The 113,737-nt window shown below is 59.0% G+C and carries 106 protein-coding genes, 2 tRNA genes, 2 pseudogenes and 1 riboswitch (1 of these 111 cut by a window edge); of the genes and pseudogenes, 51 read left to right on the top strand and 59 right to left on the bottom strand.

Going from position 1 to position 113,737, the window contains the following annotated elements; genetic code table 11:
* The 6 genes from ASC74_RS08775 to rplM all read right to left on the bottom strand — a co-directional run.
* On the bottom strand, positions 1–164 hold the start of the coding sequence (locus tag ASC74_RS08775) for a glutathione S-transferase N-terminal domain-containing protein (RefSeq protein WP_008155978.1). Its footprint begins 454 nt before the window's first position; the window shows 164 of its 618 coding nt (coding positions 1–164); the start codon lies at positions 162–164; its stop codon lies off the left edge, out of view.
* Between the two features lie 148 nt (positions 165–312).
* Positions 313–1,095, bottom strand: a complete 783-nt coding sequence (locus ASC74_RS08770) for a cytochrome c1 (protein WP_056740900.1) — start codon at positions 1,093–1,095, stop codon at positions 313–315.
* Entirely contained in the window at positions 1,095–2,306 is a 1,212-nt protein-coding gene (locus tag ASC74_RS08765) for a cytochrome b (RefSeq protein WP_046048261.1), read from the bottom strand. Before ASC74_RS08765 ends, ASC74_RS08770 begins: the two co-directional genes overlap by 1 nt.
* A complete protein-coding gene (petA, locus tag ASC74_RS08760; RefSeq protein ID WP_033061319.1) occupies positions 2,306–2,899 on the bottom strand; it encodes a ubiquinol-cytochrome c reductase iron-sulfur subunit in 594 nt (197 codons plus the stop codon). The genes ASC74_RS08765 and petA overlap by 1 nt, the downstream gene beginning before the upstream one ends.
* A 267-nt stretch (positions 2,900–3,166) precedes the next feature.
* Positions 3,167–3,559 (bottom strand): 30S ribosomal protein S9, encoded by a 393-nt coding sequence (gene rpsI, locus ASC74_RS08755; RefSeq protein ID WP_003216038.1) that lies wholly within the window; start codon positions 3,557–3,559, stop codon positions 3,167–3,169.
* A 14-nt stretch (positions 3,560–3,573) separates the two neighbouring features.
* Positions 3,574–4,002, bottom strand: coding sequence for a 50S ribosomal protein L13 (gene rplM / locus ASC74_RS08750; RefSeq protein ID WP_046048262.1), 429 nt, complete (start codon positions 4,000–4,002; stop codon positions 3,574–3,576).
* Positions 4,003–4,247: 245 nt separating this feature from the next.
* Between rplM and ASC74_RS08745 the strand changes: the two genes are divergently transcribed.
* Positions 4,248–5,288 (top strand): NADP(H)-dependent aldo-keto reductase, encoded by a 1,041-nt coding sequence (locus tag ASC74_RS08745; protein WP_056740897.1) that lies wholly within the window; start codon positions 4,248–4,250, stop codon positions 5,286–5,288.
* A gap of 137 nt (positions 5,289–5,425) precedes the next feature.
* Here ASC74_RS08745 and ASC74_RS08740 read toward each other — a convergent pair whose 3' ends face one another.
* Positions 5,426–6,562 (bottom strand): acyl-CoA dehydrogenase family protein, encoded by a 1,137-nt coding sequence (locus ASC74_RS08740; protein ID WP_056740894.1) that lies wholly within the window; start codon positions 6,560–6,562, stop codon positions 5,426–5,428.
* Between the two features lie 244 nt (positions 6,563–6,806).
* Here ASC74_RS08740 and ASC74_RS08735 point away from each other — a divergent pair, with 244 nt between their 5' ends.
* The 4 genes from ASC74_RS08735 to ASC74_RS08720 all read left to right on the top strand — a co-directional run bounded on the left by ASC74_RS08735 (position 6,807) and on the right by ASC74_RS08720 (position 12,215).
* The gene (locus tag ASC74_RS08735; protein WP_177338842.1) at positions 6,807–7,703 is read left to right on the top strand and encodes a GlxA family transcriptional regulator; all 897 of its coding nucleotides are present in this window, start codon (positions 6,807–6,809) and stop codon (positions 7,701–7,703) included.
* 224 nt (positions 7,704–7,927) lie between these two features.
* On the top strand, positions 7,928–9,865 hold the full coding sequence (locus ASC74_RS08730) for a flavin monoamine oxidase family protein (protein WP_056740890.1): 1,938 nt from the start codon (positions 7,928–7,930) through the stop codon (positions 9,863–9,865).
* Between the two features lie 238 nt (positions 9,866–10,103).
* Entirely contained in the window at positions 10,104–10,991 is an 888-nt protein-coding gene (locus ASC74_RS08725; RefSeq protein WP_056740888.1) for a nitrilase family protein, read from the top strand.
* Between the two features lie 15 nt (positions 10,992–11,006).
* On the top strand, positions 11,007–12,215 hold the full coding sequence (locus tag ASC74_RS08720) for a hypothetical protein (protein ID WP_056740886.1): 1,209 nt from the start codon (positions 11,007–11,009) through the stop codon (positions 12,213–12,215).
* A gap of 66 nt (positions 12,216–12,281) precedes the next feature.
* Here ASC74_RS08720 and zapE read toward each other — a convergent pair whose 3' ends face one another.
* The 3 genes from zapE to ASC74_RS08705 form a co-directional block, all read right to left on the bottom strand.
* Entirely contained in the window at positions 12,282–13,376 is a 1,095-nt protein-coding gene (gene zapE / locus ASC74_RS08715) for a cell division protein ZapE (RefSeq protein ID WP_046048269.1), read from the bottom strand.
* Between the two features lie 91 nt (positions 13,377–13,467).
* Positions 13,468–14,823 (bottom strand): tryptophan--tRNA ligase, encoded by a 1,356-nt coding sequence (locus ASC74_RS08710; RefSeq protein WP_056740883.1) that lies wholly within the window; start codon positions 14,821–14,823, stop codon positions 13,468–13,470.
* 24 nt (positions 14,824–14,847) lie between these two features.
* The gene (locus ASC74_RS08705) at positions 14,848–15,477 is read right to left on the bottom strand and encodes an alpha/beta hydrolase (RefSeq protein WP_056740881.1); all 630 of its coding nucleotides are present in this window, start codon (positions 15,475–15,477) and stop codon (positions 14,848–14,850) included.
* 144 nt (positions 15,478–15,621) lie between these two features.
* Here ASC74_RS08705 and ASC74_RS08700 point away from each other — a divergent pair, with 144 nt between their 5' ends.
* Positions 15,622–16,056, top strand: coding sequence for a YhcB family protein (locus ASC74_RS08700; RefSeq protein ID WP_046053408.1), 435 nt, complete (start codon positions 15,622–15,624; stop codon positions 16,054–16,056).
* Positions 16,057–16,282: 226 nt separating this feature from the next.
* Here ASC74_RS08700 and ASC74_RS08695 read toward each other — a convergent pair whose 3' ends face one another.
* The 8 genes from ASC74_RS08695 to ehuR form a co-directional block, all read right to left on the bottom strand.
* Positions 16,283–17,668 (bottom strand): aspartate aminotransferase family protein, encoded by a 1,386-nt coding sequence (locus ASC74_RS08695; RefSeq protein WP_056740879.1) that lies wholly within the window; start codon positions 17,666–17,668, stop codon positions 16,283–16,285.
* 11 nt (positions 17,669–17,679) lie between these two features.
* Positions 17,680–19,152, bottom strand: coding sequence for an NAD-dependent succinate-semialdehyde dehydrogenase (locus tag ASC74_RS08690; protein WP_056740877.1), 1,473 nt, complete (start codon positions 19,150–19,152; stop codon positions 17,680–17,682).
* A 145-nt stretch (positions 19,153–19,297) separates the two neighbouring features.
* Entirely contained in the window at positions 19,298–19,777 is a 480-nt protein-coding gene (locus tag ASC74_RS08685; protein ID WP_056740875.1) for an Lrp/AsnC family transcriptional regulator, read from the bottom strand.
* 149 nt (positions 19,778–19,926) lie between these two features.
* On the bottom strand, positions 19,927–20,928 hold the full coding sequence (doeB, locus tag ASC74_RS08680) for a N(2)-acetyl-L-2,4-diaminobutanoate deacetylase DoeB (protein ID WP_056740874.1): 1,002 nt from the start codon (positions 20,926–20,928) through the stop codon (positions 19,927–19,929).
* 3 nt (positions 20,929–20,931) lie between these two features.
* Positions 20,932–22,122 carry an ectoine hydrolase DoeA gene (gene doeA, locus ASC74_RS08675; protein WP_056740872.1) on the bottom strand — a complete coding sequence of 397 codons (1,191 nt, stop codon included), beginning with the start codon at positions 22,120–22,122 and terminating at the stop codon, positions 20,932–20,934.
* Between the two features lie 42 nt (positions 22,123–22,164).
* Complete coding sequence (gene eutC / locus ASC74_RS08670) at positions 22,165–23,157, bottom strand: ectoine utilization protein EutC (protein WP_056740870.1); 993 nt, start codon at positions 23,155–23,157, stop codon at positions 22,165–22,167.
* A gap of 37 nt (positions 23,158–23,194) precedes the next feature.
* Positions 23,195–24,166, bottom strand: a complete 972-nt coding sequence (gene eutB, locus ASC74_RS08665; protein ID WP_056740868.1) for a hydroxyectoine utilization dehydratase EutB — start codon at positions 24,164–24,166, stop codon at positions 23,195–23,197.
* Positions 24,167–24,273: 107 nt separating this feature from the next.
* Positions 24,274–25,668, bottom strand: coding sequence for a MocR-like ectoine utilization transcription factor EhuR (gene ehuR / locus ASC74_RS08660; protein ID WP_056740867.1), 1,395 nt, complete (start codon positions 25,666–25,668; stop codon positions 24,274–24,276).
* A 281-nt stretch (positions 25,669–25,949) separates the two neighbouring features.
* Between ehuR and ehuB the strand changes: the two genes are divergently transcribed.
* The 4 genes from ehuB (at position 25,950) to ehuA (ending at position 29,064) form a co-directional block, all read left to right on the top strand.
* Complete coding sequence (gene ehuB, locus ASC74_RS08655) at positions 25,950–26,807, top strand: ectoine/hydroxyectoine ABC transporter substrate-binding protein EhuB (RefSeq protein ID WP_056740865.1); 858 nt, start codon at positions 25,950–25,952, stop codon at positions 26,805–26,807.
* A 69-nt stretch (positions 26,808–26,876) separates the two neighbouring features.
* Positions 26,877–27,536, top strand: coding sequence for an ectoine/hydroxyectoine ABC transporter permease subunit EhuC (gene ehuC / locus ASC74_RS08650; protein WP_056740863.1), 660 nt, complete (start codon positions 26,877–26,879; stop codon positions 27,534–27,536).
* Complete coding sequence (gene ehuD / locus ASC74_RS08645) at positions 27,533–28,189, top strand: ectoine/hydroxyectoine ABC transporter permease subunit EhuD (protein WP_056740862.1); 657 nt, start codon at positions 27,533–27,535, stop codon at positions 28,187–28,189. The genes ehuC and ehuD overlap by 4 nt, the downstream gene beginning before the upstream one ends.
* Positions 28,189–29,064 (top strand): ectoine/hydroxyectoine ABC transporter ATP-binding protein EhuA, encoded by an 876-nt coding sequence (gene ehuA / locus ASC74_RS08640; protein ID WP_442965769.1) that lies wholly within the window; start codon positions 28,189–28,191, stop codon positions 29,062–29,064. The genes ehuD and ehuA overlap by 1 nt, the downstream gene beginning before the upstream one ends.
* Before the next feature lie 73 nt (positions 29,065–29,137).
* Here ehuA and ASC74_RS08635 read toward each other — a convergent pair whose 3' ends face one another.
* Positions 29,138–29,857, bottom strand: coding sequence for an OmpA family protein (locus tag ASC74_RS08635; RefSeq protein WP_056740861.1), 720 nt, complete (start codon positions 29,855–29,857; stop codon positions 29,138–29,140).
* 116 nt (positions 29,858–29,973) lie between these two features.
* Positions 29,974–30,618: an MBL fold metallo-hydrolase gene (locus ASC74_RS08630; RefSeq protein WP_056740859.1), complete on the bottom strand. Its 645-nt coding sequence runs from the start codon at positions 30,616–30,618 to the stop codon at positions 29,974–29,976.
* A gap of 232 nt (positions 30,619–30,850) precedes the next feature.
* Between ASC74_RS08630 and ASC74_RS08625 the strand changes: the two genes are divergently transcribed.
* Positions 30,851–31,669, top strand: a complete 819-nt coding sequence (locus ASC74_RS08625; RefSeq protein WP_056740857.1) for a PP2C family serine/threonine-protein phosphatase — start codon at positions 30,851–30,853, stop codon at positions 31,667–31,669.
* 54 nt (positions 31,670–31,723) lie between these two features.
* On the opposite strand, the gene ASC74_RS08620 is transcribed toward ASC74_RS08625, so the two are convergent.
* The 4 genes from ASC74_RS08620 to ASC74_RS08605 form a co-directional block, all read right to left on the bottom strand.
* On the bottom strand, positions 31,724–34,462 hold the full coding sequence (locus ASC74_RS08620) for a LuxR C-terminal-related transcriptional regulator (RefSeq protein WP_056740855.1): 2,739 nt from the start codon (positions 34,460–34,462) through the stop codon (positions 31,724–31,726).
* Positions 34,463–34,694: 232 nt separating this feature from the next.
* On the bottom strand, positions 34,695–36,059 hold the full coding sequence (locus ASC74_RS08615) for a DUF1329 domain-containing protein (RefSeq protein WP_056740853.1): 1,365 nt from the start codon (positions 36,057–36,059) through the stop codon (positions 34,695–34,697).
* 28 nt (positions 36,060–36,087) lie between these two features.
* Positions 36,088–38,025 carry a DUF1302 domain-containing protein gene (locus tag ASC74_RS08610; protein WP_056740851.1) on the bottom strand — a complete coding sequence of 646 codons (1,938 nt, stop codon included), beginning with the start codon at positions 38,023–38,025 and terminating at the stop codon, positions 36,088–36,090.
* A 336-nt stretch (positions 38,026–38,361) separates the two neighbouring features.
* Positions 38,362–40,044 (bottom strand): fatty acid--CoA ligase, encoded by a 1,683-nt coding sequence (locus ASC74_RS08605; protein WP_056740849.1) that lies wholly within the window; start codon positions 40,042–40,044, stop codon positions 38,362–38,364.
* Positions 40,045–40,388: 344 nt separating this feature from the next.
* On the opposite strand from ASC74_RS08605, the gene ASC74_RS08600 reads away from it, so the two are divergent.
* Positions 40,389–41,282 carry a glycosyltransferase family 2 protein gene (locus ASC74_RS08600; protein ID WP_056740847.1) on the top strand — a complete coding sequence of 298 codons (894 nt, stop codon included), beginning with the start codon at positions 40,389–40,391 and terminating at the stop codon, positions 41,280–41,282.
* A gap of 15 nt (positions 41,283–41,297) precedes the next feature.
* Here ASC74_RS08600 and ASC74_RS08595 read toward each other — a convergent pair whose 3' ends face one another.
* Positions 41,298–41,927 (bottom strand): LysE family translocator, encoded by a 630-nt coding sequence (locus tag ASC74_RS08595; protein ID WP_056740845.1) that lies wholly within the window; start codon positions 41,925–41,927, stop codon positions 41,298–41,300.
* Between the two features lie 91 nt (positions 41,928–42,018).
* On the opposite strand from ASC74_RS08595, the gene ASC74_RS08590 reads away from it, so the two are divergent.
* The 3 genes from ASC74_RS08590 to ASC74_RS08580 all read left to right on the top strand — a co-directional run bounded on the left by ASC74_RS08590 (position 42,019) and on the right by ASC74_RS08580 (position 44,853).
* Positions 42,019–42,984 carry a 2-hydroxyacid dehydrogenase gene (locus tag ASC74_RS08590; RefSeq protein WP_056740844.1) on the top strand — a complete coding sequence of 322 codons (966 nt, stop codon included), beginning with the start codon at positions 42,019–42,021 and terminating at the stop codon, positions 42,982–42,984.
* 32 nt (positions 42,985–43,016) lie between these two features.
* Positions 43,017–44,015 (top strand): class I SAM-dependent methyltransferase, encoded by a 999-nt coding sequence (locus ASC74_RS08585; RefSeq protein ID WP_056740842.1) that lies wholly within the window; start codon positions 43,017–43,019, stop codon positions 44,013–44,015.
* Between the two features lie 40 nt (positions 44,016–44,055).
* Positions 44,056–44,180, top strand: a riboswitch (yybP-ykoY riboswitch).
* 88 nt (positions 44,181–44,268) lie between these two features.
* The gene (locus ASC74_RS08580; RefSeq protein WP_008155932.1) at positions 44,269–44,853 is read left to right on the top strand and encodes a TMEM165/GDT1 family protein; all 585 of its coding nucleotides are present in this window, start codon (positions 44,269–44,271) and stop codon (positions 44,851–44,853) included.
* 122 nt (positions 44,854–44,975) lie between these two features.
* Here ASC74_RS08580 and ASC74_RS08575 read toward each other — a convergent pair whose 3' ends face one another.
* A complete protein-coding gene (locus ASC74_RS08575; protein ID WP_056740840.1) occupies positions 44,976–45,794 on the bottom strand; it encodes a M48 family metallopeptidase in 819 nt (272 codons plus the stop codon).
* 273 nt (positions 45,795–46,067) lie between these two features.
* On the opposite strand from ASC74_RS08575, the gene ASC74_RS08570 reads away from it, so the two are divergent.
* Positions 46,068–48,209 carry a methyl-accepting chemotaxis protein gene (locus ASC74_RS08570; protein WP_056740837.1) on the top strand — a complete coding sequence of 714 codons (2,142 nt, stop codon included), beginning with the start codon at positions 46,068–46,070 and terminating at the stop codon, positions 48,207–48,209.
* A 106-nt stretch (positions 48,210–48,315) separates the two neighbouring features.
* Here ASC74_RS08570 and ASC74_RS08565 read toward each other — a convergent pair whose 3' ends face one another.
* From ASC74_RS08565 to ASC74_RS08555, 3 genes are read right to left on the bottom strand one after another with little or no spacing between them, the layout of a single operon-like run.
* The gene (locus ASC74_RS08565) at positions 48,316–48,939 is read right to left on the bottom strand and encodes an SOS response-associated peptidase (RefSeq protein WP_056740835.1); all 624 of its coding nucleotides are present in this window, start codon (positions 48,937–48,939) and stop codon (positions 48,316–48,318) included.
* A 35-nt stretch (positions 48,940–48,974) separates the two neighbouring features.
* Entirely contained in the window at positions 48,975–49,235 is a 261-nt protein-coding gene (locus ASC74_RS08560; protein ID WP_033061286.1) for a putative signal transducing protein, read from the bottom strand.
* Between the two features lie 12 nt (positions 49,236–49,247).
* Positions 49,248–49,430, bottom strand: coding sequence for a CPXCG motif-containing cysteine-rich protein (locus ASC74_RS08555; RefSeq protein ID WP_008153387.1), 183 nt, complete (start codon positions 49,428–49,430; stop codon positions 49,248–49,250).
* 142 nt (positions 49,431–49,572) lie between these two features.
* Here ASC74_RS08555 and ASC74_RS08550 point away from each other — a divergent pair, with 142 nt between their 5' ends.
* A complete protein-coding gene (locus ASC74_RS08550) occupies positions 49,573–50,736 on the top strand; it encodes a 1-acyl-sn-glycerol-3-phosphate acyltransferase (RefSeq protein ID WP_177338841.1) in 1,164 nt (387 codons plus the stop codon).
* A gap of 64 nt (positions 50,737–50,800) precedes the next feature.
* On the opposite strand, the gene ASC74_RS08545 is transcribed toward ASC74_RS08550, so the two are convergent.
* Together ASC74_RS08545 and ASC74_RS08540 are read right to left on the bottom strand one after the other, a co-directional pair.
* On the bottom strand, positions 50,801–51,085 hold the full coding sequence (locus ASC74_RS08545; RefSeq protein ID WP_056740831.1) for a hypothetical protein: 285 nt from the start codon (positions 51,083–51,085) through the stop codon (positions 50,801–50,803).
* Between the two features lie 266 nt (positions 51,086–51,351).
* Positions 51,352–51,936, bottom strand: a complete 585-nt coding sequence (locus ASC74_RS08540) for a YajG family lipoprotein (RefSeq protein WP_056740829.1) — start codon at positions 51,934–51,936, stop codon at positions 51,352–51,354.
* A 205-nt stretch (positions 51,937–52,141) separates the two neighbouring features.
* Between ASC74_RS08540 and ASC74_RS08535 the strand changes: the two genes are divergently transcribed.
* Both ASC74_RS08535 and mqo read left to right on the top strand, forming a co-directional pair.
* Positions 52,142–52,375, top strand: coding sequence for a hypothetical protein (locus tag ASC74_RS08535; RefSeq protein WP_056740827.1), 234 nt, complete (start codon positions 52,142–52,144; stop codon positions 52,373–52,375).
* A gap of 739 nt (positions 52,376–53,114) precedes the next feature.
* Positions 53,115–54,623 carry a malate dehydrogenase (quinone) gene (gene mqo, locus ASC74_RS08530; RefSeq protein WP_056740825.1) on the top strand — a complete coding sequence of 503 codons (1,509 nt, stop codon included), beginning with the start codon at positions 53,115–53,117 and terminating at the stop codon, positions 54,621–54,623.
* A 157-nt stretch (positions 54,624–54,780) separates the two neighbouring features.
* Here the strand turns inward: mqo and ASC74_RS08525 are convergent, their stop codons facing one another.
* The 3 genes from ASC74_RS08525 to ASC74_RS08515 form a co-directional block, all read right to left on the bottom strand.
* Positions 54,781–55,068: a PA4642 family protein gene (locus tag ASC74_RS08525; protein ID WP_056740824.1), complete on the bottom strand. Its 288-nt coding sequence runs from the start codon at positions 55,066–55,068 to the stop codon at positions 54,781–54,783.
* Between the two features lie 63 nt (positions 55,069–55,131).
* Positions 55,132–55,617, bottom strand: coding sequence for a hypothetical protein (locus tag ASC74_RS08520; RefSeq protein ID WP_056740822.1), 486 nt, complete (start codon positions 55,615–55,617; stop codon positions 55,132–55,134).
* 187 nt (positions 55,618–55,804) lie between these two features.
* Complete coding sequence (locus ASC74_RS08515) at positions 55,805–56,362, bottom strand: hypoxanthine-guanine phosphoribosyltransferase (RefSeq protein ID WP_046048293.1); 558 nt, start codon at positions 56,360–56,362, stop codon at positions 55,805–55,807.
* A gap of 163 nt (positions 56,363–56,525) precedes the next feature.
* Here ASC74_RS08515 and upp point away from each other — a divergent pair, with 163 nt between their 5' ends.
* The gene (gene upp, locus ASC74_RS08510) at positions 56,526–57,164 is read left to right on the top strand and encodes a uracil phosphoribosyltransferase (RefSeq protein ID WP_008025893.1); all 639 of its coding nucleotides are present in this window, start codon (positions 56,526–56,528) and stop codon (positions 57,162–57,164) included.
* A 2-nt stretch (positions 57,165–57,166) separates the two neighbouring features.
* Positions 57,167–58,441 (top strand): uracil-xanthine permease family protein, encoded by a 1,275-nt coding sequence (locus ASC74_RS08505; protein ID WP_056740820.1) that lies wholly within the window; start codon positions 57,167–57,169, stop codon positions 58,439–58,441.
* 132 nt (positions 58,442–58,573) lie between these two features.
* Here the strand turns inward: ASC74_RS08505 and hemH are convergent, their stop codons facing one another.
* The gene (gene hemH, locus ASC74_RS08500; RefSeq protein ID WP_056740818.1) at positions 58,574–59,596 is read right to left on the bottom strand and encodes a ferrochelatase; all 1,023 of its coding nucleotides are present in this window, start codon (positions 59,594–59,596) and stop codon (positions 58,574–58,576) included.
* A gap of 13 nt (positions 59,597–59,609) precedes the next feature.
* Entirely contained in the window at positions 59,610–60,512 is a 903-nt protein-coding gene (locus ASC74_RS08495) for a TIGR01777 family oxidoreductase (protein WP_056740816.1), read from the bottom strand.
* A 196-nt stretch (positions 60,513–60,708) separates the two neighbouring features.
* Here ASC74_RS08495 and ASC74_RS08490 point away from each other — a divergent pair, with 196 nt between their 5' ends.
* The 6 genes from ASC74_RS08490 to ASC74_RS08465 all read left to right on the top strand — a co-directional run bounded on the left by ASC74_RS08490 (position 60,709) and on the right by ASC74_RS08465 (position 66,453).
* The gene (locus tag ASC74_RS08490) at positions 60,709–61,695 is read left to right on the top strand and encodes an NAD(P)/FAD-dependent oxidoreductase (RefSeq protein ID WP_056740814.1); all 987 of its coding nucleotides are present in this window, start codon (positions 60,709–60,711) and stop codon (positions 61,693–61,695) included.
* 133 nt (positions 61,696–61,828) lie between these two features.
* On the top strand, positions 61,829–62,788 hold the full coding sequence (locus ASC74_RS08485) for a YbgA family protein (RefSeq protein WP_056740812.1): 960 nt from the start codon (positions 61,829–61,831) through the stop codon (positions 62,786–62,788).
* Between the two features lie 10 nt (positions 62,789–62,798).
* The gene (locus ASC74_RS08480) at positions 62,799–63,740 is read left to right on the top strand and encodes a MerR family transcriptional regulator (RefSeq protein WP_056740810.1); all 942 of its coding nucleotides are present in this window, start codon (positions 62,799–62,801) and stop codon (positions 63,738–63,740) included.
* A gap of 34 nt (positions 63,741–63,774) precedes the next feature.
* Positions 63,775–65,220, top strand: a complete 1,446-nt coding sequence (phrB, locus tag ASC74_RS08475) for a deoxyribodipyrimidine photo-lyase (protein ID WP_156400806.1) — start codon at positions 63,775–63,777, stop codon at positions 65,218–65,220.
* Positions 65,221–65,233: 13 nt separating this feature from the next.
* Positions 65,234–66,013 (top strand): SDR family NAD(P)-dependent oxidoreductase, encoded by a 780-nt coding sequence (locus tag ASC74_RS08470; RefSeq protein WP_056740807.1) that lies wholly within the window; start codon positions 65,234–65,236, stop codon positions 66,011–66,013.
* Positions 66,014–66,147: 134 nt separating this feature from the next.
* Positions 66,148–66,453: a YkgJ family cysteine cluster protein gene (locus tag ASC74_RS08465; RefSeq protein WP_008153413.1), complete on the top strand. Its 306-nt coding sequence runs from the start codon at positions 66,148–66,150 to the stop codon at positions 66,451–66,453.
* A gap of 129 nt (positions 66,454–66,582) precedes the next feature.
* On the opposite strand, the gene ASC74_RS08460 is transcribed toward ASC74_RS08465, so the two are convergent.
* From ASC74_RS08460 to hemA, 6 genes are all read right to left on the bottom strand, one after another.
* Positions 66,583–67,101, bottom strand: coding sequence for an acyloxyacyl hydrolase (locus ASC74_RS08460; RefSeq protein ID WP_056740805.1), 519 nt, complete (start codon positions 67,099–67,101; stop codon positions 66,583–66,585).
* Positions 67,102–67,213: 112 nt separating this feature from the next.
* A complete protein-coding gene (murI, locus tag ASC74_RS08455; RefSeq protein ID WP_056740803.1) occupies positions 67,214–68,005 on the bottom strand; it encodes a glutamate racemase in 792 nt (263 codons plus the stop codon).
* On the bottom strand, positions 67,998–68,753 hold the full coding sequence (locus ASC74_RS08450; protein WP_056740801.1) for a molybdopterin-synthase adenylyltransferase MoeB: 756 nt from the start codon (positions 68,751–68,753) through the stop codon (positions 67,998–68,000). The genes murI and ASC74_RS08450 overlap by 8 nt, the downstream gene beginning before the upstream one ends.
* Positions 68,747–69,577, bottom strand: a complete 831-nt coding sequence (gene prmC, locus ASC74_RS08445; RefSeq protein WP_056740799.1) for a peptide chain release factor N(5)-glutamine methyltransferase — start codon at positions 69,575–69,577, stop codon at positions 68,747–68,749. Before prmC ends, ASC74_RS08450 begins: the two co-directional genes overlap by 7 nt.
* Entirely contained in the window at positions 69,578–70,660 is a 1,083-nt protein-coding gene (gene prfA / locus ASC74_RS08440) for a peptide chain release factor 1 (RefSeq protein WP_056740797.1), read from the bottom strand.
* A complete protein-coding gene (gene hemA, locus ASC74_RS08435; protein ID WP_046048307.1) occupies positions 70,657–71,946 on the bottom strand; it encodes a glutamyl-tRNA reductase in 1,290 nt (429 codons plus the stop codon). Before hemA ends, prfA begins: the two co-directional genes overlap by 4 nt.
* A 182-nt stretch (positions 71,947–72,128) precedes the next feature.
* On the opposite strand from hemA, the gene ASC74_RS08430 reads away from it, so the two are divergent.
* From ASC74_RS08430 to ychF, 8 genes are all read left to right on the top strand, one after another.
* Positions 72,129–73,853 (top strand): tetratricopeptide repeat protein, encoded by a 1,725-nt coding sequence (locus ASC74_RS08430; protein ID WP_056740795.1) that lies wholly within the window; start codon positions 72,129–72,131, stop codon positions 73,851–73,853.
* A gap of 4 nt (positions 73,854–73,857) precedes the next feature.
* The gene (lolB, locus tag ASC74_RS08425) at positions 73,858–74,475 is read left to right on the top strand and encodes a lipoprotein insertase outer membrane protein LolB (protein ID WP_056740793.1); all 618 of its coding nucleotides are present in this window, start codon (positions 73,858–73,860) and stop codon (positions 74,473–74,475) included.
* Between the two features lie 2 nt (positions 74,476–74,477).
* Positions 74,478–75,329 (top strand): 4-(cytidine 5'-diphospho)-2-C-methyl-D-erythritol kinase, encoded by an 852-nt coding sequence (ispE, locus tag ASC74_RS08420; RefSeq protein ID WP_056740791.1) that lies wholly within the window; start codon positions 74,478–74,480, stop codon positions 75,327–75,329.
* A gap of 37 nt (positions 75,330–75,366) precedes the next feature.
* Positions 75,367–75,441: transfer RNA gene (locus ASC74_RS08415), tRNA-Gln, on the top strand.
* A gap of 45 nt (positions 75,442–75,486) precedes the next feature.
* Entirely contained in the window at positions 75,487–76,428 is a 942-nt protein-coding gene (locus tag ASC74_RS08410; RefSeq protein WP_003208392.1) for a ribose-phosphate pyrophosphokinase, read from the top strand.
* 141 nt (positions 76,429–76,569) lie between these two features.
* Positions 76,570–77,175, top strand: coding sequence for a 50S ribosomal protein L25/general stress protein Ctc (locus ASC74_RS08405; protein ID WP_056740789.1), 606 nt, complete (start codon positions 76,570–76,572; stop codon positions 77,173–77,175).
* A 169-nt stretch (positions 77,176–77,344) separates the two neighbouring features.
* Positions 77,345–77,929, top strand: coding sequence for an aminoacyl-tRNA hydrolase (pth, locus tag ASC74_RS08400; protein ID WP_056740787.1), 585 nt, complete (start codon positions 77,345–77,347; stop codon positions 77,927–77,929).
* Between the two features lie 22 nt (positions 77,930–77,951).
* Positions 77,952–79,052, top strand: a complete 1,101-nt coding sequence (ychF, locus tag ASC74_RS08395) for a redox-regulated ATPase YchF (protein WP_008153431.1) — start codon at positions 77,952–77,954, stop codon at positions 79,050–79,052.
* A 96-nt stretch (positions 79,053–79,148) separates the two neighbouring features.
* Here ychF and ASC74_RS08390 read toward each other — a convergent pair whose 3' ends face one another.
* Both ASC74_RS08390 and ASC74_RS08385 read right to left on the bottom strand, forming a co-directional pair.
* Entirely contained in the window at positions 79,149–80,054 is a 906-nt protein-coding gene (locus tag ASC74_RS08390) for a DMT family transporter (protein ID WP_056740786.1), read from the bottom strand.
* A gap of 117 nt (positions 80,055–80,171) precedes the next feature.
* Positions 80,172–80,795, bottom strand: coding sequence for a glutathione S-transferase family protein (locus ASC74_RS08385; RefSeq protein WP_056740784.1), 624 nt, complete (start codon positions 80,793–80,795; stop codon positions 80,172–80,174).
* Between the two features lie 83 nt (positions 80,796–80,878).
* Between ASC74_RS08385 and ASC74_RS08380 the strand changes: the two genes are divergently transcribed.
* Positions 80,879–81,724: a helix-turn-helix domain-containing protein gene (locus ASC74_RS08380; protein ID WP_056740782.1), complete on the top strand. Its 846-nt coding sequence runs from the start codon at positions 80,879–80,881 to the stop codon at positions 81,722–81,724.
* A gap of 49 nt (positions 81,725–81,773) precedes the next feature.
* Here ASC74_RS08380 and ASC74_RS08375 read toward each other — a convergent pair whose 3' ends face one another.
* Positions 81,774–82,991, bottom strand: coding sequence for an MFS transporter (locus tag ASC74_RS08375; RefSeq protein ID WP_056740780.1), 1,218 nt, complete (start codon positions 82,989–82,991; stop codon positions 81,774–81,776).
* 332 nt (positions 82,992–83,323) lie between these two features.
* Between ASC74_RS08375 and ASC74_RS08370 the strand changes: the two genes are divergently transcribed.
* From ASC74_RS08370 to ASC74_RS08360, 3 genes are all read left to right on the top strand, one after another.
* Complete coding sequence (locus ASC74_RS08370; protein WP_056740778.1) at positions 83,324–85,381, top strand: methyl-accepting chemotaxis protein; 2,058 nt, start codon at positions 83,324–83,326, stop codon at positions 85,379–85,381.
* Between the two features lie 116 nt (positions 85,382–85,497).
* Positions 85,498–85,574, top strand: a tRNA-Met gene (locus ASC74_RS08365).
* A 144-nt stretch (positions 85,575–85,718) separates the two neighbouring features.
* On the top strand, positions 85,719–86,627 hold the full coding sequence (locus ASC74_RS08360) for a bestrophin-like domain (protein WP_056740776.1): 909 nt from the start codon (positions 85,719–85,721) through the stop codon (positions 86,625–86,627).
* Here ASC74_RS08360 and ASC74_RS08355 read toward each other — a convergent pair.
* Positions 86,531–87,640, bottom strand: a complete 1,110-nt coding sequence (locus tag ASC74_RS08355) for a DUF2817 domain-containing protein (protein ID WP_056740774.1) — start codon at positions 87,638–87,640, stop codon at positions 86,531–86,533. The genes ASC74_RS08360 and ASC74_RS08355 overlap by 97 nt on opposite strands.
* A gap of 165 nt (positions 87,641–87,805) precedes the next feature.
* Here ASC74_RS08355 and ggt point away from each other — a divergent pair, with 165 nt between their 5' ends.
* Both ggt and ASC74_RS08345 read left to right on the top strand, forming a co-directional pair.
* Positions 87,806–89,638 carry a gamma-glutamyltransferase gene (gene ggt, locus ASC74_RS08350; RefSeq protein ID WP_056740772.1) on the top strand — a complete coding sequence of 611 codons (1,833 nt, stop codon included), beginning with the start codon at positions 87,806–87,808 and terminating at the stop codon, positions 89,636–89,638.
* Between the two features lie 261 nt (positions 89,639–89,899).
* Positions 89,900–91,054 (top strand): Fic family protein, encoded by a 1,155-nt coding sequence (locus ASC74_RS08345; protein WP_056740770.1) that lies wholly within the window; start codon positions 89,900–89,902, stop codon positions 91,052–91,054.
* Between the two features lie 7 nt (positions 91,055–91,061).
* Here the strand turns inward: ASC74_RS08345 and ASC74_RS08340 are convergent, their stop codons facing one another.
* Together ASC74_RS08340 and ddlA are read right to left on the bottom strand one after the other, a co-directional pair.
* Entirely contained in the window at positions 91,062–91,490 is a 429-nt protein-coding gene (locus ASC74_RS08340) for a TOBE domain-containing protein (RefSeq protein WP_056740768.1), read from the bottom strand.
* Between the two features lie 36 nt (positions 91,491–91,526).
* Positions 91,527–92,621, bottom strand: coding sequence for a D-alanine--D-alanine ligase (gene ddlA / locus ASC74_RS08335; RefSeq protein WP_056740767.1), 1,095 nt, complete (start codon positions 92,619–92,621; stop codon positions 91,527–91,529).
* A 256-nt stretch (positions 92,622–92,877) separates the two neighbouring features.
* Between ddlA and ASC74_RS08330 the strand changes: the two genes are divergently transcribed.
* Entirely contained in the window at positions 92,878–93,687 is an 810-nt protein-coding gene (locus ASC74_RS08330; protein WP_056740766.1) for an AraC family transcriptional regulator, read from the top strand.
* Positions 93,688–93,763: 76 nt separating this feature from the next.
* Positions 93,764–94,132 carry a cupin domain-containing protein gene (locus ASC74_RS08325; RefSeq protein ID WP_046048322.1) on the top strand — a complete coding sequence of 123 codons (369 nt, stop codon included), beginning with the start codon at positions 93,764–93,766 and terminating at the stop codon, positions 94,130–94,132.
* A 12-nt stretch (positions 94,133–94,144) separates the two neighbouring features.
* Here ASC74_RS08325 and ASC74_RS08320 read toward each other — a convergent pair whose 3' ends face one another.
* From ASC74_RS08320 to ASC74_RS08305, 5 genes and pseudogenes are all read right to left on the bottom strand, one after another.
* The gene (locus ASC74_RS08320) at positions 94,145–94,744 is read right to left on the bottom strand and encodes a flavin reductase family protein (protein ID WP_056740765.1); all 600 of its coding nucleotides are present in this window, start codon (positions 94,742–94,744) and stop codon (positions 94,145–94,147) included.
* A 57-nt stretch (positions 94,745–94,801) separates the two neighbouring features.
* Positions 94,802–95,239, bottom strand: a pseudogene (locus ASC74_RS32585) (methyl-accepting chemotaxis protein); the annotation flags it as partial.
* Positions 95,240–95,389: 150 nt separating this feature from the next.
* Positions 95,390–96,028 (bottom strand): annotated as a pseudogene (locus ASC74_RS32580) (PAS domain-containing protein); the annotation flags it as partial.
* A gap of 211 nt (positions 96,029–96,239) precedes the next feature.
* On the bottom strand, positions 96,240–96,794 hold the full coding sequence (pseH, locus tag ASC74_RS08310; RefSeq protein ID WP_056740761.1) for a UDP-4-amino-4,6-dideoxy-N-acetyl-beta-L-altrosamine N-acetyltransferase: 555 nt from the start codon (positions 96,792–96,794) through the stop codon (positions 96,240–96,242).
* Positions 96,795–96,834: 40 nt separating this feature from the next.
* Complete coding sequence (locus ASC74_RS08305; RefSeq protein WP_056740759.1) at positions 96,835–98,148, bottom strand: MFS transporter; 1,314 nt, start codon at positions 98,146–98,148, stop codon at positions 96,835–96,837.
* A gap of 201 nt (positions 98,149–98,349) precedes the next feature.
* Between ASC74_RS08305 and ASC74_RS08300 the strand changes: the two genes are divergently transcribed.
* The 4 genes from ASC74_RS08300 (at position 98,350) to ASC74_RS08285 (ending at position 102,316) form a co-directional block, all read left to right on the top strand.
* On the top strand, positions 98,350–99,768 hold the full coding sequence (locus ASC74_RS08300; RefSeq protein WP_033061219.1) for a short-chain fatty acid transporter: 1,419 nt from the start codon (positions 98,350–98,352) through the stop codon (positions 99,766–99,768).
* A 214-nt stretch (positions 99,769–99,982) separates the two neighbouring features.
* On the top strand, positions 99,983–100,303 hold the full coding sequence (locus ASC74_RS08295) for a hypothetical protein (RefSeq protein ID WP_008153466.1): 321 nt from the start codon (positions 99,983–99,985) through the stop codon (positions 100,301–100,303).
* Positions 100,304–100,488: 185 nt separating this feature from the next.
* A complete protein-coding gene (locus ASC74_RS08290) occupies positions 100,489–101,661 on the top strand; it encodes a hypothetical protein (RefSeq protein WP_056740757.1) in 1,173 nt (390 codons plus the stop codon).
* Positions 101,662–101,791: 130 nt separating this feature from the next.
* Positions 101,792–102,316, top strand: coding sequence for an SET domain-containing protein-lysine N-methyltransferase (locus ASC74_RS08285; RefSeq protein WP_056740755.1), 525 nt, complete (start codon positions 101,792–101,794; stop codon positions 102,314–102,316).
* 6 nt (positions 102,317–102,322) lie between these two features.
* On the opposite strand, the gene can is transcribed toward ASC74_RS08285, so the two are convergent.
* The gene (gene can / locus ASC74_RS08280; RefSeq protein ID WP_046048329.1) at positions 102,323–102,967 is read right to left on the bottom strand and encodes a carbonate dehydratase; all 645 of its coding nucleotides are present in this window, start codon (positions 102,965–102,967) and stop codon (positions 102,323–102,325) included.
* Between the two features lie 152 nt (positions 102,968–103,119).
* On the opposite strand from can, the gene ASC74_RS08275 reads away from it, so the two are divergent.
* A complete protein-coding gene (locus ASC74_RS08275) occupies positions 103,120–103,524 on the top strand; it encodes a hypothetical protein (RefSeq protein ID WP_056740753.1) in 405 nt (134 codons plus the stop codon).
* A gap of 159 nt (positions 103,525–103,683) precedes the next feature.
* Here ASC74_RS08275 and rimI read toward each other — a convergent pair whose 3' ends face one another.
* Entirely contained in the window at positions 103,684–104,136 is a 453-nt protein-coding gene (gene rimI / locus ASC74_RS08270) for a ribosomal protein S18-alanine N-acetyltransferase (RefSeq protein WP_008145534.1), read from the bottom strand.
* Positions 104,129–104,878: a hypothetical protein gene (locus ASC74_RS08265; RefSeq protein WP_056740751.1), complete on the bottom strand. Its 750-nt coding sequence runs from the start codon at positions 104,876–104,878 to the stop codon at positions 104,129–104,131. The genes rimI and ASC74_RS08265 overlap by 8 nt, the downstream gene beginning before the upstream one ends.
* 206 nt (positions 104,879–105,084) lie before the next feature.
* On the opposite strand from ASC74_RS08265, the gene mksB reads away from it, so the two are divergent.
* Genes mksB through mksF form a run of 3 tightly spaced genes read left to right on the top strand, consistent with a single transcriptional unit; the run spans position 105,085 to position 109,890 of the window.
* Positions 105,085–106,362, top strand: a complete 1,278-nt coding sequence (mksB, locus tag ASC74_RS08260) for an Mks condensin complex protein MksB (protein ID WP_056740925.1) — start codon at positions 105,085–105,087, stop codon at positions 106,360–106,362.
* Entirely contained in the window at positions 106,352–107,053 is a 702-nt protein-coding gene (gene mksE / locus ASC74_RS08255; protein WP_008145537.1) for an Mks condensin complex protein MksE, read from the top strand. The genes mksB and mksE overlap by 11 nt, the downstream gene beginning before the upstream one ends.
* Positions 107,050–109,890 (top strand): Mks condensin complex protein MksF, encoded by a 2,841-nt coding sequence (gene mksF / locus ASC74_RS08250; RefSeq protein WP_056740749.1) that lies wholly within the window; start codon positions 107,050–107,052, stop codon positions 109,888–109,890. Before mksE ends, mksF begins: the two co-directional genes overlap by 4 nt.
* 75 nt (positions 109,891–109,965) lie before the next feature.
* On the opposite strand, the gene ASC74_RS08245 is transcribed toward mksF, so the two are convergent.
* Genes ASC74_RS08245 through ASC74_RS08235 form a run of 3 tightly spaced genes read right to left on the bottom strand, consistent with a single transcriptional unit; the run spans position 109,966 to position 113,531 of the window.
* Positions 109,966–112,269: a PqiB family protein gene (locus ASC74_RS08245; RefSeq protein WP_056740747.1), complete on the bottom strand. Its 2,304-nt coding sequence runs from the start codon at positions 112,267–112,269 to the stop codon at positions 109,966–109,968.
* Positions 112,262–112,885, bottom strand: a complete 624-nt coding sequence (locus tag ASC74_RS08240) for a paraquat-inducible protein A (RefSeq protein ID WP_008145542.1) — start codon at positions 112,883–112,885, stop codon at positions 112,262–112,264. The genes ASC74_RS08245 and ASC74_RS08240 overlap by 8 nt, the downstream gene beginning before the upstream one ends.
* Positions 112,872–113,531 carry a paraquat-inducible protein A gene (locus tag ASC74_RS08235; protein WP_056740745.1) on the bottom strand — a complete coding sequence of 220 codons (660 nt, stop codon included), beginning with the start codon at positions 113,529–113,531 and terminating at the stop codon, positions 112,872–112,874. The genes ASC74_RS08240 and ASC74_RS08235 overlap by 14 nt, the downstream gene beginning before the upstream one ends.
* Positions 113,532–113,737 lie beyond the last annotated feature (206 nt).

Here is a 113,737-nt window from a genome sequence, read left to right as displayed (position 1 = left end):
AAGCTGCCGTAAGGGTTCACTTCAATCAGTTTAGGCGGCTGGCGACCAGCTTCCACGTAAATGATCTCGGCGCTGACACCCTTCTCTGCAAGTACGATACGCACTCGGTGGGAATAGTGGTCGGCGGGGTCGGAGTAACAGGCCAACCGATTGGTCACGCCCATGGCGGTCCTCCTCGCTTGTTGAAATTATCGGAAACGGAAAAACGCACGCGCCCAGAGGGCGCCTCCCGTAACGCCTGGATCACCAGGCTCGTTACACCTTCAGAGACGCCCTTGGGCGCGCGCGATTGACAGCAATTTTACAGCAATATCAATGGACGTCTTTCCAGTATTCACGCTTGAGCAAGTATGCGAATACGAAGAAGAACGCCAGGTACAGCAACACATAGGTACCGATGCGCTGATGCTGCAGCTTCACCGGGTTGGCCGAGTAGGCCAGGAAGGTCACCAGATTCTTGACCTTCTCGTCGAACTGCTCTTCGTTCAGCGTGCCGGTTTTCGGCAATACGGTCAGTTGATCGCAGGCTTCATGCGTCAAAGCGGTGCCGGTCAGTGGATCGTATTGCTTCTTGCCGTCTTCGACGATTTGAACTTGTTTACAGCCTACCACCTGACGACCCTGCAGGCCGACCAGAACGTTAGGCATCCCGACGTTCGGGAACACCTTGTTGTTCACGCCCCAAGGACGCGATGGGTCTTCGTAGAAAGATTTCAGGTAACCGTAGAGCCAGTCAGTGCCACGAACGCGGGCGACCAGGGTCAGGTCGGGCGGCGCCGCACCGAACCAGGTCTTGGCGTCAGCCGGCTGCATGCCGATGCTCATGTGGTCGCCGATCTTGGCGCCGGTGAACACCACCTTCGAGAGCATCAGGTCGTGCGGAATGCCCAAGTCATCGGCGACACGCTCGTAACGCTGGAACTTGGCGCTGTGACAGCCCATGCAGTAGTTGGCGAATGTACGCGCGCCATCCTGCATGGCAGCCTTGTCGGAAACGTCGATGTCGACCTTTTCGAGCTCAGGACCACCGTGTTCGGCCGCGAAGGACAGCACGGGCAAAGCAGCAAGAATCAGTACAGCAAATAGCTTTTTCATCAGCCAGTCACCCTTTCCGGAACCGGTTTGGTCTTCTCGAGCCTGGTGTAGAACGGCATCAGAATGAAGTAGGCGAAGTACAGGAAAGTACAGACCTGCGACAGCAACGTACGCTCAGGGGTAGGCGCCATGACACCCAGCCAACCAAGAATCACGAACGAGATGCAGAACACCCAGAGCCAGATTTTGCTCAGCCAGCCCTTGTAGCGCATCGACTTGACCGGACTCCGATCAAGCCACGGCAGGACAAACAGCAACGCAATCGAGGCACCCATGGCAACAACGCCCAGGAGCTTGTCCGGAATCGCCCGCAAAATCGCGTAGAACGGGGTGAAATACCAGACCGGAGCGATGTGCTCTGGCGTCTTGAAGGCGTTCGCCACTTCAAAGTTCGGCTTCTCGAGGAAGTAGCCGCCCATTTCCGGGAAGAAGAACACGATCGAGCAGAAGATGAACAGGAACACCACCACGCCGACGATATCTTTCACGGTGTAGTACGGGTGGAAGGCAATGCCGTCCAGCGGTACGCCGTTTTCGTCTTTGAATTTCTTGATGTCCACGCCGTCCGGGTTGTTCGACCCGACTTCGTGCAGCGCCAGAACGTGCAGCACCACCAGACCGAGGATCACGATCGGCAACGCCACAACGTGCAGGGCGAAGAAGCGGTTCAGGGTGATACCGGAAATCAGGTAGTCACCACGGATCCACTGAGTCAGATCGTTGCCGATGACCGGGATCGCACCGAACAGCGAGATGATCACCTGGGCACCCCAGTAGGACATCTGACCCCACGGCAGCAGGTAACCCATGAAGGCTTCAGCCATCAGCGCCAGATAGATCAGCATGCCAAAGACCCACACCAGCTCACGCGGCTTCTGGTACGAACCGTAGAGCAAGCCACGGAACATGTGCAGATAGACCACGATGAAGAACGCCGAGGCGCCGGTGGAGTGCAGCAGACGCAGGATCGAGCCGTACTCGACGTCGCGCATGATGTATTCGACGGAAGCAAACGCCTCTTCCGCCGACGGGGTGTAGCTCATGGTCAGCCAGACACCGGTAACGATCTGGTTGACCAGAACGAGCAGTGCGAGGGAGCCAAAGAAATAGAAGAAGTTGAAGTTCTTCGGGGCGTAGTACTTGCTGAGATGGTCTTCCCACATTTTGGTCGCGGGAAAGCGCGCATCAACCCAATCCATGAACTTGCTCATCACGCTTTCTCCGTATCGACGCCAATGACAATGATGTCATCGGTCTCATAGGAATGCGGGGGAACTGGCAGGTTCAAAGGCGCAGGTTGCGACTTGTAGACGCGGCCAGCCAGATCGTAGTGGGAACCGTGGCAAGGGCAGAAATAACCACCTACCCAGTCCTTGCCCAGATCCGCAGGTGCCACTTCTGGACGGAAGGTCGGCGAGCAACCCAGGTGCGTGCAGATACCGATCAGCAGCAGAACCTCTGGCTTGATCGAACGCGTTTCGGGGTCGACGTAGGTCGGTTGTGTCGAGTTCTTGGAGGTCGGGTCAGACAGCTGGCCCTCGATCTTTTTCAGATTCCCCAGGATTTCCGCGGTTCGGCGGACAATGAACACCGGCTGACCGCGCCACTCAGCAATCATCTGCTGGCCTGGCTCGATTTTGCTGACATTCACCTTCACCGGTGCACCTGCGGCTTTCGCCTTGGCACTGGGAAACCATGACCCCACGAACGGGACCGCAGCCCCCACCGCTCCTGCAGCACCCACCACGGATGTGGCTGCTACCAAGAAGCGACGCCGGCCTGCATTCACGCCGTCATTGCTCATTCAGTCCTCTCCCATCAGCTTTGTGGCCTGTTAAATCAGGCGTCTACTAAGTAAAAATCTGAACTTATAAAAATTTTGCCGAATGGTAATGAAAAGCCCCAATTCTGACAAGGTAATTACCGAGGGGCTCCACTGCCAAGCCTTGCAGTATAGGGCCTCTACGGCTGTGGCAAGTTGTCACAGAGCAATTCTTTGATAAATCGCGCCCATAAAAAAACGCCCAGCTTCGCGAGGAAACTGGGCGTTCTTCTTGAACGTAAAAGCGAATTAACGCTTCGAGTACTGCGGACGCTTACGCGCTTTACGCAGACCAACTTTCTTACGTTCAACTTCACGTGCATCGCGAGTAACGAAGCCAGCTTTGCGCAGAGCGCCACGCAGGGTTTCGTCGTACTGCATCAGTGCACGAGTGATACCGTGGCGGATTGCGCCAGCTTGACCACTTACACCACCACCGATCACGGTGACGTAGATGTCGAATTTCTCGACAGTCTCAGTCAGTTCCAGCGGCTGACGAACTACCATGCGGGCAGTTTCGCGGCCGAAGAAATTTTCCAGGGTGCGGTTGTTGATGGAGATGTTACCAGTACCCGGACGCAGGAAAACGCGTGCGGTTGCGGTCTTGCGACGGCCAGTGCCGTAATTTTGAGTCGCCGACATAATGAACTATTCCGTTAAAACTTCAGTTCTTGGGGCTGCTGAGCAGTATGAGGGTGTACAGCGCCCGCATAGACTTTCAGCTTACGATACATGTCGCGACCCAGCGGGTTCTTAGGCAGCATGCCTTTGACCGCGGTCTCGATCACGCGCTCAGGGGCTTTAGCGATCAGCTTTTCGAAGTTGATCGACTTGATGCCGCCCGGGAAACCGGAGTGGGAGTAGTAGATTTTATCGGTGGTTTTAGCACCGGTTACACGAATCTGCTCGGCATTGATAACGACGATGTAATCGCCGGTGTCAACGTGAGGAGTGTACTCAGCTTTATGCTTGCCACGCAGACGGCTCGCGATTTCGGTGGCCAGACGACCCAGGGTCTGACCTGCAGCGTCGACGACAAACCAGTCGTGCTGTACTGTTTCCGGTTTAGCAGTAAAAGTTTTCATTCTTTATAGCCTCAGGGGCCGCCCTGTAAATTAGACGGCGGATCTTACTGAATAGTGCGTACTTTGACAAGTCAAAGGCAGCCGGATACAGACGCTTTCGGGGGCTCGGGTCGGCGCGTCCGTTCAACGGCAAGATTCTTCGGCGGCGGCGCATCACTTCCACTGCAGAAAGAGGTGCGCAATTATGCAGATTGCGAAAAATAATTCAACCTGCTTTTATGATTGTTTTGCCCAAGGAGCACCCGATGGACTATCGACAGCTAGGCCGAACCAATCTGAACGTGAGCGCCATCTGCCTCGGAACCATGACCTGGGGCGAGCAAAACAGCGAGGCTGAAGCTTTCGCCCAGATTGAACGGGCCAAGAGTGCCGGGATCAATTTCATCGATACTGCCGAGATGTACCCGGTGCCACCCAAGGCCGAAACCTACGCCACCACCGAGCGCTACATCGGCAATTACTTCAAAAGCCGCGGTGATCGCACCGACTGGATCCTGGCCAGCAAGATCGCCGGCCCCGGCAACACCATCGACTACATCCGCGACAAAAACCTGCGACACAACCGCCAGCACATCACCGAAGCCGTGGATGCCAGCCTCAAGCGCTTGCAGACCGACTACATCGACCTCTACCAGCTGCATTGGCCGGAGCGCAGCACCAATTTCTTCGGTCAGCTCGGTTACAAACACCAGACCGAAGCCAACCTCACGCCGCTGGAGGACACCCTCGAAGCGCTGGACGAACAGGTCAAGGCCGGCAAGATCCGCCACATCGGCCTGTCCAACGAAACGCCATGGGGCACCATGCGTTTCCTCGCCCTGGCGGAAGCCCGTGGCTGGCCGCGTGCGGTGTCGATCCAGAACCCGTACAACCTGCTCAACCGCAGCTTCGAAGTCGGTCTGGCAGAAATCGCCATCCGCGAACAATGCGGCCTGCTCGCCTATTCGCCGCTGGCGTTCGGTTTCCTGTCGGGCAAGTACGAAGGTGGCGCGCGCCCGCCCAAAGGCCGCCTGAGCCTCTACAGCCGCTTCAGCCGCTATTTCAACCCGCAGTCGGAAGCCGCGTGCAGTCGTTATGTGGCACTGGCGCGTGAACACGGCCTGGACCCGGCGCAAATGGCGTTGGCGTTTGTCACTCAGCAGCCGTTTGTGACCAGCAACATCATTGGCGCGACGACGATGGAGCAGCTTGAAAGCAATTTAGCGAGCTTCGAACTGAAACTATCCGATGAAGTGTTGGAGGGGATCGAGGCGATTCACAAGGATCACCCGAATCCCGCTCCTTGATCGATAACTAAAAAGCCTTCGCGAGCAAGCCCGCTCCCACAGTTAACCGAGTTTTCCCAGAGGAATGCGGTCGAATGTGGGAGCGGCGGTGCGACGATTCGACTTGCTCGCGAAGGCGTCAGTCCAGCCACTGCAAATCAAAGCGACCGCGCGATAATCTCCTTCATGATTTCATTGGTCCCCGCATAAATCCGCTGCACCCGCGCATCCGCCCACGCCCGGGCGATCGGGTATTCCCACATGAAACCGTAGCCGCCGTGCAACTGCACGCACTCGTCGAGCACCTTGCATTGCAGGTCGGTACCCCAGTACTTGGCCATCGCCGCAGTCGGCACGTCGAGCTTGCCTTGCAGGTGCAGTTCCAGACAGCGATCGACGAAGACCCGACCGATCTGAATCTCGGTCGCCATCTCCGCCAGTTTGAAACGGGTGTTCTGGAAGTCGGCGATCGCCTTGCCGAATGCCTTGCGCTCGCGGGTGTAATCCAGCGTCCATTGCAACGCAGCTTCAGCCGAAGCCAGCCCGCCGATGGCAACGGTAAGACGCTCTTGAGGCAATTCTTGCATCAGGTACGCGAAGCCCATCCCGGCCTGCCCCAACAGGTTTTCCTTGGGTACCCGAACGTCCTGGAAGAACAGTTCCGAGGTGTCCTGAGCCTTCATGCCGACTTTTTCCAGACGCTTGCCCTTGGCGAAGCCTAGGGTGTTGGCCTCCACCAGAAACAGGCTGGTACCTTTCGCGCCAGCCTTCGGATCGGTCTTGGCCACGACAATCACCAGGTCAGCGAGAAAGCCGTTGGTGATGAACGTCTTCGAACCGTTGATCACATACTCGTCGCCATCGAGCACCGCGGTGGTTTTCACCCCTTGCAGGTCGGAACCGGCACCCGGCTCAGTCATGGCAATCGCCGTGACCATCTCGCCAGACACCAGTTTCGGCAGGTATTTGTGTTTCAGCGCTTCACTGCCGTAATGCAGGATGTACGGCGCGACGATGTCCGAATGCAGGGAAAAACCGATACCGGTCAGGCCGAGACGACCGATCTCTTCGATCACCACTGTGCTGTAGAGAAAGTCCGCCCCCAGGCCGCCGTACTCTTCCGGCAGATGCGAACACAGCATCCCCGCCTCCCCTGCCTTGTTCCAGAGTTTGCGATCGATATAGCCTTGTTTTTCCCATTGCCCATGGAACGGCACGGCCTCTTTTTCGAGGAACGTTCGCACACTGTCGCGAAAAAGTTCGTGCTCGGAACTGAACAAGGTTCTGGGGATCATGCGGCACCTGTCGTTATTGTTAGCCGGAATTGACCTCCAAAGACTATGCCCCGCATCCGATACAGGACACTGGACACATCAGACAAAAAATAAGACGATCCAGCCGTCTGGTGACCACTTTCCCCTATAAGAATAAAGTTGAATTATGTCTAACCAAGTCTCCACGCCCTTGCGGCGCGTCAGCATCCTGGCTATCGACCGGGTTTTCGCTTCCACCCTCATGCAAGCCAAGGATTTCTTCCACCTGGCCAGCCTGCGTTACGGCAAACAACTGGGCCAAGGCCTGACTCCGGCGTTCGAAACCCGCCTGGTCAGCCCCGACGGCAAACCGGTGAACAGCTTCAGCGATGTGGTCATGCCGGTGGACGGCGGCCTGGAAAACGCCGACATCATTGTCCTTCCAGCCTTCTGGGACGATTTCGACACCCTTTGCCAACGTTATCCACAGGTCCTGCCCTGGCTGCGTCAGCAGCATGCTCGCGGCGCAGTACTCTGCGGCGAAGCCACCGGGGTGTTCTGGCTGGCCGAGGCCGGGCTGCTCGACGGCAAGGAAGCGACCACTTACTGGCGCTTCTTCAATGCGTTTGCCGAACGCTTCCCGCGGGTTCAGCTCAATCAGGACAAGCACCTGACCGATGCCGATAACCTGTATTGCGCGGGCGGCACCACCTCGGCCTGCGACCTTTACATTTACCTGATCGAACGCTTCTGCGGCGCCAACGTGTCCCAGGCCGTCGCGCGGGACATTCTTTATGAAGTGCAGCGCAGCTACTCGCCAGGACGAATCGGTTTCGGCGGTCAGAAGCTGCACCAGGATGTGATCATCCTGCAGATCCAGCACTGGCTCGAAGAACACTTCGCCGACAAATTCCGCTTCGAAGACGTGGCTCGCGAACACGGCATGAGCATCCGTAATTTCATGCGGCGCTTCCAGACCGCCACCGGCGACAAGCCGCTGCATTACCTGCAACGCCTGCGCATCGAAACCGCCAAGGGCCTGCTCTCCGGCAGCCGCAAGAGCATCAAGACCATCAGCTATGAAGTCGGTTACGACGACGCGAGCTTCTTCGCTCGGCTGTTCCGCCAGCACACCGAGCTGTCGCCGAACCAGTATCGGCAGCAGTTTCAACAGGCTGCATAACTGTTGATACAGGCGCCGCCACGGAATTGCCAAGCGGCGCCTGTTTCAGAATTAAACTGCAAACACCAACAGTGTTTAAAGATAACGTTCGCGTGATTATTTCCCTTACATGAAAAACGGAATGCAGAGCACCGAACAAGTCCTTTGTACGCTTGCGAGCCGCTTACTGAGAACCCCAATATAGTCTTCCCGCCAGCTGAACTGCACTTCAGGGAAGATCAACAATGACCACAGAAACAAGCTCCCAGCTTCTCTCATTTAACGACAAGACCGAAAATCTCCAGGCTAAAAATAAATGGTCAGGTCGATTCCCAAATCCGCCGGACTTATGCTTTGACTACCGAGCGTTAATTGAGCAGGAACACGGCGTAGCAAAGGCAACTGATCCCACCCATAAAATATGCATCATTGGCGCAGGCGTTACCGGACTCACTGCCGCCCGAGAACTTTATCGTTGCGGTTTTACCGACGTGACACTGATAGAACAATCGACACGCATTGGCGGCAGGCACCTGACCGTCCATGGCAGCCATCCAATAAAAGAAAGTCATACACCTTTCGAGATGGGCGCCATGCGTCTTCCATTTTTCAATAGAGAAAACGAGCCACCCAAAGAGGGCCGATCGCTGATGGCTTACTACGCCAAGGCATTTGACCTGGCGCTATCTGACTTCCCCAATCCGGGAAGTCAGTGGGTGAGTTCGACAGGCATTTATCTTCAGGAAGGCAGCCTGGGTGGTCGCGCGGATCCGCACATGTTGATCTGGACGAATGAAGACGGCTTGACGCCTCCACCCGACGAGGCGCTGCAAACGGTTTATGCCAAGTGGAAGGCCTTTGCCGCCAGGATGACTCGCCAGATTGCGCTGATCTACGCCACGCAGGAGTGGGAAGCCGTCTGGGCGGCCATCGTCGACAGGTACGAGCGTGTTTCGTTTCGCGACCTGGTCTGCATGCCGGTGCTGGAAACCTGGAACAAGGACAAACCAGGAGATTTCGGCGGAGTCGGAATGACCTCGCACGAATCTACCCTGTTCTATTCGATTGGCATCGGCGATGGTAGCTGGGGCGCTTTTTATGACGTGTGCGCGCTCTACCCACTGCGTACCGCCATTTTCGGATTCAGCAGTCGCCTGCAACTGGTTCACGGTCGGGTCGATTCGTGCGGCGAACCGCTTCCCGCGCCTTACTTGCACAGCGACGCTGTTCTCGATGCGAAGGGCCTGCCTTTCGACAGCCCGCGCTACATTGGCCTCGCTGCGCTGGACGAATGCCTGCTGTTCATGAACACCGACAGCGCGCGCACGTCGTTCTACGAACACTGCCTTGAAAGAGGCGACGGATTTTTCACCGATTCATCCGTCAACAAACTGAAGAAGCTGGACGATCAAAAAGTACGCGTCTACTACACATGGAAATTCAGCCAGCCCTGTCAATCGCAGGAACTGTTCGATGACTTTGACGCCGTCATCATGACCTTGCCTTCATGGTTGATCGAAACAGGTATCCGGCTCGAAAACTTCAATCAGCAGATGCTGCCATTCGCGATGATCAACGCTTACAAAACGGCACACTGGGAAACAAGTTGCAAAGTGTACGCCCCCTTAAGTAAATCATTCCTTTCAAGCCAAACCCGAATCCCCCACGCCATTGTGACCGACAGTTTCATTCACGACGTATACAGCTATCGCTATAACGAGAATTATCCATACGACTGCATATTACTAAGTTACACGTGGGAGGATGACGCCACCAAACTGGCGTTATTTAACGACCAGGAACTGGTGGCGAAGTGCGTAGAGGAACTCGACCGGATACTGATGAACTCCGCCAATATCCAGCAGAAGATTTCTCCCTACATTAAAACTGAACATGCCGTGGTCCAACGCTGGATGACGGACAGAAACGCTTTGGGCTGCGCAAAGTTATACCGGCCCGGCACTTATTACGACGCGGTGAGCCTGATGAAGTACAACCGGGATTTCTCGCATGTGTCCGGCCTGTATTTTTCCGGCGAATCGTTTTCAGTCGATGCCGGCTGGACAGAGCCGTGCTTTCGCGGCGCCGTGGATGCCGTGATTCATATCTGCAATAAAACCGCAGCGGTATTCAACGGCGGATTCTGCATGAGCGACTACCCGCACTACCGCATCCGCAATTGACATCCGGCTCCATCGCCCAGAACCAATGCGCCCTGCGCGTTGGTTCTGTCTCTGCGTAACCGCTCTATTACGCCACCTTGCGCCCCGGCAGAAGAATTCGGGCGCTCTGCCCTGCGCGATCTTCGGACACGGACTACAGCTCAAACGGAAGCCGCTGACTTACGCAAAAATGCCATTTCAACTCTTATAAACACGCAGCTAAACAGCGTGAATAACAATAAAAAAGAGGTCATCGAGAATGAGCGAGCCAACAAGTCCTGTTCGTGTAGCAGTCGTGCAATTCGACCCACAAGTCGGCAAAGAGAAACGTGCAGGCAATCTGCGTCATGGTCTGGAGCTGGCCCTGGAAGCGGTAAATGGCGGTGCCAATCTCATCGTGCTGCCCGAGCTTTGCAGCACAGGTTATTTCTTCAGCAATCGGCAAGACGCGTTCGACCATTCGGAGGTGATTCCCGACGGGCCGAGTGTGCAAATCTGGGTGGACTTCGCCCGCCAGTACAAGGTTTACCTGGTGGCAGGCTTGACCGAGCGCGATGGCATGCGGCTGTTCAACACCGGCGTTCTGGTCGGGCCTGACGGTTTTATCGGCAAGTATCGCAAAGCCCATTTGTGGAACCTGGAGAAGCTGTGGTTCACACCGGGAGATCAGGGCTTTCCAGTTTTCGATACGCCTATTGGCCGTATCGGATTGTTGATCTGCTGGGATATCTGGTTCCCGGAAGTGCCGCGAATCCTCAGTCAGCAAGGTGCGGACATCATTTGCAGCCTGAACAACTGGGTGTGGACACCTCCGCCGCTGTTCGATGACGCCGGCAAGTGCATGGCGTCGTACCTGACAATGACGGCGGCTCACGTCAACAATGTGTTTATTGCGGCGGCGAGCCGGATCGGCGAAGAGCGAGGTGCACGTTACCTGGGCTGCTCGCTGATCGCGGGCACAAACGGCTGGCCGATTGGCGCGGTGGCGTCAGCGGACAAGGAAGAAATTCTGTTTGCCGACATCGACCTGACCAGCTCCCGCAGCGCGCCCATCTGGAACAACCTGAACGATCTGCATCGCGATCGTCGCACCGATCTCTACGATCAAATGCTCGGTTACACCCAACACCCTTGTCTGCCGCGCTGATAAGGGGAATGACTGATGGAAACCACAAACGAAAAACCGCAAAACCGGCTTGCCGCCAGGTCGCGGCTGGATAGGGCGATCATCTGGCTGATGCTCGGCACGACGCTGTTGATCATCTGGCTCTCATTCACCTACCGGACATCCTGGTCAGCCCATTGGCCAGACTACAGTCACATGGTGTCGAGCCTCCCGGAGCCCAGTGCCTGGCTGCGCTGGGTCTTGGGAGACATCAGCGAGGTGGCATTCTACAAACATGAGTTCGCTTCGATCGGGTTGCTTGCAGGCGCCTACCTGGCCTACTGGGCGAATAGAACGGGAAAAGCCTGGCAAGGTTTTACCATTTGCTACGGCAGCGGATTATGGCCGTGGCTCGTCACCAGCTCGTTGCTGGGCCTGTTGTTGAGCAACCTTCTGTGGGGCTGGACGGTCACGGCCTCCAGTTGGCAACCGACGTTTGCCGCCTTTGTTTCGTTGCCGGCGGCGATGGTGCTGATGTTTGGCGGCGGCTGGAAGGTCACAATCAATGGCGCAATCATGGGCGCCGTGTTCGTCACTCCGATGTGCTTGTTGATCGTCAATTACGTCTGCAACCCCCTTGGATTGCCGGCGGTGATCGGCAATGTCACGGGCATGGCGGTCGCCAGCGTCGGCGCTTTTCTGCTCTGTCGTTACCTGCCGAGCCTGGTGAAGTCCGACCCACCCAAGAAACCGTCCCCCCCTGTGCCCGCACCCGCCATCACCAAAACGCCCGATTATGGTGTCGTGTGGAGCCTGCGCCGGGTGTTGGCCGACTTTTCGGAAGCGCCGTTCTTTGGCAATGAATGGGCCAGTCTCGGTTTGATCGCCGGCGCCTTGATGGCTTACACCTTGAACCCCACAAGCCCGGTGTATGGCACGGGCTTGCTGCCCCAACTGATCGCCGCGCAAGCGTTGACCTCGGCGTTAGGCGTAGTGATCTGGCGTCAGCAATGGATATTGCGCGGCTGGTATCCCACCTACGTTCCGTTGGTGTCAGTCGTACCGGCGGCCGTTCTGACGTACGGCGGCAGCTGGCAGGTCATCGCCTCAAGCGCACTGCTGGGGGCATTGATTGCGCCACCCCTGGCCTGCGCGATTGCCAAGCGGTTGCCGGCCGACATGCACGGTTTCATCGGCAATGTACTGGCCATGGCCATCAGCACGTTGCTGATCATTCCGTTTATTGGACTGCTGGTAGCCAGCTGACGAACGTCGCGACTGGGCGCACAAAAAAGGCCTGCAATGCAGGCCTTTCTCATTTACCGAAATGTCCTACGGCTTGTGCGCCCGGGACAGGAATTCGTGAGACTGCATTTCCAGCAGACGACTCAGGGTGCGCTGGAACTCAAAGTTCAGGCGACCGCCGGTGTAGAGGTCTTTGAGCTCGACTTCAGCGGAAATGATCAGCTTCACGTTACGGTCGTAGAACTCGTCGACCATGTTGATAAAGCGTCGGGCGATGTCGTCGGTGGTGACGCTCATCTGCTCGACACCGCTGAGCAACACGGCATGGAAGATCTTGCCCAGCTCGATGTAATCGTTCTGGCTGCGCGGGCCGTCGCAGAGTTCGCGGAAGTCGAACCAGGCCACGTCATCGCACGTGCGCACGGCACGGATTTCGCGGTTCTCGATCATCAACACATCGTTCTCGATGGCTGCCGTGCATTCCGGCGTCAGAGCGCGGAAGCTCTTGCGCAGGCTTTCGTGGGACGCATCATCCAGCGGGAAGTGGAACAGCTCCGCTTGCTCAAGGTGACGCAGACGATAATCGACGCCGCTGTCGACGTTGACGATCTCGGTGTTCTGTTTGATCAGCGCAATGGCTGGCAGGAAGCGCGCACGTTGCAGACCGTCCTTGTACAGACCGTCCGGCACGATGTTCGACGTCGCGACCAGGGTCACGCCGTTCTTGAACAGCTCTTCCATCAGCGTGCCGAGGATCATCGCGTCAGTGATATCGGACACGAAGAACTCATCGAAACAAATCACCCGGGCTTCGTCAGAGAAACGCTTGGCGATGATGGTCAGCGGGTTTTTCTCGCCGCCGAGGGTCTTCATCTCTTCGTGCACGCGCTTCATGAAGCGGTGGAAGTGAGTGCGGACCTTTTCCTTGAACGGCAGCGCTTCGAAGAAGGTGTCGACCAGATAGGTCTTGCCACGGCCGACGCCGCCCCAGAAGTACAGACCCTTGACCGGTGCCGCGTCTTTCTTGCCAAACAGTTTGCCGAACAGACCCGGTTTGCTGTGCGAGGCCGCGACCAGATCGTCGTACAGGCGCTGCAAATGGCGCACCGCAGTTTCCTGCGCGGCGTCATGAAAGAATTCCGGGCGTTTCAGATCAGCTTGATATCGTTCTAGGGGCGTCATAATTCGTTAGCAAGGCAACAAAAACGGGCCGTCACTGTAGCGACGGCCCGTGGGAATGGCAATCGGCCCTTGGTCGGGCCGAGCCGCTGATTTATTCCTGAACCGGCGTCAGAGCAACCCGCAGGGTCTCGATGGCAGCATCGCGAGCGGTGCTGTCAGCAAAGGCCGGGCTGTCGGCAACGCACTCGCCTTCCAGCCAGACGCTGAAGCTCAGGTCTTCGTTGCGCACGTCCAATGGCTGACCCGATTGCAGCTGCTTGGTCACCTGGCCTGCGGTTTTACCGTCGGCAAAGTTACGCGACAGCAGCAGTTGCTCGCCATCGGCCGCCAGCAGACGGAAGCGGAAACTGCCGTCGTCTTCACGGAAGCTGACGAAACGCGCGGCTTTCGCGGCTTTCTTCTTGGTGGTGGTCGCGACTTGGGTCTGAGCGACGAAAGAACGCAGACCAACCGCTTCACGCAGTTCGTGGAGGAACGGTGTCGCTACCGAGCGGGCCTTTTTGGCGCCGATCTGCAGGATGTCTTCCAGATCTGCCGGGCGTTCGATCAACTGGTGATAACGCTCGCGGGACTCGCCCAGCTCGCTGTCGAGCAGCTGGAACAGACGATTCTTCGCCTCGCCCCAACCCAGGCCCTGCAACAGTTCACTGCGGAACTCGTCGGACTGCGCCGGGGTGGCGAAGGCCTGGAACAAGGTGAACAGGTGCGAGTTGTCCGGATCTTTCGCTTCGCCCGGTGCACGGGAGTCGGTAACGATCCGCGAAATGGCGTCCTTCATTTCCTTGGCGCTGCTGAACAACGGAATGGTGTTGTCGTAGCTCTTCGACATCTTGCGACCGTCGAGGCCTGGCAGCGTGGCAACGCTTTCTTCGATCAGCGCTTCAGGCATGGTGAAGAATTCTTTGCCCTGACCAAACAGATGGTTGAAGCGTTGACCGATGTCACGGGCCATTTCCACGTGCTGGATCTGGTCACGACCGACCGGCACCTTGTGGGCGTTGAACATCAGAATATCCGCGGCCATCAGCACCGGGTAGCTGTACAAGCCCATGGTGATGCCAGCGTCCGGGTCTTCGCCAGTTTCGACGTTCTTGTCCACCGAAGCCTTGTAGGCGTGGGCACGGTTGAGCAGGCCCTTGGCGGCGACGCAGGTCAGCAGCCAGGTCAGCTCGGGAATTTCCGGGATGTCGGACTGGCGATAGAAGGTTACGCGGTCCACATCCAGGCCACCGGCCAGCCAGGTCGCGGCGATTTCCAGGCGCGAGCGCTGGATGCGCAGCGGGTCATCGCATTTGATCAGGGCGTGGTAGTCGGCCAGGAAGTAGAACGAATCGGCATTGCTGTCACGGCTGGCGATGATCGCCGGGCGGATGGCGCCGGCGTAGTTGCCCAGGTGCGGCGTGCCGGTGGTGGTGATGCCGGTGAGGATACGGGTACGAGTCGTCATGGGTAATCGCTTGTCAGACTGCAATCAATTCGAAAGACGCGGCAGGATCAGATCCTTGAGATCGGTCAGCTTGCCATGAAAAAAGTGTCCGCATTCTGCCACTTTCAGCAGCTCATGGGGACGCTCGAGTTTCGAGGACCAGTCGTAGACGGCTTGCGGGTCGATGACTTCGTCGGTTTCCGGCTGGATCAGGGTCAGTTCGCCTTGCTGCGGCAGTTGATCCTGATCGCCGAGACGCATGACAGCGGGCGCGACCATGAACAAATGTTTCAGCTGTTCGCCCTTCGCTTCCAGGCGTCCGCCGAGGCTGGCGGCAACAAAACCGCCGAAGGAGAAACCGAACAGCGTCAGCGGCAATTCCGGGTGCTTGGCCCGCAGCCATTCGGCGGCCGCTTGAGCATCGTCGACTTCGCCAGTGCCCATGTCGTGGCTGCCTTCGCTGGCGCCGACGCCGCGATAATTGAAACGCAAAGTAATCAAACCGGCATCGCGCGCGGTGCGCTGCAAGGTCGAGACGACTTTGTTGAGCATGGTGCCGCCCTGCACCGGGTTCGGGTGGCAGATCAGCGCCAGGCCGCGGGGCTGGTCGTTGTCCAGGTAAAGTGCTTCCAGTTGGCCGACCGGGCCATCAATCACTACAGGGGTTTCGCGCATAAGCAAGGAAGGAACTCCGTGACCTCGAATCGGGTCGACTCGTCTAGCAAATTGTCTGTGCCAATCTATTGCGAGTGAATCGCGGTATACAGCGCAGGTTCGAGCCGTTAACGTAAAGCAAAGCCGTTTATAGAGGAAGGACTCGTGGAACACTCGCTCTTAGTTTGGTTGTTGCCGACTCTTGCCCTGGTTGTGGGTGTCGCCATTGGTTTCCTGATCGCTCGCCTGGTGCCGAATGCCGCGCCTAGCAGCACACAACGTCAGCTGGATGACATTCAGGAACGTTTCGACAGTTATCAGAACGAGGTGGTCACCCACTTCAACAGCACTGCAACCCTGGTCAAGAAACTGACTGCGAGCTATCAGGAAGTGCAGGATCACCTCGCCGAGGGCGCCAACCGCCTGGCCCTGGACGAGCAAACCCGCCAACGCCTGCTGGCCTCGCTGCACGCCGATGCGGCAGCCGCCCCACGGGAACGCCTGACGCCGCCGCGCAATCAGGAGCCGCCTCGCGACTACGCTCCCAAAGCCCCGAACGCGCCGGGCATGCTCGATGAGCATTACGGCCTGAAGAAGTAATCAGGTTTCGCGCGACACAAAAAGCCCTCGGACAAGTGATTGTCCGAGGGCTTTTTATTTCTGATCCAATATCTGCGGTGCCCGATCGGGCCTCATCGCGGGCAAGCCCGCTCCCACAGTGTTCCCAGCCGATCACAAAATAGTGATCAAACAAAAATCCTGTGGGAGCGGGCTTGCCCGCGATGAGGCCCGAACAGACAACACAAAAAGCTCAGGCCGGGAACGCTTAGCCCAACACCTCGCTGGCCACATGATCAACCGCACTCTTAGTGATGTCGACGATCAGGTCGGCCTCTTCCTCGGTCAGGATCAACGGCGGTGCAAAGCCGAGAATGTCGCCATGGGGCATCGCCCGAGCGATCATGCCGCGCTCGAGACAGGCTGCCGATACTTTCGGGCCGACCTTCAACGCTGCATCAAACGGTGTGCGCTGCTCACGATCAGCCATGAACTCGACCGCGGCAAGCATGCCATCACCGCGCACTTCACCCACCAGCGGATGGCCTTCCAGGGTTTCGCGCAACCGACGGTTCAGGTAGCTGCCGACCTTCTCGGCATTGGCCGTCAGGTTTTCCCGTTCCAGAATATCGAGGTTGGCCAAGGCCGCCGCCGCACAAATCGGATGCCCGGAGTAAGTCCAGCCGTGCCCCATGGCCCCTTGGGATTCGGAAGCCTTTTCGATCACATCCCAGACCTTTTCGCCGACGATCACTGCCGACAACGGCGCATAGGCGCTGGTCAGACCTTTGGCGGTGGTAATCAGGTCCGGGCGCATGCCGTAACGCTGACTGCCCATCTTCGAACCCAGTCGACCGAAGGCGCAGACCACTTCATCGGCGATCAGCAACACGTCGTATTTATTCAGTACCGCTTGAATGGCAGCCCAGTAGCCGGCCGGCGGAACGATGATGCCGCCGGTGCCCATCAGCGGTTCGCCGATGAACGCGGCCACGGTGTCCGGCCCTTCGGCCAGGATCATTTTTTCCAGTTCGTCGGCGCAATAGCGCACGAACGCCACTTCATCCATGCCGGCCGGTGCCTTGCGGTACCAGTGCGGGCAAACCGTATGTTTGACGCCTTGTTCGGGCAAGTCGAAATGCTGGTGGAAGGTCGGCAGGCCCGTGAGGCTGCCGGTCATAATGCCCGAGCCGTGATAACCGCGATCACGGGAGATGATTTTCTTCTTCTCTGGGCGACCCAATACGTTGTTGTAGTAACGCACCAGTTTGATTTGGGTTTCGTTGGCGTCGGAACCGGACAGCCCGTAATAAACCTTTTTCATGCCCTCGGGCGCCCAGTCGATGATGCGGCTGGACAGCTCGATGATCGCCTCGGTCGAGTGGCCCATATAGGTATGGTAATAGGCCAATTCCTTGGCCTGCTTGTAGATCGCGTCGGCCACTTCGGTACGGCCGTAGCCGATGTTCACGCAGTACAGTCCGGCAAAGGCGTCGATGAAATCGCGCCCCTCGTGGTCGCGGATACGAATACCCGACGCACTCTTGATGATGCGCCCCTTGAGCGCGCCACTGGCGTGGTCATGGGCGTGGGTCGACGGGTGCATGAAATGCGCGCGGTCTTGTTCGAACAGCGTATCGAGTTCTTGGTTCATGGCATGTCTCCTTAGAACTGGCCTTGATGGTGCAGGCAAAAGTATTTGGTTTCGACAAAGGCTTCGAAGCCTTCGGTGCCGCCTTCGCGGCCCAGGCCCGAGGCTTTCATGCCACCGAACGGGATCGGGTGGCCGGTGAACTTGACGCCGTTGACCGCGACCATCGCATGGTCGAGACGGCGAATCAGTGGGTAGATCAGGTCCAGACGATTGGAACAAATGTAGGCGGCCAAACCGTATTCGGTGTCATTGGCCATTTCGATGACTTGCTCGAGGGTGTCGAAAGGCATCACCCCGGCAATCGGCGCGAAATTTTCTTCGCGGTAGATGCGCATCTGCGGCGTGACATCGGCCAGCACCGTCGGCTGGTAGAACAACCCGCCAAGGGCATGGGCCTCGCCGCCGACCAGCCGCTGCGCACCACGTTGTAGAGCGTCTTCGACTCGCTCGGCCGTGACATCGAACGCGGCTTGATGCATCAACGGACCAATGTCGACGCTTTGCTCTTGATTACCCACCAGCGCCGGGCCAACCCGCAGCTCGCGCACGGCGGCGGCAAAGCGGCTGAGGAATGCCGGGTAGATCGAGCGCTGCACCATGATCCGGTTAGCCGCGCAGCAATCCTGGCCGGAGGTCTGGAATTTGGCCTCCACCGCGACTTTCACCGCCAGTTCCAGATCGGCATCGGCGCAGACAATGAACGGCGCGTTGCCGCCCAGTTCCAGCGACACCTTCTTCACATCCCGGGCCGCCGCTTGCAGGACCAACTTACCGACGCGGGTCGAGCCGGTGAAGCTGACCGAACGCACGCGAGTGTCCTGCACCAGGGTTTGCATGGTCATTTGCGGTTCGCCCAGCACCACGTTGAACACGCCGGCCGGGAAGCCCGCCTCTTCCGCCAGTTGCGCCAGGGCCAATGCCGAATACGGCGTTTCGTGGGCCGGTTTGATCACCACGGTGCAACCGGCGGCCAATGCGGCGGCGGCTTTGCGGGTGATCATCGCCGAAGGAAAATTCCACGGCGTCAGCAGTGCACAGACGCCAACCGGTTCCTTGATCGTGCCCAGATGCGCGCCGGGGATATGGCTGGGGATGTTCTGCCCGTAAAGGCGCCGCGCCTCTTCGGCAAACCACGGAATGAAACTGGCGGCGTAGGCGATTTCGCCACGGGACTCGGCCAGAGGTTTGCCTTGTTCCTGGCTGAGAATCCGCGCCAGGTCTTCCTGGTGCTCAAGGATCAACGCCGCCCAGCGCCGCAGAATCGTCCCGCGGGCATCGAGGCTTTGTTCACGCCAGGCCGCAAACGCCCGGTGTGCGGCATCAACCGCGGCGACGATCTGAGGCTGATCGAGCATCGGCACATGACCGATCAACGTCTGATCGGCAGGGTTGTGCACGGCGACGCTGTGGCCGCTGTCACTGTGGACCCAATGCCCGTCGATGTAGCAGAGCGCTTTGAACAACAGCGGATGTTTGTATGTCATGGCGTTCACTCCAAACCGTGTGCGTGAATCCATGCTAGGGCAGCGCGGCCCGGGTGATTTGGCGTTTGACGGGGCGAAACTGGCGGTTTTTTCTGATTGAACACCGGCAAACAGCAGCTTTTTGCGGTGAGGTTTTTGCGTCGGCTTATGGCTCCTGCGCCAACTCGGCCGGCAACGCTCCGGCGGTCTTGATGGTCTTGGTCACGATGTAGGTGAAGTAGCGTTCGATACCCAGGTCATCGAGCAGCAACTGGTCGATAAAGCGCTGGTAATGGTCGATGTCCGGTGCCTGGATCATCGCCATGTAATCGACACCGCCACCCGTGGCATAACAGAACGCCACTTCGGCAGCCTCGCTCATGCGTTGCTCGAAACGCCGCATGTCCTGGGCGGTGTGCCGGGCCAGGGTGATTTCCACCAGCACCTGCTGACTTTTGAACACCGCGGTCCAGTCGATCTGCGCCCGGTAGCCCTTGATCAAGCCCAGGGCTTCGAGTTTGCGCACGCGCTCCCATGCCGGGGTTACCGAAAGATTGATCGCCTCGGCCAGGCTCGATTTGGTGATCCGTCCGTCTTCGGCGAGGATCCGCAGGATGTTCAGGTCATAGCGATCGAGCTTGTGCATGGGCCGATAATCTCCGGTTGATAAGAAGCGTTGGTGCTGAACACTGACCTGTGGGAGCGAGCTTGCTCGCGATAGCGGACTGACATTCAACATTTACGTTGACTGGCACACCGTCATCGCGAGCAAGCTCGCTCCCACAGGGTTTGGGGTTAGGTCAACACATCGGCGATGACTGCCACGGTATCGCCGCACTGCACCAATCCAGGAAAATGCCGCGCCGCCAGCAAACCACTGCGGGCAGCGCGATACTCCACCGGGGCGACGCCGCTGCGAGTGGCGTCGTAAACGCGGGCGATCACTTCGCCTTTGTCCACGTTGTCGCCCAGATCGCGGCACATTTCCAGCAGGCCGTCGTGTTCGCTGGCGATGAAACAGTCCGCGTCAGGCATGTCGAGCATGATCGACTCAGCAGTCTGGACCTCGCCTTCGAGAATCCCCGCGTGCACCAGCAAATTGCGCACTCCGCGCTCGGCAATCGCCACACTGCGCGCACTGGACGAACCTCCGCCACCCAGTTCGGTGGTGACAAAGACCTTGCCCTGACGCTCCGCGGCGGTGTCGTACATCGCCCCGGCATCCAGCTCCAGCATGCGCATGCTGTAGGGCGCATTAAATGCGCGCATGCCGGCTTCACATTGGGCCTGCTGCTGTTTATCGGGCAGCACATGGCAAGCGGCGAACGGCAGGAAATCCAGGGTGCGCCCGCCCGAATGAATGTCCAGCACGATATCGGCCAAGGGCAACAAGGTCCGGTTGAAGTAATCGGCGATTTTCTCGGTCACCGTGCCGTCCGGCTTGCCGGGGAAACTGCGATTCAGATTGCCCTTGTCGATGGGTGAAGTCCGCCGCCCGGCATGGAACGCCGGGGTGTTCATGAACGGGACGATAATCACCCGCCCGGTCACGTCGGCAGCTGTCAGGCCCTGCGCCAGTTTGCTCAGCGCCACCGGCCCCTCGTATTCGTCACCGTGGTTACCGCCGGTAAGCAACGCAGTCGGCCCCTGACCGCGCTGGATCACCGAAACCGGAATCATCACCGCGCCCCAGGCCGAATCGTCCCGGGAATACGGCAATTTGAGAAATCCGTGCTGCACGCCTTCGCGGGCAAAGTCCACCGTGGCACTGATCGGGTTGTCAGGCAGCTCGCTCATGGCTCAATCCTTCACGAACAGTTGGCGTGGCACATTGCACAGCGTCTCGACGCCGGTCTCAGTGATCAAAATGCTTTCGGTGATTTCCAGCCCCCAATCGTCCATCCACAGGCCCGGCATGAAGTGGAACGTCATGCCCGGTTGCAACACACTGGTGTCGCCGGGACGCAGGCTCATGGTGCGCTCGCCCCAGTCTGGCGGATAACTGATTCCAATCGGGTAGCCGCAACGGCTGTCCTTGTGGATGCCGAACTTCTCCAGCACTTTGAAAAACGCTACGGCAATGTCGCCGGTGGTGTTGCCCGGTTTGGCCGCGTCGAGCCCGGCTGCAATGCCTTCGACCACGGCTTTTTCGCCGTCGAGGAAGTGCTGCGGTGGTTTGCCCAAATAGATCGTGCGCGACAGCGGGCAGTGATAGCGCTTGTAGCAACCGGCAATTTCAAAGAACGTTCCGGCGCCTTTTTCGAACGGCGAATCATCCCAGGTCAGGTGCGGTGCGCTGGCGTCGGCGCCGGTCGGCAATAGCGGCACGATGGCCGGGTAATCGCCACCGTGGCCGTCGGCGCCGAGGATGCCGCTGCTGTAGATCTCGGCCACCAGTTCGTTTTTGCGCATGCCCGGCTCGATCCGTTCGAGGATCCGCCCGTGCATGTTTTCGACGATGCGCGCAGCGATGCGCATGTAGGCGATTTCCTGGGGTGACTTGATCGCCCGCTGCCAGTTCACCAGCCCGACCGCATCAATCAGCGTGGCCTTCGGCAGGTGTTTCTTCAGCGACAAATAGGCGGCGGCGCTGAAGTAATAGTTGTCCATCTCCACGCCGATGGTCAGCGCGTCCCACCCCCGGGCACTGATGACTTCCCGCGACAGGTAATCCATCGGATGGCGTTCCCGGGACTGCACGTAGATGTCCGGGTAACCGACGATGTTCTCGTGTTGCATGAACACGGTGCGTTTGGCGCCGTTGGAATCTTGCCCGCGACCGAACCAGACAGGCTCGCCGTCGAGCGCCAGCAACACGCATTGGTGGACGTAAAACGACCAACCGTCATAGCCGGTCAGCCAGGCCATGTTCGACGGATCGGTGACCAGCAACAGCTCGATGCCCTGAACCTGCATGGCCGCTCGAACCTTGGCCAGACGCTGGGCGTATTCCTCCCGTTCGAACGGAAGATTGACGACTATCTGAGACATGCACCTGCCCTCTGATAAATGACGCACGGATGAAAAAACGGATTAGCTGCCGAACTGAAAACCCTTGCCGGCCGAGCGCGCGCGCTCGAAGGCCAGATTGGCCATGGCGGTGTCCTGGGCGCCGGTGCCGGTGAGGTCGCACAAGGTGACTTGCGTATCGCTGGTCCGACCAGGGCGCTGGCCCGCGAGCACTTGCCCCAATTCGGCCAGGCCCGATTCGTCGGCAATAACACCGGCCGCCAGCGCGTGATGCAGCTCGCCGAGGATTCGCGTCTGGCTCAAGCGATCCGCCACGTAGCGGTCGACCTGTGCCAGCGTCTGAGGAGAGATTTCGTTTTTGTGTTCGGCGTCCGAGCCCATGGCCGTGATATGCAAGCCGGAGTGCAGATGACGCACTTCGATCAAGGGTTCGCGGCTCGGGGTGCAGGTGATCGCAATGTCCACGCCAGTCATGGCCTCGTCGATGCTCGCGCAAGACGTGACCGCCAGACCGCTGTCGCGCGCCAGCTCGGCGCTGAAGTCTTTGGCCTTGGCGCTGTCACGTGCCCAAACGCGAACGGATTCAATCGGCCGCACCAGACGCAACGCCTGAAGCTGCAACGCGGCCTGCTCACCAGCACCGATCAGCGCGACGCTGCGACTGTCGACCCGCGACAGGGCGCGCGCAGCGACTGCACCGGCCGCCGCTGTGCGTACGGCGGTCAGGTAACCGTTATCCAACAGCAAGGCATCGAGCAAACCGGTGCGTGCCGACAGCAACATCATCATGCCGTTGAGACTCGGCAGACCGAGTTTCGGGTTGTCGAAAAAACCCGGGCTGACCTTGATCGCAAAACGCTCCAGGCCTGGTAGATAGGCAGTCTTCACGTCCACTTCGCCGTTGTATTCGGGGATGTCCAGACGCAAGATCGGTGGCATCGCCACCGCCGCCGTGGCCAGCAGCACGAAGGCGTGTTCGATGGCTTCGATGCTCGGCAGATCCAGCGCCACACAGGCGCGCAGATCCGCTTCGCTCAGTAAGGTGATTTCACTCATCAACGCAGCGCTCCAGTCAGACGGTTATTGTTTGGGTTCATGCATCCGCGCCCGTCAGGACGCGTACATGCTGATCGATGTCGACGTTACGGCCACTGACCACCACCACGATCGGTCCGCGCGGTTCGATCAAGCCGTCGAGCAACGCCGCGATGCCGACCGCCGCTGCGCCTTCGAGCACCAGACGCTCTTCGCGATAGGCATGGCGGATGGCATTGGCGATGGACGCTTCGCTGAGCAGGTGCAGGTGATCGCACAGGTCGCGGGTCATGCTGAAGGTGTAACGGTTGTCCGGACCGATGCCGCCGCCGAGGGAGTCTGCCAGTGTCGGCAGCTCTTCGACTTCCACCGGATGCCCGGCCGCGAGGCTGGCGTGCATGGCCGCGCCACGCTGCATGCTGATGCCGTGAGTGACTATGTGTGTACCGGCGCTTTTGATCGCCAGCGCCACGCCGGCAAACAAACCGCCGCCGGACAACGGCACGAGGATTTGCGCCACGTCCGGTTGCTGTTCGAGGATTTCCAGACCGAGGGTGCCCTGCCCGGCGATGATGGCCGGATGATCGAACGGCGGCAGCAAGGTCGCGCCTTGCTCGCTGGCAATCCGTTCGGCTTCGCGCTGGGCATCGTCCTGAGACTGGCCGACGATGCACACCTCGGCCCCCAGATTCCGAATGGCCTGAACCTTGTTCGCGGGCACCAGGTGCGACAGGCAAATCGTCGCCTTCACGCCTTGCCGCGACGCGGCATACGCCAGTGCACGACCGTGATTGCCGGTCGACGCCGCCACCACGCCTCCTGCTTTCTGCCCGGCGCTGAGCTGCGCCACGGCATTGCTCGCGCCGCGCAGTTTGAAACTGCCGGTGATTTGCTGGGATTCGAGTTTGAGGTACACCGCCACGCCCACTCGCTGCGAAAGGCTCGGCGAATATTCCATGGCGGTGCGCCGGACCAGCGATTCGATTCGCTGGCGAGCGCGGTAAATATCGTTTAGCTGCAGCGCTGACATGACCGCATCCCGATTGAGGTGTTGGGCGCAGTCTAAGAGGGCTGGATTGTCGCGATGAATGTACTAGGGCAATTTAGCCGACAAACTTTTCCGGTTTTTTTATCCGCTCAAAAGTCATGGATTTGCGGGTACTGACTGAAGATCTCGCGCATGCCGATCAGCGCATCGCGCATTTCTTCGTCGCTGCATTCGGCGCCGACACACATCCTCACCGCTCGGGCCCGAGGCGTGCCGCGCACGGTGAACGGGTCAGGTGACGTGACGGCAATGTGCCGGTGACGCAGGGCCCGCACCAGGCTGTCGACCTCCCAATGTGGGGGGATGCCGACCCACGCATTCAATGCATGAGGATGCTGGCCGAGCAGGTACTCACCCAGGTATTCGCTGACCATCGCCTGACGGTCGGCCAAGAGTTTGCGCTGCAAACGCACAAGCGTGTCGGCGCGACCGTCGCGAATCCAGCGTGCGGCGATTTCGGAGACCATGGGCGTGGCCATCCAGCTGTTGACCCGCAGGATGCTTTCGGTGCGCAGCGCCAAACGCTTGGGCATCACCAGATAACCGATGCGCAAACCGGTCAGCACCGACTTGGTCATGCTGGTGCAATAGAACGACAGCTCCGGCAGGTAATGGCTGATGGGCGGCGCGCGATGCTCATCCAGCAACGGCCCATACACATCGTCCTCGATGATGTGCACGCCGAAACGCCGGGCGATGTCGGCAATCTCTCGCCGACGACTGTCCGGCATCAGGCTGGTCGTCGGGTTGTTCAGGTTCGGCGTACACACCAGCGCGGTGATGCGCTCGTTACTGCACATGTCTTCGAAATGTTCCGGGTCAATGCCGTAACGGTCCATCTCCAGGCCTTTGAGGGTAAATCCCAGCACCTGGGAGTTGCCAATCACGCCGTGGTCGGTCACGCCTTCGCAGAGCACCACATCGTCGGGACCGGCCAGCGAGGCCAGGGCGAGGAAGATGCCGTGGGCCGCGCCGTTGGTGATCAGGATGTCATCGCGCTCGACCCGCAAACCTTGCCGTCCGATCCAGTGCATGGCCGCTTCGCGGTGCGATTCGAAGCCGGCAATCGGACGAAACGCATGAATCCACGGCTGATCCTCTTCAGTGCTGAGCTCACGACAGGTGTCACGCCAGAACTGGTCGTGTTCGCGGGTATGCAGGATCCGCGCGATGGAAAAATCCACCAGGGCCCGTTCGGGGCTGTCGAGAATGTAGGTGGCAACCCGATCGCTCATGCGCCGCGACACAAAGCTGCCGCGCCCGACTTCGCAACGCACCAGCCCCTGACGCTCCAGCTCTTTATAGGCATTGGTGACCGTCTGCACGCTGATGCCCATGGCATCGGCAACATTTCGCTGGGGCGGCAGGCGCTGATCGTTGGCCAGGACACCCTGCTCGATATCGTCGGCAATCGCCTGCACCAGGATCTTGTATTTGGACTCGCCGCTGCGGGCGATTTGCAATGCTGCTTTCCACTTGTCCATCAGCGCTAAAACCCGCGTCTGTGCTCGTCGGGACAGCATCCCGCGAGAATCCATGCAAAGCAATTGTCCTAGTGCAATGCAATGAGGCTCAGGGCTTTTGTATGCTCGGTTCAAGGTCGATAGCCGGGCACGTTTCAAGCCCCCACAACAAAACCAATCGACCTGTACCGGAACTGTGTCCCGATCCATGGGATCAGTCTTTGTACGCTTTGCTCTTGTAACACTGCCTCCTACCACAGAGCCGTCAACGACGGGTCCACAAGAAACAGGAGATTTTATCGATGAGCAATTTCCCCTCCGGCACCACCCATGCTTTGCGTCGCCTGTTCGTGGCTTGCGCGATGTTCGGCCTGGTCGCCAGTGCCCACGCCGCCAACACGCTGGAAACCGTCAAACAGAACAGCAGTATCCGCATCGGTTACGCCAACGAAACCCCGTTCGCCTTTACCGAAACCGACGGCAGGGTCACCGGTGAATCACCGGAAATCGCCAAAGCCATCTTCGCCAAAATGGGCATTACCAAGGTCGACGGCGTATTGACCGAGTGGGGCTCGTTGATTCCTGGCCTGCGCGCCGGTCGTTTCGATGTGATTGCCGCCGGTATGTACATCACCCCGGCCCGTTGCAAGCAGGTGCTGTTTACCGATCCGCAGTATCAACTGCCGGACGCGCTGCTCACGGCTAAAGGCAACCCGAAGAACCTGCACAGCTATGAAGACATCGCCAAAAACCCGGAAGTGAAACTGGCGATCATGGCCGGCACGGTGAACCTGGCGTATGCGCGGGATTCGGGTGTGAAGGATGCGCAAATCCTGCAAGTACCGGACACCACCGCCCAGTTGCAAGCCGTGCGCGCCGGCCGTGCCGATGCCGCCGTGGGGACTCAACTGACCATGAAAGGCCTGGCCGCCAAGGGTGGCGAAAAAGTCGAGGCGGTCACCGAGTTCAAGGACGATCCGTCGCACATCGGCTACGGTGCCCTCGCCTTCCGTCCCGAAGACAAGGACCTGCGCGATGCGGTCAACGCCGAACTCAAAAAGTGGCTGGGCTCCGAAGAGCACCTCAAGGCGGTCGCCCCTTTCGGGTTCGACAAATCCAACGTGACAAGCAAAACGGCTGCCGAGCTCTGCGCTCAATAGCCGAAACAGGCATGGCGCCACGGCGCGATGCCTATTTCCCTGCTTAATCCGGATGGCCAGGTTTAAACCATGGGTGAATTACTTCCGCTATTGATACAAGGCGCCTGGGTGACGCTCCAGGTGACGATTTTCGGTTCGCTGCTGGCGATTGTCGCGGCGATTCTCGCGGCCCTGGGACGCATGTCGCCATGGCGGCCATTGCGCTGGTTTTCCATTGCCTACATCGAAGTGTTTCGCGGTACGTCGTTGCTGGTGCAATTGTTCTGGCTGTTTTTCGTGCTGCCGCTGCCGCCGTTCAACCTTGAACTGAGCCCCTACAGCGTGGCCATTGTCGGTCTCGGCTTACACATCGGCGCTTACGGCGCGGAGGTGATGCGCGGTGCGATCAGCTCGGTCGCCAAGGGTCAGTACGAGGCCTCCACGGCGCTGAATTTCAGCGGCTACAAGCGCTTTCGCCGCATCATTCTTCCGCAGGCGTTGCTGGCAGCTATTCCGCCAGGCACCAATCTGTTGATCGAATTGCTGAAGAACACCTCGCTGGTGTCGCTGATTACCTTGTCCGACCTGAGCTTCCGGGCTCGGCAACTGGATCAGGCGACCTTCCAGACCCTGGAAATTTTCAGTCTGGCGCTGGTGATGTATTTCGTCCTGGCCCAAGCCATCAACATCGGCATGCGCCAGATTGAACGGCGCCTGGCTCGCGGGCGGATGCGTGGAGGTCTGTCATGACCCTGTTCGACTGGACCTACGCCTGGCAAATCCTCCCCGATTTGCTGCGCGCTTCGCTCAACACCGTGGGCATAACCCTGATCGGCTTCCTGATTGCGATTGTGCTGGGGCTGTTCCTGGCCATCGGCCGACGCAGCCGCAGAGCCTGGCTGTCGTGGCCGACCACCGGCGTGATTGAGTTCATTCGCAGCACACCGCTGCTGATCCAGGTGTATTTCCTTTACTACGTGCTGCCCAACTACGGTGTCAGCATGACTGCCATGCAAGTGGGGATTCTGGGCATCGGCCTGCATTACGCCTGCTACATCGCCGAGGTCTATCGCGGCGGCCTCGACGCCGTGCCGCGGGCGCAATGGGAGGCGGTCACGGCGCTGAACATCGCTCCGTACAGCGCTTATCGCAACATCATTCTGCCCCAGGCCTTGCGGCCGATCCTGCCGCCATTGGGCAACTACCTGGTGGCGATGCTGAAGGACACGCCGGTGCTGTCGGCGATTACCGTGGTGGAAATCATGCAACAGGCCAAAAACATTGGCTCCGAGAACTTCCGCTACCTGGAACCGATCACCATGGTCGGTCTGTTTTTCCTCGCCCTGAGCATCGCCTTGGCTTATCTGGTACGGCGCCTTGAAGTGCGCCTGGAGCTACGCTAATGACTTCTCCACTCTCGACACCCAGCGACCTTTCCCGGCACAGCAACCCGACCCCGCTGCATCCGCAGGAGGCCACGGCCATGCAGGAAACCAAACCGGTCAAGCCGATCGTCAGCTTCCAGGACGTCACCAAGAGCTACGGCAACTTCACCGTGCTTGACCACTTGAACCTGGACGTCACGCCGGGTGAGAAAGTCGCGATCATCGGCCCCAGCGGCTCGGGCAAATCCACCCTGCTGCGGGTATTGATGACGCTCGAAGGCATCGATGACGGGTTGATCCGCATCGAGGACGACTTGCTGACTCACATGCCCAATCGCAACGGTGTACTGGTGCCGGCCAACGATCGGCACATCCGCCGGGTGCGCGGAAAAATCGGCATGGTGTTCCAGAGCTTCAACCTGTTCCCGCACATGACGGCGCTGCAAAACGTCATCGAAGCGCCCGTTCAAGTCCTCGGCATGAAACCTGTCGAGGCGCGGGAGCGAGCGGCGGACTTGCTGGAACTGGTGGGACTGGGCAGCAAACTGGGGCATTACCCTTCGCAGCTGTCCGGCGGCCAACAACAACGGGTGGCCATTGCCCGGGCACTGGCCATGCGGCCTAAAGTCATGCTGTTCGACGAAGTGACTTCAGCGCTCGACCCGGAACTGTGCGGCGAAGTGCTGAACGTGATCCGCAAACTCGGTACCGAACACAACCTGACCATGTTGATGGTCACCCACCAGATGGGCTTCGCCCGGGAATTCGCCGATCGTGTGTGCTTCTTCTACAAGGGGCAGATTCACGAACAAGGCACACCGGCGCAGATCTTCGAACACCCGCAACAGGAACGCACGTGCGCGTTTCTCAGCGCGGTGAAAGAAGCCAACTAGGCAAATCCGAGGCAAAAAAACGGGCGCTGTGCTTTTGCACAACGCCCGTTTTTTAGAGCATGTGTTACGGATACTACTGAACCTGGCCTTGTTGCTGGTTGCCATACTGCTGACCCGGAATCGCCTTCAGGTTGACCTCTACCCGACGGTTCTGCGCCCGGCCATTGACGTCACCGTTGCTGGCAATCGGGTTATCCGGCCCGGCACCGCGAGCCGACAGGTTGGCACCGCTCACGCCCTGCGACGTCAGGTAAGTCGCCACGCTCTGGGCGCGACGCTGGGACAGGTCCATGTTGTGCTGGCGGCTGCCGGTGCTGTCGGTGTAGCCGACGATCTCGATCTGGTTCTGGCTGAACTCCTTGAGCGAGCCCGCCAGATTGTTCAACGGCTGATAGAAACCCGACGCGATGTTCGCCGAATCGGTGGCGAAGGTGATGTTACCCGGCATGATCAGTTTGATCTGATCGCCCTGGCGCTGCACTTCCACCCCGGTGTTGGCCATGCTGGCGCGCAGCTTTTTCTCTTGCTGGTCGGCGTAATAACCGTAACCGGCAGCGGAAGCACCCACCACCGCAGCGCCAATCAGCGCGCCCTTGCCACGGTTATCGTGACTGATGGCGGCACCGGCCAAAGCACCGGCCAGAGCGCCGAGGCCACCGTATTTAGCGGTTTTGCTCATGCCCGTGGAACCACTGTCGGCCTGGCCCTGGTTGTCGTAAGGGTTAGGCGAGGCGCAGCCAGACAGCAAGGCCACAGCCGTAGCGACAATAATCAAACGCTGCTTGGTGAACATGAAGAGCTCCTACTTTTTGCATTCTGTGGTGCAACGGACTAAGGCATTAAACCTTTGCGGGCGTTGGATCATAGCGGATGAAAATAATTCCACCACGCCCCTCACAACGTTAGAAATCACGCCCGCACAAAAGGGTTCTCGCGCATTTCATCGCCCAGACGTGTGTCCGGACCGTGCCCGGTCACCACCGTCGCCTCTTCGTCGAGGGTGTACAGCCGCTGCTTGATCGACCGCACGATGGTCGCCTGATCGCCACCCCACAAATCCGTGCGCCCTACCCCGCGACGAAACAACGTGTCACCGGCAATCAGCAGCTTAGCCTCTGAAAACCAAAAGCTCATGGAGCCCGGCGTATGACCCGGCGTGTGCAACGCCACGCCACAGCCGCAGGCCAGTTCTTCATCATCGGCCAACCAGCGATCCGGCGACGGCACCGGCGTGTAGGGCACACCGAACATCTGGCACTGCATCTCCAGGTTGTCCCAGAGGAATTGATCTTCTTTATGCAAATGCAGGGTTGCGCCGGTTTTCTCCTTCAACTGACCGGAAGCCAGGAAGTGATCTAGGTGCGCATGAGTATGAATGATGCTCACCACCTTCAAGCCCAGTGCGTCGAGCCGCGCGAGGATCAGTTCGTGATTACCGCCCGGATCGACCACGATGGCCTTTTTGGTGATCGGATCGCCGATGATCGTGCAGTTGCACTGCAAAGGGCCGACGGGGAAGGTTTCGCGGATGAGGGCTGTATTCGGGGTTTGCATGGGTTTAATCCTGGTGCCAAGGCTGGGTACTGCGGTTATGATCCGCAAAATTGATAGGTTATCCTCGCGCCGCGCCTATTTGAAACAGGACGGCAGGAAGCCAATGCCTGGTTCAAACGACTCTTGAAGCGTTTTTTGTAACGCTCAGCCCAAAAAGGATAATCCCATGCAAGAAGACTATCTCCTTCGTCAGGACATTAAAGGTATCGAAGCCTGGGCACAGGTCTGAACCATGCCTGAGATTCCGGAAGACTTCAGCTGTAAAACGGCCTGCGCGTTTGTGGCAGGACGCGAGCACCTCAAGACTCAAACGCCTTGCCAGGACTATGTCGCGGCCAGAGAGTCCAACAAGGTGACCTGCATTTCATTGGCCGATGGGGCTGGCTCCAGAGCCAAATCCGACATCGGCGCCCAAGTAGCGGTCACCGCTACCCTGGCTTTTGTCTGCAAAAACTTTGAAAGCCTCTGGCAAAACATGGACAAACACAACGCGAAGGCAGCCCAGCGACTGGTTAATCGCTGCCTGGACGCGTTCAGACGCAAAGCTGCAAAACTTGGCGGCGATATCAACGACCTGGCCTGTACCTTGTCGTTTGTCGCTTACTCACAAGGCCGCTACCTCGCAGGTCACTTGGGCGATGGCGTCATCGCAAGCGTTGAAGCGGACGGACAACTTCAGGCCCTTTCTCATCCAGAAAATGGTGAGTCGGCCAATACCGCCCCGTTGCTGACTGACCATAAAGCGGCGTCGCGGCTCAAGTTGTATCGTGGGCAAATCGAAGCCACGACGGGCTTCGCGATCATGAGCGACGGCACCGCGCAAAGTCTCTATGACAAATCCAACGGCGTCCCCACCCCGGCGATCCAAAAGCTGCTGGAGTGGAATACAACGTTGCCCAGAAAAAAAATGAGGGAAGTGTTGGGTGACAACTTGCAACAGTCCATTGCCAGTAAAACCGGAGATGACTGCTCCATAGGCTTACTGTCGATCCTGAAGCACTCCATCGACGTGGGGCAGACATCCGGAGTGCCTGTCTCAGAGGAGAAATGACCGAAAACCTCTGATCGCAAGGCCCAACTTGTTTCGGAGGTCTTCAAACGGCGATTACTGCAATACACCCAAGTCTTTGGCCCTGGCGACCGCTTGCGTGCGCCGTTCAACCCCAAGCTTGCTGTTGATATGGCTGGCGTGAGTTTTTACGGTGTGCAGCGAAATAAACAGCTGATCGCTGATCTCTTGATTCGAACAGCCCTGGGCGATCAGTCGCAGGACAGCCATTTCCCGCGTACTGAGTTGTTCCGCCGCGGCGGATGACTCCACTGCGGGACGGGCTGTCACTGCCGGAAGTTTTTCTGCAAGGCTCAGTGAAACGGGCGTCGGCGCACTGAGTTGAAGTTGTCCACGCAGCCAGTCCGGATGTTCAGCCAACAACCTGTCAAACGGTTGCAGCACGCCCCCGGCCGCCGCTTCCAGCGCCTGACTCAGGGCCTTGCGGGCCTCGGGCTCGCGTCCGCCCCCCAGCAATAACGTCACTTTCTGAGTCAGTGCCATCACGCTGAGCAGCTGCCTGCCCGTTTGCTGCCCATGCTCAAGCAACGCATTCAATCGTCCTTCGGCCAGCATCGGCTGTCCCTGAATGACCTCCAGCAAGGCTTGCTGCAACTCGATATGCAGCGGCAGTTGCGGATGGAACTCCGGAGGGGCTGCCGCGTGTTCGCCGTTGTAGGTCTGGCCCAAGCGAGCGAGCCAGGCTTCGGCCAGGTCGGTACGCCCCTGAGCCAGCCAAAGTTCGCATTTGACCAGGGTGATCATCGCCAGGTAGTAGATCGGTGGCACGTCCCAGATGTGCATCAGGCGCTCGGCTTCCGCGAGTTCAGCGAAGGCTTTGGCGAATTCGCCACTGATGCCCTCAAGCCTGGCGATCACACAATGGCCGATCAATACGCTGATATCGCGACAGGCGCGTGCTTCATTCAAACCGGCTTGCAAGCGTGCCCGCGCAGCTTGGGGCTGCAAGCGCAGGGCTAACAAAAAGCCTTCGTACAATGTCAGTCGGGCGCGCACGGCATAGAGCCGTTGCGGGGATAACGGTTGCAGGCGTTGCAGCCCCTGGCGCACTTCATCCAGCGCACGAAGGATTTCCCCTCGTGCTTGCAGCACGCGAGCGCGGTCGTAATGGGCCAGCGCTTCGAACAGCGGGTTGCCGACCCGTTGCGCCAACTCCAGAGATTCACGGTTCAACCCGCGGGCACGCCACAAGTCACCGTCGGCAATGGCCAGGTTGGACAGGGTCGAGAGGCACATCAGGCGTTGCCCGTAGCGTTTGGCGGGCAGGCTCTCCTGCGCTTCGGTGCAGTAGAGCAACGTCAGCTCGCGATTGCCGCGCCCGCGGGCGATGACCCCACTCAGGGCCAGCCATTGCGCCAGCATGGATTTCTGCGCAGTGGCCGACGGGGCCGGCAGGAAGCGACTCAAATGACTGGCCAGCTCCTCGGCGGCGTCCAGCTGACAGGCCAGCCCCAACGCCCAGCTGTACAGCACGATCAGCCGCGGCGTGCTGATCAGCAGGCTGTCGGGCAAGTCCATTTTCCAGCGCAGCAACATGCCGACGTTCTGTTCGGCCAGCAGCTGCTCTTCGGAGAGGTTCTGCACCAGGTTCGCCGCGACGTCCAGGTGCCCGGCACGCAGCGCCTGCTCCACCGCCTCGTCGAGCAGCCCCTGGGCATTGAACCAGCGACAGGCGCGCAAGTGCAGGCTGGCCGCCGGCACCATCGCTTGCGCGGTGGGCCGGGTGCGCAACAGGTCGGAAAACAAATGGTGGTAGCGATACCAGTGACCATTTTCATCCAGTGGCACCAGGAACACCTGATGAGCCAGCAGAAAACGCAGGATCTCGGCACTGTCATGGGCTTCGCGAACGGCGTCGCACAATTCGCTGCAAAAGCGTTCCTGAGGTGCTGTGTCGTAAAGGAATGACTGCACCTCGGCGGGCAGACAATCGATGACTTCTTCCAGCAGATAATCGCGGATCAGCCCTTCCCCGCCATGCAAGGTCTGCGGCAAAGCACCCTGGGAACCCGCTTCAGACGCTGCCAGCAGCCAGAAACGCAGTCCGGCGACCCAACCTTCGCTGCGCTGGATGAGACTCTCCAGCGCTTCGCCGCGCAAGGAACTGCTGTGCCGATCAAGCAGGGTCAAGGCTTCGTCGTGAGTCAGGCGCAAGTCCTGTTCATTCAACTCGAGCAGTTGCCGCGACAGCCGCAGGCGCGCCAGATGCCAGTCCGGCCGCTGTCGACTGGTGACCATGACCAGCAAGCCGTCAGGCAGGTGATTGAGGAAAAATTGCAGGCAGCGATCGAGTACCGGGCCCTGTGCCAAATGGTAGTCATCCAGCACCAACAGCAGGGGCGTACTTGCAGACAGGTGCACGGCCAACTCATCGAGCAAACCGTCCAGCCATTCTTCAAAGGCAAACGGTTGATGCCGCTGGCGCATTTTCAGCAGGCCCAGGGACTTGCTGCCCAGTTGCGGAAAAAAGTCCTGGAGGCCTTCGAGCAACCGCTCAAGAAAACGTCCGGGATCGCTGTCTCGCGGACTCAACCCCAGCCACAGACTTTGCCAGTGAGCCGGCAAGCCCTGACAGAACTCCACAGCCAACGAACTCTTGCCAAACCCCGCCGGTGCGCTGACCAACAACAACCTGCCACCGAGGCCCGCACTCAGGCGCTCGCACAGACGAGGTCGCAGCACATGGCCGTCGGGCAACGGAGGCCGAAAAAAACGCCCGTCCAGTGCCGCGACGGCAATGCTTGCAGGGCCCGGGTGTGGGGACAGATCAGTCATGGCCGGCTCTTGTTTGAATGGCGGTTGGCGGCGTTGCAGATGTCCGCAGCCTATCGGTAAACGAAGAGGGAATGAAGGTTATTGCTACAAATGGCTACAAAAAGAATACAAGCAGAAGTGTCGAGCAAACCCGACAGTCACACCGTCCTACAACGATCGTTATGAAATTCAAAAAAAACGCCCCGAACCAGTCGGGGCGTTTCTCGAGGATGCGGCCTCTGTTCAGGGCAACTTAGCGAACACCATCCTGGCGCAGAGCGGCCGGAGTGAAGTCGCTGGTGGTAGCGGTGAAGCCGAAGTCATACGCCGATTTCTCTTCGTTCTTCATGCCCAGTGCCAGGTAGCGGCCCGATTGCAGGTCGTACAAGGTTTCCAGGGTGTACCACGGCACTTGAACGTTGTAGTAATTCTGGGAGTGAGCTTCCGCCACACGCCACAGTTGATTACGACCGTCGTAGTGGTCGATCACGGCCGCTTGCCAGGTGTCTTCGTCGATGTAGAAGTCACGCTTGGCGTAGATGTGTCGCTGACCTTCCTTCAAGGTAGCCACCACATGCCAGACCCGGCGCAGCTCGTAACGAGCCAGGTCCTGGTTGATGTGACCGGCCTTGATGATGTCGTCGTACTTGAGTTGCGGCGAGTCGAGTTTGTAGCTGTCGGAGGCGATGTACATCTCTTTCTTGCCTTCGAGTTTCCAGTCGTAACGATCCGGTGCACCGTTGTACATGTCCAGGTTGTCGGAGGTACGCAGGCCATCGGCTGCGGTACCCGGCCCGTCATAGGACACTTGTGGTGCGCGACGTACACGACGCTGACCGGCGTTGTAGACCCACGCCGAACGAGGCTCTTTTACCTGGTCGAGGGTTTCGTGCACCAGCAGCACACCACCGGCCAGACGTGCCGGCGCGGTCACTTTCTGCTTGAAGTAGAACAGGATGTTGCCCGGGTTCGCCGGATCGTAGTCCTTCATCTTGTCGCGGAACACGAACTGGTCCTGGAAGTACACCAGGCTGTACGAGCCGTTCGGCTGCGGCGTCGCCTGGGTCACCAGACGGGTCACGCTGCCACCGCGATAGCGGGTGATGTGGTTCCAGATGACTTCGACGCCGGTCTTCGGAATCGGGAATGGGACTGCGGTTTCGAAGTTCTCCAGACCGTTGCCGCCGGACACCAGGTTAGTGGCGGTGGCGTTTTTCTTGATGGCGGCAAACACGGCATCCGGCACGGTGGCGCCGCGATGGGACGGGTAGACCGGCATCTTGAAGGTTTCCGGGTAGCGCTTGAACATCGCGTACTGGCCCGGTGCGAGTTTGTCCTTGTACTGGTCGACGTTCTGCGCCGTGATGGTGAACAGTGGTTTCTCACTGGCGAACGGGTCAGACAGGAAACCTTTGCTGTCGGCGGTGCCGGCGTTTTTCGCCATCGGCTTCCAGGCCGGGATCGATCCGTCAGCGTTGCCCGCCATCTCGGCGCCCATCGGGGTCAGGCTCTTGCCCAGTTTGTCCGCTTCGGCCGCAGGGACCGCCGCCATGACGCCGGTCGCCAGCAGCGAAAGCCCCAGAACACCGACGTGGAACAGACTCTTTGTTATTTTCATAGGTGTGTTCGTCCTGATAATGCAGTGCTTAGAAGTTCACGCCGAAGCTGAGCGCAACGAAATCGCGGTCATCGACGGTGGTGTACTTGCCATCAAAGAAGTTGGTGTAAGCCAGGCTCGCGGTGTAGGTGTTCTGGTACTCGGCATCGACGCCCAGGCTCACCGCTTTGCGACCTTCCTCGAAGTTGCCGCCAGGGCCAGGCGAGTAGCCTTCCACGTCATGAGACCAGGCCACGTTCGGCTTGAGGTTCACACCGGCGAATACGTCGTTGTATTCCCAGATGGCACGACCGCGGTAACCCCAGGAGTTTGCGGTGGTGAACCCGTCGTTTTCGCAGTAGCGACTGACGTTGTTTTGCGGTCCGCCTGCCAGGGTAGAGGTGTTCAATGCCACGCACTGACCACTTGGCAATGGACCAGGGCCGTAGCTCGGGTCACGGCCGTAACGCGCTTTGGAAGAGCTTTCCAGACCGCCAACGTGAGTAAAGCCGACCTCGCCCACCAGGGTCAGTCGCTCGGCGCCCATCACCTGGTCGAAGAAGTGAGTAAGGGTCGTCTGGAGCTGGGTCACTTCCTTGCGGCGATAGCCTTGTTGATCCTGTCCTGGCGTCCCTTGGAGCACGGAAACGTTAGGGTTCAGAGGCGTCAAACCGGAAAAGAGAATGTCGGTGGTGTTGAGCTGAACCGGAGCATTCGGCCGGTAGCTGACTTCACCACTCCACGCAGTACCTGTCGGTAACGTGGTGGAGAAGCTCAAGCCATACAGGCGAATATCTTCAGGGTACTCGACGTAGTAGCTTGAGTTACCCGCCACCACCAATGGCAGCAAGGTCGGGGCCAGGCCTGCCGCGACACCGGCCGGAACACCCGCAGCCCTCAGTGAACCCACCAGGCCCGCCGCGCTGTAAGCGCTCGCCGGAGCACCTTTGCCGCTGAAAATCGGCGCACGGCTGTGGTAGTTCATGAAGTAGGCGCCGAACTCGGTGTCCAGCGGATCGAACATGTATTTGAAGGACACGCCAAATTGACCGCTGTCACGGGCATCGCGATCCGGACCGCGACGAACGATGACACCTTCATCCGGGTTGCCCCAGGTCACACCTTTGGCAGCCAGGGTGTTGATGCTGGCATTACGCAGCGAAGCCGGCAGCCCCGCAGCCGTCAATGCGCTGTTGAGTCCGTTACGGGTACGCAGTACGGCCAGGTTGTTATCGCAGCCATCCGCAATCACGTCCGGTTGCGAGAAGAAGGTGCCGCAGTTGTCGACAACGGTCTGGTCCCATTCGAGTTGGTAGAAGGCTTCAGTCGAGAGGTTCTCGGTGAGGCTCTGGGACACGTAGAACATGTTGACCGGGATCAGGCCTTCCTTGATCTCGGCACCGGGGCGACGGAACGCGGAAACGTCGATCGGGTTGATCGAGTTGATGCCACCGCCGATGAAAGTACTTTCACCCCAACTCACTACTTGCTTGCCCAGACGCACGGAGCCCGGCTGATCGGCAACGGAATAGTTGTGGTAGACGAAGGCGTCGAGGATCTGGCCGCCGGAGGACTTGGCGCCTTCCTTGCGGTTGCTGTCGCTGATGTCCTTGAACGGACGGCTTTCGTCCTTGAGTTCGAAGTCGTACCAGTATTTGCCACGGACGAAAACGCCGGTATCGCCATATTTCAATTCGAGGTCATGGATGCCCTTGAAGATCTTGGAGAACGTTTCGCCGCTCTTGAAGTTCAGGTGACCGTCGTCGGAAGTCTGGGACAGGCCGCGGCCGCCGTTGTTGACGCCGATGAGGTTCTTGTTGGCATTTTCAGTCGACCAACTGGCACCGACCGACAGGGACGAGTCGAACTGACCTTCGATTTCACCAACGTTGAAACTGACGCCGAATGCTGGCCCGGCGAGCGTAGAGGCAAGACTGACCGCCAGGGGCAGTTTCGCCCGGCGCCAGAACTGGTTTACTGATGTCATCGACGCTACTCCATGTGCATTATTGTTATGGCAGTGAGCACTTCTAAAAACGCTGTGGATGACTGGGAGCCAAGGTGTCCCTAAGTCATTCCAAAGTTGCATCGCCCCGTTTTGTGCGTTTGCTCCGTTCTTAAAAATCCTTGAGCGGACTATAGCCAGCAGGTAGTACTGCTTGATCCCTCTAAAGTGTGATTTGCAGCTGCCAGCCACTCTGGAACAGTCCTTTGCCAAGCCGACACCCGTCGGCCCGTCTAGGATGGCTGAAAATTCGGATTTGACAAGCCAAGCGCTTGCTTGGTGGGGCTGGCGTGCCCTTTTGGGCACGCCAGGTGACGCTTAAAGCGTCGAGAGGAAGGTGCTGTTGTTGGCTTGCCATTCGGTGATGTCGACGCGAATACGTTTCTTGTCGAGTTTGCCGACACTGGTCTTGGGAATTTCAGTAACAAGGGCGATCTGGCTCGGGATGGCCCACTTGCTCAGGTGCCCCAGTTCCACGAACGGCTTGAGGTGTTCCTTCAGTTCTTTGGCCCCGATCACATGGCCTTCGCGGACCACCAGCAGTGCGAACGGACGTTCGCCCCACTGCGGATCGGCGATGCCCACCACTGCTACTTCGCGTACCGCCGCGTGGCGACTGATCAGATCTTCCAGGTCCAGGGAGGAGATCCACTCGCCGCCGGTCTTGATCACGTCTTTGATCCGGTCGCGAATGTCGATCACACCCATGCTGTCCAGGGTCGCTACATCACCGGTGTGCAGCCAGCCCCCGGCCCAGAGCTCGGCGCCCTTTTGCGGTTCGTTGAAATAACCCTCGGTGAGCCACGGCGCACGCAGCACCAGTTCGCCTTGGGTCTCGCCATCGGCGGGCAGGAAGTTGCCGTCGGTGTCGACGATCGCCGCCTCCACCAATGGCCCCGGCACGCCGGCCTTGATCCGGTACGTGGTGCGTTCGTCTTCGGTGCCGGCCATCAGCTCGTCGTTGAGGTGTGCACACGACACCAACGGCCCGGTTTCCGACATGCCGTAAGCGGCGGTCAGTTGAATGCCCTTGGCCTTGGCCGCGTCGTAAAGCGCACGGTTGAGTGCACTGCCGCCGATGACGATTTTCCAGCCACCGAAATCCGTGCCTTGCGCCGCTTTGGAATTGAGGACCATTTGCAGGATGGTCGGCACGCAATGGGAAAAGGTGACCTTCTCCTTGCGCCACAGCTCCACCAGGTACTCAGGGTCATAGCGACCGGGATAGACCTGCTTGAGCCCGAGCATGGTCGCCACATACGGCAGGCCCCAGGCGTGCACATGGAACATCGGGGTGATCGGCATGTAAACATCGTTGGTGCCCAGCAACCGCACGCTGTCGATGGCGCCCATGATGGTCGACACACCCATTGTGTGCAGCACCAGCTGCCGATGGGTGAAGTACACACCTTTGGGATTACCGGTGGTGCCGGTGGTGTAGAACGTGGTCGCGACCGAATTTTCGTCGAAGTCCTGGAAGTCGTACTGCGTGCTCGCCGCCGCCAGCAACTGCTCATACTCACCAATGAGGTTCGGCAAGTCGGCGGTTTTTTCCGGCAGGTCAGTCAACAGCAGGGTTTTCTCCACCGTGGTCAGGTGCCCGGCAATCGCCTGGTACAACCCGACGAACTCGCTGTTGACCAGCACAAAGCGGTCCTCGGCGTGGTTCATGGTGTAGAGGATCTGTTCCGGCGACAGGCGCACGTTAATGGTGTGGATCACCGCGCCGATCATCGGGATGGCGAACATGCATTCCAGATAACGATGGCTGTCCCAGTCCATCACCGCCACGGTATCCCCGGCCTTGACGCCGGCCGCCGTCAGCACGTTGGCCAGCCTTGCGACCCGTTCGATCAGGGTCGGGTAGCTGTAGCGCAACTGGTCGCGGTAAATGATCTCGCGGGTTTTCTCATAACGAGCGCCGGACATCAGCAGCCGTTTAATCAGCAGCGGATACTGGTAAGCGCCTTCGGCTGGGGGGATAACGCGAGTCTGCAACATAAGAGTCCCTTTTCTGACTGCACGGTCGTGGCTGAAAGTAAGCACTTTAGTGCCCTTGGACGCCAGCCAAATCAGCCAAAGGTATGATTTGCAGAGCCGGGTAAAATGCTAGCTTTGCGCCACCATCTGGCATGTCTCGTCAGGATCTCGGGATTTGCGCTGTAAAACGTTGTAACGCATGCACGTAACTCTTGTCTGTGAGCCTACGTACCATACGGACACGATGAGCCGATCGGTTGGGGGCGAACCATTACCCCAAGTCGCCCGACCTCCGCCTCATCTTCAAGAGAAGGATCTTGTCACTAGACCTGTCTGGTCACACGCCATCGGTATTGCATACGACAATGAGTATTGAACTGACCGCCCCCGAGAACTCCCCATCGACACAAGCGCCCCTGGTTTCCATCGTGGCGTCCTGCTTCAACATGCAAAGATTTCTGGAAGACGCCATCAAGAGCATCTTCGCCCAGGACTACCCAAACTTCGAAGTCATCATCGTGAATGACGGGTCCAGCGACGACAGCCTCGCCATACTCGAGCGCTTACAACAAACCTATGACTTCCAGTTGTATTCGCAACCGAACCGGGGCGTGAGCGCGGCGCTCAACCACGGCTTGCGATACGCCAAAGGCGTCTATGTGTCGACGCCGGACCTGGATGACATCATGTTGCCCGGGTCGGTGCGCACTCGCGCCGAGTATCTGGATCAGCACCCGAACGTCGGCTGCGTGGGTGCGTTGATCAGCTACATGGACAGCGATGGCAACACCATCAAGCAGCAACAACGCGACAAGATCCACACCTACAACTTCGATCAGGTCCTCAGAGGTGCCGTCGTGATCGGCGCCCCTGTTGCGCTCTATCGCATGAAAGCGATGCGAAGTGCCGACTTCTACGCGCCGAAGCTGCGGGTTCAAGACTTTCAGATGACGTTGCGGATTGCCCGGCTGGGTTATGAGATCCATGAATTGCCGATCTGCATGACCCGCTATCGCCGCCATGCCAACAACCTGTCGAGAAAATACCGGATATTGCTCCAGGCGGACCTTGAGGCGATCGCGCCGTACGTGAACCATCCCGGCTACCACAGCGCCCGCACCAAACTGGTGAACAAGGCCCTCAAATATGCCGTGGTCGAAGACAAGAAAGAAGCCTGGCAGCTGTTGCGCTCGATTCCCTGGCGGCACCTCAATAGAACCAGCTTCAAACGCTTCAAGCGGCTGGTTTTACATCGCTAGCCGCCTCACCGGGCCTCAGTGCATCTCGGTAAACGCGAGTTTCACACCGATGGCGATCAGTACCGCGCCCATCGTCCGATCGAACCAGTGGCCCATCCGGGCAAAACCTGCGCGCACACGCTGCTGGCTGAACAGCATCGCCACCAGGCAGAACCACACAGCGGTGGCTACCGCGAGGTAGATGCCGTAGCCCGCCTGTACCGCCAGCGGTGTGTGCGGATTGATCACCACGGTGAACAGCGAAAGGAAGAACAGCGTCGCTTTCGGGTTCAGACCGTTGGTCACGAAACCCGAAGTGAAAGCGCCGCGAGCAGTGCGCTCGCCCGTTTCCTTGTGCAGATCGTCAGCCGCAGGTTGGGCCGGCTGTGCTCGCAAGGCCTTGAAGCCGATGTACAGCAGGTACGCGGCGGCCGCCCATTTCAGGGCATTAAACAACACGATCGACTGGGACACGATCAGGCCAATGCCGAGCAACGAGTAGCCGACGTGCAGGAAAATCGCCGTGCCAACACCCAGCGCCGTCCAGGTGCCAGCGCGACGACCATGGGTCACGCTCTCACGCACCACCACGGCAAAGTCCGGGCCGGGGCTGGCCACAGCCAGCAGGTGAATCAGGGCAACGGTCAAAAACTCTGTCCAGTACATAGGGGATCCTTTTGGCCAAGCGTAACTGTTTGTTTCATCTGGTAGGCTCGGCAGATTACGCTTTCAGTTCATTGCACAAAAGGTACAGTTGATGACGAACACTCACCGCGCCGTTTTCCTCGACCATCCGTCCCTGGACCTGGGCGACCTCGACCTCAGCCCGCTGCAAGAGTGTTTCAGTGACTTACAGCTTTTCGCCCAGACCACGCAGGACCAAGTGATCGAACGCCTCAAGGGCGCCGCCGTTGCCATCAGCAACAAAATCCTGATCGACGCCGCCGCCATCGCTGCCAGCCCCGAGCTGAAGCTGATCCTGATCACGGCCACCGGCACCAACAACGTTGACCTCGCCGCCGCCCGCGCCCACGGAATTACCGTCTGCAACTGCCAGGGTTACGGCACGCCGTCGGTGGCGCAGCACACGATCATGTTGCTGCTCAATCTGGCGACGCGCCTGGCTGATTATCAAAAGGCTGTGGGCGAAGGTCGCTGGCAGCAGGCGAAGCAGTTCTGTCTGCTGGATTACCCGATTGTCGAACTGGAAGGCAAAACCCTCGGCCTGCTCGGTCACGGTGAACTGGGCGGCGCCGTCGCACGACTCGCCGAAGCCTTTGGCATGCGTGTACTGCTCGGTCAGATTCCCGGGCGCCCTGCCCGGCCGGATCGTTTGCCACTGGAAGAGCTGCTGCCGCAGATCGACGCGCTGACCCTGCATTGCCCGCTCAACGAACACACCCGCCACTTCATCGGAGCCCGTGAGCTGGCCTCGATGAAACCCGGTGCGTTCGTGGTCAATACCGCACGCGGTGGCTTGATCGACGAACAGGCGCTGGCCGATGCCTTGCGCAATGGTCACCTGGGTGGTGCGGCCACCGACGTGCTGAGTGTCGAGCCACCGACCGCCGGTAATCCGCTGCTGGCCCACGACATTCCACGGTTGATTGTCACCCCGCACAACGCCTGGGGCAGTCGCGAGGCACGCCAACGAATCGTGGGCCAGTTGACCGAAAACGCTCAGGGATACTTCAGCGGTAAAGCACTGCGGGTCGTCAGTTGATAGACTGCGGCACTTTTTTACAGGAGCAGAGTATGGATCCGCGCAGTGAAGTACTGCTTCGTCAGGCCGAGTTGTTCCAGGGTTCGGTGCTGCTGGCCGGTTTGCCCGCCGATGACCTGCTGGGCCGTTTGCCCGACGCTCATGGCTGGTGCTGGCATGCCGGCGATCAAGCAGCGCTGGATGCCCGCTTCGCCGAGCGCAGCCATTTCGGTGTGAATGCACCGGAGCGCGCGTTCGACACCGCCGTGGTGTTTCTGCCCAAGTCCAAGGACCTGACCGACTACATCCTCAACGCCCTCGCCTCCAGACTGGCCGGTCGTGAACTGTATCTTGTAGGTGAAAAACGCAGCGGCATCGAAGGTGCGGCCAAGCAACTGAACCCCTTCGGCAAACCGCGCAAGCTCGACAGCGCGCGGCATTGCCAGCTGTGGCAGGTTACCGTGGCCACTGCGCCAGAAGCCAAGTCGCTGGAAAGTCTGGCCCAGACTTATGAGTTGCCGCTGGCCGAAGGTCCGCTAAAAGTCATCAGCCTGCCGGGCGTGTTCAGCCACGGTCGGCTGGATCGCGGCAGCGCGCTGTTGCTGGAGCATCTGGACAAATTGCCGAGCGGCCATCTGCTGGACTTCGGTTGCGGCGCCGGCGTGTTGGGAGCAGCGGTGAAACGTCGTTATCCACACAACCAGGTCACCTTGCTTGATGTGGATGCGTTTGCGGCTGCCAGTAGTCGCCTGACATTGGCTGCCAACGGTCTGGAAGCTGATGTGATTACCGGTGACGGTATCGACGCAGCACCGATGGGTTTGAGTGCGATTTTGAGCAACCCACCGTTCCATGTCGGCGTTCACACCGACTACTTCGCCACCGAGAACTTGCTGCGAAAAGCAGCCAAACATCTGAAAAACGGCGGCGAACTGCGCTTGGTAGCCAACAGCTTCCTGAAGTATCAACCGCTGATCGAAGAGCACCTCGGCGTGTGCGCAATCAAGGCCGAGGGACAGGGTTTCAGAATCTATCGGGCCAAACGCGGCTGATAAATAAGTGCTTGCCTAACGGATTTTGCCTAGGCAGAATCCGCTCCGTCCTAGGGGAGTAGTCTCCCACGAGCGCCATGCTCGTCCGGCATACGTCAACATACTTGGTCAACAGACCATGGCGTATGCGACCCAAGCGTCCGCATCAGACGGATCGCAGGGTTTGACAAGACCTATGACACGAACACCTTACCCGGGGCGGGAAGGCTGTACGTGTCATAGCCGTGTCGACCCGCCCCTTAGGAAAACCCTGATGCTGGATTCACTTCTCGTTCCCACCGCAATCGTTGCCTTGGCCGAAATCGGCGACAAGACGCAATTGCTCGCGCTCATTCTCGCCGCTCGCTTTCGCAAACCCTGGCCGATCATCGCCGGTATCGTCGCTGCAACCCTGGCCAACCACGCTGCAGCCGGTGCGGTAGGCGCCTGGGTCGGTAGTTTCTTCTCGAATGCGACGCTGCACTGGATCCTCGCCGCAAGCTTCACCGCGACCGCATTGTGGACCCTGGTGCCGGACAAGATGGACGACGACGAAGCCAGCACCGCCCGCAAGTTCGGACCGTTCCTGACCACGTTGATCGCGTTTTTCCTTGCGGAGATGGGCGACAAGACGCAAGTCGCCACGGTAATGCTCGCTGCGCAATACCCGGAGCTGTGGCTGGTGATCATCGGCACTACCGCCGGCATGTTGATTGCCAACGTGCCGGTGGTTTTGGCGGGTAACTTTGCCGCGGATAAATTGCCGTTGACGTTAATTCGTCGCCTGGCGGCGTCGGCATTCTTCATCCTCGCCATTGTCGCGGTGTACAAGGCGATGCAGAGCAGCGGTTGGGTTTGACCCCGTAGGCCGTCATACCGCGTTATCGTTCTTCGCGAGCAGGCTCGCTCCCACAGGAGATCGCGTTCCAATGTGGGAGCGGGCTTGCTCGCGAAGGCGTCAGTGGCAGCACCGCATGTGCATCAGGATTTCCTGGCTTTCTCGTACAGCGGCATGACTTTCGGAATCGCCGCCTGCAACGAAGCAATACGACTCGACGACGCCGGGTGAGTACTCATGAACTCCGGCGGCGAACCTTCCGAGGCCTTGGTCATCTTGTTCCACAGGGTGATCGCGGCGTTCGGGTTGTAACCGGCGCGAGCGGCCAGTTCCAGGCCGATCAGGTCCGCCTCGTTTTCATTGGCGCGACTGTTAGGCAAGGTCATGCCGTAGTTAGCCACGGTATCCGCCAACGCCAGGCTGTCCTGACCCAGACCGAACAAGGCACCGGCGCCCTGCTTGGCCATTTCGATGCCGTAAGCCTTGGACATCGCTTCACGACCGTGCTCACGCAGGGCGTGGGCGATTTCGTGGCCCATGATCGCGGCGATCTCATCGTCGGTCAGTTGCAGGCTGTCGATCAGCCCCGTGTAGAAAATGATCTTGCCGCCAGGCCCGCAGTTGGCGTTGAGTTCGTCGCTCTTGATCAGGTTGACTTCCCATTTCCATTGGGCCGAATCCGGACGAAAAACCGGCGCCTGGGCAATCAGCCGGTCGGCAATCGCCTGGACACGTTTGGCTTCGTTACTGGTCTTGTCCAGCACGCCTTTGGTGTTCGCCTCGCCGACAGTCTTTTGATAAGACTGGGCGTACATCTGGTTGACCTCGTCGGTCGACAACATGCTGAACATGTACTGCTTGCGCTCAACGCCCACCGCGCCACCGCTGGTGGTATTGACCGACTGGCAACCGGAGAGCAGCAGACCTGCGCTCAGCGCACACAAAACCAATGTCTTGTTCATCAAAAATCTCTCTGAAAACATGCGGCGTATCCTAGGTGGTGAATTGTATCGACGCCAGATACAACAGAGGTGTAGACGCACATTTCAGACAAAGCTCTCATGGACGTAGGAAAAAATTCACATAACGGTGCCCACCGCGGTCGATAACGGCCCGCAGTGATTCGTTTGCGACATCAATCCCTCCAAAACAACCAATTCGCCAACCTCCGCTCATGGCCATCGACACCCCTGCCGATACAGCACCGCAGACGTCCTCTTGCGTGCGGAGCACCCATGAAATTCAAGTCGATCCAGTTTTCCGTGGCGGCCCTCGCCGGCGCCATCGTTCTTAGTGTCGTGGCAGCCCTGGTGCTGTACGCGTTGTTTTCCGGCGCACGGACACAAGACATGGTCCAGCAGCGGACCCAGGCACAATTCGAGCAAGTCATCGAACAACGCCTGACGTCACTGGCGCAAACCCAGGTCAGCCAGATCCAGCGCGAGCTCGAAGCGCCACTGCTGATTGCCGGCGGACTGGTGCGAGTCAACGCATTGATCGGCACACCGGGTGCCGATGGCCAGCCACAGTTGAACCTGAGCCGCGAGCAATTGATCAGCCTGATCAAGGAAAACGTCGTCAAGAACCCGAAAATTCTCGGCACCTACATCGGCTGGGAAAAAAACGCCCTCGATCACAACGATGCGGCTTACGTCGACACCCAGGTGGTCGGCATCGACGCCAGCAACGGCCGCTTCCTGCCGTGGTGGTTCCGCAACGAAGACGGCAGCCTGGGCCTGGACAAACTGGTGGACGTCGACGACCAGAAAACCCTGTCCACCGGCGTACGCGCCAGCGAGTACTACCTGTGCTCGAAAGAAACCAAAAAATCCTGCGTGATCGATCCGGCGCCCTACAAGGTCGGCGACAAAATCGTCATGCTCGCCTCCTTCATAGAACCGATCATGCTCAACGGCGCCTTCCAGGGCATCGTCGGCGCCGACCTCTCGGTGAACTTCATCCAGGAAATGCTCCTCGGCGCGAATCAGAAGTTGTACAGCGGCGCGGGTGAAATGGCCCTGATCGGCGGCAACGGCCGGATCGTTGCCTACACCAAGGACCCGAGCAAATTCGGCGAGAAGGTCAGCGACATCCTCGACAGCCAGCAGATCGCCAACATGGCCAATCTCAAGCGCGGCGAAGTCACCTACACCGTCGATAAGGCCCAGGGCCGGATCGAGTTGTACCTGCCGTTCGGTATCGGCCAGACCGACGCTCGCTGGACCCTCATGCTGCAATTGCCGCTGAACGCAGTGATGGCCGATCTGCAAAAACTTCAGGGCGATCTGGACGCCCAGCGCAAGTCCGACACCTTCGGCATGGCCATGGTCGGCTTGTTGATTGCCGGTATCGGCTTGCTGGTGATCTGGCTGGTGGGCCACGGCATTGCCCGGCCGCTGAAGCAGATGGTTGCCATGCTCGACGACATCGCTCAGGGCGAAGGCGACCTGACTCGCCGCCTGACCAGCGACCGCGCCGACGAATTGGGCTCGATCGCCAAAGGCTTCAACACCTTCCTGGCCAAGTTGCAGGTGATGATCACCCAGGTCGTGACGTCGGTGCAGAGCGTCAGTGATTCATCGGAACACACTGCCGATATCGCCATCCGCACCAACATCGGTGTGCACAAGCAAATGGCCGAGATTGATCAAGTCGCCACTGCGGTACATGAAATGACCGCCACCGCCCAGGACGTGGCACGCAACGCGACCCAGGCTGCGCAAGCCGCCAGTCATGCGGATCAGGCCGCGGCGCAAGGCATGCAAATCGTCCGCGATACGTCGAACTCGATTGGCGTGCTGGCGATAGAAATCGGTAAGGCTGTCGGCGTGGTGCAAACCTTGGCCAAGGACAGCGAGAACATCAATGCGATCCTGACGGCGATTCGCGGGATCGCCGAACAGACCAACCTGCTGGCCTTGAACGCCGCCATCGAAGCGGCCCGCGCCGGCGAACAGGGACGCGGTTTTGCGGTGGTGGCCGATGAAGTGCGCAACCTGGCGCAGAAGACTCAGAAAGCCACTGAAGAAATTCAGACCATGATTCAGCAGCTGCAACAAGGCACGCGCGATGTGGTGCGGGTGATGGAGGACAGTCAGAGCCGCACCGATGAAAGCGTGCAGCACGCGGCGAAAGCGGCCGAGGCGCTGGAGACGATTACTCAGGCGGTGTCGGTGATCAACGACATGAACACCCAGATTGCCAGTGCGGCTGAGGAACAGAGTGCGGTGGCTGACGACATTAATCGGAACGTGATCAACATTGGGCAAGTGGCCAATGAAGTGGCGGGCGGAGCGGATGAGTCGAGTGCGGCGAGTGCGGATCTGACCAAGTTGGCTGAACAGCAGCGGCGGTTGATCAATCAGTTCAAGGTCTGATCCAAAGGCCCCATCGCGAGCAAGCTCGCTCCCACATAGGGTCTGTGGCGTTCACAAAACCTGTGGGAGCGAGCTTGCTCGCGATGGGGCCAGCACAGACACCCCATCAGCCGGGGGTAAGGCACTCCGGCCCATTGAGCTTCGGATCATTCACCAGATTCGCCAACACCCGCTCGCGCAACGCCGCGGGTTCACTGGCGAGCAATGCCTGCAAGGCATGCAACGGAGTCTCTGGATTGAGCCACGCCTCCTGCCCCGCCGCATCGAGAATCAATGGCCGGCGCTGACTCGCCGCCGGCTGCGTGATCACCGCCGTGCTCAGCCACACCTGCTCCTGCACCGGATACGCTTCCCAGATCGCAGCAAAAAACAGCGCCGAACCCTCCCCCGGCGTCAGCCAGTACGGCCGTTTGCGCGTCGTGCCGCGCCATTCGTAAAAACCGTTGGCCGGCAGCAGGCAACGGCGTTCGCGCAGGGCCTGACGAAACATCGGTTGTTCGGCAACGGTTTCGGCCCGGGCATGGGCTGGCGTGCGGGACAAATCGGTCAGCCATGGCGGCGTCAAACCCCAACGTGCGCGGGCCAATTCACGCTGGCCGTCAACGCCCGCACGCAGCATCAGCACCGAATCGTTGGGAGAAATATTCCACTGGGCCTGCTGATCGGCGGGGAAGCCAGGCAGGGCCGCGAAGGCGGGGTTCCAGCGAAACAGGGCATAACGTCCACACATGGGGCAACACGACTCTTGATAAAACGAACGTCAGCCTAACAGACCAGCGTGCCGGGAAAACTTTCCGGTTCATCGCCGGGCATCGGCAGAGCGGCATTGTACGCGGTGATCAACTCCCGGGCGTACTCGGCCTCGTCGTTATCGACCGACAGGCCCAGCAGGCCAAAGATCGGCAATTCGCCGCTGCCACCGAGCAAATCGCGGCCCACCAAATGCGCTTCGATGCCCTCGCTGGCCAACATGCTTTGCAGCAACTCACCTTCCATGAGGTTTTCCGGCTCGTAGATTCGCTGCATGGGGTGCCCCTTTCATTCGTTTTCGCTGTGAACTTCGAGCAACCATTCCTGACCGTCAGTCTGCAGAACAAACGTGATCGGACGGCAACACACCGGACAGTCTTCGATATAGGTCTGATCGCCACCGGACAAGTCCAGAACGGCCTCTGCCTCTTCACCACAATACGGACATTCGTAGCGCTCGGTTTCCAGCATCGCGGTCTCCCAGGTGACTTGTGCGTATAATCGCCGGTCTATTTGCAGGGCTATTTTTGTCTGGCTAACTTTTCAGACCGTACCCCGTTGGTTTTCGATCAAAACCTTTACTTACCCTAGCCGTTTCTAACAAGAGAGCATGATGGGCGAATTCGATGCCATCCGACCTTACAATGACAGCGAAGTCCCGGCAGTGCTGGACCGGCTGCTCGGCGACAAGGCGTTTCTAGATATCCTCATCCACTTCCGCTTCCCGCGTTTTGCCGGTGCTTTCGGCTGGATGCTCAAACCTCTTATAGCTCATCGGCTGCGCCGTGAGTTCGCTGACGTCACGTCGGTGGCCACGTTGCAGGACAAAGTCGAGATGTACGTCGACCACACCATCGAGCGAGCCACGGACGGTGTGACGTACACCGGCGTCGAGCAGTTCAAGTCCGGCAGCGCCTACCTGTTCATCGCCAACCATCGCGACATCGTAATGGACCCGGCCTTCGTCAACTATGCCGTGTACCACGCCGGCCTGCCGACACCGCGCATCGCGATCGGCGACAACCTGCTGCAAAAGCCCTTCGTCAGCGATCTGATGCGCCTGAACAAGAGCTTCATCGTGCACCGTTCGATCGCCGGTCGACGCGAGAAGATGGCGGCGTATCAGCTGCTGTCGGCCTACATCAATCACTCGATCCGCAACGATTGCGCCTCGATCTGGATCGCCCAGGCCGAAGGCCGGGCCAAGGACGGCGACGACCGCACCGAGTCGGCGATCCTGAAAATGTTCCACATGAGCCGCAAGGACGAGCCGTTTGGCGAAGTCATTCGCTCGCTGAACCTCACCCCGGTGTCGATCAGCTATGAATACGACCCGTGCGATCAAGCCAAGGCGCGCGAGCTGTTCATCCGCGCCACCACCGGCAGCTACACCAAAGTGCCGGGCGAGGACGATGTGAGCATCGCCAAGGGCATCACCGGCTACAAGGGCCGCGTGCATGTGAATTTCGCTTCGCCGATCACCGAGCTGTTCGACGACACCAAGCAATTGGCGATCGAGATGGACCGGCAGATCCTCGGCGGCTACCGCCTGTTCCCGGTGCACTACCTGGCCTACGCCCAGTGGAAAGACGCCGACCCGCAATTGCAGGTGCCGAAAGCCGCTGAGGTGTTTGCGGCGGACGAACTGGCCAAGGCTCAGGAGCAATGGCAACAGCGTCTGGACGCGTGCCCTGAGGAGCATCGTCCGTTCATGGTCCTGCAATACGCGACGCCGGTGCGCAATCAGTACCGTGTGAAAGCAGGTTTGCCGCTGTAACGTTTTTGGCTGGAGACGACAACGGCGCCCTCGGGCGCCGTTTTCATTGCTGCGTATTTTGCTGTCAGACCCGCGTGCTGATCCATGACACCAGCAGCGCCAACCCCAGGCAGGCAAAACCGAATCCATAGAAAAACCGGTTCATGCGCAAGGTCGCCCCGTCCAGCATCAACGTCGGTTCATCGATACGACGGCTCTGGCTTTGCGCTTCGAGAGTGGCCAACGCGCGCTGTTCGCGGCGACGAGTGGCATGCAGCATCCAGCCGCCCGGAAAGGCAAACAACAAGGCCAACAGGTTGATCAACTTGGCGGGATGGTTGGTAAACAGCGAAATCAAATGCAACGACATCACGAACCTCAGCAAAACAGGTGTGGCAGACGCCGAACCGACGACCGCGGCACGGATTCTACCGAAAGCCTCGCCACCTGCCCTTGCTTTCCGACAAATAACGAACCATTTGACCGATTCCTGTCCTGAGTTGCTGACGGGCGTGAGCATGCTGGACTTCTACTCCGAAGCCGCCTGACGCTCCCACAGTTGTTCGGTGGTGTACACCTGAATGAAAAAGCCCGGGGCCATTGCTGGCACCGGGCTTTTTTGAATCCAGCGAAAGTTTATTCGCCGAGAACCTGACCCACGGTCGGATCCTTGAACAGACGCGTCAACGCATCGCTCAACACATCGCTAACCAGCTTGGTATTGGTTTCCTGGTTCGGCGCCATGCCGAAACGCTGGTCCAGCGATGCACCGTAACGGCCGCTGTAACGACGATTGGCATTCTGCACATCGGAGCGGAACGTCGCGCCGATGGTCGCTTCGGTCACGTACATGCCTTCTTTAGGCGACTGATACTTCAGCTCGACCAGGGTCACAGTGATTTGCGGTGCATTCGGTGCGTTGTTGGATGGAGTAAAACCCAGCAACCGCACGGCCGCTTCGGCCTGAGCCTGCAACTTCGGCAGAATTTGCGCGCCCTGCACGGTGATCGCGCTGGTCTCAGGGTACAGGCCACCACGGGTGCCCAAAGTCGGCGACGGACGACCGTCCGCCACACGCACCACCACCGGTTGACCATGACCGACCGGTGCCAGCTGAGTCGTCAGCTTGGGTTCCGGATTCAGTTGTTGCGGGCTGTGGGCGCAGCCGACCAGCGTCAAGCTGGTCACAGTGATCAAACCGAACAACAGGCGTTGCAACATGCTCTTCTCTCCAGAATCAGGCACAAACAGGCCCGCAGTATAGCGGTGGGCCACTGCGGGTAACTAGCACCTCACAGTGATTACTGAAATCTCTGACAAACCCTTCAGACCGCGGTTCCTGTCACAGAGATGTCACCGCCCATACACTTGCTCGTCATGGCTCGCTGGCAACCTTCACAGCAGTCACCCCAAAAGGTACTTCGCCATGCGCTATCTCATCTCGCTGTTCAACCCACGTCCGCTGCATCGCTGCTTCGCCCTGCTCGACCGCAACGGCCATTGCCAGGCATTCAAACAGTGCAGCCTCCAGCCGATGGGTGATGACTGGGTCGAAATCGAAGAAATCCGTCTCAACTGGCTGCACCATCCCCTGCCCCCTAGCGCCCGTGTCAGCCAGCGCCAGCCACGTGCGCGGGTTCAACACCTGTTGACCACCTGACCGAACACCTAATAAAAGTCATTAAACACGACCATTTCCCTGCGTTTCTTCGCTACAATCTCCCCCCGATTATAAGGACGTCTCCTGATCGGGCCTCGCAGCATCGTCAATGCGCTTGTATTGACACCCCGCACCGCCCACAGAGAGCCGCCCACACAGATCGAGTGAAGCTGGCGCGCTTGCTGTTCCTTGAGCAAAACCCCCACTTTTCGCGAATCTGCAGAGCTGTCATTACGCTCGGTTACTGAGCTGTTTGCCCGTTTTGCTTGTCATGTATCCCATGGCGGCAATCCATCCGGGCACGGTGCCAGGCTGGGGCAGCCCTTTTTTGAGGTTCACGTCTTCAAAAGAGCGTGAAAAAAACGGGTTTTCACAACTTCACAAGAGTGTGGCGAGCAAATGAATAGTTTTGCGTCTGAATATGCACCATTAGCGTCTGAAACAGCCCAACGACACAGGACCGAGTACGCCTCGAACACCGGATCCTGAAGCCTGTCCTCTACGGATTTGGTTGCACAAACGGATGTATCGACCATAAGTCGAATTGCCAGCCGCGCGTTGAAGTGAGTTCATGTAACTCTTTTAGACCCGGCCGGTAGCGTCCGTCGAAGTTGCAAAAAATTGCGAAGATTCGGACATGGCGATACTGCCATGAGTACCTGGGGCATCACTGACACGCCCCTGAACACCTGGCAGCCATGCCGACAATTTGGTGCTGCAGATTTTGGAGACGCGTTAAATGGCGCATAACGAAGCAGTCGACGTAGTACTGGTTGGGGCCGGCATCATGAGTGCCACCCTCGCTGTACTGCTCAAAGAGCTCGACCCCGCGATCAAGCTGGAAGTCGTCGAGCTGATGGATTCCGGTGCCGCGGAGAGTTCGAACCCGTGGAACAACGCCGGTACCGGTCACGCCGGGCTGTGTGAGCTCAACTACACGCCGCAGGCCGCCGACGGCACCGTCGACATCAAGAAAGCCGTGCACATCAACACCCAGTTCGAGGTGTCGAAGCAGTTCTGGTCCTATCTGACCAAGAAAAGCACCTTCGGCTCGTGCAAGACGTTCATCAGCCCGGTGCCGCACCTGAGCTTCGTCCAGAGTGACGATGGCGTTTCCTTCCTCAGGGAACGCTTCAAGACGTTGAGCAAGCACCACGCCTTCTCGGACATGGAATACACCGAAGACAAGGCCACCATGGCCGAGTGGATGCCGCTGATGATGCCTGGCCGGCCGGCCGACGAAGTCGTCGCCGCCACCCGCGTCATGAACGGCACCGACGTCAACTTCGGCGCCCTGACCAATCAACTGCTCAAGCACCTGACCAGCGCACCCGATGCCCAGGTCAAGTACTGCAAGCGCGTGACCGGCCTCAAGCGTAACGGCAGCGGCTGGACCGTCAGCATCAAGGACGTCAACAGCGGCAATTCCCGTGACGTCGACGCGAAGTTCGTGTTCCTCGGCGCTGGTGGCGCGGCACTGCCGCTGCTGCAAGCTTCGGGCATCGAAGAAAGCAAAGGCTTCGGCGGCTTCCCGATCAGCGGCCAGTGGCTGCGTTGCGACAACCCGGAAGTGGTCAAACACCACCAGGCCAAGGTTTACAGCCAGGCGGCCGTGGGTTCGCCACCGATGTCGGTGCCGCACCTGGACACCCGCGTCGTCGATGGCAAGAAGTCCCTGCTGTTCGGACCTTACGCCGGCTTCACCACCAAGTTTCTCAAGCACGGCTCCTTCATGGACCTGCCGATGTCGGTTCGCGCCGGCAACATCGGTCCGATGCTGGCCGTGGCGAAAAACAACATGGACCTGACCAAGTACCTGGTCAGCGAAGTGATGCAGTCGATGGAGCAGCGCCTGGATTCCCTGCGCCGCTTCTACCCTGAAGCGAAAGCCGAAGACTGGCGCCTGGAAGTGGCCGGCCAACGGGTGCAGATCATCAAGAAAGACCCGAAAAAGGGCGGCGTTCTGCAGTTCGGTACCGAACTGGTCGCGGCCAAGGACGGTACCCTTGCGGCCCTGCTCGGCGCTTCGCCAGGTGCATCGGTGACTGTTTCGATCATGCTGGAACTGATCGAAAAATGCTTCCCGAACAAAGCGTCCGGTGAGTGGGCTGCCAAGCTCGCGGAAATCTTCCCGGCTCGGGAAAAGGTTCTGGAAACCGATGCTGCGCTGTATCGCAAGATCAACGTGCAGAACAACGTCGCGCTGGAACTGGTTGAAGCCAGCAACGAGACCGAAAGCTACGCTTGATTCGGCCGCATAAAAAACGCCCCGTTCTCATTGAGAGCGGGGCGTTTTTTTTGTGCCTTTAAAAGATCGCAGCCTCGCTACGCTCGACAGCTCCTACAAGTGTGAGCGAACCATTTGTAGGAGCTGTCGAGCGTAGCGAGGCTGCGATCTGTTGATCTTAACCGTGAGCCTTTTCGATCAGTTCGATGTACTCGGCCGCGTTGCGCTGATCCTTGATCAGGGCAACAAAGTCATTGCCGTGCTCATCCTTGCCGTCCAGATCCAGACCGGCTTCGACGAAGAACGTCAGAAAACGCCCGAAGTCATCGATGCGCAGGCCGCGATAGGCCTTGATCAGTTTGTGCAGCGACGGCGACGTGGCGTCGACCGGTTCGAAATCGAGGAACAGCTTGATCTGCTCATCGCCGATCTCGTCACCAATCACTTGCTTCTTATCTTTACGCATTGCCGACTCCAGCTCGCAGACATTTCACGGGGCGGGCAGTTTACCCCTCCCTTGCCACCGGGCTCAACGCGGACGAACAGCGCCCGTGTGCAGATCGGCCCAGACATGGCCGTTGGCGTAGCTGAGGAACTGGCAATACACCGTGTCATTGCGCAACAAGTCGATCACCACCCGGTACTGAGCCATCGGGTAAAACAGCGTCAGGGTTTTGCTTTTGTCGTCGTAGATCGGCTTTTTCAGGCTTTTGCTTTCGCCATCGAAATTGACCAGCACCTGGCTGATGGTCGCGCCCTTGTTCAAGGATTTGCCCTTGAGACGGATCAGCAAGGGTGAGGTCACCGGAATCGGCTGCTGGTTGGACTGGCGCTGGCTGCCGACCACCACCGAGTACTCGGTAACCTGCAACAGCTGTTGCTGCTCGGGCTCCGCGTCACGCAGGGTCAGGTCATCGGGGGGCAAGAACTGCGCGTGCATCGGCGCCGGGGCGGCCGCCAGAGGCAGGCTGACGGTCAGCAACAGGGCGGCGCAGCTGCGGATCAAAAGGCTCATGACGGGCTCCGGAGGGCGGGGCCGAGCACTGTAGCAGCTGCCGAAGGCTGCGTCCGGCTGCGAAGCAGTCGTGAGATCAGGCACCGCGATTCTTCAGTTAAACCGTGGACTCAGGATTTACGACGGCTTCGCCGCCGAACGCAGGCTGCGCCAGCTGCTACAGAACCAGCGCAAACCGCGTCGGGAGTTACATGCCTTTAACGGCAAAAATCCCGTTGGCGTTACGCCAGTAGCCCTTGTAGTCCATGCCGTAACCGAAGATGTAACGGTCGATGCATGGCAGGCCGACGAAATCGGCTTTCAGGTCCGGGCGAGCCTTGCGGTCGTGGTCCTTGTCGATCAGCACGGCGGTGTGCACAGCGCGGGCGCCGGCGTGTTTGCAGTAGTCGATGATCGCGCCCAGGGTGTGACCTTCATCGAGGATGTCGTCGATGATCAGCACGTCACGGTCGAGGAACGACACTTCCGGCTTGGCTTTCCAGAACAGGTCGCCGCCGCTGGTTTCGTTGCGATAACGGGTGGCGTGCAGGTAGGACGCTTCCAGCGGGAAGTTCAGATAGGTCAGCAGCTTGCCGGAGAAAATCAGCCCGCCGTTCATCACGCAGAACACCACCGGATTGCTTTCAGCCAGCTGGTCGTTGATTTGTGCACCGACGCGGGCGATGGCCGCCTCGACTTCAGCTTCGGTGTACAGGCAGTCAGCCTCTCGCATGATTTGACGGATATGCTCGAGATCAGCGGACATGGCGCTCTCCAGGGGGTGGCGGTTCAGGAAAAGCGGGCAAAGGTACGCATCCCGCACGGCCAGATCAAGCGTTTGTGGACTAACGTACTTTATGTCTATAGGACAACACCCTCGGATAGATTAATCTAGGCCGGTTTTTTTGCCCGCCGCCGGAGCCTTTCCCATGCCCATCCTCGAGATCCGCCATCCGCTGATCCGCCATAAACTCGGCCTTATGCGCCGCGCCGACATCAGCACGAAGAATTTCCGTGAGCTCGCTCAGGAAGTCGGTGCCCTGCTGACCTATGAAGCCACCAAAGACCTGCCGCTGGAAAGCTACGACATCGAAGGCTGGTGCGGCACGGTGTCGGTCGAGAAAATCGCCGGCAAGAAAATTACTGTAGTACCGATCCTGCGCGCCGGTATCGGCATGCTCGAAGGCGTGCTGAGCCTGATCCCGGGCGCCAAAGTCAGCGCCGTGGGTGTGGCCCGCAACGAACAGACCCTGCAGGCCCACACCTACCTGGAAAAACTGGTTCCGGAAATCAACGAACGCCTGGCGATGATCATCGACCCGATGCTCGCCACCGGCAGCTCCATGGTTGCGACCATCGACCTGCTGAAAAAGGCCGGTTGCCGGGATATCCGCGCGATGGTGCTGGTGGCTGCCCCTGAAGGCATTGCCGCCGTAGAGAAGGCTCACCCGGACGTGACCATCTACACCGCATCCATTGACGAAAAACTGAACGAACACGGTTACATCATCCCAGGCCTGGGCGATGCCGGTGACAAGATCTTCGGCACCAAGCAGAAGGACGCTTGAGCATGCAGCAAGAGTTCAACGATCCGCTCTGGCGCACGGTGCTGTCGGGTGCGCAGATGCTGTTCGTGGCCTTTGGCGCCCTGGTGTTGATGCCGCTGATTACCGGCCTCGACCCGAACGTGGCGCTGTTCACCGCAGGCCTGGGGACGATTCTGTTCCAGATCGTCACCGGGCGTCAGGTGCCGGTGTTCCTGGCGTCGAGCTTTGCCTTCATCACCCCGATCATTCTCGCCAAGGGCCAGTTCGGTCTCGCGGCGACCATGGGCGGCGTGATGGCGGCCGGTTTCGTCTACACCTTCCTCGGCCTTGCCGTGAAGATCAAAGGCACCGGTTTCATTGACCGTCTGCTGCCACCGGTGGTGATTGGCCCGGTGATCATCTCCATCGGCCTGGCCATGGCGCCAATCGCCGCCAACATGGCGATGGGCAAGGCTGGCGACGGCACTGAGCTGATTCATTATCAGACGGCAATGCTGATCTCGATGCCAGCGCTGCTGACCACCCTGATCGTCGCGGTGTTCGGCAAAGGCATTTTCCGCCTGGTGCCAATCATCTCCGGCGTGCTGGTGGGTTTTGCGATGGCGTTCTATTTCGGCGTCGTTGATACCGCGAAAATTGCCGCCGCCCCCTGGTTTGCGATCCCGCACTTCACCGCGCCGGAATTCAACTGGCAGGCGATTCTGTTCATCGTTCCGGTGGCCCTGGCTCCGGCCATCGAACACATCGGCGGCGTGATCGCAGTCGGTAGCGTAACCGGTCGCGATTACCTGAAAAAACCCGGCCTGCACCGCACCCTGCTCGGCGATGGCATTGCCACCACCGCAGCCGGCCTGTTTGGCGGCCCACCCAACACCACCTACGCCGAAGTGACGGGCGCGGTGATGCTGACCAAGAACTACAACCCGAAGATCATGACCTGGGCGGCGATTTTCGCCATCAGCCTGGCGTTCGTCGGCAAGTTCGGCGCGCTGCTGCAAAGCATTCCGGTGCCGGTGATGGGCGGGATTCTGTGCCTGTTGTTCGGTTCGATTGCGGCGGTGGGCATGAACACGCTGATTCGCCACAAGATCGACCTGAGCGAGGCGCGCAATCTGGTGATTGTCTCGGTGACCCTGGTGTTCGGGATTGGCGGCGTCCTGGTCGGCACCGGCACTGGGCCGGACGACTTCGGCCTCAAAGGCATCGCACTGTGCGCGGTGACGGCGATTGCGCTGAACCTGTTGCTGCCGGGTAATGACAGCTGGAAGCACAAGAAGGCGAATGAATCACTGCTGTAAGCAGGCTCAAGATTATCGCTGACTGACAGGACGCCTTCGCGAGCAAGCCCGCTCCCACATTTGATATTCGGTGAACTCAGATTTTGTGTTCGACACCGATCAAATGTGGGAGCGGGCTTGCTCGCGAAGCTTTTAAAGCGCCAACGGGGCTCTTTCGCACAACGTGCTCAACGCCCGCGCCCACTGCGGATCGTCGTTAAGACACGGCACCAGCACCAACTCCTCCCCTCCCGCCTCGCGGAACAGCTCTTTGCCGCGATCCCCGATTTCTTCCAGCGTCTCGATGCAATCGGCAACGAACGCCGGGCACATCACCAGCACTTTCTTCACGCCCATTCCCGCCAACTCATCAAGGCGCGCTTCGGTGTAGGGTTCGATCCATTTGGCCCGGCCCAGACGCGACTGAAACGACACCGACCACTTGCCGTCCGGCAACCCCATGCGTTTGGCAAACTCTGCAGCCGTACGCAGGCATTGCCCGCGATAACAGGTCGCGACCACTTCCGGCGGCGCTCCAGCGCAGCAATCGCCACCCCCTTCGAAACTGTGACCCGGATTGAGCTTCTTCAGATGCCGTTCCGGTAATCCGTGAAAGCTGAGCAGCAAGTGATCGTAATCCTGCTGCAAATACGGCTTGGCGCTGGCCACCAGCGCATCAAGGTATTCCGCTTGATCGTAGAACGGCTGGAGAATCGAAAACTGCACATCCAACTGCTTATCGCGCACCACCCGCTTGGCCTCCTCGATCACTGTGGTCACAGTGCTGTCGGCGAACTGTGGATAGAGTGGCGCGATCGTGATCTTCTTGTGGCCCTGAGCCGTCAGGCGCACCAGCGCCGATTCAATAGACGGCTCACCGTAACGCATCGCCAACTCCACCGGACCGTGGGTCCACTGGGCAGTCATGGCCTGTTGCAGGCGACGGCTGAGCACCACCAACGGCGAGCCCTCCTCCCACCAGATCGAGGCGTAGGCGTGGGCAGACTGCTCCGGGCGCTTGAACAGGATCAGCGACACCAGCAAACGTCGCACCGGCCATGGCAGGTCGATCACATACGGGTCCATCAGAAATTGATTGAGGTAGCTGCGCACATCCGCCACCGAGGTGGAGGCCGGTGAGCCCAGATTGACCAGAAGCAATGCGTGATCGGTCATGCAACGTCCTATTTCAAAGGCGGCTGGAAAGGTCGTCCAGAGCCGCGCGCAAATCAGTGAACTGGAAAGTGAAACCCGCTTCCAGCAAGCGAGCCGGTACGGCCTTCTGGCCGCCCAGCAACAGCAACGACAATTCGCCCAGACACACCTTTAACGCCAGGGCCGGCATGGGCATGAACGTCGGGCGGTGCAGCACGCTGCCCAACGTCTTGGCAAACTCGCGGTTGCGCACCGGCTTGGGTGCGCAGGCATTATAAGGACCACTGGCGTGTTCCTGACGCAGAAGAAAATCAATCAGGGCGATTTGATCGTTGATATGGATCCACGGCATCCACTGCCGGCCACTGCCGATAGGCCCGCCCAGCCCCACTTTGAACGGCAGCAACAGCCGCGACAAAAAGCCGCCCTCGGCCGACAACACCAGCCCGGTACGAATGAAGATCACGCGAATGCCCGAGCCTTCGGCACGCTGGGCGGTTTCTTCCCAGGCGATGCACAACTGGCTGGCGAAATCATCGATAACCGGTGGCGACTTCTCGGTCAATTCCCGTTCGCCCCCGTCACCGTACCAACCGACCGCAGACCCCGAAATCAACACCTGCGGTTTTTGTTCACGGGTTTCGAGCCAGGCCAGCAGGGTTTCGGTCAGGGTGATTCGGCTGCTCCACAACAGCGCTTTGCGTCTGGTTGTCCAGGGACGATCGGCAATCGGTGCACCTGCGAGGTTGATAATCGCATCCACTGACTCCCGGCCGATGTCCTCGAGGCGGGCCACTCCGCGCACTTGGGCACCGCAGATTTTCGCGACTTTTTCAGGCTTGCGACTCCAGACCGTCAGGTGATGACCCTGACCCAACCAGAGGCGGCAGAGTTGACGTCCTATCAAACCAGTACCGCCGGTCAGCAATATGTGCATGACTACTTCCTCGCGTAGCGTTTTACCCTGATCACTAGTCTATTTTTATAAGCAGGGATCTTTGGTATCGGGCAGGCTCTGTGATTAACAATAGGCCAAGCTGTCAGAACGAGAACGCTAAAAGTTATACCAAAAAACAATATTGTACAGGTTTCAACCACGGCGTAGTCTGTACAGAAAGGTAAACGAGGCCCCTATGACTGTACCTATCGCAATCATCGGCACCGGCATCGCCGGGCTCTCCGCCGCCCAGGCCCTGACAGAGGTCGGGCATGTCGTTCAACTTTTCGATAAAAGCCGCGGCAGTGGCGGACGCATGTCGAGCAAGCGCAGCGATGCGGGTGCTCTGGACATGGGCGCGCAATATTTCACTGCCCGCGATCGCCGCTTCGTCACTGAAGTCCAGCGCTGGCAAGGCAACGGCTGGGTCGCTGAATGGATGCCGCAGCTCTACACCTTCCATGGCGGCCAGCTCAGCCTGTCGCCGGACGAACAGACGCGCTGGGTCGGCACGCCGCGCATGAGCGCCATTACCCGCGGCCTGCTCGGCGACCTGGAAGTGCATTTCGCCTGCCGCATTACCGAGGTCTATCGCGGCGAGGAGCACTGGCATCTGCAGGACGCCGAAGGCTTCACCCACGGCCCGTTCAGTCATGTGATTATCGCCACGCCGGCGCCTCAGGCGACTGCACTGCTGGCCTCCGCACCGAAACTCGCCGGTGCCGCCGCCGGAGTGAAAATGGACCCGACCTGGGCTGTCGCACTGGCGTTCGAGACACCGCTGGATACGCCCATGGAAGGCTGCTTCGTACAGGACAGTCCACTCGACTGGCTGGCTCGCAACCGCAGCAAACCGGGACGTGACAACACGCTGGACACTTGGGTTTTGCACGCGACCAGCGCCTGGAGTCGGCAACATATCGACCTGTCCAAGGAAGCGGTGATCGAGCAATTGCACGGCGCATTTGCCGAGCTGCTGCACGACGCCATGCCCGCCCCGACCTTCAGCCTCGCCCACCGCTGGCTCTACGCCCGGCCCGCCAACAGCCATGAATGGGGAGCCCTGGCCGATGCCGATCTGGGCCTCTATGTGTGTGGCGACTGGTGCTTGTCCGGTCGTGTCGAAGGCGCTTGGCTCAGCGGCCAGGAAGCCGCCCGCCGCTTGCATGCGCATCTGCAGTGAGCCGCATCGATCCGGTAGGAGGCCCGACGGCAAAACCTATACAAACAATTTGACTTGTACACCTTTGAATCTATGATGAAGTTATGTTGTACAGACCGAGCAGTCTGTACAGGTTTAGATTCGAGGTGCTCCGATGCCCCATGTCACCGTGAAACCGAAGATCGCCATCAGCGCCTGCCTGATGGGCGCAGAAGTGCGTTACAACGGCGGGCACAAGGAATCGCGGCTGTGCAGTCGCACCCTCACTGACTATTTCGATTTCATCCCGGTCTGTCCGGAAGTCGCCATCGGTCTCGGCATTCCCCGTGAACCGATCCGTCTGGTGGGCGATCCACAACATCCCGAAGCCGTCGGCACCGTTAACCCAATACTCAATGTCACCCGGCCGCTCGCCGAGTACGGTCAGAAGATGGCCGCGGAACTGGGCGATCTCTGCGGCTACATATTCATGCAGAAATCCCCGTCATGCGGCCTGGATCGGGTCAAGGTCTACCACGCCAACGGTGCGCCGGTGGACGGTGGTGGCCGTGGCATCTACGCCCAGGCGTTCTGCGAGCGACATCCGGATTTACCGGTGGAAGAAGACGGCCGACTCAACGACCCGGTGCTGCGAGAAAACTTCCTCACCCGCGTATTCGCCTATAGCGCCTGGCAGCAGTTGCTGCGCGAAGGCCTGACTCGCCGTGGCCTCACGGACTTTCACTCGCGCTACAAATACCTGCTGATGGCCCACAACCCGGTGCAATACAAAACCCTGGGTAACCTGCTGGGCAACATGGGCCAGACCGATCCGAACGAACTCGGTCCACGCTATTTCAGCGAACTGATGGCGGCCTTGAAAAAATGTGCCACACGCCGCACCCACACCAACGTCCTGCAACACATCAGTGGCTATCTCAAACAGACGATCAGCCCTGAAGACAAACAGGAAGTGCAGCACGTCATCGGTCAGTACCGCCACGGCATCGTGCCGCTGGTGGTGCCGTTGACGCTGCTCAAACACTACTTCCGTCAACACCCGGATCCATACATTGCGCAACAGGTTTACCTGCAACCGCATCCGGAAAATCTCAGTCTGCGAAACGCGATCTAATGACAATCGAATGAAAAGCCCACTCGACACCAGCGCCAGCGAAGACCTCGGCACCGACTTCAAGAAAGCCCTCGACGAAGGCTGGCTGCCGATCCGTGAGGTCGCGCGGCAGACCGGCGTGAACGCCGTCACCCTGCGGGCCTGGGAACGGCGTTATGGCCTGATCGTGCCGCAACGCACGCCCAAGGGGCATCGGCTGTTCTCTGCCGAACACGTTCAACGCATCCTGACGATTCTCACCTGGCTCAACCGTGGCGTGGCCGTCAGCCAGGTCAAGCAACTGCTCGACACCCCGCAGGCCTTTACCGAGTCCGTCGAAAACGATTGGCAAGTGATGCGTCATACGCTGCTGCAAGCGGTCACTCAACTGAACGAGCGCACCCTCGATGACACCGTCAATCAGGCCATGGCGTTGTATCCACCACGAACCTTGTGCGCACAACTGCTGATGCCGTTACTGGCTGAACTGGAGCAACGCTGGCAAGGCCAGTTCGGCGCGCAGATGGAGCGGGTGTTTTTTTACTCTTGGTTACGCAGCAAATTTGGCGCACGCATCTACCATAACAACCGTCAGTTACGCACCGCGCCACTGTTGTTGATCAATCAATCGGACCTGCCACTGGAGCCTCACCTGTGGCTGACCGCCTGGCTGATCAGCAGCGCCGATTGCCCGGTGGAGGTGTTCGACTGGCCACTTCCCGCCGGCGAACTCGCGCTGGCGGTCGATCATCTGCAAGCCCGCGGCGTTCTGCTGTACTCCAGCAAAGCCATGAACCTTTCGCAGCTACCGAAACTTTTGAATGGTGTCAGTTGCCCAAAAATGATTGCCGGACCCACGGTGTGCATCCACCACGCCGAGTTGTCCGCACGAACGTTCAAGATTACTGATTTGTTCCTGGCTGAAGATCCGTTAGCGGCGCATCAGGGCCTGGTTCAGCGTGGGCTCATTTAATGGCGAATTTTTAATGAATCGTACGGACTCCTCTCTGCAATTGATTTGGTTGCGCAGCGACTTGCGCCTACAGGACAACACCGCCCTTTCGGCCGCCGCAGCCCGCGGCCCGACTGTGGCGGTGTATCTGCTGAGCCCGAAGCAATGGCTGGAGCACGATGACGCGCCGTGCAAAGTGGATTTCTGGCTGCGCAACCTGAGCGAGTTACGCAGCGCGTTGGATGAGCTGAACATTCCCTTGTTGATCCGTAAGGCATCTCGCTGGGAGGACGCACCCAAGGTCCTGCTCGATCTTTGCCTACAGTTGAAGATTGACGCGGTGCACGTCAACGAGGAGTACGGCATTGATGAAAGCCGTCGTGACACCGCCGTGGCCAAGACGCTGAAAGCCAATGCCATCGACTTTTATAGCTACCTTGATCAACTGCTGTTCAAACCGGGCACCGTGCTGACCAAAACGGGCACTTACTTCCAGGTGTTCAGCCAGTTCCGAAAGGTGTGCTACGACCGCCTGCGCGGGTCGTTACCGAGACGGGTCTCAGCACCCGCCGTACAGGCGCCGTTGGCGATCAGCAACGACAAGATCCCATCGAACGTTGAAGGCTTCGCAACGCCCAGCGACAGCTTGCGCAGTCTTTGGCCTGCCGGTGAAGCCGAAGCCCACCGCCGCCTCGTCACCTTCGCCGAAGCCCGGATCGACGACTACAAAAACGAACGCGATTTCCCGGCCAAACCGGGCACCAGTCAGCTGTCGGCCTATCTCGCCGCCGGGGTGATTTCCCCCCGCCAATGTCTGCACGCCGCGCTGCAAAGCAATCAGGGCGAGTTCGAAAGTGGCAAGGTCGGCGCCGTCACCTGGATCAACGAATTGCTGTGGCGCGAATTCTACAAACACATTCTGGTGGGCTACCCACGGGTCTCGCGTCATCGCGCCTTCCGCCCGGAAACCGAAGCCCTCGCCTGGCGCGATGCCCCAGATGAACTCCTGGCCTGGCAAGAGGCCCGTACCGGCCTGCCGATAATCGACGCGGCCATGCGCCAATTGCTTGAAACCGGCTGGATGCACAACCGCCTGCGCATGGTGGTGGCGATGTTCCTGACCAAGAACCTGCTGATCGACTGGCGTGTAGGCGAGCGTTTTTTCATGCGTCATCTGATCGATGGCGACCTGGCGGCGAACAACGGTGGCTGGCAGTGGAGCTCGTCCACTGGAACCGATTCGGCGCCCTACTTCCGGATTTTCAACCCGCTGAGCCAGTCGGAGAAATTCGACAGCGAGGGGTTGTTTATCAAGCACTGGCTGCCGGAGCTGGCCAAGCTGAACAAGAAAGAAGTGCACAACCCGGCGAACCTCGGTGGCCTGTTCGGCGTGGCGGATTATCCGTCGCCGATCGTCAATTTGAGTAGCTCACGCCAACGGGCGCTGGTCGCGTTCAAGAACCTGCCATCACGACAACCTGCCGGGCAATTGCCTGACTGAAAAGGAGAATGGGATGAGTTTTACACCTCCACGGCGATACTGGCTGACGGGTGCCAGCAACGGCATTGGCGCCTCGCTGGCCGAAGAAATACTGAAAACCGGAGCTCACCTCGCGGTGAGCGCTCGCTCGGTGGCGCCACTCAAAGTCTTGTCCCAGCGTTATCCGGGACAAGTGCTGGTGGTGGCCGGTGACCTGACCAACAGCCAGACCGTGCGAGAAATCGGCGAGCAGATCGCTGAGGCGTGGGGAGCTCTGGACACGGTGATCCTCAACGCCGGCACTTGCGAATACGTCGACGTTCAGCAGTTCGATTCGTCGATCGTCGAGCATGTCGTGCGCACTAACCTGCTTGCCAGCAGCTATTGCATCCAGGCTGCCCTGCCACTCTTGTGCGCCGGCACCGCGCCGCATCTGGTGGGCGTCGCCAGCTCGGTCACCTACTTGCCGCTGCCGCGGTCCGAGGCTCATGGCGCCTCAAAGCCCGGGCTGCGTTACCTGTTTGAATCGTCGCGAATTGATCTTGCACCGCAAGGCATCGAAGTCACCGTGGTCAGCCCGGGGTTTGTCGAGACTCCGCTGTCGGCGCAAAACATCCCCATGCCACTCAGCTGGCCGGTGGACAAGTCAGCACGCTACATCTTCGCCGAACTCAAGAATCGTCCGCTGGAATTAGCCTTTCCAGCGCTGTTCATGGCCGACCTCTGGCCGCTGTCGAAAGGACCCAACCGGGGGAAACTGGCGATCGGCAAACGCATGGTGCGCAGCAATCCTCCGATCAAGGACCAGCCGTGAAATCACCTGCATCTCGAGGCTGATCGCACCTGGCTGCTGAATCGCAGCCATGAGATCACCCTGTTCGAACCCGGCGACCAAGCGTCCGTCAGGCCTTTCACACAGCACCGGCCCACTGCCTTACACTGGGCGCCATGAAAACCATTCCCCATACGCAAATCGCCGAGCCTGCGGTCACATGCTCGACCTGCGCAGCTTGCTGCTGTCAGCTCGAAGTCATGCTGATCACGGACACGGGCGTGCCCGAACGCTTTATCGATACCGATGATTGGGGCGGGGAAGTCATGCTGCGCCTGGATGACGGCTGGTGCGCCGCGCTGGATCGCAACACGATGATGTGCACCATCTATGAAAAACGCCCGTTGATCTGCCGGGAGTTCGAGATGGGCGCACCGGAATGCATCGACGAACGCCAAGGGATTACCACGGCGTATCGCTGAAAGTCAGACCAATGAAGATCCAATGTGGGAGCGAGCTTGCTCGCGATAGCGATTTAACATTCAACACTGATGTTGACTGACATGCCGCCATCGCGAGCAAGCTCGCTCCCACATTAAAAGCGCCAAGGCTTAGAGCGGCATCGTGTAGTGCAGCGAGTAGCTTTCTACGCCGTCGTTGTAACTGTTAAGACCGGCATTGGAGTAGTGCGTCGCACGAATCCCGACTTCATGTCCGCCCGCAAAGCGCAGACCAAAGCCGAATCGGTCTTCGAACTGAAAAGCACCACCGAGGTTGTTGTTTTCAAGTTCGCTATGAGAGAACAACGCCACGCCAATCCCGGCCTCCAGGTATGGCTTGACGTTCTGACCGGCAAACTCGTAAACAAACACAGGCGAGAACGACAGGCTGTGGTTGCTGGAGGTCGTGTCGCCTTCCCAATAGGTGTAGGCACCGCTCCAGTAACCGGTCACACGACCGATATCACTCTGCAACCAGCTCTTGTCCCAATCGAATTGCATACCCAGTCGATAGGTCATGGTCGAGTCGCTGGTCTCGCCGACCGCGAACTCCACGCCTGCCGCCTGTGCGGTAAAACTGTGCCCCATCAGTGCGGCCGCAATCGCGGCCAAGCAGAATAGTCGCTTCATTAGAAACATCCTTTTCCGAACGATTTCGTATGGTTTTTTTGTTGCTTGACGCTATAGAAGTCGACGTTTAATCAGAAGTTCACCCCAATTATTCGCTTGCCCCAAGATTTGTTTACTCCTTGAAGCTTCGCACAACGCCAGCGGTATTCCACAGTATCGGCAAGATATTTCTGAAATGCTCCGGATCGGCACTCGTCCAGAACTGCGCAGCACGTGCCGGCCCTTCGGCGAGCAATTCACGCTCGGCCAACAGACGCTGAAGTTGCCGCGCTACAGCGGCGCCGGTGTCAATCAGGCTGATGTCATCGGGGATCATCTGCTTTAGCAACGGCTTTAGGAAGGGGTAATGCGTGCAGCCAAGAATTATCGTGTCGCACCCGGCGCCGAGCAGCGGCTCGACATACCTGGCCAGCAACTGGCGCAATGCCTCGCTGTGCAGATCGCCGTTTTCAATCAGCTCCACCAGCCCGGGGCACGGCTGAGTGATGACTCGCACATCGATGGCGAAACGGTCGAGCAACGCGGCGAACTTGGCACTCTGCAAGGTGCCGGTGGTGGCGAGCACACCGACCACACCGCTGCGGGTGGCGGCAGCGGCCGGTTTGACCGCCGGCTCCATACCGACGATGGGCCACTCGGGATAATCGCGCCGCAAGTCTGCAACGCCAGCGACCGTCGCCGTATTGCAGGCCAGCACCAAGGCCTTCGCGCCCTGCTGCTGAAAAAAACCGGCCATCACACTGCAGCGATGACGGATGAATTCCGGAGTTTTCTCGCCGTAGGGAATATTCCCGCAATCGGCGACATACAACAGTGACTCGTTGGGCAGCAAACGCTGGATCTCGGCCAGCACCGAAAGCCCACCGACACCGGAGTCGAACACGCCAATCGGCGCTTCACGCATGCTTCGAACCACAGACGCTGCAGCCCGGATCACGCTTGACCCGCAATTCGCGAAAGCGCGAGCCCAAGGCATCGATCAACAACAGGCGCCCCACCAGCGGCTCGCCGAAACCCACCAACAATTTCATGGCTTCCAGCGCCTGAAGGCTGCCCACCAGGCCGACCAACGGCCCGACGACGCCGGCTTCGCTGCAGGTCAGTTCGGCTTCGCTGCCGTGACCATATAAACAGTGGTAGCACGGGCTTTCCGGGCGACGCGGATCGAACACCGACAACTGCCCTTCCAGTCGAATCGCAGCGCCACTGACCAGAGGTTTGCCAGCGGCGACACACGCAGCGTTGACCGCCTCGCGGGTGGAGAAATTGTCGGAACAGTCCAGCACCAGATCCACCGCGGCCACGGCGGCGGCCAGGGAATCTTCGTCCAGCGCGGTGCGATGGGCGATCAACTGAATCTCGGGATTGATCACGCTCAGTCGGCGTATAGCCGAATCGACCTTGCTCAGGCCGACGCTGTCGGTGTCGTGGACGATCTGGCGTTGCAGGTTGGTCAGATCGACAGTGTCGAAATCCGCCAAATGCAACGCGCCGACGCCGGCGGCTGCCAGATACAGCGCAACCGGCGAGCCGAGGCCGCCGAGACCGACGATCAATACGCGGCTTTCTTTCAGTCGCAACTGGCCGTCGATGTCGACGTGTTGCAACAGAATTTGCCGACTGTAGCGCAACAATTCCTGATCATTCAGCACGGCAGGCGCCCCAGGCTGATACGTTCGTGACCGCCCAGATCGGTGCGGCTGTGGACTTCTTCAAAACCGCGTGTCAGCAACAAGTCGCGTACCGCAGTGGCTTGATCGTAACCGTGTTCAAGCATCAACCAACCGCCCGCCTCCAGATAATCCGGCGACTGGGCGACGATCAGACGCAGATCGTCGAGCCCGTCGACGCCAGCCACCAAGGCACTGGCCGGTTCGAAGCGCACATCTCCTTCGACCAGATGCGGATCGGCTGAGGCGATGTAAGGCGGATTGCTGATGATCAGCTGAAAACGCTGACCTTCCAGCGCACTGAACCAATGACTGCTCAGCACGGTGGCGTTGTTCAGGTGCAAGCGCTGGCGATTGCGCTCGGCCAGGGCCACGGCTTCGAGCACGCGATCCACGGCCGTTACCTTCCAGGCCGGACGCTCGCTGGCCAGAGCCAGGGCAATGGCGCCGCTGCCGGTGCCGAGATCGAGGACCTTGGCAGGTGTGGCTGGCAGGAGCTCAAGCGCCGCTTCCACTAACAGCTCGGTGTCCGGGCGCGGGATCAGCGTATGCGGCGCCACTTCCAGATCAAGCTTCCAGAAACCTTGCTGGCCGAGGATGTAGGCCACTGGCTCACCGCCACGGCGGCGCTGCAAATACTCGGCAAATTTAAGCGCCGCTTCGCTCGGAACGATGCGCTCGGGCCAGGTGTGCAGAAAACTGCGGGACTTGCCCAACGCAGCGGCCAGCAACAATTCGGCATCCAGGCGCGCGGAGGGCGAATCCGGCAAGTCGGCGGCGCGTAACAAACTGGCAATGATCGTCATTTACTCACCTATCGCTGCCAATTGGTCGGCCTGGTATTCGGCCAGCAACGGCTCGATCACCGCATCGACACCACCCGCGAGGATTTCGTCGAGGGAATACAGCGTCAGGTTGACCCGGTGGTCGGTGACCCGCCCCTGGGCAAAGTTATACGTGCGGATCCGCTCCGAGCGATCGCCCGAACCGACCAGCAATTTACGCTCGCTGGCGATAGCGTTCGCGGCGGCGCTGGTCTGCTGATCGTTGAGCTTGGCCGACAGCCAGGACATCGCCCGGGCGCGGTTCTTGTGCTGGGAACGCTCTTCCTGGCACTCGACGACAATACCGGACGGCAAGTGCGTAATGCGGATCGCCGAGTCCGTTTTGTTAACGTGCTGACCACCGGCACCGGAGGATTTGTAGGTGTCGATGCGCAAATCCGAAGGATTGATTTCGATCGCTTCCTGCTCGTCCGGCTCGGGCAACACGGCCACGGTGCAGGCCGAGGTGTGGATGCGACCCTGGGATTCAGTAGCCGGAACCCGCTGCACGCGGTGGGCACCAGATTCGAATTTCAGCTTGCCGTAGACGTTGTCGCCTTCGACTCGGGCGATGACTTCTTTAAAGCCGCCATGTTCACCGATGTTCTCCGAGAGGATTTCCACCCGCCAGCCGCGACGCTCGGCGTAACGCGAATACATACGGAACAGGTCGCCAGAGAAAATCGCCGCCTCGTCACCGCCGGTGCCAGCGCGGATTTCGAGGAACACGTTACGCCCATCGTTCGGATCCTTGGGCAGCAGCATGCGTTGCAGGCTGGCTTCGATCTCGATCAGTTGCTCTTTGGCTTCGCGGACTTCTTCCACGGCCATTTCGCGCATGTCCGGGTCGTTGTCCTTGAGCAGCGCCTGAGCGCCCTCGAGATCGCCTTGTACTTTGAGCAACTGTTTATAGGTTTCGACAATCGGTTCGACTTCCGCGTATTCCTTGGAATAGGTGCGGAATTTGTTCTGATCGGAAATGACTTCGCCGTCGCCAAGCAAGGCGGTCAATTCCTCGAAACGGTCCTGGAGGATGTCCAGCTTATTGAGCAGTGACGCTTTCATTGCGGTTTTTTATCCGAAAAGCTATCCGATGAGCCCTCATTCAGGGCAAAGAGTTCCTGGGCCATGGCCAGCGCATCGAGGCGGCCTTCGGCAGAGAGCTTTTTCAACTGCACGCTCGGTGCGTGCAAGAGTTTGTTGGTCAGGCCCCGCGCCAGTTGCACCAGCACGTCTTCGGCGCTGCTGCCGTTGGCCAGCATGCGCTGGGCCTTCTGCAATTCTTCGTCGCGCATGCGCTCGCTTTGTTGGCGGTAGGCCTTGAGCACATCCACCGCCGCCAGCTCACGCAGGCGAACCATGAAATCTTCGGCACCGACCGAGACCATCTCCTCTGCCGCCTGGGCTGCGCCCTGGCGACTCTTGAGGTTCTCGGCGACCACTTCATGGAGATCGTCGACGCTGTAAAGGTAAACGTCGTCCAGTTCGCCGACTTCCGGCTCGATATCCCGGGGGACAGCGATGTCTACCATGAAGATCGGCTTGTGCTTGCGCAGTTTCAAGGCGCTTTCCACCGCGCCCTTGCCCAGGATCGGCAACTGACTGGCGGTGGAGCTGATGACGATGTCGCTGCGCACCAGTTCCGCCGGGATGTCCGAGAGCAACACTGCATGGGCGCCGAACTGCTCGGCCAGAATGCTCGCGCGCTCCAGGGTGCGGTTGGCAACGACAATGCGCTTTACACCCAATTCGTGCAGATGGCGGGCAACCAGGGTGATGGTCTCGCCAGCGCCGATCAGCAAGGCTTGGCTGCGTTGCAGGTCGCTGAAAATCTGTTTCGCCAGACTGACCGCGGCAAATGCCACGGACACCGGGTTCTCGCCAATGGCGGTGTCGGTGCGCACCTGTTTGGCCGCATTGAACGTGGCCTGGAACAGGCGCCCGAGCAACGGACCGATGGTGCCGGCCTCGCGGGCCACGGCGTAGGCTGATTTCATCTGACCGAGAATCTGCGGTTCGCCCAACACCAGCGAATCGAGCCCGGAGGCCACCCGCATCATGTGACGAACTGCCGCATCATCTTCGTGCACATAAGCACACGCGCGCAGCTCTTCGAGGCTCAAATGGTGATAATCGGCCAGCCAGCGCAAGATGATGTCAGCCGAAAGGTGATCCTGTTCTATATAGAGTTCACTGCGATTGCAGGTGGAGAGGATCGCAGCTTCGCGGCTGTCGGTGAGTCGGCAGAGCTGCTGCAAGGCCTCCACCAGCTGCTCAGGGGTAAAGGCCACGCGCTCGCGGACGTCTACTGAAGCAGTCTTGTGGTTAATACCGAGTGCAAGGAAGGCCATTCAAAGTCGCTGATGGTGACGTGAAGCCGGCAATTGTCCTACTTCGACAGAGCCAGAACAACTACCGCTGACTATTGTCCCAATGACCTGCCTCTATAAAGACACCAATTGAGACTCGGTTATGTTTGGCCGAAGGCTTGTGTCATGATGATCCGACCGCAGGTTAGTCGTCCTCTTCCTATATGAATAGATCTTCCGCGTTGCTCCTCGCTTTTGTCTTCCTCAGCGGCTGCCAGGCCTTGGCACCCGTTTCGTCGGACGGTACGCCGCCGGTCGAAGACAGCACTCCGGCCCCTGAAAAGCCCAAGGTTTACAGCTCATTCAGTGAAGAAACCATCTTCAGTCTGTTGAGCGCCGAACTGGCTGGCCAGCGCAATCGTTTCGACATTGCCCTGGACAACTACGTGACCCAGGCGATCAATACTCAGGATCCGGGCATCTCCGAGCGGGCATTCCGTATCGCCGAGTACCTGGGCGCCGATCAGGCTGCCCTGGACACCGCGTTGATCTGGGCGAAAAACGCCCCGCAAGACCTCGAGGCGCAACGGGCCGCTGCCGTGCAACTGGCTCGCGCCGGGCGTTATGACGACTCCATGGTCTATATGGAGAAAGTCCTGCAAGGCAAGGGCGATACACATTTCGACTTCCTCGCCCTGTCTGCGGCCGATACCGACCAGGACACGCGCAACGGCTTGATGAAAGGTTTTGACCGTTTATTGCAGCGCCATCCGAAAAACAGTCAGCTGATTTTCGGCAAAGCCTTGCTGCTGCAACAGGACGGTGACGCCAAGGGTGCGCTGGGCCTGCTGGAAGACAATCCGCCGGACGACGGCGAAATAGCACCGATTCTGCTGCGCGCACGCCTGCTGCAAACCCTCAGTCGTGGCGATGAAGCCTTGCCGCTGCTGCAAAAAAGCATCAAGAAATACCCGGACGACAAACGCCTGCGCCTGACTTACGCGCGGATGCTGGTTGAACAGGACCGCATGGACGATGCCAAAGCCGAGTTCTCGAGCCTGGTTCAGCAGTACCCGGAAGACGACGAACTGCGTTACTCCCTGGCGCTGGTCTGCCTGGAAGCCAAGGCCTGGAATGAGGCCAAGGGCTATCTGGAAGACCTGATCGCCCGGGAAAGCCATGTCGATTCGGCGCACTTGAACCTCGGTCGTATCGCTGAAGAGCGCAACGACCCTCAAGGTGCGCTGATCGAGTACGCCCAGGTCGGGCCGGGCAACGATTTCCTGCCGGCGCAATTGCGTCAGGCCGATATCCTGATGAACAACGGCAAGACCGCCGAAGCCCAAAGCCGTCTGGCAGCGGAACGCGACGAGCAGCCCGATTACGCGATTCAGTTGTATTTGATCGAAGCCGAAACCTTGTCCGCCAATAAACAGCCCGACAAGGCCTGGAATGTATTGAAGCAAGCCTTGCAGCAATACCCGGACGATCTGAATCTGCTGTACACCCGCGCCATGCAAGCGGAAAAACGCAATGACCTGGCGCAGATGGAAAAAGACCTGCGACTGATCATCAAGCGCGACCCGGATAACGCGATGGCGCTGAACGCCCTCGGTTACACCCTGTCCGACCGCACGACGCGCTACGCCGAAGCCAAGGCCTTGATCGAACAGGCGCACCAGATCAATCCGGAAGACCCGGCGGTACTCGACAGTCTCGGCTGGGTGAACTTCCGCATGGGCAATCTCGAGGAAGCCGAACGCCTGCTGCGCCAGGCGCTGGAGCGCTTCCCCGATCAGGAAGTCGCCGCGCACCTGGGCGAAGTCCTGTGGGCCAATGGCAAGCAACGGGAAGCCAGACAAATCTGGACCAAGTTCCTCAAGGAGCAGCCCGACAGCCCCATCCTGCGCGGTACCATCAAGCGCCTGACCGGATCAGAGACTCTTTAAGATTATGTTTTTGCGCCACCTCATTGTTTTCAGTTTCATCGCCCTGCTCGCCGGTTGCGCGGGCTTCGGTGCCCGTGAATCGGTCCAGGGTCAAGGCAACCCGGCCCAATGGCGCGCGTACAAACAGCAACTGACCAGCCTCGACGGCTGGCAGATCAACGGCAAGATCGGCATTCGCGCCCCGAAAGACTCGGGTAGCGGCACGTTGTTCTGGCTACAGCGACAGGATTACTACGACATTCGCCTCTCCGGCCCCCTGGGTCGCGGCGCAGCACGCCTGACCGGCCGCCCTGGCAAGGTCTCGCTGGAAGTCGCCAACCAGGGCCGCTATGAAGCGCCGACGCCTGAAGTGTTGGTCGAAGAACAACTGGGCTGGAAGTTACCGGTGTCCAATCTGGCCTGGTGGGTTCGCGGGCTCCCGGCTCCGGATAGCAAAAGCCGTCTGACGCTGGATGCCGACAGCCGCCTGGCCAGCCTTGAGCAGGATGGCTGGCAGGTCGAATACCTCAGCTATGCCGAGCAAAACGGCTTTTGGCTACCCGAGCGGATCAAACTGCACGGCACCGACCTTGACGTCACGCTGGTGATCAAGGAATGGCAACCACGCAAATTGGGGCAGTGAACATGACCGCTCCGCGCTTGACGCTGCCCTCCCCGGCCAAACTCAATCTGATGCTGCACATCCTCGGTCGCCGTGAAGACGGTTATCACGAATTGCAGACTATTTTTCAGTTTCTCGATTACGGCGATGAAATCACGTTCGCCGTTCGTGATGACGGTGTCATTCGACTGCACACCGAATTCGATGGCGTTCCTCACGACAGCAATCTGATTGTTCGAGCCGCAAAAAAACTTCAGGAGCAATCCGGTTGTTCGCTCGGTATCGACATCTGGATCGAAAAAATTCTGCCCATGGGCGGTGGAATCGGTGGCGGCAGTTCAAATGCCGCGACGACTTTGCTCGGCCTCAATCATCTCTGGCAACTGGGCTGGGATGAGGATCGACTAGCAGCGCTGGGCCTGACGCTTGGCGCCGACGTCCCGGTTTTCGTGCGTGGGCACGCGGCTTTTGCCGAAGGCGTGGGGGAGAAACTGACCCCTGTAGACCCCGAAGAACCGTGGTATCTCGTGCTTGTGCCGCAAGTCTCTGTAAGTACAGCAGAAATTTTTTCAGATCCGTTGTTGACACGTAACTCTTCTCCCATTAAAGTGCGCCCCGTTCCCAAGGGAAACAGTCGAAATGACTGCTTACCGGTGGTAGCAATGCGTTACCCAGATGTACGTAACGCATTGAATTTGTTAGGTAAATTTACCGAAGCAAAACTCACCGGAACTGGAAGTTGTGTGTTTGGGGGCTTCCCAAGCAAAGCTGAAGCTGATAAAGTCTCGGCCCTTCTTACAGAGACCCTTACAGGGTTTGTAGCAAAGGGAAGCAACATTTCGATGTTGCATCGCAAGCTGCAAAGTCTGCTCTAAAAGGAATCGAGTACTGGGTACTCGTTGCAACAGATACAGGGGCGTCGCCAAGCGGTAAGGCAGCAGGTTTTGATCCTGCCATGCGTTGGTTCGAATCCAGCCGCCCCTGCCATTTTCTATACTCATCCAGGTTACCCTCAGCCTCTAGGTACTGCGCGTGTCCAAGATGATGGTCTTTACGGGGAACGCTAACCCCGATCTGGCTCGGCGTGTTGTACGTCAGCTGCATATCCCTCTCGGTGACATCTCTGTCGGTAAGTTCTCCGACGGCGAAATTACTGCCGAGATCAATGAAAACGTCCGCGGTAAAGATGTCTTCATTATTCAGCCGACTTGCGCTCCGACCAACGATAACCTGATGGAACTGGTAGTGATGGCTGATGCCTTCCGCCGCTCCTCAGCTACTCGTATCACTGCTGTTATTCCTTACTTTGGTTATGCCCGTCAGGATCGCCGTCCGCGTTCCGCACGTGTGGCTATCAGCGCGAAAGTCGTTGCTGACATGCTTACCGTAGTCGGCATCGACCGTGTTCTCACGGTTGATCTGCATGCTGACCAAATCCAGGGTTTCTTCGATATTCCGGTAGATAACATCTACGGCTCCCCAGTATTGGTGGATGACATTGAAGATCAGCGCTTCGAAAACCTGATGATCGTTTCCCCGGACATTGGTGGCGTCGTGCGTGCACGTGCTGTTGCCAAATCCCTGGGCGTGGATCTCGGGATCATCGACAAACGCCGTGAGAAAGCCAATCACTCTGAAGTGATGCATATCATCGGTGATGTCGAAGGGCGTACCTGTATTCTGGTCGATGACATGGTCGATACCGCCGGCACTCTGTGCCACGCGGCCAAGGCCCTGAAAGAGCATGGCGCTGCCAAGGTTTTCGCCTACTGCACACACCCTGTGCTGTCCGGTCGGGCGATCGAAAACATCGAAAACTCAATGCTGGACGAACTGGTGGTGACTAACACCATCCCGTTGTCCGCTGCTGCTCAAGCCTGCTCGCGTATCCGTCAACTGGATATCGCGCCGGTAGTTGCCGAAGCGGTTCGCCGCATCAGCAACGAAGAATCGATCAGCGCGATGTTCCGTTAAGGGCCCTGCCCTTCTCGACTATCTCGTTGACGAAAAGCGCCCCGCCCCGGCATTCCTGTCGGGGCGGGGCTTTTTTGCCCATATCGCCTTTAGCGCTGGTCGCAAACGCTGGGGCGAATGTGGTTATTTTGGAGATACAACATGAACGAATTTACTCTGAATGCTGAAGTGCGTTCCGACCTGGGGAAAGGTGCGAGCCGCCGCCTGCGTCGTCTCGCAAGCCTGGTACCAGCTGTAGTTTACGGTGGCGAAAAAGCCCCTGAATCCATCAGCATGCTGGCTAAAGAAGTTGCCAAACTGCTCGAAAACGAAGCGGCTTACAGCCACATCATCGAGCTGAACGTTGGCGGCACCAAGCAAAACGTAATCATCAAAGCTCTGCAGCGTCACCCGGCCAAAGGCCACGTGCTGCACGCTGACTTCGTACGCGTTGTAGCTGGCCAGAAACTGACCGCTATCGTGCCTGTACACTTTGTTGGTGAAGAAGCTCCGATCAAGAAAGGCGGCGAAGTTTCGCACGTTGTTGCTGAAATCGAAGTTTCGTGCCTGCCGAAAGACCTGCCTGAATTCATCGAAGTCGACCTGGCTAACGCCGAAATCGGTTCGATCATTCACCTGTCTGACCTCAAAGCCCCTAAAGGCGTTGAGTTTGTTGCTCTGGCACACGGTGATGACAAGGCTGTTGCCAACGTCCACGCTCCACGTGTTGCTCCAGAAGCTACTACTGAAGAAGGCGCAGCAGAGTAATTTCACTCTGTTCGCCGGAGTGACCGGAAACATCGCGGACTAGAGCGTAGCGAGAAAGCGGGCGAGAACGCGGAGTTTACATAATGGTAAATGAGCACTTGTCGTCCACTTTCGCCGCACACAACTGTCGCGGCGATGTTATCCACCACTCCAAGGAAGGGCCCCTATCGTGACTGCCATCAAACTGATCGTTGGCCTGGGAAATCCAGGCGCTGAATACGAACAGACCCGGCATAACGCAGGGGCCCTTTTTGTTGAGCGCATCGCGAACGCACAAGGCGTAAACCTTGTGGCGGATCGCAAATATTTCGGCCTGACCGGGCGCTATTCGCATCTGGGTCAGGATGTTCGTCTGCTGATTCCCACCACCTACATGAACCGCAGCGGCCAGGCTGTCGCGGCACTTGCCGGCTTCTTCCGCATTACGCCTGAAGAAATCCTGGTGGCGCATGACGAACTCGACCTGCCACCGGGTGTAGCCAAGCTCAAACAGGGCGGCGGCCATGGCGGTCACAACGGGTTGCGCGACATCATCGCGCAACTGGGCAATCAGAATACCTTTCACCGCTTGCGGCTTGGCATTGGCCACCCGGGCGTTGCCAGTATGGTTTCAAATTTCGTCCTGGGTCGTGCGCCACGCGCCGAACAGGAAAAACTCGATGCCAGCATCGACTTTGCCCTCGGCGTGCTGCCGGATATCCTCGCCGGTGAATGGAACCGCGCGATGAAAAACCTGCACAGCCAGAAGGCCTGACTCACTCCTCGGGGAAAACACCATGGGATTCAATTGCGGCATCGTCGGCCTGCCTAACGTCGGCAAGTCCACCCTATTCAACGCCCTGACCAAATCCGGGATCGCGGCCGAGAACTTCCCCTTCTGCACCATCGAACCGAACACCGGTATCGTGCCGATGCCGGACCCGCGTCTGGAAGCCCTGGCGGCCATCGTCAATCCAAAGCGCATCTTGCCGACCACCATGGAATTCGTCGACATCGCAGGCCTGGTAGCCGGCGCCTCGAAAGGTGAAGGCCTGGGCAACAAGTTCCTGGCCAACATCCGTGAAACCGATGCCATCGCCCACGTAGTCCGCTGCTTCGAAGACGAGAACGTGATTCACGTCTCCAACAGCGTCGACCCGAAACGCGACATCGAGATCATCGACCTGGAACTGATCTTCGCCGACCTCGACAGCTGCGAGAAGCAACTGCAGAAAGTCGCCCGCAACGCCAAGGGTGGTGACAAGGACGCCGTGGTCCAGAAAGGCCTGCTGGAGCAATTGATCGCTCACTTCACCCTCGGCAAGCCTGCGCGTACGCTGATGAAGACCATGGGCGCCGACGACAAAGCGGTGATTCGTGGTTTCCACCTGCTGACCACCAAGCCGGTCATGTACATCGCCAACGTCGCTGAAGACGGTTTCGAGAACAACCCGCTGCTGGACATCGTCAAGGCCATCGCCGAAGAAGAAGGCGCCATGGTGGTTCCGGTCTGCAACAAGATCGAAGCCGAAATCGCCGAGCTGGAAGACGGCGAAGAGAAAGACATGTTCCTCGAAGCCCTGGGCCTCGAAGAGCCTGGCCTGAACCGCGTAATCCGCGCCGGCTACGAAATGCTGCACCTGCAGACCTATTTCACCGCCGGTGTCGAAGAAGTCCGCGCCTGGACCGTCCGCGTCGGTGCTACCGCACCACAAGCCGCTGGCGTGATCCACACCGACTTCGAAAAAGGCTTCATCCGCGCTGAAGTCATCGCCTATGACGACTTCATCCAGTACAAGGGCGAAGCCGGCACCAAAGAAGCCGGTAAATGGCGTCTGGAAGGCAAGGACTACATCGTTAAAGACGGCGACGTGATGCACTTCCGCTTCAACGTGTAACGGTGACCGTGGATTTACACGGAACTCGATAGACTGAAAAATCCCCGTAATCATTCGCTGATACGGGGATTTTTGCGTCTTGGGATACACCTTCTGTCAGATCGCCTCGGGTAAAGGGTGCGCTTTCTCCGGTGGTTTGATTGAGCCAATGTAAACCGCAAAGATAGTCACCAGTGCGCCGCAAATCTGCAGCGTGGAGCTGGCCTTGCCGAGAAAGGTGACATCAATGAAATACGTGATCACCGGTTCCAGTAACAGGATCAGTCCGGCCAACCCCAGACTGATGGCTCCGATCGAACGGTTGACCAGCAACCAGCCGACAAACTGCACCAATACCCCGTATATGATCAGCATCAGCAAGGTTTGCCCATCCACGATGGCCAAGCTTTCCCCGGTTGCCAGCGCGTATGTCAGCAGAACCAGTGCCGCCCAAAGACTCAAATTGAGCATCTGTGCGATCTTGTCACCCCCGCCGTCAGGCAACTGGGTGTTGATCTTCAGGAAGTACACGCAGATGGCATACGCCAACCCCGACAGTACGCCATACACCACACCCTTCATCCCTACCGCACTGGTCATCTCGGGTAGCAACAACAGATAGAGCCCCACAAATGCCAAGGTGATGGATACCAGGAAGTAGATCGAAGGTTTTTCCTTCAACAGGTACAACCCCAGCAGGGTCATGAAGAACACCTGACAGTTGGTCAGGATCGACCCGATACCCGGGCCGACGATATAGATGCTCTGATGCCAGAGCACCAGGTCGATGGCCAAAAACACCCCAGCCAACGCGGTGTACAGCTGCGCCTTGGCGTTTTTGAGCAGTACCGGTATTTTGCGCACCTTGAGCAGCAGGAAGAACAGGATCGAGGCGAACACCATCCGATAGAACCCCGCACCACCTGCGCCGATATGAGCGAAAGCGACGGCTAGGGCAGACAGACTGAGCATCAGTCCACCGATGGTCAATTCAATGATTGCCCGATTGTTATTAGTCGACATGAGAAACCTCATTGATAAAGACCAAAGTACGAGGGTTGCGCGGGCTCACCAGGTTCGACAAAGCAAAAAAGCAACTAACTCTTAATTGGCTTTAATAGTAAGCAGTCACACAACTCTTTAAACTTCTTGCGCGGCCAACTTCAACCATTGTTGTACCGGTGCATAACCCAGGATGTTTTCGACATAGCCCTGCAGTTGCGCAGGGACGGCAATACCATAACGGCGGAAGCGGAACACCACCGGAACAAACATCGCATCAACTATGCCGAAGTCACCGCAGAGGAACTGTGTTGAACCGCTCACCTCACGGAGCTGGTTCCAGATAGCGAATACCCGCATGATTTCCTCTCGGGTCTCGGCGGTCAGGCTTTCCGGGATGTCACCGGTGTTAAGGCCAAACGACATCTGTGTGCGCAGATGGGTGAAACCGGAGTGCATCTCTGCCGCAGCAGCTCGTGCCAGGGCCTTGATCCGCGAATCCCGGGGCCAAAGGTTGGCGGCCGGATAGGCGTCGGCAATGTATTCGCTGATGGCCTGGCTGTCGTTGATGACGAGATCATCAAGCAGCAGCGCCGGTACCTTGCCAGAAGACGAGTGCTCCAGAATACGCTGGCGGGTGTCGCTTTGTTCCAGTTTGATCTGAAGGGTTTCAAATGCAACATCCGCTGTCACAAGAACCAGCCACGCACGAAATGACCATGAAGACTTATTAAAATCCCCAACTACCAGTTTTGTAGACATCGCATCCCCTCGCTTGTGTTATGAAATAGGTGCTAAATTTAGCGACCTTTTTTTCATACGTATTGCACAAAACTGGACAATTCATGGACGAGAATCGCCGCAACAAAGTCCCTCAAAAAAACAAGGACTTTGTTCAATTCTGGCGTATACCCGAAGGTGACTGTGAGTTGCTATCTGCGCGTTACAGTACTCAATCTTTCGGCCGGCATTCACATGACCGGTACGCTATCGGCGTTATAAGTAGCGGTGTTGAAAAACTTTTTTATCGCGGCAGTAACTACATGGGAGTCGCTGGCAGTGTGGTCACCATAACCCCCGGTGAGATCCACGACGGCTTGCCAGGCCATGATGAGGGCTGGATGTATCGAATGCTCTATATCGACCCCGAATGGGTCAATCGGATGGTGTTTCAAGGGCGTTTTTCAGACGACCATATTCATCTTTTTCAAACAGCTCTGAGCCAGGCCCCGGACTTCGCCCGGACCTTTTTGCATCAACATCAACTCATTGAAAAATCCCCCTCCAGCCTTGAACGGGAAACTATCCTGCTGGATCTGGTGACGCAGCTCTTCGAGCGCAGTGGAGCTCCCATCGAACCAGTCAGTGCGGCTGAGCAGCACGCAGTGCAAAAGATCAAGAAGAAGCTCGAAGACGAGTACGACAAACATCTGCCTCTGGAAGAACTGGCGCAACTGGTGAACCTTGACCCTCTTTACCTGATCCGGGTGTTCAAAAAAAGCGTTGGCGTCTCCCCCCACAGCTATCAAATCCAGAAAAGAATCGCCCAGGTCCAAAAACTGTTGCGTACCGGGTCCAGTCTCACCGAAGCGTCATTCACTTGCGGCTTCTTCGATCAAAGCCACATGACCCGGGCCTTCAAAAAAGTAGTGGGCATCACACCCGGCAGTTTCCGCAATAGCCGTGCCTGAGCGTGTAATCATCCGCCACACCACCGCTCCCACATTAGATTGTGTTGGTTCAGGCTTTTTTGGTTCTTGGCAGAAAGATCGCCAGCACACCAAACAACGGCAAGAACGAACACAGCAAGTACACGTATTCGATGCCGTGTATGTCCGCCAGATGCCCGAGCAACGCCGCGCCAATCCCGCCAAAGCCGAACATCAATCCGAAGAATACCCCGGCAATCATCCCGACATTGCCCGGCACCAGTTCTTGCGCATACACCACGATTGCCGAGAATGCTGACGCCAGGATGAAGCCGATCACGACGCTGAGGATGCTGGTCCAGAACAGGTCCACATGAGGCAGGATCAGGGTGAACGGCGCGACGCCGAGGATCGAGAACCAGATCACCGCCTTACGCCCGATCTTGTCGCCGATCGGCCCACCGAAGAAGGTCCCCGCCGCTACCGCTCCGAGAAACAGGAACAGGTGCAACTGTGAACTGGCCACCGACAGGTCGAATTTCTCGATCAGGTAAAAGGTGAAGTAACTGGTGAAGCTGGCCATGTAGAAATACTTGGAGAACACCAGCAGCCCGAGTACCACCAGTGCACTGATCACGCGGTTCTTCGACAAGCCATGCGTCGCCGCCTGGCCTTGCTTGAGTTTGAACAGGCTCAAGTGATTGGCGTACCAGCGGCTTATCCGATAGAGCACGAACAGCGCAAACACCGCGAACAACCCGAACCAGGCCACATGGCCCTGACCGAAAGGAATGATGATCGCCGCAGCCAGCAACGGACCGAAGGCTGAGCCTGCATTACCGCCGACCTGAAACGTTGACTGCGCCAAACCAAACCGCCCGCCAGACGCTAATCGCGCCACGCGAGAAGCTTCCGGGTGAAAGGTTGAGGAGCCAATACCGATCAACCCTGCCGCCAGCAAAATCATCGAAAAACTGCCGACCACCGACATCATCAAAATGCCGATCAATGTGCAAACCGTCCCGGCGGGTAGCAGCCAGGGTTTGGGGTGCCGATCGGTGTAGTAACCGACCCACGGCTGCAACAGCGAAGCCGTCAACTGGAACGTCAAAGTGATCAAGCCAACCTGGGTGAAGGTCAGGCCATAGTTGGCCTTGAGCATCGGATAGATCGACGGCAGCACCGACTGGATCAAGTCGTTGATCAAATGCGCCAGCGCCACGGCGCCGATGATGCGCATGACCAAAGGGCTGCTTTGTGAAGTCGCGGATGGCGGCTGCGCGCCGGTCTGGACATTGCTGATAGCCATAGGGGTTTCCGTACAACAGATGGGTGCACACGGGCAGGTGCGTCAATGTGCCATTTTTCAGTGCATCAGCGCCATCCCCTTAGCCTGCTAACGACCTTGATTTTCATCGCTGAAAAGGTGATAGCGCAACGCCATGGTCTGAATCTTGCCTTGGTAATCCGCTTCAACGCGGCCCCTTACAAAGGGGACCGAGAATGGGAAGTTTCGCTACAGAGCCGGCCTACAGAGCTGGCGAGGGTGAACTTTCGAGGCCTTTTAAAAGGGCACAGGTCGCGACCGCAACGGTTGCGACGCACGCCAATGGCGCGTGGTGTCCAGAGGAGTTATGGGGCATGCAGGCTTTTTTATCACCGGGGATCGGGTTGCTGGGGCGTTTTGGCTTCGCACGCAAATTTCAGCTGTTATTTCTACTGTTTATCCTGCCGTTGACGGGCAGCCTATGGATGATCGGTCAGGACTATCGCGACAAACTGAACCTTATCTCCGGCGAACGTGCCGGGGTTCGGCAACTCCTCGCCCTCGATGCCCTGGATAACCTGCTCGCCGCCCAGCGTGACCGCGCGGCTCGCTGGCGCGCCACAGAAACCAATCGCCAGCCGACACCCGCGACGATCGCAGCGATGGCGGCTTTCGATACGGTTCAGCCAGCCGTCGCCCAAGCCACCTCGGACCTCGGCAACGCACTGCAAACCGAAGGTGCCGAGGGCGAAACCCTAGCCCGTTTTCAAGCCCTGCAAACCGCCCTCAACGGCCTGGACTCGAAAAGCCTGAGCAGCGTCGGTTGGTGGCCGGACGGTTACGATCGGTTCACCAATGCCTTGAGTGCTCTGCAAGCCTTGCGCGAGCAGATCGCCATGGATAATCGCCTGACGCTGGCGCCGTGGCTGGAAACCTATCTGCTGACCCAGATCTCCACCCAGCACGCGCCAGACCTGATTGAGCGAGTCGGCCGTCTCGCCAGCGTCGGCCAGGCGTCAGTGGTGTCCGGACAGTTCACCCTGCAAAGCCGTCTGCAACTGCGCGACTTGCGCAGCCGCATCGGCGATGCCCGGGAGCAGCTGGCCAAAACCGCCAGCCTGCTGGAAGCGCGACTGCCCAGCGCGTTGCAAGCCTGGGCCGGGCAATACCATGACAGCCTCAAGCACCTGGACGCCGAGTTGAAAGTCCTCGATGACGGCGTGTTCGGTGGCAGCATCAAGCTCAAGCCGGAAGAGTTCGAACGCAGCCTCGACGGCCTGCTCTCTGACCTCGCTTCGCTGCGTCAGCAGTCGTTGGTGTCGCTGGATCAACGTCTGGACTATTACCACGGCTCTGCCATCCGCCAGTTCATCCTGGTAGCGACCATTTTTGGCTGCCTGCTGCTGGCCGCGCTCTACCTGTTCATCTGCTTGCAGGCCTCGATCCGTCGCAGCGCCAGCGGCATTACCCTGCTGGCCGAAGCCTTGCGCGACGGCAATCTGAGCCTGCAAGTACCGGTGGAGGGCCGCGACGAACTGGCCGCCATCAGCACTGCCCTCAACGTCGCGGTGGTGCAACTGCGCAACAGCCTGCTGGGGGTCGATCATGAAACCTTGCAGCTGAGCAACGCGGTGCGCACCCTCAACCATCACTCCAGCGGCGCCCTTGGGGAAGTCGAAGCTCAGCAGTTGCAGATCAGCCAGATCGCGGCGGCAGCCACGCAATTGGCCGCCACCTCTCAAGGGGTCGCCCAGAGTTGCGAACAGGCCTCCGGCAGCGCTCAGCACACCCGGCGCATCGCTGCCGACAGCAGCCGTGACAGCCAGCGCACGACGGCGAGCATTCAGCAACTCAATCAGCGCTTGAATGACACCGCTGCGGCACTGGGCCGGGTCAGTGAACAAGGGCAGCAGATTCAGTTGGTGGTGGACACCATTCGCGGGGTTGCCGAGCAGACGAACCTGTTGGCACTTAACGCCGCCATCGAGGCCGCTCGCGCGGGTGAGCAAGGTCGCGGCTTTGCGGTGGTGGCCGATGAAGTGCGCAGCCTGTCGCAACGCACCCAGTCCTCCACCGCGCAGATTGCCGGCACTGTCGACAGCCTGCGCAGCACCGTGAACGAAGCGGTGAGCCTGATGGAAGCCGCTTGCGGCCAGGCTCAGTCCGACGCCCAGGCCGTCACTGGCCTCGGCGAACGCCTGGGGGAAATTGCCAGTGCCGTGCAAAGTGTCACCGACACCCTGGCGCAGATCGCCACAGCGGTCGACGAGCAAGCGACCACCGCCGACGAGGTCAGCGGCAACATCCAGCAAGTCGATCAGGCGGCGGTACGCTTGCTCGAAGGCGCGCGGGCGGTGAACCTGGCAGCGGACACTTTGAGCCAGGGCAGCAAGGCCTTGAGTGCCAATACCGGGAGATTTCAGCTCAGTTGACGCCCTCCCCTGACCCGTTTTTTCGGATCAGGCGGATAAGCGGTTGAAAGCGTAGAGAAATATTTTAGATTTACGCTTGACACATCTCTGTTCCGAGCCAATAATGCGCGCCACTTGGCTACATAGCTCAGTTGGTTAGAGCATAGCATTCATAATGCTGGGGTCCGGGGTTCAAGTCCCTGTGTAGCCACCAAGTACTAAAAACGGCTTACCGAAAGGTAGGCCGTTTTTTTATGCCTCGAGAAAAGTGCTCCCGACCCACAGAGCGGTTAACGCCCGCTCTTCGCGGTTCTCTCCTACAGTTAGTGCCAAAGCTTGAACGCAGAGAGACCACCCTATGCACTGGGGCCTGGACGAGATCATTGTGTTTTTCATCGTAGTCGCCATCTTCTGCGTGGTGCTGGAACTCGCTTTTCGTCTCGGCCGTCATCACCGAACTCACAGCAACGATTCAACCCGATCCCACCTCACCGTTTTGCAAACCGCCCTCCTCGGTCTGCTCGCGTTGTTGCTGGGTTTCAACTTCGCCATGGCCACCTCACGCTTCGAAGCGCGCAAGACACTGATTCAAGATGAAGTCACGGTGATCGGCTCGACCTATCTGCGGGCGAAACTGCTGCCGTCTGATCTGCGCGGGAAGGTGACAGCGCTGCTCAAGGATTATGTCTCGGCGCGGATTGAATTCATGCGCGCCGGCACGGACGAAAAACTGTTGAAGGCGGCCAGCGAATCGTCCCGGACGATCGAGGACCAGTTATGGAATCTGGCTGCCACCGCCGAGGCCCAGGGCGAAGCGACAGCCGCCATGAACCTGGTGATCCAGTCGTTGACCGACGTCTACAACGTCAATGAAAAGCGCCGCGCCGAGCAGGACAATCATGTCCCGGCAACCGTCATCAATCTGCTGTTCGTCGTGGCCATCGGTGCGTTGGGTTTCATCGCTTACAGCTATGGCCTGGGCCACCGTCGACGGCACGGCTCGACGGCCATCTTCGCGATCCTGATTGCCATGGTCTTCACCATCATCCTCGACCTGGATCAGCCCCGCAGCGGCTTCATCCGCGTCGGCGAAGAAAGCATGCTGCGGTTGCAGGAAGATTTGAACCGCATGAGTTCGGGCAACGAGAGGCCACGTCCGCGTAAACCACGTCAGGAACGAATTGCCGGCAATGCTGACAACGCCCGCTCCCAAATCTGCCAGGTGCGCAGCCAGACCATCGCCTGCCAGTCACTGTCGGCGGGATAGAACTGCTCAACCAGATTCAGTTTGATCCCTCGCCCCACTGCATCACTCGGATTGCCGTGCAGATGCAGCCAGTGATCATCGCGCAGATGACGATGAACCTCGGCGCCGGGATACGTCCCGCACTCGATCACAAAGGGCATCATCCGCACGTGCGGCAGCGCGTTGATCAACGCTTGCGAGGTGTAGCCGGTGGCGGTGGCTGCAACCCCGGTTTCGCTCAGCGTGTCGGCGCCCGTGTGCAAGGTATAGAGCCAGGGACCATAAATAGCCTGCGCATCTGCAAGCGCTGGATACGCCGCCTCGGTGATGGTCAGCAACATCGGATGACCGTACTCCCCGGCGCCGGTGTGCAAGTCGAAACACATGGCCACTTCGGCATGGGAAACATGCTTTTGAATGATCTGATGCAACGTGCGATTCGACCAGCTCGGCGCCAGTCCGCCGTAGAACAAACCATCGGGATGACGGTGCTGGCCACCCTCGACAATCGACATCACCGCTGGCCAACCGTGTTCGCTGATCTGTTCGTCGAGCAAGGCATCGGCGCGATCACGCTCCGGGCCCTGCAACTGCGTGCAGGCATAGATCTCATGCAGCGCTGCGTAGGCCTGATTATCTGGCAATGCGTGGTCGAAGTTCAGGTGATTGCGGTTCAGGTCGATGTTGTCTTCGTTGACCCGACGCAGCCACGCAGTGCCCCACGGATTGATCAGGTGGATCATCACCACCGCGACATCAGCCGGCAAAGAACGCTTGCCCAACTCCTGCATCCACTTGATCTGACATCCCGAACCGTAGAAGCCTTCGACGCCGTGAGTGCCACTCAGCGCAATCAGCAAACGCTTCGCGCGCGGATCTCCCAGCACGGCCACATCGGTGCTCAACGGCTCACCGAACGGCCCTTTGAGCGGATGCGGGTACTCGGTCAGCGTCGCGCCGGCCGCGGTCGCGACGGCCAGGAATTGATCACGCTGGGTACGGTAACTTGGCTGGGTGGGGAACTCGGTCTGCATGTCTGCCTCTTGTTGGTCTTCTGGCCAGTCTGTTGCCCTCGACCCTACAGAAAATCCATGGAGTGATGAAGGGCAAAAGCATCTTTACTGTAGGCCTTGGTTTGCGTCACTTCCTTTCGGCCGATAAAGTCCCCTGATCTTTCCCACGGACGGAGTGCCCCCCACGTGTTATCAGCCTTCCACTTGAGCCGCTATCGCCTGTCAGCCCTTTCGCTGATCGCCGTTGCTTTAACCCTCGCAGCCTGTAGCGCCCCGACCTCTTCGACGTTACCTGTTGCACCGGAAGTCGCGTCAGGTTATCGCACTGACCTGCAAACCCAATACGCCTCAAAACACATGGCGGCCGCGGCCAATCCGCTGGCGGCTGAGGCCGGGCGGGAGATGTTGCGCCAGGGCGGTTCGGCAATCGATGCCGCAATTGCGATGCAGGCCGTGCTGACCCTGGTCGAGCCGCAATCCTCGGGCATTGGCGGTGGTGCGTTGATCGTGCTGTGGGATGGCAAGGCTGTGCGCACTTATGACGGTCGTGAAACCGCTCCGGCCGGCGCCACCGAGAAGCTTTTCCTACAGGCCGATGGCAAACCGATGCCGTTCACCCAGGCGCAGATTGGCGGTCGTTCGGTGGGGACACCGGGCGTGTTACGAGCGCTTGAATTGGCCCATCAGAAACACGGTCGTCTGCCGTGGTCGCAGCTGTTCGAACCGGCGATCAAACTCGCGGAGCAAGGCTTCGCCATCTCGCCACGCCTTCACCAGTTGATCGCCTCGGACTCATCCATTCGACGCTCGCCGGACATGGCCGCCTACTTCCTGAATGCCGATGGCAGCCCGAAAGCCACAGGCACGCAACTGAAAAACCCGGCGCTGGCCGCGGTGTTCAAACGCATCGCCAAAGAAGGACCGGATGCGTTGTACAAAGGCCCCGTCGCACAAGAGATCGTCGCCAAGGTTCAGGGCCACGCCAACCCTGGCAGCCTGTCGCTGAACGACCTCAAAGGCTACAGCGCCAAGGAACGCGCGCCGCTGTGCACCGACTACAAACGCTGGCAGGTCTGCGGCATGCCGCCACCGTCGTCAGGCGGGATCGCCGTGGCGCAGATCCTCGGCACCTTGCAGGCTCTGGAAACCCGTGACCCGCGTTTTGCCTTGGCGCCGCTCAAACCGGTCAAGACCACCCAACCTGCGGGCGTTGAGCCGGCGCCTGAAGCCGTGCACCTGATCTCCGAAGCCGAACGCCTGGCCTACGCCGACCGTGCGCAGTACGTGGCCGACGCAGACTTCGTGCCCGTCCCCGTCAAAGGTCTGGTGGACCCTGCGTATCTGGCCGACCGCGCGGCCCTGATCGGCGATCGCAGCATGGGCACGGCCAAACCTGGCACCCCGCCGGGTATTCAGGTCGCCTACGCACCGGACCGCTCGCCGCTGCGCATCTCCACCTCGCAAGTGGTGGCGGTGGATGACGAAGGCGGCGCCGTGTCCATGACCACCACCGTGGAATCCGCGTTTGGCTCGCACCTGATGGTTCAGGGTTTCCTACTGAACAACCAGATGACCGACTTCTCGTTCATCCCCGAAGAGAATGGCCAGAAAGTTGCCAACCGCGTCGAACCCGGCAAACGCCCACGCTCGTCCATGGCACCGACGCTGATCTTCGACCGCCAGAGCGGCGAATTCCTCGCCACCATCGGCTCCCCCGGCGGCTCGCAGATCATCGAATACGTCGCCAAATCCACCATCGGCCTGCTCGACTGGAACCTCGACCCACAAGCCGCCATCAACCTGCCCAACTTCGGCAGCCGCAACGGCCCGACCGAACTGGAACAGGGGCAGTTCAGCCCGGCACTGATTCAGGCGCTGAAGGACAAAGGACACAGCGTGAACGAGATCGACATGACCAGCGGGACTCAGGCGATTGTCCGGATGAAGGATGCGCAGGGGAAAACGTCGTTGGCGGGAGGGGCCGATCCGCGGCGTGAGGGGGCGGCGTTGGGGGATTGAGTCGTACGTGGGAATGAGCAAGGGCTTACCGGGAGGTAGGCCCTTTTTTATGTTTGTTTACTATTGATTGAGTAAAGAACGTGAGGCCACCAACCGCTTTTCCAAGCACGCTCTTTTCACTTATCTCGTTACAGCTTTCGACTTCACACAGAGAGCGATTAGAGATAATTTTTACACCCTCATCAAAAATAGCCCTATAAATAGGGCCTGTTGATGGCCTCATTAGAGATAACTCCCCTCGACACCAGAGATAAATTCCATATGCCTGAATTTGCCCATCATGAACTTCAGCTCCTGAATCCAACTTTCGACTCCCCGTTGGTGGACGTGTTGAGTGAGCTGGAACACCTACGACGGCTCCGACTTGAAGGCGATACTCCAGCCCCGGTATTTTTCCAGCTCAAGGCAATTTTCCACACATTGGAAAGCCTGGGGTCAGCACGGATTGAGGGTAACCACACAACCTTGGCCGACTACCTGGACAACAAAATCGAGGGTAAGGCAACGGATAGCGACCAACTGCGTGAAGTTGCCAACATCGAAAAGGCCATGAGCTATATCGAAGAAATCATGCAGCCAGGTGAACCTTTGACCGAACGGACCATTCGCGAAATACATGCGATGACCGTCCAGCAACTAGAGCGTGAAGGCGACCGAACTCCAGGCGCCTATCGTCAAACGCCAGTACGTATCGCGCAGTCGGAGCACCTTCCACCGGAAGCAGTTCAGATACCGGGGTACATGCAAGAGCTGGTTGCCTTCGTGAACCATGATGACCTGCCAAAATACGATCTGATGAAAGTCGCCTTGGCGCACCATCGATTCGGATGGATTCACCCTTTTGGAAACGGTAACGGCCGCGTAGTGAGACTACTCACTTACGCACTCTTGATGAAATATGGGTTCAACGTAAACACAGGCGGGAGAGTGCTGAATCCCACAGCCGTTTTCTGTAACGATCGTGAGCGCTATTACGCAATGCTAGGTGTGGCTGACACCGGTACGAAAGCAAGTCTCGAAGCGTGGTGTATCTATGTGCTGGAAGGGGTGAAAGATGAGATTGCCAAAGTTGATCGACTTACCGACTACGCCTACCTCAAACACTCAATTCTCATGCCTGCCGTTACATTCGCTCGTCAGCGCGAGTGGATTACCAAAACAGAAGAAGCTGTGCTGGATATAGCGATCAATGAAGGCGTTGTTAAGTCTGCAGATCTCGCCCATGCACTACCAAACCTATCAGCTAGCCAACGCACCTACTTGATCAAAAAACTGGTGAGCCAGGGAATGCTCCTTCCAATCAACGAAGGAGCAAGGCAGTACACCATCGGATTTTCAAATAACTACCTGATCCGAGGTGTCATCAAGGGGCTTAGAGAGCAAGGTTTTATCCCCGAGCCGCTGGAAAATCCTTGAAGGCGTATCAGCGCGGCACACCCAAAATGATATGCGATGCCTTGATCACCGCCGTCGCGCTCACGCCCGGCGCCAGGCCCAGTTCTGCCACAGCCTGGCGTGTCACGATCGAATAGACTTCGGTGCCGCCGTCGAGCTGGATGACCACTTCGGAGTTCACGGCGCCGTCGATGACACTGGTGACCTTGCCTTCCAGGCAGTTGCGCGCCGACAGGCGAATGTCGCTGGATTCGGTCATCAACATGACCCACGGCGCCTTCACCAGCGCGACCGCTTCCTTGCCGACCGCCAGGCCGAGGTTCTTCACGCTCTCCATGGTCACCACGGCCACCAGTTCATTGCCGCCCGACAGTTTCAGTGAGACTTCGGCGTTCACCGCGCCGGGTTGCAATTGACTGATGGTGCCTTTGAATACGTTACGTGCGCTGACTTTCATGACGTGTCTCCTCGAATAATTATTGTTGTATTCAGCCTATCGAGAGATCTTCAGCGCCTGTCGCGCCTGATGCTTCTCCAGCGCCAGCTCGATCAAACGGCTGACCAGCTCGCTGTAAGTCATACCGGTGGCCTGCCATAACTTGGGGTACATGCTGATGCGGGTGAAGCCGGGTAACGAGTTGATCTCATTGATCAGCACTTCGCCACTCTCGGTCAGGAACACGTCGACCCGCGCCAGCCCGGAACAGCCCAGCACCTGAAACGCCTCGACGGCCAGTGCACGGATGCGTTCACTGGCCTCGAGGCTGATGTTTGCCGGCACCACGACTTGCGCCGCTTGAGCATCGATGTATTTGCTGTCGTAGGAATAAAACCCGCTGCGCACCACAATCTCGCCACAACCGCTGGCAATGGCGTCTTCATTGCCGAGCACCGCGCATTCAATCTCGCGACCGCTGACGGCGGACTCGACCAAGACTTTCTCATCGAAACCCAGGGCCAGTTCTATTGCCACCGCATACTCGGCTTCGTCATTCACCTTGCTCACGCCCACGGAAGACCCCTGGTTTGCCGGTTTGACGAACAACGGCAGGCCGAGTTTGCCTTGCACCTCGGCGAACCCGGTGCGCGCCGCGGTGGCGCGGGTCAGGGTGACAAACGGCGTGACCGCCAACCCGGCGTCACGCAGCAGGCGCTTGCTGATGTCCTTGTCCATGCAGACGGCGGAACCGAGCACGTCGGAGCCGACAAACGGCAGGTCAGCCATACGCAGCAGCCCCTGCAGGCAACCGTCTTCGCCCAGGGTGCCGTGGACAATCGGGAAGATCACATCGACGTGACCCAGCAGTTCCTGACCGGAGGTTTCCACCAATTGCTGACTGGCCTTTCCCGGTACGACGGCCAGCTCGCGGTTGGACTGGTTGAGGGCAATCAGCGCCGGGTTTTCCTGATTGAGCAGGAAGTTTGAAGGGTCGTTAAGGTGCCAGTGGCCTTGCTTGTCGATGCCGATCAGCACCGGCTCGAAGCGCGACCGGTCCAGCGCATCGACGATGTTTTTCGCCGATTGCAGCGACACTTCGTGTTCAGCCGAACGACCGCCAAAAATAATGCCTACCCGCAGTTTGCTCATTCAGAACTCCTCAACGATTGGCCACCCGATGTGCTCCGAACACGCCATGGTCAACACGGCCAGCGCCAACAACATCGGTGGCGTAGCTCAGGTGAGATATTTCCATGATGTGGTGCGCCTTCGTGGCTGAAAAAATATTCAACACCTTGCAACATTAGTCCCGGATTTTCTACCAGCCGGGTGATTCGAACGGCAGCAGACAGGCGGTTGGTCAGTGGGGTAACGTGTTCAGCATCGAGTTCAAGGCAACATCACCATGGCCAAGCACACGCCCCCGATCGACTGGTTCCACCGCGCGCCCGACGTCGGCGGGCTTCAGCGTTTCGAGGCATTTTTTGCAGGCCACGGCTACGACCTTCACCGCCACGACACCTACGCCATCGGCCACACGCTGGCCGGTGTGCAGAGTTTTCAGTACCGCGGTGGCTGGCGCCACAGTCTGCCGGGCGGGACCATGGTGCTGCACCCGGACGAAGTTCACGATGGCGAAGCCGGCACCGAGACCGGGTTCCAGTACCGAATGATGTACATCGAACCGGCACTGATCCAGCAGATGCTCGGCGGGCAGCCGTTGCCGTTTATCAAGACCGGCCTGTCAGCCGATCCACGCTTGTTCGCCGCCACCGCCGTGCTGCTGCGAAGCCTCGATTGCCCCCTCGAGCCTCTCGAAGAGCAGGATGCGTTGTTCGATCTGGCCCAAGCCTTGAACAGCGTTTCCGGAGTGCCTACTACCCGCCAGAGCTTCGACTACGTGGCCGCCGAACGCGCGCGGGAATTCATCCACAGCGCCCTGGATCGCACCGTGACGCTGGAGGAACTGGCGCAACACAGCGGTCGCGATCGCTGGAGTCTGTCGCGGGATTTTCGCCTGCTGTTCGGCACCAGCCCTTATCGATACCTGACCATGCGCCGCCTCGACCTGGTCCGCTCGCTGCTGATTCAGGGCCAGACATTGGTCAGCGCCGCGCTGATCGCCGGCTTCACCGATCAGAGCCACATGACCCGGCAGTTCAGCAAAACCTACGGACTGTCACCGGCCCGCTGGATGAAAATGCACCGCCGCTGAGCCGCGCACAATCGTTCAAGAAGCACACCGATGCGCGGGCTATCGTGGATTTACGATCAACCACGAGAGCTGCTTCATGAAAGCTTACGAAAGCCTGAACTTCGCTGAAAAAATCGCCAGGATCGACCCGTACTGGACGCCTAGGGTCATCGCCGAAATGAACGACTACCAGTTCAAGGTAGTGAAACTGCTGGGGGATTTCATTTGGCACGATCACCTTGATACCGACGAAACCTTCATCGTCCTCGAAGGGCAACTGCGCATCGACTTTCGCGATGGTCACGTGCTGGTGAACGCCGGTGAAATGTATGTGGTGTCGAAAGGTGTCGAGCACAAACCGTTCGCCGAGCAGGAGGTGAAACTCCTGCTGATCGAGCCCAAGGGTGTGCTGAACACGGGTAACGAAGGTGGCGAGCGCACGGCGCAGAATGACGTCTGGGTGTGAAAGGCCGGCTGGTTACGGCTGCAAGGTTTTGCCGTCCACTGGATCGCCGATTTTCAGGAAATGCCCGCCCGCCACATGGTGCAAGGTGCGCAACGCGTCTTGCCCTTCGAAGTGCCAGCGACCGTCACTGAACACCCGCTCGTCTGCCTGAGCGGCAATCACTTCGGCCAGGAACAGATCGTACTGCTGGTGATTGCTTGGCTCCGGCAGCAGCCGGCATTCCAGCCAGGCGACGCAGCCTTCGAGCAGTGGCGCATCGATCAATTCAGCGCTGAAAGTCGGCAAGCCATAGACCTGGAACTTGTCCCGGCCTTGGTCCCGGGTCAATTCCAGTCCGGACGTCGAGCCAACGGTCTGGACAATATCGGCCTGGGCGGCGCAGGGAACATTCAGCACAAACGTGCCCGAAGCCTCCAGCAATTGCCGTGTCCAGGTGGACTTGTCCAGCACCACGGCAATTTTCGGCGGCTCGAAATCCAGCGGCATCGCCCAGGCCGCCGCCATGATGTTGCGCTGGCCGTCATGGGCCGCGCTGACCAGCACGGTCGGGCCGTGATTGAGCAGACGATACGCCTTGGCCAAGGGAACCGGACGGCGGTGAGAAACGCTCATGATGGCTGCTCCTGGGGAAAAGGCCGATTGTAGCGATTTACGCCGCGATGGCAGGCATCAAGTCGCTAACTGATTGGCAAACTGGCCGACCGCGTTCACCACTTTCTGTGCACCGTCCTGAATCTCGACAATCACCGTCCCCGCCTCTGCCGCCAGCGCCAGCCCCTGTTCAGCCTGGAGTTTGCCTTCGGTCATCAGCGCCACGGCGTTGCGCGCCATGTCCTGATTCTGCCGCACTACGCCGACAATCTCATCGGTTGCCTGGCTGGTGCGCGAAGCCAATTGCCGGACCTCATCCGCCACCACCGCGAAACCACGCCCCTGTTCCCCGGCCCGAGCCGCTTCGATGGCCGCGTTGAGCGCCAGCAGGTTGGTCTGTTCGGCAATCCCGCTGATGGTTTTGACGATGGTGCCGATCACCAGCGACTGCTCGTTCAGCGCTTCGATGCCTTCACCGGCGGTCTGCATGTGCGTGGCAAGGTTACGCATCACGTTGACCGCCTGAGTCACCACGGCGTTACCGCGCTGTGCGCTGCTGTCGGTTTGCTGCGAGGTGCTATAGGCAATGTTGGCCGCTTCGGCGACGGCTTGCTCCTGATTGACCTGATCGGTAATCACCGTGGCGAACTTCACCACTTTGTAGAGCTTGTTGTTGGCATCGACCACCGGGTTGTAGGAAGCCTCCAGCCAGACCACGCGACCGTGGCTGTCGACGCGTTTGAAACGAGCGGCGACGAACTCCCCTGCATTCAAACGGCGCCAGAAGTCCTGATACCCGGCGCTGTTGTATTCCTCGGGTTCGCAGAACATGCGGTGATGTTTGCCCTTGATCTGCGCCAGGCTGTAACCCATCCCGCTGAGGAACCGGTCGTTGGCCGCCAGCACATTGCCATTGAGGTCGAACTCGATCACCGCCGTGGAGCGCACAAGCGCGCCGATCAGGTTCTCATGTTCACGAGACGCCTCGATGGTGCGGGTCAGGTCGCTGGAGTAAATCGAGAAGTGTTTGATCCGGCCGTCCGCGGACCGAACCGGCTGCACGATCGAACGCAGCCAGGCTTCCTGGCCATTGCCGCGCAACAAACGCACCGTGCCGGCAAAGTGCTCGCCACGGGTCAACGCGGCCTTGAAGCGCTGGTGGAATTCGTCCGACTTCACATGGGCCGGGACGATGTCTTCGATGTGTCGCCCTATCAGGTCGCTGCTTTTGTAGAGCATCTCACCGATGAAGTTCTGGTTGACCGATTGAATCCGCCCGTCGACATCGAGGGTCAGGACCAGCATCTCGCTTTCCAGACTTTCCTTCACTTGCTGGAGGCTGGAGAGTTCTTCGCGAAGAGCCGACAGCTCCTGCTTCAAGCGTTTGTTGAACATGGGGATACACCGATGGACTGGGATAGAAAGCGGTATGCAGCCTAACCATCGGCCTTGGGGATATTTTCTGAAGAGTGTTTCAGGGTTGTCCTACAAAAATAGTTGCGGTGTGCCCCCCTGATCAGCTGACACGGTTCAGCCGTGCCATCACGTCTTCCATCTTCGGCCGTTGCGCCGCCCATTCCTGTCGAGTAATGCCCAGCATCACCACATCGACTCTGAGGTTGTCCTTGATGATGTTCTGGCGTCGCACGCCCTCAATGGAAAAGCCGAACTTCTGGTGCAGCCTGATCACCGCCGGGTTGCTCTGCAGCACCTCACAGTTGAGTTTTTCCAGACCGGCCACGCCGAACGCATGGTCCAGAAGCCAGAACTCCAACCGACTGCCCAGCCCTTGTCCTTGCAGTTCACTGTCGAGATAAAAAGCCCAGTCAGCCGTTTTGTGCAACGTGCTGATCGCGTTTAGCGACACCACGCCACGGACTGTGCCGTCGAGCATGAGTACGAACACGGATTGACGCGGATTGTCCGTTAATGAGCCCAGCCAGGCAGTGTGCTCGGCCTCGGATATCTCATGATCGGTGTACATGTATTGGCGAACATCAGGCTGATTGCGCAAATCCCGCACACGCGACTGATGCTGACGGGATACTTCAAGGATGGGTACCAATTGCATTGTGCTGCTCCTTTGCATCGCAAGAACCCGCTGCCAATCGCTAAACGCAGGGAGCCACGCTGTGGCTCCCGACATGGGGTATGCGTGCGCCGAAATACGCCGCGCTGCCGATCCCCACAGCCCCCATCACCGCGCAGAAGATCACGCAGATCCATGGGCTCCACGGCATCAGACCGATCAGCAACAACGGTGTGATACTCGCCCAGACGGCGTAGGCAATGTTGTAGGTGAAGGAAATCCCAGAGACACGAATCCGCGCCGGGAACAGGCTGACCATCACCGACGGCACCGCACCGACCACCCCGCAACCAAGGCCGGCCACCGCGTACGCCAGACCGATCCAGTTGCCACCGATGATCAGGCAGGTATAGAGCACGCCGATGCCCAGTGGCAGCAGCAGGCTATAGAGCATCACCGTGCGCCAGGCGCCAATGCGGTCGACCAGCAGCCCGGCGAGTACACAGCCGATATTCAGAAAAACAATGCCCAAGGCACTCAGGGCGAAGGTGTGGCTGGCGGTCATACCGAAGGTTTTCTGCATCATGGTCGGGGTGATCACCACGAACACCACCACCGCCGAGGTCAGTACGCAGGTGAGGATCATCGCCGGCAGCATGGCCAGACGATGTTCACGCAAGACCGTGCGCAGCGGCAGTTCGACGGCCGCATCACGTTGCGCCTGCATGGCCATGAACACCGGGGTTTCGCTGAGCCAGCGGCGTAGCCAGACGCCGATCACGCCGAACACACCGCCCAGCAGGAACGGGTAACGCCAGGCGTAATCAAGGATTTCTGCCGGGGTGAACGCCTGTGCCAGAAACGTCGCCGTCAGGGCGCCGATCAGGTAACCAAACGTCAGCCCGGCCTGCAGGAAACCGAGGGCATAACCGCGATGCCCGGCGGGTGCATGTTCGGCGACGAACACCCAGGCGCTCGGCACTTCGCCGCCCACCGCCGCGCCCTGGAGGATTCGCAGGGCCAACAGCAGCAACGGTGCGAAATAACCGATCTGCGCGTAGGTCGGCATGATGCCGATCAGCAGACAGGGCAGCGCCATCATCAGGATGCTCAGGCTGAAGACCTTCTTGCGGCCCAGTCGATCGGCGAAATGCGCCATCAGAATCCCGCCCAACGGCCGCGCCAGATAACCGGTCACAAAGATCCCGAAGCTTTGCAGCAGTCGCAGCCACTCCGGCATTTCCGGTGGGAAGAACAGCTGGCTGAGGGTCAGGGCGAAAAATACGAAAATGATGAAATCGTAGATTTCCAGCGCGCCGCCCAGGGCCGCAAGGCCGAGGGTCTTGTAATCCGAGCGGGTGAACGGCGCCGGGCGCGAGTGGGTGTTGGCGGTCATGAAAAGAACTCTGGCATAGGCAAAAAACCAAGGCGCCCATGGTCTACGCAAACGCGCCAACGGACAACCCGTTAGACCAAAGTCCTAGACTCGTAAAACTTCGTCACAAAATAGAACCGATTGTTTTACTGTTGGCACCTGTCTGGACGGGCCTTTGTGGCCCGGAAGACCACAACAAACATAAAAATTCGAGGTACACCCGTGGCCGCTGATATCGAAGATACCCGCTCTGCCCGCTTTGCCCTGCGCTGCTCAAGTTTTGCCGAACGCTGGTTCCCTGACTCCTGGGTGTTTGCCGCACTGGCGGTGATTATCGTCGCCGTGGCCACCCTGTTCATGGGCGCCAAACCCACCGACGCCGCCATGGCCTTCGGTGACGGCTTCTGGAGCCTGATCCCGTTCACCATGCAAATGGCTTTCGTGGTGATCGGCGGTTATGTGGTTGCCAGTTCGCCACCGGCGGTGAAACTGATCGACCGGCTGGCGCGGATCCCGAAAAACGGCCGCTCGGCCGTGGCCTGGGTTGCGTTGATCTCCATGGTCGCTTCACTGCTGAACTGGGGGCTGTCGCTGGTGTTTGGCGGTTTACTGGTGCGTGCCCTCGCCCGCCGTACCGATCTGAAAATGGACTACCGCGCTGCCGGTGCTGCCGCCTATCTGGGTCTCGGCGCGGTGTGGGCCTTGGGCCTGTCCTCGTCCGCCGCGCAATTGCAGGCCAACCCAGCCAGCCTGCCGCCGTCGATTCTGTCGATCACCGGGGTGATTCCTTTCACGCAAACGATCTTTCTCTGGCAGTCCGGCGTGATGTTGCTGGCACTGATCGTGATCTCACTGATCATTGCCTACGCCACTGCACCCGGCCCGAACTCGGCCCGTGATGCCAAAGCCTGCGGCATCGATCCGAGCTTCAACCTGCCGCCGTTGCAACCGCGCACGCGCCCCGGCGAATGGCTGGAACACAGTCCGCTGCTGACGATTTTGCTGGTGCTGCTGGCAGCTGGATGGCTGTTCCATGAGTTCTCGACCAAACCGGCGATCAGCGCGATTTCCGGGCTGAACACCTACAACTTCCTGTTCATCATGCTCGGTGCCCTGCTGCACTGGCGCCCGCGCAGCTTCCTTGACGCTGTGTCCCGCGCGGTGCCGACCACCACGGGCGTACTGATTCAGTTCCCGCTGTACGGTTCGATCGCCGCGCTGATGACCACCGTCAAAGGGACTGACGCTCAGACGCTGGCTCACCACATCTCGACCTTTTTCGTACAAATCGCGTCCCACGACACCTACGCGCTGCTGATGGGCGTGTACTCGGCGATCCTCGGTTTCTTCATCCCGTCCGGCGGGGGTAAATGGATCATCGAAGCGCCGTACGTCATGCAAGTGGCCACCGACCTGAACTACCACCTGGGCTGGGCCGTGCAGATCTACAACGCCGCCGAAGCCCTGCCGAACCTGATCAACCCGTTCTACATGCTGCCGCTGCTGGGTGTGCTCGGGTTGAAGGCGCGGGACTTGATCGGGTTTTCGTTCGTGCAACTGCTGGTGCACACGCCGCTGGTGCTGTTTCTGCTGTGGGCGCTGGGGACGACGCTGACGTATACGGCACCGGTCATGCCGTAACACGTAAGTGATTGCACCTGCTGCGGGCAGGTGCAATCCGTTCACCCTGCTTGAGCATGAAACAAACGCCTAGATTTATCCTACAAACAGGCTCGATTGCGCCTGACATGAAACCCGGAGAGTTCTTATCTCCAACCTATAAATCGCTGAGTAAACTCCGACAGCTCACACACTTTTTAAAGCAAGACAGCACTGACCAAGGATGAACAAGCACATGTCTTTAATATCGAAAACGCTGGAAGAGATGATTAACGAGATTTACCAGGACGGTAGGGTTTCAGTCGTTGAATATAAAAAGCTGCGTGATGATGCAGATCGCCGTATGGACGCTGTCGTCCGCGAGTTCGGCCAGCACAACAATTTGACCGCCCTTCAAAAAGCGATGGATGTAGTCATGCAATTGACGCAAACGTCCATCATCGATGCCAAAAAAGCCAAACTGACCGATACAGGAGAGGCCATCGTCAAGGATGCCGTATTTGCACAGGTCGAGTACTTGCGCGCCGGTACTCATCTGGCACTAAAGCTGTTGTAACGCTTCAACCAACGTCCGGCCCATAGACATCAAGCCCGGGCCGGACTTCATAACCGAGCGTTCCTGGCATACACACCGCAGGCTCTACGCAAAAAAACTACACGCAGACACTGTTCTGTGTAACGCCGCTGATCCAGTATGGCGCGTACCCCAATCAACGGGACCACGCTGAAAAGGATCTGAGCATGTTCAAATTCGCAGGATTCACCCTCGCGGCCCTCACCCTGGGTGCCGCCGCCCATGCCGATGTCGACCTGAAGCTGGGCAGTACCGAACGCGTCACCCGCCTGTTCGCTTACCCCAACAACTGCAACGTGATCTGCTTTCGCAACTGGACGCTGGAGCAAACGGTCGAGCATTACCTGACCCAAAGCGTGCAGCGCGATGGTTACAGCGCGGCGAAAGTGCTGGTCAAAACCGATAACCATCAGCTCTACGCCGAAATCAGCGGCGTACCCCGTGGCTATGAAAAACCGCTGGCGGCGTTACTCGATGCCGGTGATCTGGCCTATACCGGCGCCAGCAAGCTGAATGCCGATGGCAAGTGGGCTTACAGCTGGTATCTGTTCCTGCCACTGGGCATGGCCCTGGAAAACCGCAAAAGCGTTGAACTGTTGCACTTCCCACCCGACTATTCGTTGACCCAGGCTCAGGATTACCTGCGATCCGCCACCACCGATCGCTGGGCCACACTGCTGACGGTCAACGGAATCCCGGCCGACCAGACGCCGGGCTACCAGACCATCATCGACATCGCACCGATTGCCGCACCGTCCAACGCCGGCAAGGATCTGGAAGGCGTCTACGACTACTTCAAGGACTACCAGACCACGATGGTCAAGCAACTCAGCCAGAACGCCAGTGGTGCGGCGTTGCCGATGGTCGCCTTCGGCGCGCCAGTGCGTAACTGGATCAAGCAGCAATACGGGCCGACCGTGAACGTGTTGGGTCTGGTCAGCATCAGTCCGAGCGACGGGGTGAAAGTGCCAGTGCTGGGTTCCAACCACCCAAGCTACATTTGGTACGCTGCCGACCCGGAAAGCTATACCGGCAGCGATGCCCAGGCCAAGGCCGATGCCGCTGGCCTTAAAGTCATGGGTCAGGATTTGAGCGCTGCGTGCTGGCAGGCCGCCATGGGCCGCCAACCGGACAGTAATCCCGACATTGAACTGAGAAGCTGCACCCAAACCTGGCAAGTGGCCCAGGCAGATAAAACCTGCGAGCTGTTCTATACCTCGATCCGCAACCTGACGCCCGAAAAAGCCGTGGCCAAGTGCGCGACGGCACCGATCAAATCTCAGCTCAAACAGCTGAAAGCGCCGGTACCCGCGACTGCGATCCCTGTCCCTGCTCTGTAAGGTCTACTGTCATAACTGACAGTAGACCCGCCGTTTCATTTGCGAGAGGCTTGAGTCGTACCCATGTGTTGCAGAGCTGACAGGATCGTCAGCTGATGGAGGTCGCAGCACCCAGCCGACAAGGATCGTTATGAAAACCCAGACCCTGCACGGGACGCTTGCGCAACCACCCGATGGGATTTATCCATTTGCGGAGTTGCCCGTTCGCCTTGGATTCCCCTCCACGGCCGACTTCGAGATTATCGACAACACCCACGGATCGGCGGCAGCCGTCGCAGTACTTCGGGATTTTCCACGCATCAGCCGAATTTGTCGGGCTTCGGGGCATCTGCTGCCTTATCGGTGTCGGCATACCCGGCAACTGGCCCGTGGCATCCATGTCTACGACCCGCGCTTCTGCGGGCTGCTGCGACACTCCTGCGACCCAAACGTATTTCTCGATATGAGCGAGCTGTGGTTGTGGGCGCTGAAGGACATCAAAAAAGGCGACCGACTGACGATGGACTACGCTTCCACCGAAGACAAACTCTTGCGTCAGTTCGCCTGTCAGTGCGGCTCGTTCGACTGCCGAGGCTGGATCACCGGCTACGATGAATCGCCGAACGCCGACGGCCAGTTGTTTCTGCAGCACTGGCGCCGGCGAAGTCTCTGCTGAAGGGCGTTACAACGCCTCGACCGGACGCAGACGGTACTGCGGCGGCAATTGCTCGAAACCGCTGATGGTGGCGTTCAGGCTTTTCCAGCGACCGTCCTTGATGCCATAGATGCAGCCGTGAACAGACAGGCTCTGCCCGCGGTGCCAGGCGTTTTGCACAATGCTGGTGTGCCCGACGTTGGCCACTTGCTGGATCACGTTGTATTCGCAGAGGCGGTCGACCCGCTCTTCTTCGGTGGGCAACTTGGCGAGCTCTTCGCGTTTTTCATAATAGAGATCGCGAATCGAGCGCAGCCAGCCGTCGATCAGGCCCAGCTGACGGTCCTGCATCGAGGCGCGCACGCCGCCGCAGCCATAGTGGCCGGTAACGAGGATGTGTTTGACCTTCAGCACGTCGACCGCGTACTGAATCACCGACAGGCAGTTGAGGTCGGTGTGCAGCACCACGTTGGCCACGTTGCGGTGTACAAACAGATCGCCGGGCAGCATGCCGACGATCTCGTTCGCCGGCACCCGGGCGTCGGAGCAACCGATCCACAAGTATTCCGGGGTTTGCTGACGGGCCAGCTTGGCGAAGAAATCAGGATCTTCTTTGGTGATCGCGTCAGCCCAGCGCTCGTTGTTATTAATCAGATCTTGTAATTCGTTCATGCAATGAAGCCTCGAGAATGATGCGCTTCTATGACAGACAACCATCTGTCGGGGTCACGCGCCAGATGCAGAAACCCGGTTTTCCATGCCGGAGGAATTCTCAGCAGCCCAGGGGGTCCACCCTAGTAAGGCCTACAGTATGAGGAATTACCATGACTGAATCACGACGTCCGTACGATGCGGTGCAACCCGAGCCCATCGATGACAACGAAGACCGCATGGGTTCGATGCATGAGCTGGATTTCGACGAGGAAGAACCCAGCGCCAAAATCGGCGACGAGCTGACGCAAGCGGAGCGTGAACGCCTGATCCCTAGGAAACGCGTACGTGAAGCCGGCATGACCGGGGCCTCGACCGATGACCATGAGTCCACCGACGACGACATGAGCCCGGAAAACCTGATCCGTGAAGACGGCGCACGGGACGCCCACGAAGCGGGTGAAGGTGGCCAGGCCGATTGGGATTTGAGCATTGTCGATGAAGATGACATCGGCGGGGGCAATGGGCTGGATGAAGAGGAACTGGCGCGGCGGGATCCGATGGACGGTAATCGTTGATTCTCTAGCACCTGACAAGCCGCCTTCGTCGGATCGCCGCCCGGAGCAAGCCCGCTCCCACATTGAATCGGTGTCGTACACAAATGCTGTGATCGACTGGAATCAATGTGGGAGCGGCGGTGCGGCGATCCGACTTGCTCGCGAAGCTTTTAAAACAGCTCAGTCAACGAGGGTGCAGGCCATCACCACCGCATCTTCCCGCCCACCCACCGCCGGGTAGTAATCGCGTCGACGACCAATCTCGTTAAACCCATAACGCTCGTACAACTTAAACGCGCCACGGTTGCTGTCGCGCACTTCCAGAAAACACTCCCGCGCCTTGGCGTCATACGCCCGGGACATCAAATGCTCCAGCAACGTCAAGCCCAGGCCACGGCCCTGGTTCTCCGGTTTGACGGTGATGTTCAGCAGATGCGCTTCATCAAGGATGATCTGCACCACACCGTGGCCGACCTGCTGTTGGCCTTCAAACATCAGCCATATCTGATATTTACCCAGCCCATCGAGAAAAATCCCGCGAGTCCAGGGATGGCTGTAAGCCGCGTATTCGATTTTCAGTACAGCGTCCAGGTCCGCCTCGGTCATCGGGCGGAACGATACAGCGTCACTCATTCGATTCTTTCCAGCGCGCCATCAGCCGACGCATGGCTTGCCAGACATCAGCCTTACGCTGTGGCTCTTCCATTAATAATTCCAGACCCGGCAGGGCCCAGACCGAGCCCAGGCCTTCGACCTGGAGTTCACGGTTGAAGGATTCGGCGTTCGCCTCACCGGCGAAACGCACCGCCGGCAGGCCGATCAGCCACACGCAAACGCACGGTGCGTCTTCCAGCCGGGCAGAGAGAAAACCTTGCACGAAGTCGCGAGCCGCTTCCGGGCCCTGATCCATGGTGCCCCGAGACAACAGCGGCCAGCGCACCGGCTCGCCGACGATCTGCGGGCTGTCCGGCAGACCGGCGGCGCGCAGCATGTCTTTGAGCAACAGATAGGCGGGGTCGCGGGTCTGGAAGGATTCACCTGTGGGTAACTCCACCAGCAGCAGGCAACGCCCGGCCCGCAGCAATTGCAGGGCGAAACGCGGTGGCGGCACGACTGGCGCCTTGGCCACAACCGGAGCGGCCTCTTCTTCAACCTTGGCGTTCGTGCGCGTGCTGGCCAGTGATGGCCGCGGCACCTCGATTTTCACCCGTTCGGCCGGTTTAACCAGCGGTTCCACGGGCGAATCAGCCACAGGCACGGGCGCAAACGGAGCAACCGGCGCGACGACCAACGGCTCGGGCATCTTCAGCAGTTCGGGGCGCGAGGGCGCAGCAAAGGGCAATTCGGTGCGCGGCAGCCAGTTGACCACCTGCATGGCGGTCAAATAAGCGCGGCGACGGGACTCGATAAGCAAAGGTCGGCCACTTGTGGATAACTAAAGTGCGGTGATTCTACCGCCCTTCGCTCAAGATCGCCCACGCTTGATCGATAGAAAGCCAACTGTCCGTCCCGAGAGTGAATCGCAACGGGCGTGATGCAGTACAATCGCTGCTTTTATTCGTCAACCAGCCGGCCATTCCGATGATCGAACCCAAGCGCGTCTTGCGCGCCCTCGCTGAACACTGGGCACTTCTGGAGCCGCTGTGCGAGCACTTCGACCAAGGCACCTTGAGCCTCAGCGAATTGCGTTCACAGTTGGCCGCCCAGCAACTGGACAGTACGCCGCAGGACATCACCAGCCTGCTGGACGTGTGGATCCGCCTCGACATTCTGGTTCCCGTGGCGAAAAGCCCGAACCGTTTCGAGCTCAACGCGCAGATCCACGACTTCCTCGCCTACCTGCGCCGTGAGCACCGTCTGGGCCTGTGCCTGGAGATCGAAGCCTATCTGCGCCATCTCGAGCGCCTGGCCGGTTATATCCAGGACGCCTTCGACATCCGCGACGGCCACGACCTGGCGCGCCAGTTGCGCCTGCTCGACATGCGCGTACGGGATGTATTGAAAAAACTCGCCAACGACGAACAGGCCCTGGTGGCCGTCGCCGAGCGCGCCAAGACCAGCGACCGGCAGATTCCCCTGCGTCAGCGTTACGCTGAAGTACTCGCGACCTGGGACGAATACGTCGAGCCGATGATTCAGTTGGTGAACGCCGACGGCGCCTTCGAACAAGGCGTACGCAAGGTCGAGAACGTGCTGTTGAAGATGCTCACCGAACAGCAGCGCCTTGGCCATCTGGTCGATGACGACATGCTGCTGCGCACCCACGCGCGCATCCTCGAAATGCAGACCAGCGCCCAGCTGACGCTGCGTCACGCCCGCGAGCTGTTGCTGCCGCTACGTGAAGAAGCCCGTCGGCACAACGCCGTGACCCGTGGCGCGGCGCTGGCCTTGTCGGCCATCCGTCGTAAAGGTATCGATGCGGTGCCACAAGCGGCGATGCCGATGTTCACCCGCCCGCAAAGCACCTTCCTCGGCAGTGCCAGTCAGGTCGAAGCCTACGTTTACGCGTTGGCCCGTTTCGAGCCGAAACCGGCACGCTTCCCCAAGGCCCACAAGACTCAGAAAGGCGAAGCGCCGCGCGCGCCACGCACGGTTCGGGAAATGCTTGAACGCTGCGAAGACGCCTTGCCGATGCCGGACCTGATGACCTGGTTGCTGGAGCAGGAACCGGACGGCGCTACCGACGAATTGCTTTATTGGTTCTCGCGCCTGTCGCGGGAAAAGCGCTTCACACGCGAGCGTCTGGAGCGCCGCGATTACCACACTCACGAGCACCAGGTCAGCCTGCGCTCTTTCGCCCTGCTCTCGGCCCGCGACGCCGCCGCCGAGAATTCTGCGAGCACCCCACATGCATCTTGATCTAAACGAACTGTCCCAGCTGGCGCCGATTTTTCGCGAGCTGTTCAAGGGCTACCACGTCAGCCGCCGCGACCCTGAGCTGTATGCGCAACTGTCGAACTTCCAGGACCAGTACCGCACGCTGTTCAAGGCGCTGGGCTTTGAACTGGTCTGCGACACCCGTGGTTTCTACTACTTCGTGCCGGACCTCGCTGCTGCGGCAGTGAACAAGACCGCACAACGTCTGGCGCTGTTCACCTTCATTCTCGTCGAGCATCTGGCCGATCAGGGCCGTGACCCGGTCGCCGTGCTCGACGGCGGCAGCCTCGGCCGCGATGAATTGCCATCGCTGCTGGAGAAATACCGCGACCTGTTTATCCAGGCCGAAGTGCAGACGGTTGAAGAACTCGAAGAAAAAATCATGCGCCGCATGACTCAGCTCGGTTTCGCCGGCGAAGAAAATGGCATCTACCGTTTCCTGCCGCCGATGCACCGCTTCCTCGATGTCTGCCTGTCGGTCCAGCAAGACCGTGACCTGGCGGCCAGTCTGCACAGTGTGTTGCCATTGCCGGTGCCAGTGCTGATCGATGACGACAGCGACGAAAAACTTTTGGAAACCGATGACCCGCTCGATCTGAGCGACTTCGCTGAAGAAAGCGAAGAAGACGCCATGGCCCGCGCCATTGCCGAAGAACAGGAGACCGACGCATGAGCAAGGAACGCTACGGCATTCGCCGCTTTGCCCTTTTGAACACCGCCGGTTACAGCCTCGGCCTGTTCCCGCTGGAAGAACCGTTGTCGGTTTACGGCGCGAACAACCTCGGCAAATCCGCCTCGATCAACGCCTTGCAGTTCCCGATCCTGGCGCGCATGTCGGACATGAGTTTCGGCAAGTACAGCCTGGAACAATCCCGGCGCTTCTACTTCGCCTCGGACACCAGCTACATTCTGGTCGAAGTCTCGCTACCTCACGGTCCACATGTGATTGGTGTGGTCGGTCGCGGCCCGGGCGGTGGTTTCGGTCACCAGTTCTTTGCCTACGCCGGCAAACTGGATCTGGCCCACTACCAGAAAAACGACACCTGCCTGCGTCAGAAAGAATTGTTCACCAACCTTGAGCGCGAAGGACTGAAAGCCTACGAGTTGAAGCCTGATGAGCTGCGTCGTTTGCTGGTCGGCGGTCACACCTCGATCCCGCTGGACCTGACGCTGATCCCGCTGCGCTCCACCAGCGAGCAGAGCCTGAAGACCTTCCGCGCACTGTTCATCAACCTGCTGCACATGCGCGAAATCACCGCGGCCAAGCTCAAGCAATTGTTCCTCGATGCGTTCGAACACAGCCTGCGTTCCGGCAGCGTCGATTACATCGCCGCGTGCGAAGAAGCGTTCCGCGATGTCCGTCGCATGGAACAGGATTACAACTCGTTGGTCACTGCCGGCCCATTGGTCGAAGCCCTTGCGGCAGGCGTGACCCAGCGCAATATCCTGCGCGGCAAACTGCACCGCATTTCGCCGCTGCTCGATTCCCTGCTCGGCACTTGGTCGGACTACGCCAGTGCGCGCAAGGAAGAGCTGACGATTCAGGCCGAGCACTACCGCAACGAACAGGACGCGCTGCAAAACGATCAGCGCGGAGGCACTCAGGAGCTGATGCGCCTGGAGCGGGAAATCACCGGCATCCAGCGCTGGCTCGGCGAGCTGTCGGTGCTCAAGCATCGCTTCGCCTTGGTCACTGACGTCAAAGTCCTTGAGCAGCAACTGCTCGCGGCCAAGGATGCGCACGATGAACTGGCCGGTGCGCTGGCGCAGTCACGGCAGTTCAGCGCCGAGGATCTGGAAGAGCGTCTGCGGGATCTGGAAAAACGCCTGAAGTCGGTCAAGCAGCAACTCGATCACGCCGACAACAACAGCTACGCCCGTCTGCGCGAGGAATTCTCGCAACAGGACGTCGAGCGTCTGATGCGCTTGTTCAACAGCGCGTTGTTCAGCCTGCCGCTGGGTGAGCACGGTATTACGCTGGACGAGGACGGTCAGTGGGTCAAATCCATGGAACTGATCCTCGATGGTTTCAAAGGCGAGCGCTTCGAAGTACCGGGCCTGTCCATCGACATCTCGCACATCGAACCGCCGGCCCTGCAAGCCTTGGCTGACCGCGCAGCATTGCGCGATCAGAAAGAGCGTCTGGACAAAGAACTCAAGCAACTGAAAACCCAGCAAGCCGTGGCCGCCGACCGCGCTGCGAGCAAGACCCAGACCGAAGCGCTGTACCAGCAAGTGCTGGATGCGCAGAAAGCGCTGGAAGATTTCCGCCGCGCGCAAACCCTGAGCGCCGAGGAAAGTGACAAGCTGGAACAACTGGCGCAGATGGAAGCGGCGCAGGACGAGTTGAAGCGTTCCAGCGACGCCTTCACCGAACGTGTCCAGCAACTGTCGGCCAAACTGCAACTGGTCGGGCGGCAGATCGGCGACATGGAAGCCAAGCAACGCACCCTCGACGACGCCCTGCGCCGCCGTCAGCTGCTGCCGGCAGACATGCCGTTTGGCACGCCGTTCATGGACCCGATCGACGATTCCATGGACAACCTGTTGCCGCTGCTCAATGACTATCAGGACAGCTGGCAAGGTTTGCAGCGCAGCGACGGTCAGATCGAGGCGCTGTATGCGCAGGTGCGCCTCAAGGGCGTGGCCAAGTTCGACAGCGAAGACGACATGGAGCGTCGCCTGCAACTGTTGATCAACGCTTACGCGCACCGCACCGACGAAGCCCTGACCCTTGGCAAGGCGCGTCGTGCGGCCGTTACCGACATTGCCCGGACCCTGCGCAACATCCGCAGCGACTACGACAGCCTTGAGCATCAACTGGCGTTGTTCAACCGCGAGATCAACAAGCGTCAGGTCTCCAACCTGCAAAGCTTCCGCATCGTGCTGGCCCCGAACAAGGAAGCGCTCAAGCACATCGACCAGATCATCCACAGCGCCGGCCAGTACGAAGAAGGCGAAACCCTTTCGGTCTTCGACCTGAGCCAAAGCGCTGATCAGGACAACAAGAACGAAGAAGCCAAGGAATACCTGGCGCGGCTGGTGGCGGCGAACCACAACCAGCTCGGCCTCAAGGACTTGTTCGAGCTGGCGTTCGAGATCACCAAGGTCAACGGTCAGCCGGTGATTCACACCGACATCGACGGCGCCGCGTCCAACGGTACGACCATGACCATCAAGGCGCTGACCAACATGTACTTGTTGTTGCACTTGATGGACCGCGACCAGGCCGGTCGCGTGCGCCTGCCGTACTACCTCGACGAGGCAGCGGACATCGACGAGAAGAACCAGGCAGCGCTGTTGGAAACCAGCCTGCAACTGGGCTTCGTACCGATCCTGGCGAGTGTGAAGCCGCAGGTCTGCGCCAGTGTCGCCATCGACCTGGAAGGCGGCAGCGGCCCGAACGGGATCTACATCGACGAGGCGGACTGGAAGTACATCCGCCGTCACGATGAGGTGAAGGCTACCGCTACCGTTGAAGCGGATGAACCGGAGCTGGATGCGGTCTGATTTGCATTAATCGACAGCAATAAAAAAGGCCGCGATCCAATGGATCGCGGCCTTTTTCATGCCTGCTGTTTGGGCTTACTTGCCGATTGAAATCTTCGGCGCCCAGGTCAGCCATTCGTCTTCGAACTTATCGAACAGCGGGAACGTTTGCTCAGCTAGCGCCGGACTGCCCATGCGCTCGCCGTCCGGCGTGGCGAAAGCGATGCCGCCCTGAATCAGCGTCTCCAGCGATTCGGTACGCATCGTCGCCCCTTTGAACAAGCCGTAATCAAAGCCAAAACCACTGGAGTTCCAGAAGCGAGTACCGCTTCGCACCAACGGCGCGTACTTCGGCTCGATCAGGATGTGCACCAACACACGATCAGCGGTCTGGCCGAGTTCATAGCCTGTCACTTTACCCACGGTGATTTCGCGATAGGTGACCGGCACACCTGTTTTCAGCGAACCACGACGGGCAGCGCTCAACACCAGACTCAAACCGGCTTCCTGTTTAGCGGTTTCCGGCGGATTGGCCAGGGCCACGAAGTTCTTCTGCGGGCCGAGGTTTTTCGCGGCCGGTTGCACTTCGATGTATTGGCCAGTCACCAGCGTTTCGAGGTTGGACGTCTTGATCAGACCCAGTTCAGGTTTGACCACCCAGAACTGACTGCCGACCCGAGCGATACGCTCCGGCACTTCGGTGATTCGTGCAGTCAGCATCACCGATTGCAGGTCATCACTCAGATCGACGTCTTCAATCTTGCCAACATCCAGGCCTTTGAAGCGAATCGGCGTGCCGCTGCGCAAACCATCGGCGCGATCAACTCTGATCGTTACCACGGCACCTTTTTGCGTCGCGTCATCATGACTGGCGAACAAACGGAAACGCGGAATCCGCTTCTGCAACGGTGCCTTGGCTTCCGGAGTTTCGAAGGCAATGCCACCAGCCATCAGGCTTTGCAGCGACTCGCTTTTGACCTGGATTCCACCCGTCAATCCACCCGTCAGCGTAATGCCGCTGGCATTCCAGAACCGTGTCGAGGCGTTGACCAGACCTTCGTATTCCTTCTCGATGTGTACACCAATCACCAACTGCTTTTTGGTGCGTGAGAACTGATAACTCTGGACCGAACCGACCTTGACCTGTTTGTAGAGAATCGGGCTGCCGACCTCCAGGGAACCGAGGTTTTCGGTGAACAGCACCAGGTGCAATCCTGGCGCACGCAAGTCGAGCGGAGGTGCCTTCGGCCGTGCGACAAACTCGCGCTGCGGTGCGGCGCCTTTGTCTCCTGGACGCACAGCGATGTAGTTACCTTTGACCAACGCTTCGAGACCGGTGATACCGGCAAGCGAGATCGACGGTTTGACCACCCAGAACTGGGTGCCTTCGACCAGGTAATCTTCAGCCAGAGGATCGAGGGTCAATTCGGCGGTGGCACTGGATAGATCTGGATCGATCTTGAGCGCTTTCAGATTGCCGACCTGGATGCCTTTGTACATAACCGGTGTGCGACCAGCCTGCATTCCTTCAAAGTCGCTGAGTTTGACCTTGACCCGAATACCGGCGGCGGCGGCATCGAAATCTTCGTAGAGACGAAACGGCAGGCTCGGATCGGTTGGCGGACTGTCCTTGCGGTTCTCCGGCGTGGCGAACGCGATACCGCCGGCGACAATGCTCGCCAGCGACTCGCTGCGCACTTTCACACCCGACAGGTTGGCGTCGATGCTGATGCCGCTGGCGTTCCAGAAACGCGTGTGTTTGCGTACCAGTTTGGCGTAGGTGGGTTCGATGAAAACTTTGAGTTCGACGGTGCTTTGGTCTTCGGACAGCAGGTAACTTTTGATCTGGCCAACCTTGATCTGCTTGTAGAACACCGGACTGCCGCGATTCAGCGAGCCAAGGCGATCAGCCTTGATGGTCAGGTGCAAACCGGGCTGGGCGTCCGACAGCGGCGGCTCTTCGGCCAGGGCTTTGAACTTGCGCGTCGGCTCACCCTCGCCCGGGCTTATCGCGACGTAGTTACCCGAGACAAGTGTCTCCAGGCCAGTGATGCCGGCCAGCGTCACGCTCGGTTTGATCAGCCAGAAACGGGTGCTGGTCCGCAAGTATGGCTCCACGTCCTTGTTCATTTCGACGGTAGCGATCACGCCTTTGGAGTTGCCTTCGTCATCGAGTTTGAGGGTCTTCACCTTACCTACCGACATGCCTTTGTAGACGACTTCGGTCTTGTTGGCCTGAATGCCTTCACCACTTTCGAAACGCACCTGAATCTCGATGCCGGTCTCGTTGTAGGCACGCCAGCCAAGCCAGCCGCCGATGATCAGGGCGATCAGGGGCAACACCCAAATAGCTGACCAGTTCGAGGCCGGTCGGGTTTTTGCTGTAGGCAAATCAGTCATGGTCGTCGTCCGACTCCGTGTTATCCCAAATCAGTCGGGGATCGAAAGTTACTGCGGCAAGCATCGTCAGAATCACCACACTGGCGAAAGCGATGGCGCCAAGATTGGCTTCGACGCTGGCAAGCCGTCCGAAATTCACAACTGCCACCAGGATGGCGATTACAAAAATATCGAGCATTGACCAGCGGCCAATGAACTCAATAAAGCGGTACATCCAAATGCGCTGGCGAGCCGAGAGTGGCTGGCGGCGCTGAACGGAAAACAGCAGCAGTGCGATGCCCACCAATTTGAACGTTGGTACCAGAATGCTGGCGATAAAAACCACGGCGGCGATGGGGATCATGCCGTGTTGAACCAGTTGGATCACACCGGACATGATCGTGCTGGGATCGCCCTGCCCCAGTGAACTGACGGTCATGATCGGCAGCACATTGGCCGGGATGTAGAGAACCGCCGCGGTAACCAGCAACGCCCAGGTACGCATCACACTGTTCGGGCGACGGGCGTGAACCAGCGCACCGCAACGGGTGCAGACCTGCTCGTCGGTGTCGGCTTCCTGCTTGTTCAATTCATGGCATTCGGCGCAAATCAGAATGCCTGCATCAATCGCCCGCATGGGCATCCTCTCCTGATAAAGCCTGCCAGATCTGATGGGGCGACATCACAACCTCCAACCAGACCTGAACCAACAACAAACCGATAAAGCACGCCAGGCCAATCCCGACGGTAATTGCTGCCATATCTGCCAGTTTGACGATCGCCACCAGTACGCCCATGAGGTAGACCTCGAGCATCCCCCAATCGCGTAAATGGTGATAAATGCGGTAGAGCAACAGGCCGTAACTGCGTCCGATATCGAAACGAATACTCAGCAGTACAACCAATTGGCAAAGCAACTTGAGCAACGGGATTCCCATGCTGCAGAGAAACACCACGACTGCAACGCCCTGCATTCCGGTATCGAACAGGCCAACAACGCCGCTCCAGACAGTGTCATGCGATGACTGCCCGAGTAGATGGAGCTGCATGATGGGTAAAAAGTTCGCCGGGATATACAACAACAGAGCGGCGAGAACCAACGCGAGACTGCGCTGTACGACGTTATGCCGATGGGCGTAGAGCTCGTAGCCACAGCGCGGACAGAGGGCTTTCTCGCCATGGGCAAGTTCGGGCTTGCGCATCAGCAAGTCGCACTCATGACACGCTACCAAGTCGTCCAGCGGTAATTCTGACAGCCCTGGGGCGTCAACCGGATCTGGCATAAAGGCTCTGGCTCCGAAAAAGTTGGACCTATTCTAGTGTCATGGATCGAAAATAACTGTGCAAATTTGTGCTTTAACTGAAAGCCACTTTTCTGCAGGCAAAACAAAACCCCTACCTGCATACGCAGATAGGGGTTTCGGAATTTAATCTTGACGATGACCTACTCTCACATGGGGAAACCCCACACTACCATCGGCGATGCATC

This window comes from Pseudomonas sp. Root329, assembly GCF_001424925.1.
Classification (GTDB): Bacteria; Pseudomonadota; Gammaproteobacteria; order Pseudomonadales; family Pseudomonadaceae; genus Aquipseudomonas; species Aquipseudomonas arabinosi.
This window is presented reverse-complemented; position numbering and strand designations above follow the sequence as displayed.

Coding starts and splice junctions, on each gene's coding strand:
- ASC74_RS08770 (WP_056740900.1), bottom strand. CDS start 1,095: ATGAAAAAGCTATTTGCTGTACTGATTCTTGCTGCTTTGCCCGTGCTG.
- ASC74_RS08765 (WP_046048261.1), bottom strand. CDS start 2,306: ATGAGCAAGTTCATGGATTGGGTTGATGCGCGCTTTCCCGCGACCAAA.
- petA (WP_033061319.1), bottom strand. CDS start 2,899: ATGAGCAATGACGGCGTGAATGCAGGCCGGCGTCGCTTCTTGGTAGCA.
- rpsI (WP_003216038.1), bottom strand. CDS start 3,559: ATGTCGGCGACTCAAAATTACGGCACTGGCCGTCGCAAGACCGCAACC.
- rplM (WP_046048262.1), bottom strand. CDS start 4,002: ATGAAAACTTTTACTGCTAAACCGGAAACAGTACAGCACGACTGGTTT.
- ASC74_RS08745 (WP_056740897.1), top strand. CDS start 4,248: ATGGACTATCGACAGCTAGGCCGAACCAATCTGAACGTGAGCGCCATC.
- ASC74_RS08740 (WP_056740894.1), bottom strand. CDS start 6,562: ATGATCCCCAGAACCTTGTTCAGTTCCGAGCACGAACTTTTTCGCGAC.
- ASC74_RS08730 (WP_056740890.1), top strand. CDS start 7,928: ATGACCACAGAAACAAGCTCCCAGCTTCTCTCATTTAACGACAAGACC.
- ASC74_RS08725 (WP_056740888.1), top strand. CDS start 10,104: ATGAGCGAGCCAACAAGTCCTGTTCGTGTAGCAGTCGTGCAATTCGAC.
- ASC74_RS08720 (WP_056740886.1), top strand. CDS start 11,007: ATGGAAACCACAAACGAAAAACCGCAAAACCGGCTTGCCGCCAGGTCG.
- zapE (WP_046048269.1), bottom strand. CDS start 13,376: ATGACGCCCCTAGAACGATATCAAGCTGATCTGAAACGCCCGGAATTC.
- ASC74_RS08710 (WP_056740883.1), bottom strand. CDS start 14,823: ATGACGACTCGTACCCGTATCCTCACCGGCATCACCACCACCGGCACG.
- ASC74_RS08705 (WP_056740881.1), bottom strand. CDS start 15,477: ATGCGCGAAACCCCTGTAGTGATTGATGGCCCGGTCGGCCAACTGGAA.
- ASC74_RS08695 (WP_056740879.1), bottom strand. CDS start 17,668: ATGAACCAAGAACTCGATACGCTGTTCGAACAAGACCGCGCGCATTTC.
- ASC74_RS08690 (WP_056740877.1), bottom strand. CDS start 19,152: ATGACATACAAACATCCGCTGTTGTTCAAAGCGCTCTGCTACATCGAC.
- ASC74_RS08685 (WP_056740875.1), bottom strand. CDS start 19,777: ATGCACAAGCTCGATCGCTATGACCTGAACATCCTGCGGATCCTCGCC.
- doeB (WP_056740874.1), bottom strand. CDS start 20,928: ATGAGCGAGCTGCCTGACAACCCGATCAGTGCCACGGTGGACTTTGCC.
- doeA (WP_056740872.1), bottom strand. CDS start 22,122: ATGTCTCAGATAGTCGTCAATCTTCCGTTCGAACGGGAGGAATACGCC.
- eutC (WP_056740870.1), bottom strand. CDS start 23,157: ATGAGTGAAATCACCTTACTGAGCGAAGCGGATCTGCGCGCCTGTGTG.
- eutB (WP_056740868.1), bottom strand. CDS start 24,166: ATGTCAGCGCTGCAGCTAAACGATATTTACCGCGCTCGCCAGCGAATC.
- ehuR (WP_056740867.1), bottom strand. CDS start 25,668: ATGGACAAGTGGAAAGCAGCATTGCAAATCGCCCGCAGCGGCGAGTCC.
- ehuB (WP_056740865.1), top strand. CDS start 25,950: ATGAGCAATTTCCCCTCCGGCACCACCCATGCTTTGCGTCGCCTGTTC.
- ehuC (WP_056740863.1), top strand. CDS start 26,877: ATGGGTGAATTACTTCCGCTATTGATACAAGGCGCCTGGGTGACGCTC.
- ehuD (WP_056740862.1), top strand. CDS start 27,533: ATGACCCTGTTCGACTGGACCTACGCCTGGCAAATCCTCCCCGATTTG.
- ehuA (WP_442965769.1), top strand. CDS start 28,189: ATGACTTCTCCACTCTCGACACCCAGCGACCTTTCCCGGCACAGCAAC.
- ASC74_RS08635 (WP_056740861.1), bottom strand. CDS start 29,857: ATGTTCACCAAGCAGCGTTTGATTATTGTCGCTACGGCTGTGGCCTTG.
- ASC74_RS08630 (WP_056740859.1), bottom strand. CDS start 30,618: ATGCAAACCCCGAATACAGCCCTCATCCGCGAAACCTTCCCCGTCGGC.
- ASC74_RS08625 (WP_056740857.1), top strand. CDS start 30,851: ATGCCTGAGATTCCGGAAGACTTCAGCTGTAAAACGGCCTGCGCGTTT.
- ASC74_RS08620 (WP_056740855.1), bottom strand. CDS start 34,462: ATGACTGATCTGTCCCCACACCCGGGCCCTGCAAGCATTGCCGTCGCG.
- ASC74_RS08615 (WP_056740853.1), bottom strand. CDS start 36,059: ATGAAAATAACAAAGAGTCTGTTCCACGTCGGTGTTCTGGGGCTTTCG.
- ASC74_RS08610 (WP_056740851.1), bottom strand. CDS start 38,025: ATGACATCAGTAAACCAGTTCTGGCGCCGGGCGAAACTGCCCCTGGCG.
- ASC74_RS08605 (WP_056740849.1), bottom strand. CDS start 40,044: ATGTTGCAGACTCGCGTTATCCCCCCAGCCGAAGGCGCTTACCAGTAT.
- ASC74_RS08600 (WP_056740847.1), top strand. CDS start 40,389: ATGAGTATTGAACTGACCGCCCCCGAGAACTCCCCATCGACACAAGCG.
- ASC74_RS08595 (WP_056740845.1), bottom strand. CDS start 41,927: ATGTACTGGACAGAGTTTTTGACCGTTGCCCTGATTCACCTGCTGGCT.
- ASC74_RS08590 (WP_056740844.1), top strand. CDS start 42,019: ATGACGAACACTCACCGCGCCGTTTTCCTCGACCATCCGTCCCTGGAC.
- ASC74_RS08585 (WP_056740842.1), top strand. CDS start 43,017: ATGGATCCGCGCAGTGAAGTACTGCTTCGTCAGGCCGAGTTGTTCCAG.
- ASC74_RS08580 (WP_008155932.1), top strand. CDS start 44,269: ATGCTGGATTCACTTCTCGTTCCCACCGCAATCGTTGCCTTGGCCGAA.
- ASC74_RS08575 (WP_056740840.1), bottom strand. CDS start 45,794: ATGAACAAGACATTGGTTTTGTGTGCGCTGAGCGCAGGTCTGCTGCTC.
- ASC74_RS08570 (WP_056740837.1), top strand. CDS start 46,068: ATGAAATTCAAGTCGATCCAGTTTTCCGTGGCGGCCCTCGCCGGCGCC.
- ASC74_RS08565 (WP_056740835.1), bottom strand. CDS start 48,939: ATGTGTGGACGTTATGCCCTGTTTCGCTGGAACCCCGCCTTCGCGGCC.
- ASC74_RS08560 (WP_033061286.1), bottom strand. CDS start 49,235: ATGCAGCGAATCTACGAGCCGGAAAACCTCATGGAAGGTGAGTTGCTG.
- ASC74_RS08555 (WP_008153387.1), bottom strand. CDS start 49,430: ATGCTGGAAACCGAGCGCTACGAATGTCCGTATTGTGGTGAAGAGGCA.
- ASC74_RS08550 (WP_177338841.1), top strand. CDS start 49,573: ATGGGCGAATTCGATGCCATCCGACCTTACAATGACAGCGAAGTCCCG.
- ASC74_RS08545 (WP_056740831.1), bottom strand. CDS start 51,085: ATGTCGTTGCATTTGATTTCGCTGTTTACCAACCATCCCGCCAAGTTG.
- ASC74_RS08540 (WP_056740829.1), bottom strand. CDS start 51,936: ATGTTGCAACGCCTGTTGTTCGGTTTGATCACTGTGACCAGCTTGACG.
- ASC74_RS08535 (WP_056740827.1), top strand. CDS start 52,142: ATGCGCTATCTCATCTCGCTGTTCAACCCACGTCCGCTGCATCGCTGC.
- mqo (WP_056740825.1), top strand. CDS start 53,115: ATGGCGCATAACGAAGCAGTCGACGTAGTACTGGTTGGGGCCGGCATC.
- ASC74_RS08525 (WP_056740824.1), bottom strand. CDS start 55,068: ATGCGTAAAGATAAGAAGCAAGTGATTGGTGACGAGATCGGCGATGAG.
- ASC74_RS08520 (WP_056740822.1), bottom strand. CDS start 55,617: ATGAGCCTTTTGATCCGCAGCTGCGCCGCCCTGTTGCTGACCGTCAGC.
- ASC74_RS08515 (WP_046048293.1), bottom strand. CDS start 56,362: ATGTCCGCTGATCTCGAGCATATCCGTCAAATCATGCGAGAGGCTGAC.
- upp (WP_008025893.1), top strand. CDS start 56,526: ATGCCCATCCTCGAGATCCGCCATCCGCTGATCCGCCATAAACTCGGC.
- ASC74_RS08505 (WP_056740820.1), top strand. CDS start 57,167: ATGCAGCAAGAGTTCAACGATCCGCTCTGGCGCACGGTGCTGTCGGGT.
- hemH (WP_056740818.1), bottom strand. CDS start 59,596: ATGACCGATCACGCATTGCTTCTGGTCAATCTGGGCTCACCGGCCTCC.
- ASC74_RS08495 (WP_056740816.1), bottom strand. CDS start 60,512: ATGCACATATTGCTGACCGGCGGTACTGGTTTGATAGGACGTCAACTC.
- ASC74_RS08490 (WP_056740814.1), top strand. CDS start 60,709: ATGACTGTACCTATCGCAATCATCGGCACCGGCATCGCCGGGCTCTCC.
- ASC74_RS08485 (WP_056740812.1), top strand. CDS start 61,829: ATGCCCCATGTCACCGTGAAACCGAAGATCGCCATCAGCGCCTGCCTG.
- ASC74_RS08480 (WP_056740810.1), top strand. CDS start 62,799: ATGAAAAGCCCACTCGACACCAGCGCCAGCGAAGACCTCGGCACCGAC.
- ASC74_RS08470 (WP_056740807.1), top strand. CDS start 65,234: ATGAGTTTTACACCTCCACGGCGATACTGGCTGACGGGTGCCAGCAAC.
- ASC74_RS08465 (WP_008153413.1), top strand. CDS start 66,148: ATGAAAACCATTCCCCATACGCAAATCGCCGAGCCTGCGGTCACATGC.
- ASC74_RS08460 (WP_056740805.1), bottom strand. CDS start 67,101: ATGAAGCGACTATTCTGCTTGGCCGCGATTGCGGCCGCACTGATGGGG.
- murI (WP_056740803.1), bottom strand. CDS start 68,005: ATGCGTGAAGCGCCGATTGGCGTGTTCGACTCCGGTGTCGGTGGGCTT.
- prmC (WP_056740799.1), bottom strand. CDS start 69,577: ATGACGATCATTGCCAGTTTGTTACGCGCCGCCGACTTGCCGGATTCG.
- prfA (WP_056740797.1), bottom strand. CDS start 70,660: ATGAAAGCGTCACTGCTCAATAAGCTGGACATCCTCCAGGACCGTTTC.
- hemA (WP_046048307.1), bottom strand. CDS start 71,946: ATGGCCTTCCTTGCACTCGGTATTAACCACAAGACTGCTTCAGTAGAC.
- ASC74_RS08430 (WP_056740795.1), top strand. CDS start 72,129: ATGAATAGATCTTCCGCGTTGCTCCTCGCTTTTGTCTTCCTCAGCGGC.
- lolB (WP_056740793.1), top strand. CDS start 73,858: ATGTTTTTGCGCCACCTCATTGTTTTCAGTTTCATCGCCCTGCTCGCC.
- ispE (WP_056740791.1), top strand. CDS start 74,478: ATGACCGCTCCGCGCTTGACGCTGCCCTCCCCGGCCAAACTCAATCTG.
- ASC74_RS08405 (WP_056740789.1), top strand. CDS start 76,570: ATGAACGAATTTACTCTGAATGCTGAAGTGCGTTCCGACCTGGGGAAA.
- ychF (WP_008153431.1), top strand. CDS start 77,952: ATGGGATTCAATTGCGGCATCGTCGGCCTGCCTAACGTCGGCAAGTCC.
- ASC74_RS08390 (WP_056740786.1), bottom strand. CDS start 80,054: ATGTCGACTAATAACAATCGGGCAATCATTGAATTGACCATCGGTGGA.
- ASC74_RS08385 (WP_056740784.1), bottom strand. CDS start 80,795: ATGTCTACAAAACTGGTAGTTGGGGATTTTAATAAGTCTTCATGGTCA.
- ASC74_RS08380 (WP_056740782.1), top strand. CDS start 80,879: ATGGACGAGAATCGCCGCAACAAAGTCCCTCAAAAAAACAAGGACTTT.
- ASC74_RS08375 (WP_056740780.1), bottom strand. CDS start 82,991: ATGGCTATCAGCAATGTCCAGACCGGCGCGCAGCCGCCATCCGCGACT.
- ASC74_RS08370 (WP_056740778.1), top strand. CDS start 83,324: ATGCAGGCTTTTTTATCACCGGGGATCGGGTTGCTGGGGCGTTTTGGC.
- ASC74_RS08360 (WP_056740776.1), top strand. CDS start 85,719: ATGCACTGGGGCCTGGACGAGATCATTGTGTTTTTCATCGTAGTCGCC.
- ASC74_RS08355 (WP_056740774.1), bottom strand. CDS start 87,640: ATGCAGACCGAGTTCCCCACCCAGCCAAGTTACCGTACCCAGCGTGAT.
- ASC74_RS08345 (WP_056740770.1), top strand. CDS start 89,900: ATGCCTGAATTTGCCCATCATGAACTTCAGCTCCTGAATCCAACTTTC.
- ASC74_RS08340 (WP_056740768.1), bottom strand. CDS start 91,490: ATGAAAGTCAGCGCACGTAACGTATTCAAAGGCACCATCAGTCAATTG.
- ddlA (WP_056740767.1), bottom strand. CDS start 92,621: ATGAGCAAACTGCGGGTAGGCATTATTTTTGGCGGTCGTTCGGCTGAA.
- ASC74_RS08330 (WP_056740766.1), top strand. CDS start 92,878: ATGGCCAAGCACACGCCCCCGATCGACTGGTTCCACCGCGCGCCCGAC.
- ASC74_RS08325 (WP_046048322.1), top strand. CDS start 93,764: ATGAAAGCTTACGAAAGCCTGAACTTCGCTGAAAAAATCGCCAGGATC.
- ASC74_RS08320 (WP_056740765.1), bottom strand. CDS start 94,744: ATGAGCGTTTCTCACCGCCGTCCGGTTCCCTTGGCCAAGGCGTATCGT.
- pseH (WP_056740761.1), bottom strand. CDS start 96,794: ATGCAATTGGTACCCATCCTTGAAGTATCCCGTCAGCATCAGTCGCGT.
- ASC74_RS08305 (WP_056740759.1), bottom strand. CDS start 98,148: ATGACCGCCAACACCCACTCGCGCCCGGCGCCGTTCACCCGCTCGGAT.
- ASC74_RS08295 (WP_008153466.1), top strand. CDS start 99,983: ATGTCTTTAATATCGAAAACGCTGGAAGAGATGATTAACGAGATTTAC.
- ASC74_RS08290 (WP_056740757.1), top strand. CDS start 100,489: ATGTTCAAATTCGCAGGATTCACCCTCGCGGCCCTCACCCTGGGTGCC.
- ASC74_RS08285 (WP_056740755.1), top strand. CDS start 101,792: ATGAAAACCCAGACCCTGCACGGGACGCTTGCGCAACCACCCGATGGG.
- can (WP_046048329.1), bottom strand. CDS start 102,967: ATGAACGAATTACAAGATCTGATTAATAACAACGAGCGCTGGGCTGAC.
- ASC74_RS08275 (WP_056740753.1), top strand. CDS start 103,120: ATGACTGAATCACGACGTCCGTACGATGCGGTGCAACCCGAGCCCATC.
- rimI (WP_008145534.1), bottom strand. CDS start 104,136: ATGAGTGACGCTGTATCGTTCCGCCCGATGACCGAGGCGGACCTGGAC.
- ASC74_RS08265 (WP_056740751.1), bottom strand. CDS start 104,878: ATGCAGGTGGTCAACTGGCTGCCGCGCACCGAATTGCCCTTTGCTGCG.
- mksB (WP_056740925.1), top strand. CDS start 105,085: ATGATCGAACCCAAGCGCGTCTTGCGCGCCCTCGCTGAACACTGGGCA.
- mksE (WP_008145537.1), top strand. CDS start 106,352: ATGCATCTTGATCTAAACGAACTGTCCCAGCTGGCGCCGATTTTTCGC.
- mksF (WP_056740749.1), top strand. CDS start 107,050: ATGAGCAAGGAACGCTACGGCATTCGCCGCTTTGCCCTTTTGAACACC.
- ASC74_RS08245 (WP_056740747.1), bottom strand. CDS start 112,269: ATGACTGATTTGCCTACAGCAAAAACCCGACCGGCCTCGAACTGGTCA.
- ASC74_RS08240 (WP_008145542.1), bottom strand. CDS start 112,885: ATGCGGGCGATTGATGCAGGCATTCTGATTTGCGCCGAATGCCATGAA.
- ASC74_RS08235 (WP_056740745.1), bottom strand. CDS start 113,531: ATGCCAGATCCGGTTGACGCCCCAGGGCTGTCAGAATTACCGCTGGAC.